This window comes from Thalassolituus sp., from assembly GCF_984348125.1.
The window spans coordinates 57,672-173,014 of the sequence record NZ_CFHJLR010000005.1; the positions used below are offsets into that span (position 1 = coordinate 57,672).

A 115,343-nucleotide genomic window follows, 5' to 3' on the forward strand; every position below is an offset into this window, starting at 1 on the left:
CGCCTGATAAATTGAGTGACACAGGTTGGTCACAAAGACGTTATTAAAGCTTTCACGTAATTGATGCAGCTTGTCCTGCTTCTCGACCAGAATATTATTCTTCAAACGGTTGTGAACACGTTCGACTTCGCGCTGAAGGTCACACACACCGGTAAAAAATTTCGCACCATGCTCATCACGATAATCCGGAGCGTAAACAATCGAATCGACGGTCTGGCAAGTCTGATTGTGTTCAGTGATGTTCCGCTCAATTTCATACGCAATGGAATTGAGCTCCTGAGAAACCGATTTTCGCAGGTTCTCAATTGCATCAACCGGGCTTTCTTCGGCCTCTTTATCCGCTTGTTCCAGGCGCTTCTCAAGATCAAAGTCAGGCCAGATACCCACGATAGAGCGCAGGGCATCTTCTTTAGCGTCAGCCGTGTCTGATGTCTGCTCCTGATGCTCACTCAGTGCCTTAACGGCTTTTTCAGCATCATTTAACTGTTGTTGCAAACGGCCAAGCTCACCATCCAGCTCTTTTATCTGTGCATCGAGGTCGTCCGCTTTTTCTTTAAGTGCGGTAAATTCGTGCTCAATATCACCGAAGCTGGAGACATCCACGCCTTTCAGTGAATTTTCAGCCTGCGTCATCGCATACTGAGTATCGAGCATCGATTGCATCTGGTCTGCGAAGGTAACGTGACGCAGAAGATTAACCGCATCAAGTAACTGCTGCGCCTGACGAAGCTGATAGTTTGCTTCGTTAGCAACGTCTTCGAGCATATTCACTTCGCTGCGCTTCGCCGCAAGTGCACGCTCGCGCGCTCCTAAACCGAAAACGAGATCCGCATCTTCAAGGTCACAGCGATAAATAGAATACGCACCCGAGCCCAGACCTTCTTTCGTCACACCACGACGTGTCATACGCAGCGCCTGAATATCGGCTACCTGCTCGACCGTGCCGTAACTGGCTTCAAGATAATAACGGGCAGTCGCGTGTTCAAAATCCATCAGGTGGATAATGGAATTCGCCGGAATTTTCATCCGTTCACTGTCTTTTTTCGCTTTCTCACCCTGAATAACACGAGCGCGGCTGCCACCCGGAATCTGACGAAGAATATGCGCAGCTTCGGCTTCAAACGCAGACTCAACAATAATACTGAAGCGCGCTCCACCGATATAACCTTCGACCGCACTCTGCCAGTCTGGGTCAGTGACCTCAACGTAGTCCGCCAGTACGCGCGGTTCTGCCTGCGGGCATTCACGCATAATCGCTTCGAGCGCCTGGCGCACATACCCTGGATACGTCGCCTGGCGTGCCTCAAGGCTGGAGATTTCATTCTGCTTCTGCACCATACGGTGCTTCGCTTGCTGAAGCTTCTGATCACGACGGTCCGCCACACGGGCAATCTGATCGCGCAGTGATACGCCGCTGCTTTCCAGTTCAGTATCGTGGAAGCGATCGCGCCAGCTGTTTACCAGTGACTGTTGGGTGCGGGCATCGTCGAGGTGAGCTTCCAGAGGTGAAAGATCGATCCAGTCTTTACCGAGGAGTTTACGGAAGTCGACGGCACCATTGTCTTTAATAGCCAGTACTTCGCGCGCTTGCTCCGCAATACGTTTACTACCCAGAGACGGAATTTCTGCAGCGACGTTAGTTTTCTGCAACGCCCCATATAAAAGCTCAGTAGCACGTAGCGATGCCTGCAACATCTGATCCTGCTCAAGCAACGGAATTGCCTGCTGTTGCAGCTTCGCTTTACCATCATTGATCGCCTGCTCTGCGGCATCTTTATCCTGCAGCGCGTCGATGCCCTGACGGCGGGCTTCCATACTGATTAATTGCTCGCGCACCTGCTTACGGCGATCCTGTGCAACGTCACGCTCTTTCTGAGTTTTATTCAGAGACTCACGAATCTGCTGCTGGATTTCTTTCGCGTTCAGGTAATTCTTCTGGTCGTTAAGATAACGACTGCGCGCTGCGGTGTATTCGAGAACGTTGTAGTCGATCCATTGATCAATATACCGCCCTGCACTGTCTCGCGTGCCACTCAGCATTTCGATGGACTCAGCGAGTTTATTCGCATCGGATTCCATCGCATAAATGGTCTTCATCAGATCCGAGACACTGCGAATTGCATCGCCCATGTCTTTGGCTTCGAGAATTTCATTCGCCACGAAACCATTTATACTTTTAACCGGCTTGTAGGCCATAAAGCGCGAGAAGGTACGCGCGGCATTCATTGCCTCGCGCTCCGGAACCGCATCGTTGCGGCCACGCAGAGCACCGTACAGTCGACGCAGATATTGTTTCTTGGTGTCGTACTTCTCTACGCTGTTCGGGTTGATCCTGCGCGCGAGATTTTTTGTCAGTTTCCCAAGTGGAATAACTTCCTGATGAGAGTCATCAAGGTCCAGCAGAAAGTCATTCTGAGTTAACTCTTCACCAGCCACGATAAAAAACTGAATATCATTCTGGCGCGCTACCGGTGCACCACCAGCACGATCCACCGTCGCACTGACACCAATAATCGCCGTGAAAGGTTCACCACTTTCGCCTTGGGTTGGATAAAAAACCGCACCGAGATAACCCACGGCGCCATTCGGGCGCGCATAACTGCCATCATCACAACCCAGCACGTAGGAAGCCAGTGTACGAACGTTTTTACCACGACCACGCTGTGTCGCTTCGTCCTGACCCGGATTGTAGTGAAACAGCGTATCGTGCGCTGCGGTCATGATGGTCTGAATAGCATCAGCAGCCGTCGTTTTACCAGAGCCGTTGCCACCCGATAGCAGATTAATCGGACCAAACTCAAATTCGGTCGCAGGGATATTGCCCCAGTTGATGTAAATAAACTTCTTCAGGAACATATCGTTTTATTCTCCGAACAGGCTGACGGGTTGCTTGGTTTCAGGTTCTGCCTGATCTTCTTTTTCTTCACTTTCTTCTGCGTCATCCGCCGAAGCACTTTTGGCATTTTCTGATGAGTTTTCTTCTTGATTCGGCTCATCAGTGCCAGCGCTGATATCTTCAGAAGTAACCGCTTCAGACTCAGCTTCCTGTTCAGATTCATCTTCTGCAATCGGCTCTTCAGACGCAGGCACGTCAGAACTAGACTCTTCGCCAACGTTGGCCTCTGCTTCAGCCCAGGCATCTTCACTCTGGCCGGCTTCAGAATTTAATTCGGAAGTCTCGTTATCGCCTTCGTCGTCTTCATCGGTCGCCATTAATTCAGTAAGCACTTCATCGCTGACGTAGCTCATGATCATTGGGCGAATACGCAACCAGATATCACCATCGTGGACGCTGTCTTCATTCTGCAGTTGAACAAGACGCATCTGACGCAACTTACGGAACAGCGCTTTCCGCTCAGTGACGTTTTCTGGCAGGCTGCGCTTCAGCAGGTTTTTCATGGCGATGGTCAGGCCTTCAAGTGACACCATGACACAGCCTTGCTCATCAACAGCCCCTTCGCGCAACGCTTTGTCGTACTGCGCGCGCAATACGAGAATCAAGGCGACTTCGCTCTGATTCAGGCGCTGGCGAAATGCTGGGTTGCCAACGTTCTGCTGATCTTCATCCATCCCCGGTACCTGCGCGCCGGGCGGGTACAAACGAATAAACTGAAAGCGCTTATCGTGCTGAATGCGGATACCCAGAACTGAAAGGTACTCGCCCACCAGTTCTTCGATACGGACAAACCGGTCGTACAGGGTTTGCTCGATCTGAGATTCATCACGGCAAATTACTCCGTAATCGAGCAAGCGTACCAGCAGCTCAGAATATTCTTTCTGGCTGAGGCCTTCTTTTTCCAGTTCGCGATCTATTTCATGCAACATAATCTGATTCTTTTCTCTGTACCCGCTCAGGACTGTTTCTGAACAAGTTCGAAGGTAAAGTGGTCTTTTTTGATGAAGTAACCATCGCTGTTTTCTTCACGCGGATTCTCATCATAATCAATATGGAATTCGAACTCTGACGAGAGTCCATCGGCTGCGCCCAAACCAATCGCATGTGCAACCGCCAGGAAGTCTTTCGCCGATTCAATCGGGATATCGCGTGTGGATATTTTTTTACCGCTACTGAGCTTGCTGCTCATAAAGTGCCGTAGTGCCTGTTGGTTCACTAGGAAGGCCTGATCCAATACCTGCTGCACATAGATCTCCCGACGGGCATCGACATCAAAGTCACCTTTGCCATCGTCCAGTGCCGCTTCGATCTTCTGACGGGTTCGTGAGGCGTGCATGCGAACAGAAGCAGGATCAACCAGGCGGAGCTGCGGTACTTCCATAAGCTCTCCAGCTCTCTCCAGAGCACTCGCCTGCTCTTCTTCAGTAAGCGATGAGAGGTGCTTGCATACCGCAAGAACGTCGTTGTGTTGTTGCGATGCCAGATAACTCATCTGACGAATGATAATGTCTGCCCGCTTAGTAAAGCTCTGCAGGGCACGACGTAATGCAGGCAGCATGATGTCGCTGGCATTCCGCATACGCAGTTCTATGCCATCGAGAATGGTCCAGAGTACCGAACTGCCCTCTTTCCCCAGTTCTGGTAATAACTCACGTAGGCGTTTCTCGGCGTTGGCTTTGAATTCGACGTCCTGTTTACGGATACGATCAATCAAACCCTGAATCTGGTCCCGGTGCTTCTCCACGTTGTCCGCTGACAAGCGCACAGAGAGATCTGGCTGGAAGCGGTTCTCCATGAAGTCGAAGAAGGCTTCACTGGCGCGCTCGATCAGCAACTGGTCTTCCATCTCACGAACAAGGTCGCGCTTGCGTTCCTCAAGCTCGCCAATCACATCGGTAAAGTCACTGATGATGCGCTCTGAGTACTCATAGGCGTCAAGCAGATCGTATATGTCGCCGCGTTCCTGAAAGGACTCAAGGGAGTTACGGGTATTCCGTGTATTACGATGACGGGTCCGTGCCATAGCCCGGCTTTCTTCGATAAAAGGCTCAGTGAACTGGCGCCCGAACCGGGTAAATCCGAAAGTGCTCTGTAAGCTGGCCTCATCGACCTGCTTCTCAAGCCAGCCGGATTCAATGAGTTGATTCAGTACCCAACCTGCCTGTTCACGGCTGGTACGGAAGCGGCTCTCGCTGGACTCATCCTCACTGTCGTATTCGTCAGCCAGAACCGGAGCCCGCACTAGAGCTTCCTGAAAGACTTCAATCACGGTGTCTCGTTGAATCGCCTGACCATAGTCAGCACTGCTAGAGCTGTAGAGCCTCTGATAGAGCTCTTTCAGACACTCCATGACCTGCGCTCGATACTTACCGGTTAACGGGCGGAAAAACTGGCTCCGTTCCTGCTCAAAAAACATACAATTTCTTATTATTCCAGCGCGATTAAAGAGGAGTAGATTACTTAAAGGATGAGGCGTTGGCCAGCCCGATGAGAGCCCTGTCACAATGTCTGCGCAACGCACTGCATTCTTCCGCATCGGAGGGTATAATGGCCCGAAATGCCAATCAGGATCTGGTCGCTTTGCGCAAAGGAATTTCTGTGCCTTCCATACTCTCTTTCATCGCGGCGCTTTGTCTGCTCATCACTGCTGCGCTTCCGGCCTTGGCCCTGCCCTCAGTGCAGGATCAATCGCCTCTAATTCTGGATGCTGGCTCGACTTACCTCGCAGGTAAGCATTGGCAGTATCTGAAAACGGATAAGCTGTCAGTAGATTCAGCCTCAGAACAACTCGCAACTTTGCACGAGCAGCAGCCATGGCAACGAAGCACTGATGAATACCCGAACCTCGGGGTTGGTGATGCTGGTTATTGGTTCGTAATGCAGGTGCAAACGAAAGATGATCGCGACTGGTTTCTTCGTAATAGATATTCGCTTCTGGATACCGTCGCTCTGTTTCAATGCCCAGAGGGCATACGCGATGCGAATCAATGCCATGTAGCCCGAGGGGGAGACAGGATCCCCTATACTGAGAGAGCCATAGATCATCCCAATCTGATTCTGCCACTGGACCTCACACCAGGTAACACATACGACCTCTACCTGTATGTCACCACAGAAGGGACCTATCAGCTACCTATGGAGTTCGTTGATCAAACGACTCTTAACACCCAACTCATCAATAATGGTGTATTCCGGGGGGCGTACTACGCGGTCATGCTGGCCATGGCGCTCTACAATCTCATTCTCTTTTTTGCAGTACGTGACCGGCTATACCTCTACTACACCGCATTCGTCAGTAGTTTTCTGTTCTTTCATATGAACTTTGAAGGCTCCGCCTTCGGCTATTTCTGGCCAGATAAGCCCGAACTGAATGCGTTTATGGTCCCTCTGTCGTTTGCTATCAGTCAATTTTTCTTCGCCCTCTTTCTGCCCCAACTGCTGATGCTAAAAAACTATTGCCCGAAAGCCGCCATGGTTTATCGGGTCTACGTCCCTGTGACACTTGGCTTCGCCATATTATCTATGGCAGCGCCATACCAGACTGCAGTTAGCATCCAGAATTACGTGAACTCCCTTCTTGCGATTTACACTCTCGTAGCCGGGATCCGTGCCTGGACGCAAGGCCACAAACCCGCCAAGTACTTCACCATCGCCTGGCTATCTTTCATGATGGGCGTAATCTCAGCAAATATGAGTACGCTTGGGGTGATTCCGGGTACCCCCCTGATTCTATACGGCTACCAGATTGGTTCGGTCTTTGACGTCATTCTGATCTCGCTTGCAATGGGGGCACGGATCAACATGTTGCGAGAGGCGCAACAGGAAGATCAGCGCCGCCTGAGCGATAGCCAGTCACAGGCTATACGCTACCTCAAGCAATACGAAGATCTATATCAGAACTCCATTTCAGCACGCTTTCAGCTTAACAGTCGCGGTGAGATTACCGACTGTAACCCGGCGTTCGCCTCTGCGCTCGGTTTTCCATCGGTGGGAGAAGTTGTCGAAGCTAAGCCGCATTTTGATCAGTTTGTTGAGTCTCCGCATGCTTCGATTGAGCTCTGGGAGGTACTTGATAGCGATACGAGGGTCACTGGGTACGAACTGATTCTGATGCCGCGGCGTGGCAAAGCCGTGAATGCAATTCTCACGATGCGCCAGGAGGTCTCGGATCAAGGGTATCAATGGGTTGGATCATTTCTGGATGTCACTGAAAAGTACGATCAGGAAGCGGCTCTACGCAAACTGGAAGACAACCGGAATCAGTCTTTACAACAGTTGGTGATGGGTGTTTCGCATGAAATGAATACGCCCCTGGGTAATATCCGGCTGGCGACCACACACATTAAGGGGCGGGTCGACGATAACGAGATTCTTGTCGATAGCGAACTGAAAACTGCGATCCATCAGGTGACGGACAACATCACCCGGCTTGCTGAGCTGAATCAGCTGATTCAGTCATCTATGGGCGCAAGTTCTTCACAATATGCCGATAGCATCTACCTACGGGCATGGCTGGGTGACTGGAAACAAAGAGCCCAACATCAATACCGCCATCTCTCACTGGAAGTTATCAGCTACCCTGACACCGCACTGTGGCGCGGATACACCAGTCTACTGGAACAGATTCTGAATCAGCTTACTGAGAATGCCGTCGTACACAACCCTGAGAAATATGAGCAGCAGGCACTCTATGTGCGAATCTCAGCCTCCGTTGACAACGGGGTGCTCGATATTGAATTTCAGGACAATGGCCGTGGCATAAGTACAGATCACCGCGAAAAGATATTTTTGCCGTTCTTCACAACACGTCGTTCAGAGGCGACTAAAAAAGGATTGGGGCTTTACGAGGTGCGGAACCTTGTGACCAACATTATGAAAGGCAGCATCGTAAGCCCTCCATCGTCACAGGGCTTCACTCTGAGTATACGCTTGCCAGAAGCAATCAAAGAAACAGAAAGCACAGCCGGTTCTGCCAGTAAAGTCAGTTGGTAATTGTTGGCCTCTAACCAGAATGGTGCAGCAACCAGAATGGCGCAGTAGCAAGAAAAGGTGCAATACCAGGAAGTGACCCCGGGCGCCGCATAACCGCAGCGCCCGGGCCGTTTTGTTACAGGCCGGCAGCTAGTTCACTGGCGAGACGGATAGCGCGCTTAGCGTCGAGCTCACCCGCGAATTCAGCGCCACCAACGAGGTGTGTACGGAAAGCGGTTTCTTCCTTGAGCGCTTCATAGATGCCGTTCACGGATACCTGACCAGCACACACAACGATGTGATCAACGTCTAACACACGAGGTTCGGACGTCTCTCCTTTCGTCACAGTAATATGCAGACCCTGATCATCGATTTTGTCGTAGCTGACGCCACCGACCATTTCGACATGCTTCATTTTCAGCACTGCACGGTGTACCCAGCCAGTTGTCTTGTTAAGCCCCTTACCGTGCGCGGACGTTTTGCGCTGCAGCAAGTAAAGCTTGCGAGGCGAAGGCTCCATATCCGAAGCAATCAGACCACCACGCTCTGTGTTTGTAATATCCACACCCCACTCTTTCATCCAGGCGTCTTTGTTCAACGTTGTGGATTCACCTTCATGCGCCAGGTATTCACCGACGTCAAAACCAATACCGCCTGCACCCATAATAGCAACCTTGCCACCCAGCTTCATTTCGTTGGCGAGCAGTTCCTGATAAGTCACGACCTTGGCGTGATCAATTCCAGGCATTTTAGGCACACGAGGTTCGACACCAGTCGCGACGATCACATCATCAAAACCAGCGGCTTTCAGTTCATCGGCTGAGGTCATGGTATTCAGCTTGAGGTCGATGCCTAAACGCTCAATCATGGTGTTGAAGTAGCGAATCGTCTCTTTGAATTCCTCTTTACCCGGAATGCGTGAGGCGTAATTGAACTGACCGCCAATTTCACCACGTCCTTCAAAGAGGGTGACCTTGTGACCACGCTCTGCTGCCACAGTCGCAGCAGCAAGGCCCGCTGGGCCTGCACCAACCACAGCCACCTTACGAGGAGCACTGGTTTTAACGTACTTCAGAGAGGTTTCATGACAAGCGCGAGGATTTACCAGGCAGCTTGCCCGCTTATTCTGAAAGGTGTGGTCAAGACACGCCTGGTTACAGGCGATGCAAGTATTGATCTCATCAACACGGTCTTCCTCTACTTTCTTCACCCAGAAAGCATCCGCCAGCAGTGGCCGTGCCATAGAAACCATGTCTGCCTTACCACTTGAGATCACCTCTTCCGCCGTGTCCGGCATATTGATCCGGTTTGACGCCACAACAGGAATGTTAACCTGCTCTTTTACTTTAGCCGTTGCATCGACAAACGCCGCGCGTGGTACCGACGTTACGATGGTAGGCACACGCGCTTCATGCCAGCCGATGCCTGTATTGATCAGTGTGACACCCTCAGCTTCGAGTGCTTTCGCCAGGGTAATTACCTCTTCCATAGTCGAAGCATCTTCCACCAGATCCAGCATCGAAAGACGGAACATGATAATGAAGTCCGGACCTACCGCTTTACGGACAGCACGAACCACTTCAAGCGGAAAGCGCATGCGGTTTTCATACGAGCCACCAAACTCATCGGTACGCTTATTGGTGCGCGCATTCAGCATCTGCGTGATGAAGTAACCTTCTGAGCCCATGATCTCAACGCCGTCATAGTTAGCTTTCTGAGCCAGCTTCGCCGCACGGGCGTAATGACCAATAGTCTTATAGACCTGTTTAGTCGTCAGCTCACGTGGTTTAAAAGGGGTAATCGGCGACTTAATCGCTGAAGGAGCAACGTTAAACGGGGTGTAACCGTAACGACCAGCATGCAGCAACTGAAGCAGGATCTTACTGCCATTCTCGTGCACCGCTGATGTCACCTTCTTATGAAACGGAACCTGCCAGCTGCTGAGCATTTTAGAACCGAAAGGCAAGAGATCACCCGAGCGGTTCGGCGAAAAGCCACCGGTAACCAACAGGCCCACCCCGCCGCGGGCACGCTCAGCGAAATATTCAGCCAGTTCACTGAAGTGCCAGGGGCGATCTTCAAGGCCGGTATGCATTGAGCCCATCATGACCCGATTTTTCAGAGTGGTGAATCCAAGATCAAGGGGTTCCAGAATATGCTGGTACTGGCTCATAGTCGTCTCTCATCTAAGTCAGCTCTGCGGCTGAGTTGTCATGGTTATAAGGCTCAGTGTAGCCAGTTCGCCATCATTTAAAATGATCAAAGATGACGATAAAGCTACCCTATAAAACACTTTTTAGCTACACATGAATAACTCTCATTTCTGGCCTTAATGAAGATACTGAACTAGTCTGAATCAGGCAGAATAAGTCTGGAGCACACCCATGTTCTTCTCTCGCAAACCTGTAAAACCCTCGGCAGAAGCATCGAATATCGCTGAAAAGCTCAGCGTGCTCGAATCTATTTACACAACTCAGGCTGTTGCTGAGTTCAGCCCAGAAGGCATGGTACTGTCAGCAAATACGCTCTATCACGACATGTTCGGCTGCGCCGACGGGTCACTGATGAACCGCCCTCACAAAGACCTGTGCCATAAAAAAGACGTCAATAGTCCCGAATACTCTTCCTTCTGGCAAAAGCTGGCGGCTGGCACTCTGGTTAACGGCCAGTTCCGTCGGAAGAAAGCCGATGGTAAAACCATCTGGCTGGATGCCACCTATGCGCCCATCCGGGACGCCGGAGGCGAGGTAATAAAAGTGGTGAAAATTGCTCACGACGTTACATCATTGATGGAGGAGAACAACCGCTTTACAGATGCATTTAAAGCGGTAGAGCGGTCAATGGCGGTCATTGAATTCAACTGCGATGGTGTTATTCAGCGAGCCAATGATAATTTTCTTGCCGCTACAGGCTATTCTGACAGTGAGATCGTCGGCAAACACCACAGAATATTTGTCCCCGAAGAAGACGCTTCCACCCCTGAATAGGAACAGTTCTGGAAGAATCTGGCGGAAGGGAAATTCTTCAGCGACCGCTTCCGCCGTGTGCGCAAAGATGGGACCGACCTCTGGCTCGAAGCATCCTACACCCCTCTTATCTCTTCCGAAGGTGATGTATATGGTGTCGTTAAATTCGCCACCGACATCACAGATAATGTTCAGAGGGCGCTGACAGAAAAAGAACGTGCAGCAAGTGCCTATCACATCACCACAGCCACTGAGCAATCCGCGTCGACTGGCACCGATATTATTCAGCAGGCATCCGATGAGATGACCAAGGTTTCAGCAGCGGTGTCGGAGGCTGCAAGTGTAATTTCTGAGCTGGGTGCTCAATCAGACATGATTACGTCTATCGTAAACACCATCCGGGGGATCGCCGACCAGACAAATCTACTGGCTTTGAACGCAGCCATTGAGGCGGCACGTGCCGGAGATCAGGGGCGCGGGTTCGCTGTTGTGGCTGATGAAGTCAGACAGCTCGCCGCCCGAACCAGCAGCTCAACCGAAGAGATTTCACAGATGATCAATAAAATGCAGTCCGGTACGTCTCTTGCGATACAGAGCATGGAGTCCTGTCAGCATCAGGCAGGAGAAGGGGTTGCTCTTGCGACCCGCGCTGGGGAGGTAATTCTCGAAATACGTCAGGGAGCACGTGAGGCTGTCAATGCGGTAAGCATTTTCAGTGACAGCCTGCACTGATCCGGAAAAGCCGGGCCTGAATCAATCGTCGCTGATCTGAATATCCGGTATCTTCTGATCAGTCTCTGACGTCGCCAGAGTCACGGCAAGGCGACGTGCCGCGTGGCGGTACATCATAGACACTTCGGAGCAATCATCCGCAGCAACCACGGGTAAGCCCGCATCGCTCTGCTTACGGATATAGGTCGACAGCGGTAAGGAACCCAGCACTTTAGTCTGGTAAGTTTCCGCCAGACGTTCTGCCCCGTCCTGCCCGAAGATATGTTCCGCATGGCCACACTGAGAACAGATATGCATACTCATGTTCTCAATCATACCCAGCACCGGAATATTCACTTTGTTGAACATCTCAACGCCTTTGCGCGCATCGGCCAGCGCAATATCCTGAGGTGTGGTCACGATAACCGCACCACTAATCGGAAACTTCTGGCTCAGGGTTAATTGAATGTCACCGGTGCCCGGTGGCATGTCGATCAGGAGATAATCAAGCTCGCCCCACTGAGTCTGCGTCAGGATCTGCATCAGAGCTCCCGACACCATAGGACCTCGCCACACCATCGGGGTGCTTTCGGTCACCAGATACGCCATCGACATAGATTTAATACCGTGTGCCTCAACAGGAACGAACCATTTATTATCAATGGTTTCCGGGCGAGTGCCCTCTTCAATGCCCAGCATAATGCCCTGGCTCGGCCCGTAAATATCGGCATCTAACAGGCCCACTTTGGCGCCATCTTTGGCAAGTGCCAATGCCAGATTCACACTGGTTGTCGACTTACCCACACCGCCTTTACCGGAGGCGATAGCAACAATATTCCTGACCCCGGCAATCGCTTCCAATGCCGACTGGCTCTTATGGTCTTCGACTTCCCAGGTAATATTAACGCGCGCGCTCTGACAGCCGTCGATATTCTCAAGAGATGTCTGAAGAACCTGAGCAATACCGCCTTTCAGGTACTCAGAGGGATAGTTCAGGTGGATGTCGACTTCAATTGCCGGACCGTCAATGCGAATATCGCGGACGCAGCCGGCAGAAATCAGATCAGTCTCAAGATAAGGATCGTGGTATCCGCTCAATGCGGCTTCAATCTGGGGTTGTGTTAATCCAGCCAACGGGTAGACCTCTGAAGGAAAACAAGATGGCCGGATTGTACGCCGCTAAAAACAATAAGTCAGGCGTGCTCTGGAATACGAGGTACTGCCTGCAGAAGGTGCTGAGTGTACTCATGCACCGGTGCAGTCATGACCTGACGGGTCTCTCCCTGTTCTACCAGCTGCCCATTGCGCATGACTGCAACACGGTGTGCCAGATGTGGAATAATCGACAGGTCATGGGTTATGAAGAGATACGATAACCCCATCTCTTCCTGCAGCTCCTGCAACAACTGCAAAACCTGGCCACGAATAGACACATCAAGCGCACTGGTCGGTTCATCACAGATAATTAATTCAGGCTCAACTGCTATTGCCCGGGCGATTGCAATCCTCTGCCGTTGCCCGCCAGAAAACTCGTGCGGATATCGGTTAAGGTGCCCGGCCTCAAGGCCAACACGCTCAAGAAGCTCTCGAATCCGGGTCTCCCGGGATTCATCAGTGCCACCGAGACCAAGGCTCAGCATTCCTTCTTCGATAATTTCTCTGACCGTCATACGCGGATTCATTGAAGAGAACGGATCCTGAAAAATCACCTGAATCCGCTTTCGATAAGAAGCGAACCTGCGTTGATTCAATTGACCGATCTCGTCACCGTCGAAGCGTATGGTGCCTCCAGCCGTATCTTCGAGACGTAGGATTGCCCGCCCGACCGTGCTTTTACCAGAGCCAGACTCCCCGACCAGAGCCAGTGTTTCACCCCGTCCGATAGTAAAGCTGACACCGTTGACGGCTTTCGTATATCCAACAACACGCTGAAGCACGCCGCGACGCTCAGGAAACCAGACTTTAACGTCCTGGACATCCAGCAATGGCGAGTGAGTTTCATATTCGAGATAGTCGTCAGGTTGCGGTAAGGCATGAATTAACTGACGGCTGTATTCATGGCTGGGGTTCACGAAAAACTGTGAGCGCTCAGCTTGTTCCAGAATTTTACCGTGACGCATTACCGCTATTCTGTCCGCCATTTCTGCAACGACGCCCATATCGTGAGTAATCAGCAGAACAGCGAGTTCGCGGCTACGGCGGAGTTCGTTGAGAAGTTCAAGAATCTGCTTCTGAATCGTCACATCCAGTGCTGTCGTTGGTTCATCCGCGATCAAGAGTTCCGGTTCACACGCTAATGCCATTGCAATCATCACGCGTTGTTTCTGCCCACCTGAAAGCTGATGCGGATACCAGTTAAGGCGCTCTTCGGGGTTCGGAATCCCGACTTCGTTCAGTAATTCGATAATGGCAGTATCCGGAGCATTGCCCCGGTGTAGAATCAGTACCTCACCGATCTGTTTACCTATGGTCTGTACTGGGTTGAGCGAGCTCTGTGGCTCCTGGAACACCATCGCAACCCTGCGTCCACGCACCGCGTTCATCTGAGTTTCGCTCAAAGCAAACAATGAATCAGTACCAAGCTGAACATCACCTCCCCTGATGCTCAAACCTTCACCGAGCAGACGCATGATAGCCAGGCTGGTGAGCGACTTTCCTGAACCACTTTCACCAACAAGAGCGAAAACTTCACCGGCATTGATTTCAAAACTGACGTCATCGACGAGACAACTGCCGCCCGCACCAATCACCAGATTATTTACCTGTAGTAATGGCTTCATTTGTTATCTCCACTACCGGACATGCGGGGGTCAAAGGCATCGCGAACACGATCGGAGAACAGGTTTGCTGCCAGCACCAGTACAAACATCAGGATAAAGGCGGCTATAACAGACCACCAGACAACCGGCTCCCGAGCCAGCTCAGCCCTGGCTTCATTGATCATATTGCCCCAGCTCTTCATCGAAGGATCAACACCCACGCCGATATAACTCAGAACCGCTTCAGCAAGCACGAAACCGCTGAAATCCAGTACCAGTGCAATCAGAATCAGGTGCGTCGTGTTGGGTAGGATATGACGCATAATTACGCGCCAGCGACTGACGCCAAAGGCGTGCGCGGCCTGTACATATTCCAGCTGGCTAAGTTTAAGTGTCTCTGCGCGCAGCAGCCGACACAAACCAGTCCAACTGGTCATACCGAGAATGAAACACAAAGCGACAAATTTAAAATCGGCACGGTCGCTCAAAAGTTTGAATTGCTCAGGGTGTGTTTCTATATAGACGTCGATCAGAAGCACAGAAGCAGCAATCAGAAGAATGCCCGGAATTGAGTTGAGCGTCGTGTAGATATACTGAACAACGTCATCGACCCAGCCCCGGAAATACCCTGCTGAAATCCCCAACAATACTGCCAGCGGCAAAGTAACCAGGGTTGCCAGCGTGCCAATCAGGACGCCAGTTCTGACAGCTTTCACCGCACCATAGAGAACGTCCTGACCTACCTTATCGGTACCGAGGACGTGGTAAAACTGACTCATATACAGAGCCCAGCTCGATACCACAACAATGGCAGAGAAAGTAAAATAAATCACCGGCCACGGAAGTCGCGAACCACGCTTTTTCATGAGGGAATGGTGCAGAAATATAAGGATCAACACTGGGACCAGTGTCCAGCCAATCACCGTCATACTTTTTACGACGATGTCAGCCCCATGCTGGGCATCATCGCCCAGGTGACTTCCTCCATGCTCAAGGCGTGGGTAGTCACGAGTAACACCGCCTTCCGGTAATTCCATGCTTTCTTTAGCGAAAGAGTGAATCGCAAATGGGGCGGAATATGTTTTTTCGTCTCGCCCCAACATAGGTGCCAGCGCAAGGTCCAGCAAACTCGTGACTTCAGGTGCATAGTGGACCTCGCCAGAATCTCCGGCCTGATCCAGTTTCTTCTGAAAATGAACCGAGTCCGTTAATGCAATCAGGACGTAAAACAGAATCACCAGAAATGACGCGGAACCGATACGTGATTCAAAGACCTGAGACCAGCGTTTACAGGCCAGAGGGTTGCGGACCACAGTAACGATAAAAGCGCACAGTGAAGCCACTAAAAGGAAAATTAAAATATCACTCCAGAGGAGGTGGAGGCGTACGTCAAATACTTCCATCAGGACAACCTCACCCGTGGATCAACCAGTGTGTACGAAATATCAGTCAGCAGAAGTCCGATGATGTAAAGAACAGAGCCAAGAAATACCATGCTGCGCACGATGGCAAAATCCTGAGCCTGGATCGCATCCAGGGTGTAACTGCCCAGCCCCGGAATGCCGAAGAAAGACTCCACCAGCAAGCTACCCATGAAAAGTGAAGGAATGACCACGACCACACTGGTCAGAATCGGGATCATACCGTTTGGCAGAATATGCCGGAAAAGCACAGTCAACTCGGCCACACCCTTAGCGCGCGCAGTACGCACATAATCTTTATTCGCCTCTTCCAGAAACAAAGTACGATACAGCCGCGTGCCACCGCCAATACCCGAAATCACACCGATAATCACGGGTAATAACAGAAAGCGCCAGGCATCTGCACCGCCGAGATAACCGGAAATAGGCACCAGACTCCACTCTTTAGCGAAGAAAAACTGACCCGCAATCACATAGAACACACCGGAGACAGACATCAGCCCAACGCAGAGGATCATGGCTGACGTGTCGAAGATGCTGGCCCGGAACATCACAACAAACAACGCAAATGCAATGTTGACGGAAATACCGATGATAAATGTTGGCAGAGCAACGGCGAGGCTTGGCCACATTCGTTGCTCAATATCCGCTGCGATATTTCGTCCGGCATCCGATTTACCGAAATCCAGAGCAAAGAGACTGAGGGACTTTTCGAAGAAGATGGTTTCAGTGAATGCCCCTGCTCCTTCTGCGTCGCCGTTAATCAGCAGAGGTTTGTCATAGCCGCGCTGCGCTTTCCACTCCTGCACAGCTTCTTCGGTGACATGCTTATCACCCAGCTGTACGCGCGCCATCTGCTCCGGTGTATTCACAACAAAAAACAGAGCAAAAGTAAGAAGATTTACACCGATAAGAATAGGAATGGCATAAATCAGTCGACGGATAATGTAGGCCAGCATTACTTATCTCCCCCTGCTGGACGAATACGATGATTCAGCCTGCGTCGATAGGCCAGATAACCTGGCAGTGCAGTGACTAGAATAATTATCACGACCATGAATAATGGCCATAAAACCGGGCTGTTCCACTCTGCCTGCATGCGGGCACGCTGTTCCGGATCAATACGCAGATACTTGAGGACAGACTTACTGATGCCATGGGGTTTGCTGTTATACACCCAGGCATTATTGAGTACGTAGCTGTGTGGATGAAACGACGAGGCCCAGGGCATTTCATGGTGCAGAATATCGATCATCTCGCGGATAATTTCCATACGCTCGGGGCTGTTTTCCATCAGTTTCATTTCTTCAAACAGCGCATTGTATCGGGCGTTATCGAAGTTGCTCGAGTTAACACCAGCACCTTGAGTAACGACCTGCCCGTTCGGGCCGTATAAGAGAAAGAGGAAATTCTCAGCATCAGGGTAGTCCGCTAGCCAGCCCCACTGGAACATCTGAGCATTACCCGCTTTCATTTTGTCCTTAAAGCGGTTGTAGTCAGTACCGCGGATATTGAGCTGAATTCCGATTTTCCTGAACTGCTTAATCAACCAGCTTTGAGCCGCGCTCCCGCCTGAGCCAACGGTGTCGAGATTCAGTACCAGAGGCTCCCCCGTTTCGGCATTGCGACCATCCGGGTACCCTGCTTTCGCCATCAGTTCACGGGCGACATCTGTATTTTTTCTGACGGCTGCGCCATCAATCCAGTCAAATACAGACTCGTTCATGCCCTCCTGTCCTTCCTGATATCCAAAAATACCGGGAGGAATCGGACTCATCGCCGTTTCTCCGCGTCCATTATAGAAAATGGATATGTACTCTTCCTGATCGTAAATAATCGCGATGGCCTGTCGCAAAAGACGCTTCTTCTCACGCTCTTCCGCCGTTCCTGTATCACCGATCACATCGTCGAGCATGTTAAAACCGAAATAATAGGTTCCCGGAGTGACCGCCACATCAAGGCTAATTCCGCGCTCGCGCATTTCATCCGACAGACCTATCCCCTCTGAGCCGACGCTGATCGCCTGATCAAAGCTGTCGCTGGCGATACCCGAGCGATCGTAATAGCCCTGCAGAAACTTACTCCATAGCGGGATCGACTCTTTTTCAAGGCGATACACCACTTTGTCGATGAATGGGATTTTCTGCCCTGCATCATCAAGTAACCCTGCGGTACGATCTGAAATCTCACCCTCTGCTGGGTAAAAATCATCACGATAATTCGGATTCTTTTCCAGAATGATGGCCTCATTCGGATCATTCTGAGTCATCATGTACGGGCCCGTACCGATCGGATACCAATCAAGCGTTATATTTTTATCGGCCATTCCCGGCATGCTGTAGAAGCGGTCTGCTTCGAACGGTATCGGTGCAAAGAAGTGGAACGCCAGCCAATAGCTGAATTGTGGGTACTTACCTTTGAGTCGTATCCGGAAGCGATAGCGGTCGATGACCTCAACCCCGCTGAAGTCGAGCGTACGGAGATCAAGCCACTCACCTTCCTGCTGCGCCTCACGTTCTGCCTTAGCAACTTCAGCAAATTCGTTCATGCCCAGTATGTACTCTGACATCAAGCCCCGAATCGGTGACAGCAAGGTCGGATCAGCCAGTCGTTTCAATTGGTAAGCGTAATCTTCAGCCACAAGCTCACGGGTACCGGTTTCGCTGAAATCATTCAAGGAGCTGTAGGGCTCCGCATCATCCAACGACTCAAACGCATAGACAGGTGCCCCTGAGGTATCCAGGGCAAGCGCTGGGTGTGGTTGATAATAGATGCCCGGCGTTAACTCGAAGAGATAATCACTGTAGGCAAGATCCGGTGAGTCTGAAGCCACTTCATTACCTTCAGCGTCGAGATAAACGATCTCTGGCATACTCAACAGCGTATTGGGCTCCAGCTCAAAAGGTCGTTTCAGATAGTGATACTGAAGTGGTGGATCATAAATCTGATCAATAAACCGACCTTCATCAGAACTGTAGGAGATCACAGGATCCAGATGCTTGGGTGGCCCGGAGAAATTCGAGTACAGGATGTTTTTTCCTGCTTCATCCTCCGGGTGTGGGTTGTTCCACGCGCCCTCACTGCAACCGCTGATGAGAAACGTAAACGCCACTGCCAATGCAGCGACGACGAGCGATCCCTGTGTATTCATTTATCTCCCGTACTGGTCGGATGCAGACCAGACTGCAAACTGAGCTTAACCGGTTCAATGATTTTTATCGTAATTCCATCGAGTCTGCCAGCTTTTAGCGATCAGGCAAACTCCTGTAACGACTCTCTGGTTGCTTTCCTGTTGCTTCCTGGTTGTTCACGGGCTTCCCGGCGTTACAGCTAAGAGTGGTAACAGGAACGCATCTTATTCCAAATAGCTATTACTACTAGTGACTTATGTTCTTGTACGACATAACGCTATTTTGGGATAATGCGCGCCCGAATTCTCCAGACCCCGCGGAAACACACACTTTCTATAGGGTTTTAACGATAGCAGAGGAAAGATGACAGAGTACCTCCTGATACTGGTCAGTACTATCCTGGTGAACAACTTCGTGCTTGTTCAGTTTCTGGGACTGTGCCCTTTTATGGGGGTTTCCAACAAACTGGAAACCGCCATTGGCATGGGCGCGGCCACCACCTTCGTACTGACACTCGCCTCCGTCTGTAGCTATCTGGTGTACAACTACCTTCTGGTACCGCTCGACCTGACATACCTGAAGACCATCAGCTTTATTATGGTTATCGCCGTGGTGGTTGGCTTTACAGAACTCGCCATCCGCAAAACCAGCCCGCTGCTCTATCGTGTTCTGGGTATTTTTCTTCCGCTCATTACGACCAACTGCGCGGTCCTGGGTGTTGCCCTGCTCAACATCAAGCGAGACAACACCTTCGTAGAATCCATCCTGTATGGCTTCGGTGCCGCCGTTGGGTTTTCACTGGTCATGGTTCTGTTCGCTGCCATGCGTGAACGCATTGCTGTTGCTGATGTGCCTGTCGCCTTTCAGGGCTCAGCCATCGCTATGATTACTGCGGGTCTTATGTCTCTGGCGTTTCTGGGCTTCACCGGCCTGGTCAGCATCTGAGGTATTGGCATGAGTACTATCATTATCGCTATTGTCGTTCTGGCCAGCCTCGCAGCACTCTTCGGCGCCCTGCTCGGCTTTGCTTCAGTCCGTTTCCGGGTTGAGGGAAACCCTGTCGTCGATCAGGTGAACGACCTGCTACCGCAGACTCAGTGCGGGCAATGTGGTTTCCCCGGCTGTAAACCCTACGCCGAGGCAATTGCAGATGGGGAAAAGATCAACAAATGCCCGCCTGGTGGTGAAAGCACGATTCAGGCACTGGCTGACTTACTGGGCGTAGAGCCTGAACCACTGGATGCCGAGCACGGCGCTGAAAAAGACGTTCCCATGGTCGCCTACATCCGCGAAGACGAATGTATTGGTTGTACTAAGTGCATTCAAGCATGTCCTGTCGATGCCATTCTGGGGGCGGCGAAGCAAATGCACACAGTTATCGTCGATGAATGCACAGGTTGCGACCTTTGCGTGGAGCCTTGCCCGGTGGATTGTATTGATATGGTGCCTCAGTCTACCGATACCAGCAGCTGGTACTGGCAAGCACCTACGACTGGAGTTGAGTTGATAGCGACGGATCGTCGTTCGCTGAAGACGGAGGCACACGCATGACCCACCTGATTCAACTCCATGAATTTGATGGCGGCATTCATCCCCCAGAAAACAAGCGGCAGTCGAATAGCCGACCAATCCGCAAAGCGAGTTTGCCGTCAGAGCTGGTTCTGCCACTGCATCAACACATAGGTGCACCTGCAAACCCGGTCGTTGCTGTGGGTGATACCGTTTTAAAAGGTCAGGTTATCGCCGAACCAGAGGGCTTTGTCTCGGCTCCTCTGCATGCACCAACGTCAGGAAAAATAAGCGCCATTGAAGCACGTCAGGTACCTCACGCTTCGGGTCTCAGCGAGACATGCATCGTGATTGAGCCCGACGGAGAAGACACCTGGGTCGAGCATCAGGGGTTATGTGACACTCTGGGACTTGATCACTGCGACGACATCCCGGTCGACAAGTTACTGGAACGCATTCGTGACTGCGGCATTGCGGGCATGGGCGGTGCGGGCTTCCCGACCGCCGTTAAACTGCATACTGGTAAGCACAAGATCGACACTCTGATTCTCAATGGTGCTGAGTGCGAACCCTATATCACCGCCGACGACATGCTGATGCGCGAACACGCCAGCGAAGTCATTCGCGGCGCCCAGATACTGCTACAGATACTCGGCGCAGAGCGCTGCCTTATTGGCGTTGAAGACAATAAGCCCGAAGCCATTGCAGCGCTTGACGATGCGCTCGTTCAGCACAATGAAGAACACCACATTGACGTTGTCACCATTCCGACGAAATATCCATCGGGTGGTGAAAAGCAGCTTATTCAGATTCTGACGGGCAAAGAGGTTCCTTCCGGTGGTATTCCTGCGAGCCTTGGTATCGTCTGCCAGAACGTTGGCACTGCGGCCGCCATTGCCGATGCCGTAGATTTCGGTCGGCCACTGATCAGCCGGATTACCACAGTCACCGGAGATGCGGTTCGGGATAAGGGCAACTGGGAAGTTCTTCTGGGTACGCCCGTCAGTCACCTGTTATCACTCAGCGGCTATCGTCCGGCAAAGCGTGAACGTGTTGTCATGGGCGGCCCGATGATGGGCTTTGCCCTCCCGACCACTGAGTTGCCAGTTGTGAAAACAACCAACTGCCTGCTTGCCCCAACAGAAAAAGAGTTACCGACTAACAACCCAGCGATGGCTTGTATCCGTTGCGGTTTGTGTGCCGATGCCTGCCCGGCAGACCTTCTGCCGCAGCAGCTTTACTGGTTCAGTAAAGCCCAGGAGTTTGATAAAGCAGAGCAGCACAACCTGTTTGACTGCATTGAATGTGGTGCATGCTCCTACGTCTGCCCGAGTGAAATCCCGTTGGTTCAGTACTACCGGTTCTCAAAAGGCGCTATCCGGGAAGAGCGTGCGGCTGCCGAAAAAGCCGAGCAGGCTCGCATCCGTTACGAAGCCCGGATTGAACGCCAGGAGCGGGAGAAAGCCGAAAAAGAAGCTAAGCGTAAGGCCCGCGCCGAAGCAGCTGCTAAAGCACAGTCGGTTAAGAAAGAAGCGCCTGCCGCTAAAGCTTCTCCTGTAGCGGAACCGGCAGCGAATGCGGACCTCGAGAAGCTCCAGAAGCAGTTAGCAGCCGCTCAGGCCGCCGTCGCGAAAACCAAAGAAAAGCTGGAAGCTGCACGGGAAGACCCGGAGAAAGCCGATAAGATACCGGCCTTTGAGTCTGCGCTTGCTAAGACCCAGGACAAGATCAAAACACTGGCAAAAGATATTGCAGCTGCGAAGAAAGCCGCTAAGTCAGCGCCAGCAGCTCCGGGGCCAGACAAGGGCGACCCGAATAGCCCCGAGCGCCTGCAGAAAAAGTGGGAAACCGCTGCAGCCCGACTGGAAACCGCGAGAAAACGCTTAGCAGATGCTGAAGCGGACGGCGCTGACACGGTAGACGCATTGCGTGCGGGCGTTGAAAAACAAGAGGCTCGCGTCGCAGAAGCAAAGGCGGCCTATGAGGCTTCTCTCAACAGTGATGCTTCAGCCAGCACGGGCGCTTCACTCGAAACTGCAGTGTCAAATAACGCTGGCACAGACAACACATCAGCTGAAATGGTCGCGGCAAAGCCGAACCCGGAACAACTCCAGAAGAAGCTACTCGCTCAGAAAGATCGTGTGGAGAAAGCGAAAGAGCGTCTCGAGATGGCACGTGCCGAGGGCCTGGATTCTGTTGAGGCTCTTGAGAAGGCGCTGAACAAACAGCTGGATAAACTGGCAGCCTTTGAAGCTCAGGCCAGTACCACAGGAGAAGTATAACCATGGCACTGCTGACGCTGTCCTCACCCCATACTCACGGGCCGAACCGCACCAGCCGAATCATGCTCACCGTGGCGCTGGCGACTCTGCCAGGCCTCGCGGTGATGACCTGGTTTTTCGGCTTTGGCACTCTGATCAACACAGTACTCGCGATCATCACGGCGTTGGCTTCTGAAGCGCTTGTACTCAAGCTACGCAAATATCCGGTGAGCTTTTTCCTCAAAGATAACACCGCATTGGTCACGGGTCTGTTACTGGGCCTGGCGTTACCTCCCCTCGCCCCCTGGTGGATCACTGTTTTAGCCACCTCGTTCGCCATCATTTTTGCTAAGCAGATTTACGGTGGTATGGGTAATAACCCATTTAACCCTGCGATGGTCGGTTACGCTCTCGTATTGATCTCTTTTCCGGTACAGATGACCACGAACTGGGTGACCTCTTTTCAGGTCAGCGGGTCAGATGTTGCCGGGTTCACTGACGCCTTGAGCATTATCTTTGCGGGCGCATCTTCAACTGCTGACGCATTCACAGGGGCTACGCCGCTTGATCAATACAAGCACCTGATCAGCAAAGAGACTTCTGACGAGCTGCTCCAGAGAAACACTTTTAATGGCTGGCTCAACGGTGGCTGGGAATGGGTTAATCTGGCCTTCCTCGCTGGCGGCCTGTTTCTTATGGCCCGACGCATCATTACCTGGCACATTCCGGTGTCCATGCTCGCCGCACTAGGCATCTGTTCACTGATTCTGGGCTGGGATGAAGATCTGTATACGCCGTTGTCACTGCATCTGCTCAGTGGTGCGACCATGCTGGGTGCATTCTTTATTGCCACGGACCCCGTTTCAGCGTCGACCACACCGACAGGTAAGCTTATCTACGGTGCCGGCATAGGTATTCTACTTTATGTCATCCGTACCTGGGGCGCATACCCGGATGCCGTAGCCTTTGCCGTACTGCTGATGAACTTCGCGGCTCCCTTCATTGATGCCTACACCCAGCCACGCAGTTATGGCCATAGCAAGCCTAAGCGTGGCCTCAAGCCGGGGGAGAAATCATGATTGAGTTGCTCTCAGCTATACGCAAAAACGCTGTTGGTCTCGCAATTTTCGCGGTTGTGACGGCCGGTGCGATCGCCCTCGCCCAGACACTGACAGCGGACCGTATCGCATACAATATCAAAGCGGCCGAAGCCCGCGCGCTGAATGAGATACTTCCGGCAAGCAGTTACGACAACGACCTGCTGAATGACACAATGAATGTGGATAAGCGCTTTAACCAACAGCTGTTGGGCCCTCTGCCAGACAGTGCCGTTATTTATCGCGCCCTCAATAACGGTGAAGTCAGCGCGGTGATTCTGCCTGCAGTTGCCCCAGACGGATACACGGCCGAAATAGATCTGATTGTCGGTGTTAAGTCCGACGGAACGCTTGCTGGAGTTCGTGTCGTCGCACACCGCGAAACTCCGGGGCTGGGTGATAAAGTTGAGATCCGGAAGTCTGACTGGATTACCAACTTCGAGGGTAAGTCACTCGCTCAGCCTGTGCCTGAACAGTGGGCAGTAAAGAAAGATGGAGGCGACTTTGATCAGTTCACTGGCGCAACCATCACACCGCGAGCGGTTGTTCGCGCTGTTAAACGCGCACTGAAATTTTTTGAGATGCACCGTGACGAGCTGCTCTACGGTAACGCACTTTCGGGAGAAAACAGCGATGGCAACTAAGTCACTCAAAGATATATCCCTCGACGGCCTGTGGAAGAATAATCCGGCACTGGTTCAGCTGCTAGGTTTATGCCCTCTTCTTGCCGTAACAGGCTCTGTTGTTAATGCTTTAGGGCTGGGGCTGGCAACCATGATGGTATTAGTCGGTTCTAACCTGTCCGTTTCTCTTATCCGAAACCACGTGTCTGACGCGGTTCGACTCCCTGCGTTCGTCATGATTATCGCCTCATTCGTCACCGTCGCTGAATTGACCATGCAGGCGTTCACCTACGAGCTCTATGAGGTACTGGGCATTTTTATTCCATTGATCGTGACTAACTGCGCGATCCTCGGGCGGGCTGACGCTTTTGCCTCTAAGAATCCGATACTGCCATCGGTGGTTGATGGTGTGATGATGGCTATTGGTTTTACGGTTGTTCTTGTACTGCTCGGCGCGCTGCGTGAAGTCCTGGGCCAGGGTCAGATTTTCGGCAATATGGAACTCTTATTCGGCCCGTCAGCCGCTGACTGGAAGATTGTTCTGGTTGAGAGTTATCCGGACTTTCTCTTTGCTATTCTGCCGCCGGGCGCATTTGTCGGCATGGGTCTGCTGATCGCCCTCAAGAACCTGATTGACGATCGCATTGATAAGGCGGCTGCCGCTAAAGCAGCGCCAGTCGAAGCGGGCTCAAAGCGTGTCCGTGTTACCGGGAAAATCAGCTGAGCGCACTGCTCAGCTGCGTCCTTTCGCGTGTTGTAACTCTGCCATTTGCGCTGAATTCACCTGCGCAAAGCCTGCATTAGCTCGGTTCTCTATTGCTTTGTCCGCGTATAGGGTGGCGGATGCTCCCAACATGCCAACGAAAAACAACTCCGCAAACACCTTGTGATTGCCGAAATTGTAATGCATCAGACGAATCGTGATCACACCCAGCGCCAGGGCAACAAGCCCCCCGAACATAAGCGACTGCAGCATCAGATTGGTATCGGGCAATTGCGCTCCGGTTTCAACCCATGCCAGTGTTCCTTTAGTCAGAAAACCGGTCGCCAACAGTAAAAAAGCCACTGCGGGTACGGCATAGCGATCCGGGCGCTGTTGACGCTCAGGACCTTCGAGTCGCTGGAGTATTTCAGCAAACTCAGCCATGGCTGGCAGAGCCACATCCGCAAAGGCATTCATCTCCGCTCTGTCCTGCGAATTATCATCGACCAGCGCCCAGAGCCGCCCGCGGCGACAAACCAGCTTGTTGACCTGCACTGTCTCCGGCGATCCAAGGTTAAACATTCTCAGGAGTTTATCGCTCAGGCCTGGCGCAGCGGCAAGAGCCTGTGAAGCAGTGAAGTCGTCAGACAAAATAAGAAGAGAGGCGTCAAAGGCGGGGTTACAGATTCGTTTATCACTGTCGACGCCGATGCGGGCGAGGAGCCGATCAAGCGCACCATGGCGGCGCATTACAAAGTCATAGCGTAGGGAGACCTCCATACCGACTTTAATCTGACGCCCTGTCTTTCCCTCGTGGGTCCGGTACTCGTACTTGATTCCTGCATACTCACCCGGCACGCCCTTCCATTCTGCCGTAAAACGGTGCATTAACATCGCTACTGCATAAAGTACAAGGCAAGCAAAGCCTATGGTTAGCCACATAATCAGAACCCTTCCGCTCAGTTTTTGTGAACTGCTCACATTTAACTCTAGTCCATCGCAATGGACTGTGGGTTAATTCACACAGACCCGGCCTGAAAAGCTACAGGGCATGCCGCAAAAACTACTTTCAGGTATACTCCGCCGCGTTTAGCCTCTCAGGCCCGTGTTTACCAGTATCAGGCGACCACTAAACCGGTTCCGCCGATCCCTCAGACCCAGTAGGTTTCTTTATGAGTCAGCCCAATACTTTCGTCATCTGTGCGATGTACAAGTTCGTGACACTTGATGATTACGAAGCAAAACGTGAGCCACTTCACGACGCTATGGTCGCTTTCGGCATCAAAGGAACCCTACTCCTCGCTAAAGAGGGCATTAACGGTACGGTTGCCGGTTCACGTGAAGGTATCGACCAATTGCTCCAATGGTTAGCTCAGGACGATCGCCTCGCAGACATCAGTTACAAAGAGTCCTATGAAAACGAAATGCCCTTCTATAGGACTAAAGTCAAACTTAAGAAAGAAATCGTGACCATGGGTGTAGAGGGCATCGACCCTCGCCATACTGTCGGCACCTACGTAAAGCCTGCGGACTGGAACGATTTAATCTCAGATCCCGCCGTTACCCTGATCGACACGCGAAATGACTACGAAATAGGTATTGGTACCTTCAAAGGGGCCGTCAATCCAGAGACAGAGACCTTCCGTGAGTTCCCACAATATGTGAAGGAGAAACTTAACCCTGAGCAGCACAAAAAAGTGGCGATGTTCTGTACCGGTGGTATCCGCTGTGAAAAATCCACCGCGTACCTCAAGGAGCAGGGTTTTGAAGAGGTCTATCACCTCGAAGGAGGCATTCTGAAATACCTCGAAGAAGTACCCGCTGAAGACAGCATGTGGGAAGGTGAGTGCTATGTCTTTGACAATCGTGTCAGTGTCGATCACCAGCTTAACAAAGGTCATTACGATCTGTGCCATGCGTGCCGACGCCCTATCACCGATGAAGACAAAGAACACGCCGACTATGAAGCCGGTGTCAGTTGCCATCACTGCATTAACGAATACACAGCGGAACAACAGGAACGCTTCCGCCAGCGTGAACAGCAGATGCAGCTTGCTCGCGAGCGAGGTCTTGATCACCTGGGCGCCGATCTGAACGACATCCGCGACCAGCGCCGAAAAGAAAAACTGGCTTACAAAGAAGCCCAGCGTAAGCGTTCAGGCAAAGACTGACTTCGCGCTTATTTGTCGCAGTAATTCTCGAAATTCCTCGATAAAACGGGCTGGGCTACCGTTGCATTATTTGGTAGCCCTATTCCTCACAGAGTTTTTACTTGTTAGTCCAGATGAGTAACTTGATAAATCTCGCCATGTCCCATGACCGGGAAGTTACTCGCCTCAATCCCCATTTCCTGCAACGCATCAACTAATCTTATTGGCGGCTCATCCATCTCTTCGTCCGTTAGAATAAAAGTCCCCCAGTGCATTCCTATGGCTTTTTCAGCCTTCAGGTCAATAAATGTCTGCACCGCCTCTTCCGGACTCATGTGCGCGTCTTTCATAAACCAGCGCGGGTCATAGGCTCCAATAGGAATCGTAGCCAGATCAATGCCCGGGTAATCTTCGCCGATTTTTCTGAAGTCATCGGAATACCCACTGTCTCCTGTGTGAAAAAAGCGAAAATCTTCCACATCGACCAGCCACCCAGCCCAGAGCGATTTATTTCTGTCAAAGAAGGTTCGTTGAGACCAATGTTTTACAGGAAGAGCTGTGAGTACCATGCCGTCATATTCATAGGACTCCCACCAATCAAGCTCTACCACCTGCTCAATACCGTAACCGGATAATTCCTCTTTCAATCCGAGGGGCACAAGAAATAAGGGCGGGTTATCTTCCTGACGCGAGTAGAGTTCAGTGAGAGACGCTTCATCCAGGTGATCGTAATGGTTATGAGAAATAACCACGGCATCAATGTAAGGGAGCTCTTTGATCGTCATCGGAGGCTCAACGATACGTTCAGGGCCTAAAAAACTAAGAGGTGATGCGCGCTTCGAGAAATGTGGATCAGTAAGAATATTTATACCTTTTACCTGCAACAGAAAAGCACTGTGCCCCAACCAGGTGATCTGAGTTATGGCTGGCTTCGCGATGACATCAGGGTCTGGCTGAATAACATCGAAGTGTTGAGGGGCCGGCTCCTTCCTGCTCCAACGCCAACGCAAAAGATCTTTGAAGGATTTACTGATTGCCTTGCCATCAGTATTCACAAAGGTGCCATCAGGCATATGATGCGCCGGGCGGTTCTCTGCAACATCGGCCGGTCCGTTATGCATAATCGCAGCACAACCAACGGCCACTGCGAGGCTGCCTACCAGTAACAGGGCTGACTTCAACGTAATTACTCTATTGTAGAATGAAGGCTCAGATTCTCTGAGTTCATCGATAATTTCAACACACCAGATAAAAATACATGTTCAGCTAACCTGCCTGATCTGAGGTTTGTAGGCACCAAACAGTATCTTAAGCATGCGTTTCTGTGCCCGCCGACCGCGGCGGGTCAGCCATGCACGCCCACCGGGCAGAAGTCGAAAAAACGTATGCGCGAGTGCGTTTAGCGGCGCAAAAAGAAACGGATACCAGGGCCAGCGACACGGAGGTAAACCCAATGTGCGCATGCCTTGAGATCCAACAAACAGCCTTAGGATACTGAGATGGACCTCTTTATCCCAGTGACTTCGTAGCCATTGCGCGTTTGGATAGTAACGCTCCAGAGGTTCATCCATCAGCGCCTGTGCGAGCTGCTTGGAGCCCTCATCTGCCTGAGCCTGACTCAGCAGGTTACGATATAAAGCAATGCGCCCCTCTTGCTCATTGTCGACCAGCAGAGATTCGTCCAGACCCATCAGCCAACCTATGTAGCGCCAAAGGTGCATAACGTCCGCACCCTCCTCCTTCGAAACAGGTACACCGAGCACACGCTGACCAAGAAGAAACATAACTGAGAACGCGAGGTAAGTGACCTGCATATCAAGTTGGTTTACTGGCAGCCCCAGATAATCATGATCCCAGTCCTTGCGTACCGAGAGTTGGCGCCGAACCATGGCATGTATCAGTCTGACACGCAGAGTCGTAACGAAGCCCTGACCACCGGGTAGGACAGAGCCCGGCTCAGTACAATCCATCCACCATTTCGTTGTTTCAGCCACTCTGCGCTGTGCTCCCTTTTCAAGTGCGCCGGTTTTCAACAGAGTCTGGTTAATCGCGCTGGCCTGATAGCCAGCCATCAGGCCGAAATCCCTGAGAATACGCATCCCCGTCTTACCTGACCTGGCGACGACATCGCAGCCCCTGTTCAACGAGGCTTCATCGAGCCATTCGGGCCTTTTAAGAGTGTGCCGCATAAATGCTTCTAACGGAGCAGGTAGCAAAGAGGTATCTTCACCATCCATATTCAGCGCTCTTTCTATCACTGACCACTGCCCTTCACTGGTTGCCAACCAGGCCGCCACATCGTCAGCTAATGGATCGCCGCACAAAAGCTGCTGCCCCAATTCCTGCCACTCGACGGAGTTCGGCTCGGCAGCTGCTTGATCTTTTATCGTCAACAAAATAGGAGATGCTATTTTTCTGGCTGTATGGATATGGATACCGTGGCGCTCTGGAGTATTCATAGACAGTTTCCCTGAAGTTTCACCAGATCTGGAATTTCCAACTGGTACTATTGCGTACCAACCTATCCATCAGCACTGGTACTGTCAAGTACCAGCCGCTATACTTGAGTGAAATTACGATAAGCGGTATGAAAAAAGCGAATGACTGCACCTGCCAGCGACCATAAAGACAGGCTCCTCTCCGCACTGGAAAATGCAATGGCGACGAAGCGCTATCGCGACGTCACCCTGGCTGATATCACCAGCAGTGCCAAAGTATCGCGACGCACCTTCTACGAGCACTTTACGAACAAAGACGAATGTCTGTTGGCGCTGGCTCGAACGACAAGCAAGCGCATTATGAACAGTATCATCAGCTCATACGACGCGGCTGATGACTGGCCACAAACTGTGACAAAAGTGACATCCGGGTATTTGCAGTTCATCGCCGAACACCCCACTCTTATGTACGCCTTATATGTGGAGGTGGCGGCTCTCGGCCAGAGTGGCCTGGAAGTACGACGAGAGATCAGTCAGACCTTTGCGGAGTTTCTCAGCAGTCAGACAAAGTTGAGGCGCTCGTCAGCGGAGCTGAATCACGCTTTATCGAGACAGGAAGCTCTGGCGCTGGTTGCAGGGATTAACGAGCTGATATTGCAAACCTTCATGACGGAAAAAACAAGCGACAGGGTGACAGAAATCACCCGGCTGAATAATGTTGCAAGCTCGCTGATCCTGAGAATTACCAGTCACTCCGGTGTGTGACAGACTGCCTCGATGTTATTGCCATCCGGGTCGATCACAAAGGCGCCGTAATAATGCTCATGGTATTGTGGGCGTAATCCCGGCTCTCCGTTGCATTCAGCTCCCTGATTCATCGCAGCAGAATAGAAGTCATCGACCCCAGAACGGTCTTTGGCAGAGAAAGCAACGTGTCGTGGTGTAAATGTCTCTTTCACTTCAATAACCCAGAACACCGGCTTTCCCTCAGGGCCGAAGGCACACATTCTCTGAGTCGGAAAATACTTGTTCCAGGTAGCAGTGAACTCCATCTGCAGTGAGTACCCTAAAGGCTCGAAGGCAGCCGCATAAAAATCTCTGGTTTTGAGAAAGTCACGTGCATATGTACTCAGGTGATCAATCACACTTACGTCCTCTGTATTGAATGGATCAGGTAGCTATCGAAATACCAGCTAATAGTCTGTTTTTCGGATAATCACAGACACTGCGTCTCGGGATCGACCTTACGCATCACCAGCAGTATCTGACCGACATGGATGCCGAATTTGGTCATGCGCGTTTCATTAACGACCACACCATCAGCGACATGAAACATCCAGTCGTCCATATTCAGATCAATCGTATCACCTGGCTCACCATAACGTAGAGTGTATGCCATGTGAATCGCGTTACCCGCCCACTCCATGGTGGTTGCCTCAGGAACATCCGAGGCTTTGGCACTGAGTACCTCTCGCCCACCTTCCCGCGCCGGCGTAAGGGTCCAGATCCGCGTTTCACGCTTGGCTTCTGCACCCGGTTCATCATAGAAGTAAAATACCTCATCCAATGTACCGACACCATTCTCATCCCAGCTGGCATCGATACGTGCGTTAAACGAACGTATTTCTGCACCACTGCGATCACGAACCACGCCATCGGCACAGATTTTCCCTTCAAAAAAGGTCTGAGGGATTAGTTTTGGTGAGCGCCCGGCCGCATGATCCACCTGAGTACTCGAGCACCCTGCAACAGTCACTACTGCCGCAATCCCCAGTACCCCGGATAGCACTCCTGAACGAGCCAGCTGACGAGACATACGCATATGGAACCCCAAAGTTATTCAATACTTATACAGAGTATCCTTTGACCAAGGAGTTCCTGCAAGTGTCACGTACCTGCCACGTTCATAATCCAACCGATAGCCAAAACCTGCGGCACCGTAACCAGAGGCAAAAACAGTGCAATCTTCCAGCTACGTGTCGTATCTTTCAACGCCATAATCTCTGTATAGTCTGTCGCTGCACCAGCCATCAGAAAGGTGAACGCGTTCCCAGGAGCCCCGGCTCGATTGAACAGGTCGGCAGCGATGGGGCTCGATCCCTCAGAGCAGACCTCAATGAGCGTTGTGGCCAGCAGGGTCAATAGCAGCCCAGACATACTTGCCCCAAACCACACACCAAAACTCTCGGGCGGTACAAAAGCTCGGATCAAGGCGACCAGTACAACGCCAAAAACCACCCATCTCAGCACCATTCTGGATTCCTTCAATCCGCCCCAGAACATCTGGAGCAAGGCCTTAGGACGCCAGTCGTGTTCCTTCCAGGATGCTTTCACAGACGGCCAGAACGCAATGTCGTCAAACTCCACAGTGTTAGGGTTTCCGGGCAGGACACCCCGGTCACACAAGCGATCAAAAATCCAACCGCTGATCCAGGCGATCACCAATGATGCAAGGATAAACAGTAACGTCCATTGCAGGCCGATCAAACCGACGAGAATAAGTGTCAGTGTCAGGGAATTCCATGGACTGGCGATAAGGAACGCCATCACCTGTCCGATACTCGCTCCACGCTCATACAGTTTCATCGCGACCATCAGGATGCCATGGTTGCACAAGTCAAGCAGCAGCCCGGCGAGCGTCGCCCGGAATATACCGCGCTTACTGCCTCCCCTGCCGAGTACCGACATGATCGCTTCACGCGGAATCCGCCCGAGAATGCCAACGAAGAACGCCGCTGACAGTATTCCCCACCACATGGCATTCACCATTTCATAGCTGGTATGGAACATAGTGCCCAGCCAATCAGGAAGCTGCTCGGTATGACCGACGACCAGAAAGCCCAGATAGCCCACCACCACCGCCGGTAAGCAGGTCCACATAATCCAGTCACGGCGTTGTTTGTCGGTGGGAGCACAACAGGAAGCATCACCACTGCTAGCAGTAGCCTCGGGGCCACAACAGCTACTGACAGGCTCTTTTGGCTTACCAGCGCAACAACCAGTACTTTCTGCCGCAGGCTTACTGGAAGTATCTGAGCACGTGTCTGCCGGAGATGACCCACCGCAGCAGCTTTTCTTATCGTCACTCATAGTGACCTCCTTCAATCAGATGGCAAATATGGTCGCCACAAGGGGAACAGTCCGGTAATTTCTTCCACTCTTCCACCGCAGACTCCATGCGCTTTACCAAAGCCTGCATATTAATCAGTTTTTCCTGAGCCTCTCTCAACCTGAGCTCAATCAATTCACGGGCATGAGGGCAAAGAGACTGCCCCTGGGTAGCATCCGAAAGCAGTTGCTGAATATCATCCAGCGTAAAACCAAGCTCCCGCGCTCTCAGAATGAACGACAGTCGCCTTACCTCTTCACTACCGAAACTATGATACCCGGAGACATCTTTCTCTGGGGTCAGCAGCCCTGCGCGAACATAATGACGAACGGTATTTACATTAATGGCAAATTTCTTCGCCAGCTCACTCGCTTTCATACAATGATTAACCTGCATTGCTTCGAACTGAGTGTACGATAAACCTTTGAGTAACTCTCAGGTCAAGCACTCAAAATATCTCTTAACTATCCAGCCTATGCTGCGCATTCTACATTTCTGAACTACCTTTGTTACAGCGGGTTTTTTATGAGTAGAACGGCTTGGAAACGACATACTCGCTGACACACATGACTGACTACCTCAATCTTCCGTCACTGGACTATCCCGATATGCGACTAACACTGTTTCTCGTATTACTGTTCTGCATGCCAACGCAGGCACTCACAGTCATTACGGGAAACTCGTTCGAACACTACAACCTCGAAGGAGGGCTGGAATACAGGTTGCAGGCATCTCCAGATCGTCCGCAAATGAATACCGACTGGGAAGTCGCCCGCGATACACTTACTTTCGGATTCAACCCAGATAACCTCTGGATCCGCTTTGCCGTGCGCAATACCTCATCCGAGACACAAAACCTGATTCTCGATTTCCCCTACCCTCTGCTCGATGAAGTGGATGTGTATATTAAAGATGAATCAGGCAATGAGACCCTTCATCAGTTGGGTGACACACGCCCTGCATGTGCTCAGAAGATACAGCATCCACATCTGCTTGCCGATTTCCGACTCCCTGCGATGAGTGAGCACCAGATAATTGTCCGTGTGAAAACCGAGGCGACTCTCAATGTACCGCTGACACTTTGGGCGCAAAGTGCGTTCGTATCATCTTCGGTCCGGACAACCGTATTCGACATGATGATGTACGGCATATTAGTGGGGATTGCCCTCTACCACCTGCTTCTGTTTGCCCAGCTCAGAGAACCCTCATATTTCTGGTATTCGGCCTTCCTTATTACTTTGGTCAGCATCTTCGCTTACTTTCAGGGCTACATAAACGCATACGCATTCGAAAGCCTCCGGCGACACAGTAACCACTTTCTGTCGTGGTCGTATGCACTCGTTGCGCTGTCCTGCATATTTTACATACAAAGGACACTCGACTTGCCTCGTAGCCGTCCAGGGTATTCTAAAGCCCTCAATGCGGTTGTTGCTTCCGGGGTCATACTGGCCATAGCCGCCATGTACATTCCCTACTCCTTGTCCATCAAGCTTCTTACCGGCTACGCCATTTTTGCTACCCTGGTCGTCATCAGTTCACAGGCTATAAGGGTCCTTGATCAGTACGAGCCCGCTTATTACGGCTTCAGCGCCAGTACATTTCTGTTAATAGGAATGGGCATCACAATATTAGAAAAAACAGGTCTGATTGTGTCGACACCCGTCACCCGCTCCGCAGGCGAAGTAGGCTTTACCATCATGGCCATTTTCTACGCACTATTACTTTCTCAACGTATGCGCTGGGAACAGTACAAGAGGCACAAGGCCGAGCTGGCCGTGCGCCTGAGCAATGCGGAGTTGCTGCAAACACAGCAAAAGCTGAATAAAAAACTGGATGTGTTAGTGCGCGAAAGAACAGTTGAGCTGGAGAAAACCAACGAACAACTGCATCAGGCGAGTATCACCGATCCGCTGACGGGCCTGTTTAACCGGCGCCACTTCGACCAGGAATTTCAGCGACTTCATCAGAACGCTACCTATGACGGATCTTCGTTAAGCCTGATATTGTTAGATATAGACCACTTCAAAGCCATTAACGATCACTACGGCCATCCCGCAGGTGACGCCTGCCTGATCGATATCGCTAACCGTATTCAGTCAGTTGCTAAAAATTTTGATGCAGTCTGTGCCCGATATGGCGGTGAAGAATTTATTATTCTGATGGCCGATGAAGATCTCTCCACCGCTAGCGCAGCAGCGCAGACTCTTCTGTCCCTGATAAGAGAAGTACCTGTCTCCGTCTCTGGTCACAGCATCAGAGTGACCGCGAGCATTGGAGTAATTGCACGCCAACCAGGCAGCTCGGACGAAACAGATACTCTGCTTAAGGCAGCCGATGAACTTCTGTATCAGGCCAAATCACAAGGAAGAGATCAGATCTGCAGCCCTGAATCGACCAACGTCCTGTTATGACTCACCGAAAGTAGAAATACCAAAAACCTCTTTACTGAAGTCCCAGAGGTCATCCGTAAGCTTTTCACTACGCGATGACCGGCTTCTGATACCTGGTTTTCTGCGACACCAATATCCACCGTTCCGGCTCTTTGAATCATCCGTCGCCAGAAATATCTGCGTGTCAGCACCCTTTCGTTCAGAAATAAGAAATGGGAAAAACAGCTTCACAAACAAATCAGGAAACTGCCTGTAAAACTCGGTTTTCACCCCACCTGGATGAAAAGAAAATACTTTTACATTACTGTCCTTCAAGTGCTTTTCAAGACCGTTAACGAACAGGATATTGGCTAGTTTAGAGCGTCCATACAGCAGGAATTGCTTAAACAGGAAGCGGTCGCCTCGCGGTGGACTCGTGATGGTCGCGTTAAAATCGAGAATATTACCAACCCAATGAGCGACAGAACTGGTTACTATCAAGCGGGGATCATCAGAACGCTTAAGCAGAGGCATTAACTTGTGAGTCAGCAGGAAATGCCCCATGTGCGTGGCCGCAAACATATATTCATGGCCCGCGTCATTCTTACGAATCGACGAGGTAAATAAGCCAGCGTTGAGTATCAAACGATCAACCTGATCAAAGCGGGAGGCAATCGTTTCTGCAAACTCAGCCACACTCGCATAGTCAGCCATGTCAACCTGGGCGAATTCGACGTCTGCGGAGGGATGTTTTTCCAATATTTCCCGCACCACTCTCTGGCCTTTTACTTCATCTCGCGCAGCAATCACTACCCGGTAGCCAAGACCTGCCAAAGTCTCAGAAGTGATCTTGCCAAGGCCAGCGCTGCCTCCGGTAATGAGTGCTGTTTTCATGGTTTCGTCATTATAAAGTGACAGAAATATCGGCAATCACAGCATTCGCTGTATCGCGTGCTTCCTCGATAGATTGGCTACGTGCCAGAGCAACACCTAATCGGCGTTTACCAGCAACCTCAGGCTTACCAAATAAACGTACCTGAGTATCTGGTCGGCTCAATGCCGCAGTCAGGTTACCAAACTGCATATTGGTCGATTCACCGGCCACCAGCAAAACTGAAGACGCTGAAGGCCCAGTCTGCACGATATTCGGAATCGGCAAACCAAGAATCGCTCTCGCATGCAGAGCGAACTCAGAGAGATCCTGAGAGATCAGAGTCACCAGCCCAGTATCGTGCGGACGAGGAGACACTTCACTGAAGATAACGTCGTCACCTTTCACAAACAGTTCGACACCAAACAGACCCCGACCACCGAGTTCTGACGTGACCTTTTCTGCAATCTGCTTTGCTTTGGCTAAAGCGGCATCCGTCATTGCCTGCGGCTGCCAGGACTCCTGATAATCGCCATCTTCCTGGCGATGCCCGATAGGGTCACAGAAGCTCGTAACGGTATTGCCAGCGCCATCATCATGTCGGATCGTCAACAGAGTGATTTCAAAATCGAAGTCGACAAAACCCTCAACGATGACTTTACCTTTACCAGCACGTCCACCTTCCTGAGCGTAATCCCAGGCGGCTTTAATCTGATCTTCTGATTTAACAAAACTCTGGCCTTTGCCTGAGGAGCTCATGATCGGCTTCACCAGACATGGCAGTCCGATGGACTTTACCGCAGCCTCGTACTCTTCTTCGGAAGCGGCGAACTGATACGAAGATGTTGGTACTTCTAAGGTTTCGGCCGCGAGCCGGCGAATACCTTCACGGTTCATGGTCAGCTGAGTCGCACGCGCAGTTGGAGCCACGTTAAATCCTTCTGACTCCAGTTCAGCCAGAGTTTCTGTCGCAATGGCTTCAATTTCAGGAACAATCAGAGCAGGCTTTTCACTCTCAATCACCTCACGAAGAGCCTTACCGTCGAGCATTGAAATAACATGGCTGCGATCAGCCACCTGCATAGCAGGCGCATTGGCGTAGCGGTCGACGGCAATGACCTCACAGCCGAGACGCTGCAGTTCAATTGCAACTTCTTTTCCCAGCTCTCCCGAGCCACAGAGAAGAACACGGGTTGCCATAGGTGAGAACGGAGTACCAATTGTGGTCATAATATCAATCCAAATCTGTTAAACGTGCATGGTACGTACTGCTTATTCGGCAGAGGCGTCCACACTAAAAAAATTCATTGCGGCGCGTTCCCGCTCGCCGACCAACTGCATCACCTCGCGACGCTGGTCGTTCGTCATGCTGCCCCAGTCTGTGATTTCCTGACCGGTGCGGTAGCAGCCCAGACAGACATTATTTTCATCGAGAGCACAGATACTGACACAAGGTGATCTGAGCGGCGCTTCGTTTGTGTCCGTCATAAATCAACTTCTTCCAGAGTATTCGTATAACGCTCAGCGTTCTGCACGTAGTGCGCGGCGCTGGCTTCTAATAATTTCTTCTGCATATCATTTAACTCTCGCTTAATGACCGCTGGAGACCCCACCACGAGAGAACCATCAGGAATATCCATACCCTCAGGAACCAGAGCATTCGCACCGATAATGCAGTGCTTACCGATACGTGCTTTGTTCAGAATCACTGCACCAATTCCAATCAGCGAATAATCACCAATATCACACCCGTGCAGCATGGCATTATGACCAACAGTCACCCCCTTCCCTAAGGTCAGAGGAATGCCTGAGTCTGTATGCAGAACTGCACCATCCTGAACATTTGACTGTGGCCCCACTGTAATAACGTCGTTGTCACCGCGCAGCACAGCGTTGAACCAGATGCTCGATTCTTCACACAGAACACAGCTGCCGATTACCGTTGCATTCCCGGCGACAAATACGCCTTCTTTCTTTTCTGGAGTTCGGTCATCGATTCGGTAAAACATAACGTACCTCTTGCTCTGACGAGTGATGAGCCTCGACAGGTAATTCAGATTTCCGGGGCCACAGGATCAGTACTTGAGACTGATATCAGCATCCCAGAAGTTATTCATAAATTCGGCAATCATCATGGCGGTTAACCCCCATATATGAAAGTCCTCGAAATCGTAGCTCGGTAAGCGAATAGCCCCGCGTTCGAAATAGCGACTGGGCGGCTGAGTGAACAACGACAGCGGCACCTCAAATACTGCATCCAACTCGTCAGGGCTGGCCACATGCTGAAGCCCAGGCGGAATAATCGCCAGAACCGGAGTCACCAGATACCCAAAACGACTGACCACCTGATCAAGCTCCCCGATGACGGTAACATCCGCGGGGTGCAGGGCCACCTCCTCATGCGCCTCGCGAAGTGCCGTGGCTACAATGCTGTCGTCCTCCGGGTCTCGTTTACCTCCAGGAAAGGCCACTTCCCCCTTGTGAGAAGACAGATGTGCGGCCCGGCGAGTGAGAAGAACATTTGGAGAAGGCTCATCGGTAAGAGCAAGCAAGACACCGGCCTCAGCAAGGTCAGGCTGAGGAATCTGTCTGGGGGTCAACTGTTGATGCTTCATCGACAACAGATCATGTAGGGGCATATTCGTCATATGGCCATTGTAAGCTCAGAGGTAATCCGTGGCTATCCGTGCGCCCTGTCAAAAAAATCGCAGTCACTGAATACTAAAAACACCAAACTGCATTAATTGTCGTATTTTGACCGATTTATAGATCATTTTATAATCAGAGCAATAAATTAAATAACCTAACCTACTAGAAAAACCGCAATCCACTTTCGCTGAACAAGCGGTTAACCCACTGATTTATAACAATTTTCCAAGTAACACAAAGTTACAGTAAAGATTTTTTTCAAGATAATCAGATAGTTAGACAGGTTAAACAATGACAGTGATGTATGTTTGACGCTTTCACCTTGGGGTAGACTAGTTTCCGAAATATGCAAATGCGCGACTTGCAGAATCTAGAAACAGATACGAGGTATTGAGCCGTGGACATGCCATCTTTTGACGAAATGGTTCGCTTAGCGAAGAACGATCCTGAAACACTGGAACGTATCCGCCTGAAACTGATTGAAGAAACCATCGCCGAAGCACCAGCAAATTGTCACCGCCGCTTACGTGGCCTGCAATTCCAGATTGACATGGAGCGCCGCCGAGCCAGCAACCCAATGAGTGCCTGCGTCAAAATCTCCAAAATGATGCACGACTCACTCTACACAATGCGCCAGACTCTGAACGCCGCTGTGGGTCAGACCACCGACGACGTTATTATGCCACTTGAAACACCGTTACAGGCGCAGGTGCTCGCCTTCCCTATGCAGGCTAATAGCTGATTGCATATACTGCCCTCAGTTCTACTGGGGGCCACCACCATGAAATACTGCAGCCATTGCCGCGCTGAAGTCACCTTTGACATTCCTGAGGGCGACAACCGTCACCGTCACATCTGCCATAGCTGCGACACCATTTTCTACGAAAACCCCAGAATCGTTGCCGGGACACTTCCGGTCTTTGACGGCCGGATATTGCTGTGTAAACGCGCGATTTCTCCGCGCAAAGGCTACTGGACACTCCCTGCCGGGTTTATGGAGAACGGTGAAAGTACCGAACAGGCGGCTCTAAGAGAAACCTGGGAAGAAGCGGAAGCCCGTCCTGTACTGGGTAACCTCTACAGCATGATTACCGTACCGCACATAAACCAGGTCCATATTTTCTTTCTCGCTGACATGCAGGTACCCGAACTTTCTGCCGGCCCTGAAAGTCTGGAGGTTGCGCTTTTCACGCCCGCTGAAATCCCATGGGATGAGATCGCCTTCCCGACGGTATCAGAAACACTGAAGCGCTTTATCGACGGCGCTACCGGGCCTCACGTGTTTGATATCCGCCCCGATCAGGCTTTACACGCAGGCAATGACTGACAATCAGATATCGGCGAGCTGCCACACGTCGTAGGCAGGCTCTTCGTACGGGTGCGCCAACTTCATTGCAGCGACCGCCGCTTTGATCAGATCGTCGGTACAGACCAGTTCTACGCGATATTCAACGACCTTTTCTATGTCACCAACTTTGCCGATATGAGGCTGTGCCCCTTCAAGAGGGCGGAACTGGCCCTCTCCTATGCTCTGAAAACAGCAATGCTCATAGTCACCGATCCGGCCGGCCCCAGAAGCAAATACGGCTTCTTTCACTGGCTCCAGATGGTCCTCTGGCACAAAAAATACGAATTTATACACGTTTGCCTCCAGTCAACGAGCTCGGTCAGGTGATGCGTTCCAACTCAATCAGATTGGCCATGGCCTGTTTACTCCCCCCGCCACAAATATCAGGGTCAGCTTTGAACTGATGACAGACATCCGGACGTGATGGATCGCCAAACAAGCGACAAAGGTTGTCCTCGTCGAGTTGAACACAGCGGACACCCGCAGGCTTACCCTCAGGCATTCCGGGAATCGAACTGGAAATCGACGGAGCAATGCAGCAGGCGCCGCAGCCAGGCTCACACTTCATATAACACGCTAAAACCGGTAGAGAATGTATCTGTTCGACGGAGCGAACAGAGTGTTAGCTTACCCGGCCTGACGCCAGCTTGGTAGCGCTTGCCAGCGACAGTTCACTGGGATAGCCTTGCGGGACTTAATCTGGAGCCCAAATCATGCGCTTGCTATTGCCGCTCATTGGTGTGTTCGCAACAATCTTCGCAACGGTCGATACTGTACATGCTGAGCCTACTAACTTCAGAGTCGGGGCTGGCCTCCTGAAGTACGACGTTCACCCGGCTCCTGACTACATGCCGGACTTCCGCCAGTCAGGCACTACGATCTTTGCCGAATTTCCACAGGACAACTATCACGGCTCCCGCTTCATTATTTACGCACTCGATGAGGGCGATACTTCACTTTGGGGCTATGAGACCCAGATGATGATAGGTTACGGCCTGGCCCAGCCTGGGTTCCGCATTCACACAGGGCCTGCATGGCATCGCGAAGTGATTGATGTGCGCCGTAATGGCGAGGCTGACCCACAGGTATTTAATGGTTGGGGATGGCAGCTTGGCACAGGTTACCAATACAAGGCCCTTACTCTTGAAATCGCGGCAACCTACCGCGACACCCGTGACTACCGCCAGGAAAATAAGGCAGCCACCGGAAACGACACACCGCCAGCCCCTATCCTTTCAAACCTTCTGATCAGCTATCGCTTCTGATCAGAACAGCTTGCCCGTAAGGAACCTCTATGACGAACCCTGTTGCTGTTAAGTACATGTCCAGAGCAGAAATAGAAAGCCTGATGTACACCACAACTGCCGAGTCAGGTAATCAGCAAGCGGAGCTCTTCGAAGCCCTGGTAAGACGTCTTCTCGAAATCATGGAGCAGGACGCACACCGTTGAGTGAGTCCTCTGCGACTAAACCCTCTGACTCTGTGCCCTCAGTCATTGCTCGGGGGCAAGGTTGGCTCGTACTGGATAAACCCGCAGGCCAAAGCTTTCACAGTGAAGATGGTGTGCCCGGATTCTTCGCCGCAGCCGAAGCCGCGCTTGGCCAGAAGCTCTGGCCAGTGCACCGGCTGGATAAAGTCACCTCTGGGTTGGTTCTGGTCGCCACGTCAGCAGAGAGCGCCGCTTTCCTGTCGCAGCAATTTGCTGAACGGGCAACTCGTAAGTACTACCTTGCCCTGTCGCGGCAGCGCCCAAAGAAGAAGCAGGGCATCATCAAAGGTGATATGGGTAAAGCCCGAAACGGCAGTTATCGCCTTCTACGCACCCTTGATAACCCCGCAATCACCCGGTTCTGGAGCAGGCTTGACACCTCTTTTGGGGAGCGCCTTTTTCTGCTGAAGCCTCATACCGGAAAAACTCACCAGCTGCGTGTTGCGATGAAAAGCCTCGGCGCCCCTATTTTCGGCGACACCCGATATGGTGGTGATGAAGCCGACCGGACCTATCTGCATGCCTGGGCTTTGGAGTTCAACGACGGCCAGGCACAGCAGCGCGTGTTTTCAAACCCGTCCGGCTTCCACTGGCCCGACGTCCCTGACGACTGGCACGACCCTTTTACTGATTTCTGAGGCCCCTCAACGACGAACCCCGTTCTGCTGAAAGTCATCTACTCTGTCTACTGTCCTGTATGGAGTGGACATGGAAGGGTATTGAATCATTCAGCACAGAAAAGTTGCGCAACACATGTTCTTTCATTAGCATATTACCAAGTAGTAATATTATGATCATTTCCGGCCCAGATTAGAAACCGCCAGAAGTGAATAAGCCGATGAGAACCAGAGAGGAACAATCATGAGTCTCCAGAAGTTTCTGAACAGCGCATTGCTTACCAGCGTTATCCTGATGCCTCTTCACTCGATGGCAGAGACACTCACCATCACAGAAACTATGCTGCCAGATACCTTCAACCTCGACGGCACTATCGAAGCAGTCAACTCAGGTACGATTTCAGCACAGACGAGTGGCAATATTCTCTCAATCAATGGCGATGTCGGTGACAGAGTAGAAAATGGCGAGATACTCATCCGTATCGATAACACCCAACAAAAGGCGGCGTTAGCTCAAGCAGAAGCAGCGCTCGCTCAAGCCCAGGCACTCAACGACGACGCCCAGACACTGCTGAAGCGCAATGCCCGACTGGTTAAACAAGGCACACTTTCTCAAGGTGAATACGACCGTTCGGAAGCACAGGCGAAAAGTTCAGCTGCCAACGTCGAAGCAGCTAAAGCAGCTCTGCGTCAGGCCCGCACACAGCTTTCTTATACCGAGGTCACAGCACCCTACGCCGGTATCATCATGGAACGATTCGTCGAAGTCGGAGAGTTTGTCAGCCCGGGAACACCCTTAATGAGTGGCTATGGCACTGGCGCAATGCGCGCCGTGACAGACGTTCCACAGCGTATCGCTGCAAAGTACTCAGATACCAGTCAGGTCAGTATTCAGGTAAAAGACACACACGCACCAGCAACTGACGTTACCCTCTACCCATTCGCAGACAGCAGCCGCCACAGTGTCCGTCTGCGCGCAACACTTGCGGAAGAAACGAGCCAGACGGTCGTTCCGGGCCAGTGGGTTAAAGTTCAGCTTCAGGTAGGCTCACGCCCTGCCATTCTCGTTCCCGAAGCTGCAATTCTGCGCCGTGGCGAAATGACCGCTGTCTTTGTAACAATGAACGAACGCTCTACTCTGAGACAAGTGCGCGTCGGTGCTCAAAGACAACTCCCGCAACAACTCCCTCAACAACGCCAGGGAGAAACCTGGTACGAAATTCTGGCGGGTCTGAATGCTGGCGAAACCATCAAGGCCAATGCGCTTGATGAACTGGGCGACAGAAGTGCCAACAGTAGCACCAGCACCGATGCTAAGCCTGATGTTAAGTAAGTGAGGGACACCATGACACAACCTCTGGGAATATCAGGAAAAACCGCGCGCGCGTTTCAGAACTCCGCGATTACTCCTCTCCTCGCCATCGTTGGTTTATTACTTGGCTTCTTCGCCATCCTGGTGACGCCGAAAGAAGAAGAACCACAGATCGACGTGACCTTTGCAAATGTGTTCATCGGATATCCGGGAGCCAGTGCACAGGATGTTGAGCAGTTGGTTTCGATCCCCGCTGAACAGGTCATGTCTGAAATAAAGGGAGTCGACGACATCTTTTCAATCAGTCAGCCAGGGCAAGCCATACTGACGGTCGCATTTGAAGTCGGAATTCCTCGCGAAGAAGCGATCCTGAATCTCTACAATCAGGTGCACAGCAACAAAGATTGGTTTCCACCCAACCTCGGCGTCATGGAGCCGGTCATTAAACCGATGGGCATTGATGATGTGCCCATCATGAGTATTACCCTGCGCGGCAAAGACGCTTCCGTCAGCGCTAACGAACTGACCGCCATTGCACATACACTCGAGACTGATCTGAAGCAGATACCTGGTACGCGGGATATCTACAGCATTGGAACTCACTCAGATGTTTTACTGGTAAAACTCGACCCTGCACGTATGAATGGTCACGGACTCGCGTTCAGCGATGTCCGGAATGCACTTCTGAGTGCGAATGTCGGAGGCTATCGTCAGTCACTCGTCCAGAATAACGAGGTTATTCAGATTCAGGCGGGAAATTTTCTCCGCGACCGTTCTGAAGTGGGCCAACTGATTGTCGGTCGCAGTCAAAGCGGGCTGGTATATCTGGCTGACGTTGCAGACATAACGCTGGCCAATGACACGCCAGAACAATACGTCAGCTACCGGGCCCTTGGTATGGAAAGCAGCCTGCCAGCCGTCACGCTTGCTATAGCCAAACAGCCGGGTACAAACGCAGTCGATATTACACAAGGCATTGAAGCGCGGCTGACTACACTGAAAAACCGCTTGCTTCCAAACACCGTCATTGCCGAGGTCACCCGTGACTACGGTATTACAGCGAAGGATAAGTCCGACAAGTTGATCGCAAAACTCCTGTTTGCGACTGCCGCTGTCGTTGTGCTGGTACTGGCGACCATGAGCTGGCGCGAAGCCATTATTGTTGGCGGCGCCATATTTATTACCCTCGCCATCACATTATTTGCAAGCTGGGTCTGGGGCTTCACCCTCAACCGTGTGTCCTTGTTCGCCCTTATTTTCTCCATTGGTATTCTTGTCGATGACGCCATCGTCGTCGTAGAAAATATTCACCGCCATATGCATAAAGGCGGCAAAAAACTTCTTGAAGTTATTCCTACCGCCGTCGAGGAAGTTGGCGGCCCTACGATTCTAGCTACGTTTACGGTAATTGCTGCACTGATGCCGATGGCATTTGTTTCTGGATTAATGGGCCCGTATATGAGTCCAATCCCGATTAACGCCTCGACTGGTATGCTTATTTCTCTGGTTGTGGCCTTTGTCGTCACACCATGGCTGTCATACAAGCTGCTTAAAAAAGTGTCAGAGAAACACGAGAACACACCCGCAACGCACGATGACGACGAAGCATCAGGAAAACTCTATGCCGTATTCAATAAGTCGATGCGCCCTTTTATTGAAAGCAAAGGGGCTGGAAAAAAACGCGGGTTACTGTTTGCCGCTATTACTCTTCTGATCATTATCGCAGTGTCATTGCCGGTATTTACCGCGGTAGTGATGAAAATGCTGCCCTTCGACAATAAATCCGAGTTTCAGATCGTCGTAGATATGCCTGAGGGCTCCCCCGTCGAGGAAACACTCGCTGTGCTGGAAGCCTTGTCTGAAGAACTCATGACAGTTCCTGAAATCCGTGACGTTCAGATGTACGCGGGGACAGCGGCGCCTATCAACTTTAACGGTCTGGTACGGCAATATTATCTGAGAGGGCTTCCTCATCAGGGAGATATTCAGGTCAACCTTGTCGATAAACATCAGCGAGATCGCCAGTCCCACGACATTGCCCTGTCAGTCCGCGCACCTCTGCAAGCCATTGGCGAGAAAATGAATGCCAATATAAAAGTCGTTGAGGTACCGCCAGGACCACCGGTCATGGCGCCCATTGTCGCTGAAATTTATGGCCCCGATTACGAACGCCAGATAGCAGCGGCAAAACAGCTGCGCGCAGTATTTGAAGCGACACCCGATATCGTTGATACCGACGATATGATTGAAGATGATCAGGCTAAATGGCTGATCCGTATCGACCGTCAACGCGCTGCCCATGTGGGCGTAGCGCAAGCAAGCATTGTGCAGGCAATCAATACCGCGCTGGGTGGTGAAGATGTCAGTTACCTTCATACAGGCCAGCAGAAGTATCCTCTGCCGATTCGTCTGGAGTTACCCGAAGGCGATAAAACCGGTCTGAATAATCTTCTGACCCTCAGAGTAAAAAGTGCAGACGGTCGCTATTTTGCGCTCGCGGACCTGGTGGCGATTGAAAAATCGACGGTCGAGAAAACCATTTACCGTAAGAACCTCAAGCCCGTAGTCTTCGTGACTGCAGATATGGCTGGCGAGCTCGATAGTCCTCTCTATGGCTTATTCTCAATTGCCATGGATATGCCAGAGCACAACCTGAACTGGAAGCAATGGTTTATTCAGCAACCGCCCATGGCCGATACGATCGAGATGAAGTGGGATGGCGAATGGCAGATAACCTATGAAACATTCCGGGATATGGGTATTGCCTACGGTATTGGCATGATCCTGATTTACCTGCTTGTGGTCGCGCAGTTCAGGTCGTATCTGGTACCGCTCATTATCATGGCGCCCATTCCATTAACGGTCATTGGTGTCATGCCCGGGCATGCCCTGTTTGGTGCCCAGTTCACTGCCACCTCAATGATCGGGATGATTGCGTTGGCCGGCATCATTGTGCGGAACTCTATTTTGCTGGTCGATTTTATTAACCAGAAAACAGGTGAAGGCATGCGATTCGAAGACGCCGTCGTGCACTCTGCGGCCGTGCGTTCGAAGCCCATTGCACTGACAGGTGTTGCGGCTATGATTGGCGCTTTCTTTATTCTTGATGACCCTATCTTCAACGGTCTCGCGATTTCGCTGATTTTTGGTATTCTGGTATCGACAGTTCTGACTCTGGTTGTGATTCCGCTGCTTTACTTCAGTGCCATGCGTGGAAAGCTCACCAGCCAGCCCAGCGATAACGGGTAAGCGTTACGCCGGGGGATAACAGGAAGCGAGTCCCAGTATTGCAAGAAAGAGCCAGCGTGAGACAAGAACCCCAGAAGATCTCAACATCCGGCAGACGCTCCATCGTCTGCCGGATGTTTCTGTATATCTGCCTGACGCTGACCCTCGTTGGCAGCATTGCCGGCACCCTGCTCTACAGCATTCAGTTTGAACGTGAGATTGAGCGTGAGCATCAGGAAATGATGCGCATCACTAACACCTTCAAACCCGCTATTGCCCACGCTCTCTGGCAGTACGACAAACAGCAGCTACGCCTGCTTGTAGCCGGTTTACAGGGAGACCCGGGTGTCTCTTATGTTCGCGCCGTCGACACAGAGAACTTCAGCGCCGAGGCCGGTACACGGCCATACCATTCGCACGTTACCCGCATCCCGATTTACTACGACGAACTGCTGGTCGGCGATCTCAGTGTTGCGTATTTCAATGGCAGCCCCTGGCTGAAAGCGCTAGAGAATGCCTCGCCCTATATCGGCAGTATTTTCCTCCTGCTGTTGGTACTCGCGGGCGCCCTGGTGCTCGTACTCCATCAGATTGTCACGCGGCGCATCACCAAGCTGGCACGGGCTGTAAACAGCCGGATTGAACACGGCATTCTGACGCCAGTCGATATCAGCCCAAGCCGTTCCATGGACGACGTCGATCAACTGATGGTGGCCTTTCGTGAACTCAACGAGCAGCTGATTAAGGAGCTTGAGCGCAACAAGCTGGCTCAACATCAGTTAAGTAAAGCGAACACCGAGCTTGAAGACAGGGTCGAGGAACGTACCGAGCACCTGTCAGAAACCATTGCACAGCTCAATCAGACCGTCGACGAACTGAACACCACTCAGTCCCAACTGATCGAAGCGGAAAAACAATCCGCGCTCGGCGGCATGATCGCTGGCATCGGTCACGAAATCGAAACGCCACTGGGCTTATGTCTGACGATGGAGTCGTGTCTTCGTAATGACGTACAGGCGGTCATCTCGGAGTATCCGGAACTGGCCAAAACGGAAGAATGGTCGCGGGTTTCTGAGAGTCTTGAACTGCTGAGAGAAAATCTGCGTCGCGCTACCAGCCTGATGAAGAGTTTTAAATCAGTGTCAGCGGGTCATATCAATGATGACAACGACTGGATTTATATTCACAAAACTATTTCTGATCTGCTGCGCAGCCTGTCGCCTATGTTGCGTAATCACCCGTACGAAATCCGGGTTAATTGCCCTGCGGATATCTGCATACAGGCATCCCCAACAGCGATCACTCAGATACTGACTAACCTCATCACAAACTCGCTGAAACATGGTTTTTCAGGTCGGGCTGAGGGCCTTGTTGTCATTACGATAAAAGAAGATTCAGACAACCTGATCATGGATTATCAGGACGACGGTATCGGCCTCAGCCGTGAAGCTGCGAAAAGAATATTTGAGCCAATGTTCACGACCTGCCGCAGCGACGGTGGTACTGGACTGGGTATGCATCTGGTTTACAACATCATTAAACAGCGTATGAAAGGCGATATCAGTATTGAGCCATCAGATACCGGTGTGCACTTCCGTATGGTCATGCCCATCAGTAAAGCCCAGCGACGCGATAAAGGCCGCCAGGCAATTTACTGATCACATACGCGATCAGGCTTTTACTGTCGCGTCCTGAGGCTCAATATCAGCGAACTCACTATCATCCGCCGAATCATTGCCTTCGACATCACTCAATCCCAGCTTATCCAGTATGTTGCTTAACATGATGTAGAGCGCCGGCAGAACCAGGAGACAGACGAAGGTCGTGAACAGAATGCCGAACCCGAGGGATACCGCCATGGGTGCAATAAACTGCGCCTGACGCGAAGTCTCGAACACCATAGGCGCAAGCCCACCAAAGGTCGTCAGAGTGGTGAGCAGAATCGGTCGGAAACGACGGATGCCCGCCGAAATAATCGCGTCATGCGCGCTCATTTTCTTGCCACGACGCTGCCGGTTAGCAAAATCGACCAATATCAGACTGTCGTTGACGACAACACCTGCCAGCGCAACGATCCCCATGATGCTCATCACGCTGAGGCCATAGCCCATCATCAGGTGCCCGTATAAGGCTCCTGCAGCACCGAAGGGAATCACCGCCATTACCAGCAAAGGCTGCGAGTAACTTCTGAACGGTATCGCCAGCAAGACATAAATCAGCAGCATCGAGAAAAAGCCGTAAAGCTTAAGTGACGACATACTTTCCTGAGTTTCGGCCTGACGCCCCTGGAAGCCGAAATCAACGCCGGGATAACGCGAACGCATGTCCGGAAAAATACTCTCCCGCAACAAACTCATCACCGCTGGCACCTGCTCTCTCGGCTCGACGTTCGCCGTTACGTTCACAATCTGGCGACCGTTGCGTCGTGATATGGATGACGGCGACACGCCCTTCTCAAGAATTGCGACTTCTGCCAGAGGTACGTAGCTGCCAGACGGCGTCAGAATACGTAAGCGCTCAATATCCGCGGCACGGCTACGCTCTTCTTCCGGTAAACGCACCAGAACCGTGACTTCGCTGTTACCGCGCTGCTGACGTAACGCACGTGAGCCGTATATCGCCGCACGAATCTGTGCCGCAACATCGTCGGCCTCAAGGCCAAGACTGCGCCCCTGATCCGTTAGCTCAACATCCCATTCAGGTTTACCGCTGTTAAACCCATTCGCAATGTCTTTGACCCCGGTAATACCCGCCAGAGCATTTGCAATATCTTCACTGGCTCGCTCCAGCACATCAGTATGGCTACCACGAAGCTCGACCGTCAGGCCCGCGCCCCCAGAAGGACCGCCGCCGCGCTCAGAGTCAAACGTCAGGCTACGAATACCCGCAATTTCACCGATTTCTTCACGCCATAAGTTCACCAGTTCTGCTGCAGGAATTGGTCGTGCATCCGAGTCAACCAGCTGCCCTTCGACCTCAACACTGGTGCCATTGACGTCGCCCTCGATACTTAACAAAAACTCGGTACCGTCAGCTTCGTATGGCGCAACAACGGTACGAAGATCCTGCTCCAGTTTTTTGCGCACGTCCGTCGCCTGTTGCAGAGGTGCATTTGAAGGCAGCTCAACCGTAGCAACAACAAACTCACCCTCAAGACGCGGGAACATGCTGAAGCCCATGCGGCCGCTAGCAGCCCATGCCATCGCAATCATCAGAAAGAAAAATGCAACAGCGAAAGTCAGGCCCGGCGCACGAACTGCACGGCGCAATATCGGCTGGTAAATTTCGTTGATAAAGTAACCCAGCTTGCTATCGACATTTCGTTGAATTTTCTCCAGAAAGTTCAGCGGCGCGTCTTTCGGTTTTCTCTTCAGATTTGCAAGGTGTGTAGGCAGAATAAACAGGGCTTCAATCCAAGAAATCAGGAAGCAGCTGATTACAACCACAGGGATCGCAAGGAACAGTTTTCCCATCATTCCCGGCAGCGCAAGAATCGGTAAAAATGCAGCGACGTTGGTCAGAATGGCGAATGCCAGAGGCACGGCGACTTCTCTCGCGCCTTGCACAGCGGCATCTGGAAATGCCATACCCTGCTGCATATGCTCAAAGATATTTTCACCGGCGATAATGGCGTCATCAACGACAATCCCGAGCGCAATAATAAAGGCGAACATCGAGATCATATTGATGGATACATCGGCCGCTGGAATTAACAGCAAGGCGCCTAAGAACGCCGTTGGGATACCCATCGTCACCCAGAAGGCGAGACGATATTCCAGAAACAGACTCAGCAATACAAGAACCAGCACCAGACCAATGGCGGCATTTTTCATTAAAAGGCCGACACGCTGGTTATACGTTTCACCATCATCATCCGTAACGATCAGTTCAACGCCCGGAGGAAGACGGGTTTTAATTTCGTCCATTTGCCGATACGCGGCTTCGGTAACGGTAAAAGGCGTCTGGTTTTCACTACGGTAAATATCCAGCCCGATGGAAGGATTGCCGTTATACGTCACTTCACGGTTTGTATCGCCAAAGCCATCAGAAATCGTAGCGATATCACCAAGCTGTAATAGCACACCAGAGTCATCACTGACCACAGGCAACTTACTGAATTCATCCGCCCAATAAATACGATTATCCAACGTCAGCAGAATATCGCCGCCACTGGTACGAACCGTACCGGCGCTCTGCTCGATGGCGTTGGCAGCAATAGTATTCGCCACCTGCTGAAGGGTCAGGCCATAAGATTCAAGTGTTGCCTGAGAGATCTCAACGTGCAGTTCTTCATCAGGCGTACCTTTAACTTCAACGTTGGTAATTTCTGGCGCCGCCAGTAAATCATTACGTATCTGCTCGGCCAGCTTCTTCAGTTCAAATTTACTCAGAGGGCCAAAGAGTTTGATGTCCATAACATCAATAGAATGGCCGGACAGACTGACCACAGGACGCTCGATACCCGCCGGGAAGCTACTGATATTACTGACTGCCTGCTGAATATCCTGATACGCTTTCTGACGGTCACCGCTATTCTCAATCTCCACAGAAACACGGGCAGAGCCCTGAGCAGCCGTCGACGTAATTTCTTTCAGACCATCGAGGCCCGTCAGTTCATTTTCAATCGGTAAGACAACGCCCTGCTCCATTTCTGAAGGCGTCGCGCCCGGATAAGCAACATTCACCGAAACATAATCAGCTTCAGTGCTCGGGATAAATTCCTTGCGAATTGCCAGCGACATAAGAATGCCGCCAATAATCAGAAATGCCATCAGCAGGTTAGGCGCAACACCGTGTCGCGCCATCCAGGAGACTGGTCCAGCCTTATTGATCATGGCTGATCTCCTGCGCTTTCGTCAGATTTCTGGTCTGGATTCAGGTCAGATCTCTGGCCTGAAACCCGCACAGGCATCCCCTCAACCGCGGCATCAACCTGGCTGGCAAGCAGTTGGTCTTCCGCCTCAAAACCTTCCGAGAACCAAACAAAGTCACGCCCGGAATAAAGAAGTTCAGGCTGTCGCTTGCGTAACTTCAGGTCATTAATTACCCAAACACTGCCGTCGTCATTAACGCGATCACGGCGCACCTGATAAGCATTGTCAAACTCCCGCCCCGCGAGCGTCAGAGTGACAAAATCATTCACCAGAACGATCGGGCCATACTCTGGGTCCAGAGGGCTCTTGAGAGATAGAATAACGCGCGCCTGACGGTCACCACTATCGACGCCTGGTAACACGTTCAGAATAGTAGCCGTGCGGGTTTTATTGCCCCAGGCGGAGTGCGATACGATCACTTCGTGATCCCGATCCAGAAGCGGTAAGAAAGATCGGGGGAATTTCGCCTCGACCCAGAACTCAGAAGTTGCAACGGCCGAAAATAGTTCACTACCTGCACTGGCATAGCTCCCCGGGCTGACCGCGCGGGAACTCAAGCGACCATCAAAAGGCATCCGGATTTCGGTACGTGCCAGATTAATTCTCGCCTGTTTTACAGCAGCTTCAGCACTGGCCATGTCGGCTTCAGCTACCTGAAGCTGAGGCTCGCGCAGAACAAGTGCACGGTCAGAGTTCGACAGCTCGGTGCCTGAAAGTGCGTACTCTTCCTGCGCCAGGCTGACTTGTCCTTCCTCAATCGCGAGCGCCGCTTTAGCCTGAGCCAATGTTGCCAGAGCCTGCTCAAGTGCTAATTCATAATCTCCCTTTTCAAGCTGCGCCAATAACGCGCCTTTCTCTAACAGCGCACCGGGCACCGCCTGAGCTGAGACCTGCTCCACTCTTCCGCTTACCTGAGCAACCAGAGTCACACTGTCGGACGCTGTTACCGCACCTCCAGTTTGCCACGACGCACGGGAAGCCACTTTCTCAAGCGGCTCTGCATCTACAAGCCGCGCTATTTTTTCCCGCTCTTTTTTACCCGGCTTGGGCGCCGTATCCTGAATGAGTTTCCACGCGCCAAAACTCGCAAGAATGATAAGAATACTGACACCGGCTAATGCCAGGTTTTTCTTACGATCGGTCATGCGTCGGTTTCTCCGAATCTACCGTGACTAACGGCTTTGTATAATTGAATTCTTGATTGGGTGAGGTTCCAGCGGGCGGTCAGTTGCTGGGATTCGAGGCTCAGGAGTTCTTGTTGAGCGTTGAGCAGATCGAGAAAATCAATCTGACCACGCGCGTAATAGTAATCCTGTAGTTCGAGAGTTTTTCGTGCCAGTTCAAGTTGATCCGTAAGGCTTTGTAGCGTCTTCAGGTAACGCTGCTCTTCTACCAACGCCTGCTGAACTTCCTGAGCGGCTTCAAGAACGGTCTGACTATAGTCTGCCAGAGCCTCCTGCTCTGCTGCTTTCTGGCGCTCGACTTCTGCTCGACGGCCTGCGCCATCAATGATCGGCAACACCAGAGAGCCAGCAAGGTTGGCTACCCAGTTATCAAACAGTTGACTGAAATCTGCATCACTGTCGCGATAACTAGCCGAAAGTGAAAAACGAGGATAACGGTTCGCGGCGGCAACCGCCACACCGGCACTGGCCGCCTGAAGCCTGGCGTACGCTTCCTGAACATCCGGGCGTGCTTTCAGGGCTTCCAGAGGAACGTTATTCAGTGCCATATCAGGCTGAGGAACTGGCGTCAGGTCAGACACCATATCAGCCGTTATAGGCGCCTGCCCACGACCCAGCCAGAGAGCAAGCTGTTGCAGATAGATATCACGCTGTGCTTCAGCTTCGATGATATCAACACTCAGTGACTCAACCAGCTGCTGTTGTTGCCAGACATCTGTCAGTGCTGCCTGCCCGCGACGCTTACGACCTTCGACTACCTTAAGCGCAGTTGCGAGACGTTGCTTCTGGTCTTCGAGAAGACGCAGCTTTCCGGCCTGAACACGCAACCCCAACCAATAGGTCGAGACTTCACCCGCTACTGTATTAGCCAACGTACGATACGCCGCTTCACTGGCATCGGCACTGAAGCGGGACTGAGCTGCTCCCGCACGAATGCCACCCCATAGGTCAATTTCATAACTGGCGGTTAAGCCGGCTGACCAGGTATCCGTGGTTGAGTCTTCACTGGTCCATTGCCGGCTTTTTCCAAGCTCTGCATTAACTTCCGGATAGTAATCACTGCGCGAGCCCCGTAACTGTGCCAGGCTCTGACGCAAACGCGCCTCTGCAGCCTGTAGGCTGTAATTGCCTTGCAGAGCATCATTGACGTACTCATTCAGTTCACTGTCGTTAAACGTCGTCCACCAATCGACCGCAGGTAAGACCTGTTGTTGATCAGTGAAGGTATCGGGAAGAACGATGGGGTCAGGTTCTGATACAGCAACGCTGCTGCACCCCTGCACTGCCATGACGGCAGAAGAAAGCAGAAGTAGCCGGGATGCCAGTCTTGTCGACCGGCCAGAGAGGTAGGAAGGGGGGCCGCTCACGGAAGAAGCTCCATAATAATCTGAGCCCAATGATAGAGCCTCAGCAGAGCGACTGATATTGCATTTTACCCTTCTTTACCGCCTCTGACGGCCCTCGACAGGCCGCCAGTGCAGAATGGCATCAGAAGAAAAAGTTTAGCGCCACTTCGAAGGTATCATCTCGGCGGAAAATGCTCGCAAGTGACTCCTCCTCTGCTGTTACCAAAGTAATAGTCGCATCAATCGTCATCGACGGATTTAACCGGGTATTGGCTTCCAGCAGAAATAAACGAGTGCCCGTATAATCGAGATCTTGTGTAATACCCGCAAGAATTTCACTCGACGCCATGTCATTGAAAACATAACGCGTGCCTAAGAACAGATCATTCTGGGCGTCAGAATACTCTGCACCACGGCTGTCGTACTGATACTCGGCAAGTAAGCCAAGATCAGCCGCATTTCCAAACGGGCCAACCAGAGTGTATTCAAAACCACCAACGGCTGCGGTCTGATCTTTGACCTCTATCCCACCCGGTAAGGCATCAAGCTGATAATCGCGATACAACAGTTCTGCCTTAAGCAACCAACCTTCAGGCGCAAACTGTATGGTAGAACCGATCTGATTCTGCATAGCGTAGTACGGCACCAGCTCAGTCAGCGTGAGCACACTGTTGACGACTTCCACCTGAGGAGCCAACAAAGGATCGCGCGATGTACCGCGGAATACAGACGCCGTCAGATCCAGTGGATACCCGTTCAGCTCAGAAACGTAAGACCAACGTGCCGCCAGATCAACATGCTGCTGCTCTTCGTCGGCCTGGTATTCAGCATCACCGCTGACCAGAAGCTCGGTGCGATAGCGCCCTGCTTCGCCCGGAAATGTACGTTCCCGGAAGCCGGGCAGTACGAAGGCCTCCCAGGTACCAACGTCAGACAACCAGATCCCCTGGATCATTGGCTGACCCAGTTTCTGATCGCCATCAATGGCTTCTACATAGTCTGTCTGGTTAATGACATCAACAAGATGCAGAGACTCAGTAACGCCCCAGAATACTTTACCTATACCAGCGCGCAGCTCCCATGGGCCATTCCACGTCATGAACATGGCTTCACGGATATCACCGTGCGTTCGCTCATCATCTGCAAAATCTTTGCGATAAAAAGGTACGAAAGTGAAACGACCGTTGCCAGATTCTGCATCCCAGACGACTTCAGGCTGCAACGTCAGTGACCATTGATCATCGACCTGCCCGCTGTAAGCACCGGACTCCAGGAAGCGACGTCCTTCAATACCCGCCTCAAGCGACAAGTCGAGCGCACTCACCAGAGGGGAAGCCCCCGCGCCTGCCAGCAACGCAGACACTGTCAGAAGTAGCTTTTTCATATTACTGCCTTATCGAGCACGCTTAAGCGATGCCTGACTGAAATCCGATTCGCTCAGCCCGGTATCAAACTCAATGCCGTGCGTGATGATGGTCGTGCTCTTGCCATTCTGGTGGTTTTGCATATCCAGCTTGTGCGCACGCCAGAACTTATCTTTGTAGAGTTTCCACTCAGACAGCTCAAGTGTTTTCAGCAATGTATTTTTACGATCGTAGTATTCCGTTTTTACCGCGCGCATGTGCTCGGTATCGATCCAGCTGATCTGGCGGGTATAGCCAGAAAATTTATCCACCGGATCACTTTCTACCACATGACACGTCATATCCTCAGCGCATGGCTCATCGCGCAGATAAGTAAATTCGTACTTTTCAGGCTCGAACGACCCCATATCTTCATAAGCAAATTCACTGCCCATAAAAGGGCCTGACTTGTTGCGGGAAGAAATACGCTTAACACGCTTCAGTGCGGGTAAATACAGCCACTGATCATCAGGTTTCGTATTGTGAGAAAAGCTCAGAAACGCCGTACCGCTGACATCTTTAGGCTCATCAAAAATCGTCAGGCCTTTATCACCGTCGTCCTGGATTTCAAAATTCTTCAGGCGCATTTTCCGTTCAGAGGTTTCCCCCTGTGAGTTACGCAGAATCATAGTCATCTCAGCCTGAGAATCGCCCCAGCCGGTGTCCCGCGCTTTACGCTCCTTAGCGATCTCGAGGCCTCGGCCACCGTCATCAGCGATAGCGAAAGGTGCAACCAATGCCAGTCCCGTCACGAGTGTAGTTATCAGTTTCATGCGTGTTCTCCTTTTAGGGATGTCTGCTCTTCAGCGTTTGCTTCAGGCTTATCTTTATCCAGCCACAACAGCATGGGTGGCAGGATGAGAAAATCAATAATGAGTGCGATCAGAATAATCAACGACGTTGCGATACCCATGTCTGAGTTCAGGCGGAATGCTGAGAACGCCAGCATAGAGAAGCCAAGGACCAGAACCAGAGTGGTGATCAGCAGAGCACGGCCAACGTTGATAAACGAATAACGCACTGCCGCTTCGGTCATCATTCCCTCCATACGTGCACGCTTATATTTACTCAGAAAGTGCACTGTATCATCGACAATAATGCCAAGAGTCATTGAGCTGACGATAGAAAGGCCCAGGTTTATTTCACCAGAAATAAAGGTCCAGAAACCGAAACCAACCAGTGCTGGAGTAATATTCGGGAACAGGCTGATCACACCCAGCCTGAGCGACCGTAAAGCAAAAATCAGGATGCCTGAGATAATCACCAGTGCCATCATCATGCTGAGAATCATGCTCTTCATATTCGTCTCACCAATGTGAGAGAACATCACTGAAGGGCTGGCAGCAGTCAGCCGGATACCGGGAGCATTTGCATCCATCCAGTCTTTGGCGCGGTTCTCAAGCGAGATAATCTCAACGCTTCCCAGATTTTTCAGAATCGACGTCATTCGTACTGCAGACTTATCCACGTTAACCTGGTTATTCAGATCAAGTCCGTACGGTAATGACATTTCGTAGAGCAACAGATACTGCGCTGCCAGCTCACGATCGTCTGGAATTCTGTACCAGTCAGGATCGTCCGCATGCATGTTTTTATTCAGGCGCTTAAAGGTATCCGACAGGCCACTGACGTGATCAATCTCCGGTTGCTGTTCAAGCCACTCGGTAAAATCGCGCATCACTGCAATAAACTCAGGATTACTGATACCGCCGGCCTCATCAGTGTACATGGCCCAATCGATAGACTGTGAACCTGAGAGCGTATCGGCCTGCTTTTCAACCGACTGACGGTACGCCGTCGATTCAGCAAAGTATTCTGTTGCGACATCGTTAATTTCATTACGCATCGCCAGTGCACTTAATACAGCAACTACAGCGACACCGCCCCACAACAAAGGCGTCTGGTGACGAATCACGAAATCACCAAAGTGAGCCATCGCAGGCGCTTTATCGTCGACGCGGCCACCCGCTCCGACCGGCAGCACCGACAACAAAGCAGGGAACAGAGTGACAGACATCACGTACGCTAACATCACACCCATAGCGCAAAGAAATCCGAAGTCAGCGAATACAGGAGACTCCGACATCATGAGTGTCAGGAAGCCAACCGCGGTCGTCGCACTGGTAATAAAAATTGGCATCCAGTTCAACTCGAGGCTGTAGCGCACGGCTTCTTTTCTGCTCTTACCTTGCTTCATGCCATATTGCATGGTCGCTACCACATGAACGCAATCCGCCACCGCAATAGTCAGAACCACAATCGGTACGTTAATGGTCCCCGTCGACAGGAAAAAACCCATCCATCCAGCCAGCCCCATGGTGGCCATAATGGTCAGTACCAGAACAACGACAGTGGCGAGCATCGCCAGCACGCTGCGCAGCAGCACCGCCAGAAGGACGATGATCAACAGCAGCATCGCTGGAACCAGAGTCGACATGTCTTTCTGGCCTTCCGTCGCGAAGCTGTAATTCATCGGAATAATTCCGGTGTGATAGAAAGCAATATCCGGGTAGCGCTCGGCAAATTGCGCACTCAGATCGCGTACAAAATCCATCACACTGGCGACGTTCGCAGTGTTGTCAGTTACGTCCGGCAATTGCAGCGTAATATTGATCAGGCTGACCTCTGTATCAGGCGAGATAATCCGACCATTCAGAGATGGCTCCGCCAGCGCGGTTTCACGAATTCGGTTGAGGTCGTCTTCCGTTAGCTCTTCAGGATAGAGCACCATGTCTTCGACGATCATATCGTCGTACTCGGCCCATGTATTCTGGTAGTTGGTCAGAGAATCTACACGGCTGGAAAACGGTGTCTGCCAGGCTTCCTCTGTGTATTCCTGTATCAGGGTCAGAATAGTCTCGTCGATCACTTCGCCCGATTCAGGCACCACTAATACCGCGATACCGTCGCTTTTATTGAAGATTTTCTGCATCTCTTCAAAATCATTCAGCGGGCCATACCCTTCTTCGAAGAAGACTTTGTAATCTCCACGAAAATAAAGATTGCCACCACCTGCTGCTGCGGCCAGAGCCGCAATAATCAGCGCGGCAATCACCAGCCATGCACGTTCCGTTGCCAGTTTTTCTACCCATTGACGCATAGTGCGCTCTCCTGAATTAAAGCGAAGCTCTCTGACTTTCCTCCGGGAACACCTCTTCAGCAATGCGCTGCCAGGTCGCCCGATAGTCCCAATCCTTCGACAAAGGCTTCATGCCTATGCCATCCATCAGCACATTCGCTCCGATTAAAGCGATGTTCTTTTCTTCAAGCAGATCACTGATCGTGTGCTCGAATCCTGTGTCCTCCAACATGTTGATTCCATAGGAGGTCGACCATGTCAGAAAGGTAATTACGGTGGCATCCAGATCCTCGGTGATCTCAAGATCACCCGCCCGAACGGCGGCGTCGATCACTTCAAAGGCGATTGCAAAGAGGGTTTCATCGTTGTGGCGGACTTTCGCAGCACGCTGCGGTGAGGTTTTCTCGACGAAGGCCGCCGTGCGGGCGGTCACCAGAGCGGTCGACATCACCGGATGCAACTTCATATGCAGGCGGTAGGCGTAGTGAATCGCCAGGGCTTTTTCCCGAGGCTTGCCATCAAATGCCTGCGCCCGTAAGAACATATCTTTGAGCTCTTCCATCCCACGGCAACAGAGTGCAGCGAGGCAATCCTCTTTGCTGGTAAAGTGGTTGTAGACGGTGCCCTTGGATACATCACTGGCGCGGACCAGACGGTCCATATTGAAATGCGCATAACCTACGTCATCGATGATGAACTGTACGTGATCAAGTAGAGTGCTTTCGCGCTTCTGCCACTTTTCCTCCTGACGCGGTGTGCGCTCAGGCTTTACCGGCTCAGGTGCCCTAGAGGAGCTCTTGGGCGACATGTCTTCCATCAACATGACCGCGGAATTCGGGCAAGCCGCCAGCCGCCGCTGCTGAAATGGGCAGTGCGGTTGTAAGTTGAAAAGCAGACTTTTCAAAGTCTGTAACGCTGTGTGCAATGTAATCATTTTTGACGATCCGTCATTTTTGACGAATCGTCATATTACACGTCCAGAAGAGGGAATCAAATGGTCAGAGAGGTGCCGTTGTCAGCACTCGCGCAACAGTCTGTTGCGGTTAAGCGCCTGCGACTTCCGCTCGTTTAAGTCGGCTGCCGATCACAACCTCAATGTAGAACTCACCGGCTTTTGTATCGAACGGAATAACGACCACAGGCCCTTCAACGTGGTGCACGATCGGCGCGTCGCCCGTTAACATCTTGGGCGTAGCCATCTCAAAGCTGTACCCGCCCTCCCAGAGTAGTTTACGAGCGCCACCAGATAGCATATTCGTAAGTTCACCGGTCAGGTCTTTGCAGGTATCGTCAAATTCCGCGACTTCCTCGCCCAGCATGCTGCTGCTTATCTTGATGATAGTGTCTTCATTAAAGCTGATGGCGAGAGAACCATTAACCGCATCGCCTTCCATAGGGATCAGCCCTGTCACGATTCCCAGGGGATTCCCGTCTTCTTTCAGATATGGCTTGCCATGCTCACACGTCATTGATGCCATGGTTGCGAGAATGTTGCTAATCGTCTCGATGAAGGGATTGATGAACTGAACATTCATATAATCGGCCACCTCCGCAATCTCAGTGTAGTCGAGTTGCCTGGCCTGCTGGAAAGATTTACCTACTACAGAGATGCCAGTACGCAAGGTACTGGCTCCCTCAGGCGTCGGGTCTGGTAAGCATTGGAGAAACGCTGATCAGAGGCCTTTTACAGCGTATATACCGGGTGCATTGCGCCAGTAACCGCGGTAGTCCATACCGAAGCCGAAAACATAGCGATCTTCGACTTCCAGGCCAATGAAATCGACCTTCATACCAGGCGCTTTGCGATCATGTTGCTTATCCACCAGCACCGCCGTGAGAACTTCCGCCGCGCCCTGTGCTTTACAGGCCTCAACGACTGCCTCCAGGGTGTAACCCTCATCAAAGATATCATCAACAATCAGCACAGTACGGCCATCCATAGGCACCGATGGTGGCGCCTGCCACTGCAGGTCTGCCTGAGCTGTGGTTTCTCCCCGGTAACGGGTCGCGTGCATGTAGCCCTGTTCCAGAGGAAACCTAAGCCGGGTCAGCAGTTGCCCTGCAACCACCAGTCCACCATTCATGATGCTGTAAACCACAGGCATCTTATCTGCCAGCCGCGCTGTGATGTCAGCCGCCAGAGAATCAAGGGCAGCTTCGACTTCTTCTTTGCTTTTCAGAAGATCAGCTTCATCCATCACAGTATTAAGTTGCTCGCGCGAAAGGCTCTCGGTCATAAGTTCTAAGTCCACATGCATTTGTAAAGAGACTGTTATGGTATGGGCCAGATCTACTTGCGGCAAGCGAACAAACGCCTCATATACCCCCTGTGTGATATGATTCACGCCTCGGAATCACAATAACTAACATCAAAAACGCAGGAACCACCATGACACCGACGCTGCAACTTGCCGTTGATCTGATCGCCCGTCCATCCGTGACACCTGAAGATGAAGGATGCCAGGCATTGATGATGGAGCGCCTTGCCGCTCTCGGATTCAACAACGAGCCATTACGCTTCGGTGATACAGATAACTTCTGGTCGCGAAAAGGTAACAGTCAGCCTGTCGTCTGCTTCGCCGGACACACAGACGTAGTGCCTACCGGGCCGGAAGCCAACTGGGACAACCCGCCGTTTGAGCCGAAAATCATCGACGGTATGTTGCATGGCCGTGGTGCTGCCGACATGAAAGGTTCACTGGCTGCATTTCTGGTCGCCACCGAACGCTTTGTTGAAAAATATCCTGACCACAAAGGTTCAATCGCCTATCTGATTACCTCCGATGAAGAAGGCCCTGCCCACAACGGCACGGTTAAGGTGATTGAAACACTGGAAGCCCGTAACGAAAAAATCGACATGTGTGTGGTTGGCGAACCGTCGTCGACCACGCTCGTCGGCGACGTTATCAAAAATGGCCGTCGTGGTTCACTGGGCTGTGTACTCACAGTAAAAGGCAAGCAAGGCCATGTCGCCTACCCGCACCTGGCGAAGAACCCGGTACATATTGCTGCGCCTGCGTTGGCGGAGCTGGCGTCAGAAGAGTGGGATAAGGGTAATGATTTCTTCCCAGCCACTAGTTTCCAGATTTCCAACATTAATGCGGGTACCGGTGCCACTAACGTGATCCCAGGTACGTGCGAAGTCGTATTTAACTTCCGCTACTCGACTGAACTGACCGCAGAGATTCTGAAAGAACGTACCGAAGCGATTCTGAACAAGCATGGCCTTGAGTACGACATCGACTGGAAACTGAGCGGCCAGCCGTTCCTGACTGACAAAGGCGCTTTAGTCGAAGCTGCCGTTAAAGCGATTAAAGACGTCACCGGCCGCGAGACGGAACTCTCAACATCAGGCGGCACTTCCGACGGGCGCTTTATTGCTCCGACAGGTGCTCAGGTAGTCGAGCTTGGCCCGATCAATGCGACCATCCACCAGGTAAATGAACACGTCAGTGCTGATGACCTGAATACACTGACCGACATCTACGAAGCCATGCTGGTTGAATTACTTGCCTGATGAAAGACTCTGCCTCCGGGCTTATCTGCCCGAAATGCGAACAGCCACTGGCCGCCAATGGTAAACAGTGGCAATGCCCTGACCGCCACAGTTATGACACGGCTAAACAGGGCTACATCAACCTGCTGCTGGTCAACCAGAAGAAGTCGAAGAATCCGGGAGATGACGCAGATATGGTCCGGGCGCGTACAGCCTTTCTGGATTCGGGTATCTATGAACCGATATCAGACGCTCTGAATGCGCTGGTGAAGACAGGCCCCGTGCTTGATATAGGCTGCGGTGAGGGTTACTACACTCATCGCCTCCAGCAGCAATCCGGGTGTGAAATCATCGGTCTGGATATCTCCCGCGAAGCCATCAAAGGCGCCTGCCGACGTACAAAAGATATCCGCTGGCTGGTCGCCAGTGGCGCTCGGCCTCCGGTTTCCGCCCGCAGTATAAAGACCATCATCAGCTTGTTTACCCCACTCATGCCTCAGGGCCTGGATCATGCCCTCGCGGATGACGGTGAAATCATTACCGTGAACACCGGGCCGCAGCATTTGATGCAACTGCGGGAAGTCATCTACGATGAGGTTAAGGCTGAGAGTTTTTCGCCGGTTGCAAAGATGGCAGATGCCAGGTTCATCGCCGTCGATGAGCAAAAGCTGACCTACGAAGTAACGGTGCCCGGTGGTGATCCTCTGGTCGCATTGTTCAATATGACACCGCATCGCTGGAAGGTCAGTCCGGAACGCGCAGAAAAACTCCAGACAATTGATTCACTGACACTCGAAATCGACGTAGTATTACACCGGTTTCGCAGGCAGAAAGATTCGTAATGACCCGAGCAGACTTCTACATACTAGGTGGCCAGGCAGACCATGATCAGTGGTTCTTCGCTTGTCGGCTGGTAGAACAGATTCAGCAGAAGGGTCATAAAATCCTGCTTCAGGTGGACAATGAGCAGAAAGCCAGAGAACTCGATGATATGCTCTGGCAATTCCGTGCAGACGCCTTTGTACCGCACGCGCTGCTGACAGCCAAAGACGCACCTGTAGACTGCCCGGTAAGCATTGGTTGGGCTCAGGAACCCGGACATCACCACGATGTCATTATTAACCTGAGCGCTGAATTACCGGCTTTTTTCAGCCGTTTTGAAAGACTGGTAGAAATTGTCGTTCAGAAAGACGATATTCTGGCCTACACGCGCCAACACTTCCGGTTTCTGAAAGATCGGGGATATCCGGTGACGCACAACGATATGAGAATGAGCTGATGAAAAACAAGGAAGAGCCTAAAGACCTTCTGGCCGAACTCGAGATGTTGCAACGGGTGCTTGATAACCCGACTTCATCTGGCTCCTCTGCGGATGACATTCCGGTTCTGGATGACCTCTTTGACGGCAACATCCCGACTGTGAGCGAACCCCCGAGCCTCGATCTCAGCAACATCCCAACGGTAACAGATATCCCAACGGTGAATGACGTTGCCTCTCAGCCTTCCTCTCTGCGTGCCGTGCCAAAGCCCCAAACGCCCGCACCCCAAGCACCCAAGGTAGAGCAATCAGCACCGAGACAAACTCCTCCCAGCGGCCTGAGCCCGCTGAACCAGATTCTCGAGAAGATAAATCGCGGCCAGGAAACCGAGTCACCCGCAATGGCACCACTTCCGGGCGCCAGCGAAACAGCCTTGTCCTCAAAACGCGCTGAACTCGATGCTAATATGGCCGAGACTACGGCATCGCTAACCTCCCTGCTTCAACGTGAGCGCATGGTTGATGAACTCGTTGAAGAGCTGATACCCATGGTTAAAAGCCGCCTTCGTGCCCGCGTGCGCGACATGCTCAACGGCAAAGAAGACACCTGAATCGCCCCTTCATCGTCTGAAGAAGACTGAGTAAATCAGTCTTCTTTCCTCCCTGCCCACCGGTGCACTAATCCGGTATACTGCGGCCCATTTTTCTAATATCCAAAATGAGTAGCAGCGAGTAATGGATAAGACATACCAACCCAGCGCAATCGAACAAACCTGGTACAAAGAGTGGGAAGAGAAAGGCTACTTCAAGCCTTATCAGGACGGACTGACCGGCGAAGGTTACTCCATCATGATCCCACCACCGAACGTCACCGGTTCCCTGCACATGGGTCATGCCTTCCAGCACACCATCCAGGACGCCCTCACCCGCTACAAGCGTATGCAGGGTCAGAAAGCACTGTGGCAGGTCGGTACCGACCACGCCGGTATCGCGACCCAGATGGTCGTTGAGCGCAAACTCGCCGCTGAAAACCAGCCAGACCGTCACGAACTTGGCCGTGAAAAATTCCTCGAAAAAGTCTGGGAATGGAAAGAACACTCCGGTGGCACCATCACCCAACAGATGCGTCGCCTCGGTAACTCCGTTGACTGGGACACCGAACGCTTCACCATGGACGATGGCTTCTATGAAGCCGTTCAGGAAGTGTTTATCCGTCTGTACAAAGACGGCCTGATTTACCGCGGCAAGCGCCTGGTTAACTGGGACCCGAAACTGCACACCGCTATTTCTGACCTCGAAGTCGAAAACAAAGACAAGAAAGGTCACATGTGGCACCTGCGCTACCCGCTGGCCGATGGTCTGAAAACCTCTGAAGGCAAAGACTACATCGTGGTTGCGACGACCCGTCCGGAAACCATGCTGGGCGATACCGGTGTGGCGGTTAACCCGGAAGATCCGCGCTACAAAGATCTGATCGGTAAAGACATCGTGCTGCCGTTAGTCGACCGTCGTATTCCGATTGTGGGCGACGAACACGCCGACATGGACAAAGGCACCGGTGCCGTTAAGGTGACCCCAGCGCACGACTTCAATGACTATGAAGTCGGCAAGCGCTGCAGCCTGCCAATGATCAACATCTTCACCTTCAACGCCGACGTGCGTGACGTGCCACAGGTGTTCAACACCGACGGCAGTGTGAACGAAGACGTAAAAGCCAGCATTCCAGAAAAATACCGTGGCATGGAGCGCTTCGCGGCGCGTAAAGCCATCGTCGCTGACTTTGAAGCGGCTGGCCTGCTTGATGAAATCAAAGACCACGATCTCACTGTCCCTTATGGCGACCGTGGCGGCGTAGTGATCGAGCCAATGCTCACCGACCAATGGTACGTTGACGCCAAAACCCTGGCGAAGCCTGCGATTGAAGCGGTTGAGAACGGCGACATTCAATTCGTACCTAAGAACTACGAAAACATGTACTTCAGCTGGATGCGCGACATTCAGGACTGGTGTATCTCGCGTCAGCTGTGGTGGGGTCACCGTATCCCGGCCTGGTACGACGAAGAAGGTAACGTCTACGTTGGTCACGACGAAGCCGAAGTACGCGCTGCCAACAAGCTCGCTGACGACGTAGAACTGGTTCAGGACGAAGACGTCCTGGATACCTGGTTCTCCTCCGCTCTGTGGACCTTCGGTACACTCGGCTGGCCAAACCTGGACGACCCGGAAGTTGCCAAGCGTATGCTCGACTTCCACCCGACCGACGTTCTGGTGACTGGTTTCGACATTATCTTCTTCTGGGTTGCTCGCATGATCATGATGACCATGCACTTCTGCAAAGACGACGATGGGAAGCCGCAGGTACCGTTTAAAACCGTGTACGTGACTGGTCTGATCCGTGACGAAGTCGGCCAGAAAATGTCCAAATCGAAAGGTAACGTCCTCGATCCGCTGGATATGATCGACGGTATCTCACTGGACGACCTGCTCGAGAAGCGCACCGGCAACATGATGCAGCCACAACTGGCTGAGAAAATCGGCAAGCGCACTCAGAAAGAATTCCCGGAAGGTATCGCGCCACACGGCACCGACGCCCTGCGCTTCACCCTCGCTGCCATGGCCTCCACCGGCCGTGACATCAACTGGGACATGAAGCGCCTCGAAGGCTACCGTAACTTCTGCAACAAGCTGTGGAACGCCTCACGCTATGTGATGCTGTCTGTAGCGGGCGAAGAAGCGGTTGATAATGCAGATGGCGGCCTGATCGAAATTACCGACGCCATGAAAGCCGCGTGCGGCGTGAACGGCGAAGACGCCGCCCTGTCACTGGCAGACCGCTGGATCATCTCCCGCCTGCAGCGCGCCGAAAGCGAAGTACGCCGCCACATGGATCAGTACCGCTTCGACATGGCTGCACAGACTCTGTACGAATTCATCTGGAACGAATACTGCGACTGGTACCTCGAGCTGTCTAAGCCAGTTCTGTGGGATGAGAACGCGACTGAAGAAGAGAAGCGTGGCACTCGCGGTACGCTGGTACGCGTACTTGAAGCCATTCTGCGACTGGCACACCCGATCATCCCGTTCATCACCGAGTCTATCTGGCATCAGGTGAAAGACCTGGCGGGTAAATCAGGCGACACCATCATGCTGGCGGCCTACCCAGAGCCACAGGACGCCCTGATCGACGAAGGTGCAGAAGCCGACATCGAATGGCTGCAGAACGTGATTACCGCTGTGCGTAACGTCCGCGCCGAGAAGAACATCGCCCCAGGCTTCGAACTGGAACTGCTGTTCAAAAACGGCGGCGACGACGACTTCCGCCGTGCCGAAGAAAACCAGGCCTTCCTGATGAAACTCGCCAAGCTCAACAAACTGACCTGGCTGAACGAAGGCGACGAAGAACCGATGTCTGTCACCCAACTGGTTGGCGACATGGAGGTACTCGTACCTATGGCTGGCTTCATCGACAAAGACGCAGAAGTAGCGCGCCTGAGCAAATCAATCGAAAAACTCGGCAAAGAACTGGAGCGCGTACAGAACAAACTGGGTAACCCAGGGTTCGTCGACAAAGCACCAGAAGCCGTGATCGAAAAAGAGAAAGAAAAAGCTGCAGGCTTCGAGCGTGACATCGCCAAACTCAACGACCAGATCGAAAAGATCAAAGCGTTGTAATCAGCGAAACTGCTCGTAAAACAAAAACGCCAGCTCTGCAAAGACCTGGCGTTTTTTATACCTCGCTTATTTCAGGCTACTGCCATCCCTTGTAGGAGCCAAACGCGAAGCTTTGGCGAACCGGGTTGGAACAACCCGCCTACGGCCTACCCTATCTAAAGCCCTATTTTGCGAACACCGCCCTGTCGGTTAAACTGATCAAAACACGTACATCGGCTAAGTATATGAACCGCGAACAGGCACTCGACATATTGTCCCGCTGCAAACCCGTCCTTCAGGAACGGTACAGCCTGACTACGCTCGCGCTTTTTGGCTCAACGGCACGTAACGATGCCCGCGAGGATAGCGATATCGACATCCTCGTCGGTTTCGATGGCAAAGCCACGTCCAAACAATTCTTCGGTGTACAGTTCTACCTCGAAGAAGCCCTGGGTAGCCCTGTAGACCTGGTCACAGAGAAAGCAGTCCGCGAAGAGCTGAAGCCATACATCACAGAGGACCGTGTTGATGTGCTCTCATCAGCAAGGGTGTGAACATGGGTAAGTTTGATCAGCTTCTGCCAGACATAATTAAACTTGCCAATGCAACAGACGAGGTAGATACGCTCTATTTATACGGATCTCACGCCAAAGGATCTGCACAGGAAAACAGCGACATTGATCTGGCAGTGATATTCAAAAATACCGATACTGACGTCGTAGCCCGACGTCTGAGACCTGAGATATTGGCTATCGACTGGGCTAATAAACTGGAGTTACCAGAAGGCAGCCTTTCCTTATTAGACCTGGAAAATGGGCCCGTACCACTTGCCATGTCAGTTTTGAAAACCGGGAAACTGCTCGTAAATAAAAACCCTGCTCATGAATTTGAAGTCAGTGGAAAAATAATGTCGAAGTGGGAGATCGATCACCTTCACCATTATCAACAGTTTGGTTAAACCGGGAATTAGCAATGGAAAATACCTACCTGCTTTCAATGAAAGCGCACATTGCGGAAATTGAAGCTGACCTCAAAGGTCTTACAACAATTCTCAACGAACGCCCAATGAGCCGATACGAAGCAAAAGCCAGCGAACGCTTAATCCAAACTTTGGTTGAGGCCTGCATCGGCATCGCCAAGCACCGATGCAAACAACTCGGCTATCCTGCTCCTGACAACGCGTATGTAGCTTTCGAGCGGCTTTCTGAGCATGACGTAGCTTCTATGAAAAGCATCAACTGGAAGCGAATCATCGGTATGCGAAACGCTCTCGTCCACGACTACCTCAACATCAACCCAGAGATAATCGAGCAATTGATTCGCGAGAACGAATACAGCTCGCTCGTTGCCTTCGCGCAAGAAGAATTAGTTGCACTAGGTAGCTAGAAGTCTGTCACTCCCGCGAAGGCGGGAGCCCAGCGCCGTGTTCACCTCCGCAAAGTGGGCACTGTCCACCTCGGGCCTCATCATCTAAAGCCCTATTTTGCAAACACCGCTCTCTCGGTTAAACTGTTCAAAATATAAACACCACGTCAGAGATGCGTGAACCATGAACAGAACTCTCGAAGACATCATCAAAAACGAAAAGCCAGAAGTCGTTGCCGAAGCCAAGTGGTTAGCAGACGACATGCTCAAAAAGATTCACGATATTGATGGCGATTCTGCAAAAAACGCTTCAGACCAGCAGAGCTAATCCTGTAGGAGCTAAACGCGAAGCTTTGGCGATACGGGTTGGAACAACCCGCCTACGGGTTCCCGGGCGTAATGCTCTATATTGCTGACACCGGTAATCCGACCTATAAAACCAAAGAAACCGCCAACAGGCGGTTTCTTTATTACCATTCTCTAGAGGGGAGAAGCCTTCTGTCATTTCTACGAAGGTGGAAATTCAACGCATTGAACGGTCATTCCCAGGAAGGCAGAAATCCAGCGTAGTAGCCTGTCATTCCCGCGAAGGCGGGAACCCAGCGCTATGCTCAGAGGCTTACTTATAGAAAGCCTCAACCTCGCCCTTCAGCTTGATCAGCAACGGACGACCAAAGCGATCTTTCGTGGTCGGAGACGAAATCTTCACCCAACCTTCGCTGATGTTGTATTCCTCAATGTCCGTACGCTCTTTGCCCTTGAAGCGGATGCCTATGTCATGCTCAAAGCACTCTTCAACGAAGTGCGGGCTGCGCGGGTTGATGGACAAGTGGTTTGGGAGTTCAGGTTTGTTGTCGGACATGGCTAACACCTAGCGATTGAGAGCGTAAATTATATTAGAAGAGTACTTCCCACTCAAAATATTAAGATATGAGCATTCAACATCTATGAAATGACTAAGCGCAAAAAATAAAATGGCCCAGCGATACTTCAACTGGACCATGCCACTCTGCTCGTGTGTAGCCAAAGGCTCCATTGCTAACGATATCACTAGGTCAACGAGTGCCCTCGCAAAGACTAGCAAATTCGTACCCCATTCCACCACTTACTCTTCTGCAGGGACACCATTCAAAAAGTGAGGCTTGTAGGGTGCAAGCTAATGTATAGAATATCGGTGGCGGTAACAGCCTATCAATAAGGGAAAGTAAATGCACGTTTCTTGAGTATCTTTCTAAAAAAATCCTCATCTCGCCAAGGCGCTATAAAGTCAGTGGTCAATATTTTTCTATTTCCACGAGGCAGTAAATTCCAGTCAGACTCCGCTTCTAGCCGCTCCGCCAGCGCCACTCTCGTATTTTTTTCAACAAAATCACACGCTAAGTAATCGAGTAGAAACAAGATATACTCCGTATTATAAAAATTAGGAGTAGTTTCAGAAAAATAGCGCTCAGCTTTTTCCTTTAATATGCAATAAATATTTTCATAACTTACATCTTTCTTAACGTACATCATAAAGGAAACCCAAACCATATAATCCATCCCATTATGATCGGAGACGGTATTATAATAATTTATAAGGAACTTTTCTTTCAATTTATACTTCTCTGGGAGTAGACTATGAACAAACAACAGATTAGTGGCCTCAACACCGGTAGAAAACCCATCAATTTCCAGCACAACGCTTTCCAAAGCATGACGATTACAATCAAAAATTTTTTTATATACGACCAATGACTCTCTTTCAGAAAATTTAGCAATATAATCAATAATTCGAACACATATTTTTGCAAGTTTATCAGTTGTAACTACTCGTACATCCATAGAATAAAAGAAATATACCAACTCAACATCAACGAGCAGCCAATCGAAATAATCCACAGAATCAGATTCTGGAAATCTAGCAATAAAATCATTAACTTTTCGCAACATCAAACCAAGCAAGAAGCCAGAAATAGATTTATACTCAACATTATAATCAGAACAAACTCTTTTAATCTTACTTATGTAACTATTAGCAAGACGATCAGGCCTTCCAGTCTGGCTAACTTCGCCTTCAGAAGTATACCTAGCCTTATATATGTCACCTAACAATTCGCGCAAAGCTGCCTTGCACCGAGAAATGTTAGTTGAAAACGGTCGCTTCTGCTCAATAGTTTTAGCTTCATTTAAATGAAGCTTGTATTCTTCCAGACACTCGTCGAGTAATTTTATCAACTTTTTGTCCAAATCGTTCCGAGCATATAAAAAGTAATCATCGACGTAACGCCGGAAGTCAAAATCAACCCCGACAATCAACCTCTCTTTCTTTTTTGCGTTTAAAATAAAGTCCAGATCAATTCGTTGAAAAATAATTTCCGCAGCAAGCCTACTAAACTCAGGACCGACTAATATTCCATTAGTTTCCTGATGATTCATTCGCATCAAAATACTGTCAAGATTGCTATCAAAGCCACCTTTTTTATTTTTGTTTAATTTAGAAAATTCTTTCCCCTTCATAGCCCAGGAAAGAGAGTGTGAATATATACTTGAAAAACACTTAGAAACATCCAAGCTAATCAAATATGGAAACTTCTTTTCCAGTCTATGATATTCATAAGAATCGTAAAAAGAATACAAGAAAGCATATTTATTATATTTAAAATATGAACTAGGAAATATACTTTCAGTGCCGTCAACCTCCACACCTTCACTAGCAGAACCTAAAGAATCCCATTTACCATAAAACTTAGAAGATTTTTTTACCGGCGCCCTTAAACTTTTATCAGAAATGGAACAATAATATAAAAAAAGTGAGCCACTTTCATTATAAAAGTCACAAACCACTATCTGAGAAACCGGATGCATCACTGAAATTTTTCTATATTTAAGGTCACCGCGAGATATCTTAAAACTTAATGGAATAAAATCCTTCTTTTTTTTATTATTATAATCGAATATTTTTAAGTAAAAACCTTCATCGTCCCGCATTTTTTCGTATAGAGCGGTCGAAGAAAACCAAAGTGGAAGCTCATATGGTAGAACATCAGAAACAAGAGGAAGATATTTATCCCAAGAATCTACCGTGTGAACTTTATACATGAGACCAAACCTCAGTAATCAATGCAGACTTTGAGCGAGTAAACGTACCGCTTGCTCTACTTTTAAATCTTTGCCAAAAAGAAACTTTTCTTAAAGCTTCACTATGAGCAACTCCTAGTAAATGCGAATATTCCATAATGACAGAAACATAGAATCTATCAATTTCTTTCAAATCATTAAGATCATCTATTATCTTATACTGCTCAACCAAGCCACCTAAAACATTTCCTGTTTTTGAATGCCGAACGACTTTTAGTGTAGACAAATAATTAATCCTTTGAGACAAAAGGCTAAAATTATGATCTCGGCTATACGCTTTGAACGCTAAGTATATCCTAGTTTTTATCTTCCTCATCTTTTTATCGGATATCCCCACTTTTACCTTCCTTGATATTTTCTCGAATCTATATCCGAGAAATTCAAAACTACCAGAATCGAATAACCTAGAAGTATTTTTATCTCCAGACTCATTCAAACTCAAACCTAACAGTGCAAGCGACGTTGACACTTCGCGCTCTATATCAACTGACATTCTTGGGTCGCAAAATATTACAACGTCATCAACATACCTTGCATAAAATATAACACCTTCCAGACTCCTTATCGCACTATCCAGCGCTTCCAAATACAATTCACACAACGTACTACTAACTGAAAAGCCGCGAGGAATACCTGTGAGGCCAACGTTGACACAGTGATCATGCAAGGAACGTAAAGTCTCATGGAAATCAGGATCTAGGATACAGTCTTCGTCGATTCTATTTAGTATTGCTGCAAAACTTATACTTTCAAAACAGCTTTTTATATCAAACCTATAAAGATGAAATATGGATTCATCCTGTAACATTCTTTTTATTTGTTGAGATATTATAGTTCTATCAGACTGTTTAACAGAGTATATTCTCCGCAAAAATCTATCAACAACATCTATAGATATACGGTCTACTGCGTCAGATGGGATATACAGCTGCCGCTGCTTTACACTTATAGAGTTGATGCCATTCAATCTACCGTTTCTGTTCTTGATTTCTTGCTTTATCCAATCGAAGACTTCGGTTTGTGTTGGCAAACCTATCTCTGCAATACGCCTATGGTTTAGAACCTTTGATATTGCTCTTTCACTAAACTCCTGCTTTAGCACACGTTAGTCCTTTGTGTTATTTATAATCATTCCACGCCAAGCAATCATAATGTAGCAACAGTCTATTTACTAACCAATATGGATATATTACACGTGAGAGTCATTTACTACGATACTCCTTCCCGTAGGCTACCATGCAACTCGAACAGCCGCCCAACGGCGGCTGTTTCAGTCTCTCTGGCAGTCCCTGCCCCCTACTAAATCACCCCGCTTTACTCACTCCTCCACCCGATCAAAGTAAAACCGCGCCGTAAAGTCGATATCGTTGTAGGTGCCGTTGTTATGTGAGCAGGTCGCGGTGTAATGCGCGCCTTCGACTTTGCCGTAATCCAGCGGAATGTCCAGGTAGCAGTAGTTGTTATTACCGCCGTTGGTCTGGATATAAGCTTCCAGTGCTGGGAAGCCTAACCCCGGCTGCAGTACGTTGTTGGTATCGACGATGTATTCGCCGTAGTAACACGGGATCGGTGTGCCTGCTGGCAGTGTCGCATCGTATGAGAACGTACCTACCGAAATTCGGAAGTCACATTCGCTCAGGCTACGCCCCGCGTTTACATCAAGCCAGGTTGCGGCATTAACGCGCAGGTCTAAACCATCTAGCCAAATCTTATATTTGATATCGCCCTGGCGTGGATTCGTGCCTGAGGTGTATTTCTCGAAGAAATCGGAATTCCCGTCACCGTCGGAGTCACCCGCGTTCGGGTTGGTGTAGTCGAGGTATTCGGTCTGGTCGCTCAGGCCGTCGTTATCGGTGTCGCTGATGCGCGGGTTCGATACAAAGATACCAATATCGCTGCCGTTGATGGTGATCCGGCGCGGCGGTGTCGCGCCCTGATACAGGCCGAGTTCTTCTCTGTCGTAGAGGGTGTCGGTGTCACTGTCGAGCGCGCTTGGGTTGGTGCCGTACTGGCTTTCGGCGGCGAGCGTCGCTTCAATCTGGGCAACGCTGCATACCGGTGCCAGGTTGCAGGCGCGCACGAAGGCGGCGTAGTCGTTGTTCTGTACCTGATTAAAGGTAATGCATGGGTTGCCCCGTGCGACACACACGTCGCCGCCGTTGCGGTATTCATCGTTGTCGTTGATGCCGTCACCGTCGGTGTCGGTGCTGCGTGGGTCGGTTTTGAGGTAAAACTCAAGCAGGTCTGGGAGGCCGTCTTCGTCGGTGTCGGTTTTGGTTGGGTCTGACGTGACTGTTCGCGTGCTGCCCCAGGTCGCTTCGGTCACGACCCAGCCGTTGGTTTCGGCGGAGTTCACCAGGCCGTCGCCGTCGTCATCGAGGAAGTCTGCACCGTCGACCCGGTCGTTCGGGTGCAGGCCCAGTGACAGTTCGGCCAAATCGTTAACGAAGTCGCCGTCGGTATCCGGGTTCAGTGGGTCGGTCGCGTAACCGCCGGTGAGTTTGTCTTCGAGCATCTGCTGGCATTCTGTGCTGACGCTGTGCTCTGCCCAGATAGCGCCGGTCGCGCGCTCTGTCGGAATCGGATCAGGCTCGGTGCCGAGATATGGGGTAATCGTCATGGACGGTACGCTGGCGTCATCAACGTCGATACTGACCATTGGCGTGATGATGTTGCCGTCAACGCGTTGGCCAGTGATTTCTTCGTAGTCGGTCAGGCCATCGAGGTCGGTGTCGCGCTGGCGTGGGTCGAGGCCACAGGCGCGTTCGAGGTCATCGGTGAGGCCATCGCGGTCGGAATCTGCCTGACCCGGATTGGAGAATACGCGGTAGCTCTGGTTTGAGCCTCTGAGCTGTACCATCCAGCCTTCTTTGATTTCGGTGTAGTCGGTGAGTGTGTCGCACACTTCTGTCGTGTTGCCCTGATCACAGCCATCGGTGTTGATGCTTTCGTCGGAGCTGCCGTGCAGGAATTCTTCACGCGCCCAGACGCGGTCCAGGTCTTTGTCCTGCACATAGGTGAAGTTGTATTGCTGGCCCGAGCGCAGGCGCAGGTTATCGAAGTCGACGTTTTCGATGTTCTGATTGTTAGTGAACAGCACCCAGAAGCGAGCTTCACCGGCAATGGCTTCGACATCACGGAAGCGTGTCAGTACGTAGTGCTCCTGCCCCTCTTCTACCAGGATATCGTCGCCGGTAGGGATGGAATCAATCACGCCGTCGTCGCCGGCGCGTATGACCACCTGGCCGGGCTCGATGTCTGCGTTCAGGCTACTGACCAGCTCGTCATCACCGGAAATATCGGTTTCGGCGATGCCATTGCCGCCGTCAATAATCACGGCGGAGGTCGCAAACAGCTCCGTGGCGTAATCGGGTTCTACAAGGATATCGTCACCGCCGGGCACGGTAGCAATGCTGCCATCGTCGCCCGCGCTGATAATCACGCTGCGCGGTTCAACGCTGTTGCCCGCGGTTTCGAGTTGTTCGTCATCTGAGGTTGGCGAAGCGACCGTTTCTACTACGCCGTTGCCGCCGTCGCGAATAATCTGGGTGCCACGGATACCGGCGATTTCTAACGCACGTTTCATGCTGATGCCGTTAGGCACACCCGTGGATGGGTGATGATCGCTGGCGGTGGCGATGCGATAACTTTCGACCACGCCATTACCGAGGTCAAAAATAAGCTCGGCGGTGCGGTCCTGAATCTGCTGCGAGGTAAAGGCGTAGTTGTTGCCGTTTTCGTCGCTGATGTCGTAGTTCGCAAGCTGCACGACTAAGCCGCGCGGGTTTTTCATCAGGTCTTCGATTTCTTGCGGGAAGACATTTTCGGTACGGAAAATAAACGGCCCGCGAGCGGTGTCGCCAATGGCACCTATGTTCACAGAGTCGAGGTTGTCGTTCTCAGGCACAAGCGAGCCGATAGGAATAATCCGGCGGCGATTGTTCGGGTCTTGTGCTTGTGCGGTCAGTTCAAGATTGCTGATCGAGAATGGAATATTGCCGGCGTTTGCCACCGTTACGTCGACACGCATGGAGGCACCCAGCACTTCGCGGGTAATGCTCTCGCGGGTGTCGCGGGCGTTTTCGGTGGTCAGTGAGTCGTGGTAGGCCTCCTCGGCGCTTTGGTTACTCTCTTCACCAAAGGAGACGGTGCTGCCCCATTCGTTACTGTTGGACGACGCCGTCGTGCGGCTGGCGCTGTATTTAACGCTGCCACTGCCGCCGCCGTCGGTGACGCCGTACTTAATTTCTTTTTCGGCGCTCAGTGTCAGTGACACCGAATTCTCGACCGTTCTCTTGGTGGAGTTTTCGTTCGCCGAGGAGTACGTCTGGTTATTGCCCTGCGTCAGCGTGGCTTCGCTGGTGTTGGATTCGGTAACGACTTCGCCGCTCTCATCGGTGTAGGTTAAGCGGGTGTCCAGTTGCAGATTCACCAGGCCTACGTCGATGTCTGGGATCGGCATATCGGCAATTAACGGATTACGATTGCCCGAGGCTACTTCGCTGGGGTCGTCCATCTGGTCGCCGTCGGTATCGGCCAGAATCGGCGAGGTTTGGAAGAAGACATATTCAAAGCCATCCTGAATGCCGTCGCCGTCGGTGTCTTGCTTGGTGCCGTCTGAATAGATGCGGTTCCATTCGGCGTCGTCATCGAGGGTATCGCCGTCGGTATCAATGCTTAATGGGTTCAGGCCGCCGTGGCGTTCGTCGCTGTCTGGCACGCCGTCATTGTCGGTGTCCGGGTCGAGCGGATCAGAGCTGACGTGAAAGGTTTCTGTGCTGCCGTCGGTGCGGGTCACAATCACCGGCCAGCCTTCGAGTTCGATGTAATCGGCGAGGCCATCTTCATCGCTGTCGACCAGGTCATCACCACCCGGGCGTGTGCCAACAAAAGTGGCGCTATTGGGGTTAACTTCAACTTCTCCAGCCGGTGGGGCAATGGCATTGCCAGCGACGTCGTAGGCGTTAACAACGATGAGTCTATATTCGGTATTAATTTGAGCGCCGGTTTCTAACAGCACGGCTTGCTGGCGATCATCGACAAAGCTTGCAGCCAGTACCGGGAGAATCTGTTGGGTGTCGGTGCGGGTAATGTTGAAGTTGACGACCGAGTCGACCAGGTCAGCAGACATCGGCTCGCTGAACTGCACGGTCACAAGACCATTACCGGCAGAGACGGCACCCGAAACACGCGGAGCTTCTTCATCAGGCTCTTCCTGCGCTGCAGGGGCTTGCTGCACCTCAGTAAACAGAACATTCACGGTGCAGTCCTGAGTCACACTGCTGATGTAATACAGATTGCTCTGCATCGAGCCGTTACAGCCGCTGGCGGTGGCTACCGTATAGCCCTCTTCTGGCTGCAGAATCATCTGCGCGCTGCTGCCGTCTGAAATGTCGGCCGATTCAGGGGAGACGGTGCCTTGTCCGGTTACGGAGGTACTGATGCGGTGGCTTTCAGGGCCTTGAATACTGCTGCCGTCCTCGCCTCCACATGACATTAACGCAAGTGTCGATGCCGATAAGATAAATCGCTTAAATGCCATGATAATCAGTTCCCGTCTGGCGTTCCTATTGCCTATCACGTCGGTGGGTGTCGCGATATGCCTATTTGTTAGGTGGACAATGGTAACCAAATCAGAACAATATTTGTACAAACCAGCCATGGACTAGTTCGTAACTTTCAGGCTCTTTACGACATTGCTGGACAAACAGCCTGTTTAAGGCTGGTTGCTCCTCTACTTCATAGGAAGATAGTTGGAGACGCTATCAGGTAATGGCTTCAGCAGCGAAGTTCGAGCTCTGTCCCAATAGGCGGTAAGCAGGACCATACTGCAGCCTACAATCAACCCTGTCAGGCCGAGTTGCTGCCCCAATGTTCCAAAACTATCGAACAGAGCATTCATTGCATAAAGAACATAGGCAAGAGAGGAGACCATAAGAGCTCGGCGATCAATCAGCAGAGAGATCAGTGTAATTACCCCGAATACACCGAGAATTACTCCTGCAACCGAGGCACTAACATCCCCGTCCATGACCCCAATGATCTTGAACAAAGGATGCATTAGTAATGGAGCAGCCAGAAGGTGCAGCCAGAACGCCACATCCGAACGACGCGTTACCCGGCGAGTATCGGAAATATCCCATCCCATGGCGAAGATAAATACCACACCACCAGCCACCATCATCATCGGGTACAGGAAGGTACTAAGTTGTGGGAACGACGTAAACAGTATGGCGAGTACCGTAGCAGCCACGGCAGCAGTAATGAGTGCAATGGTAACCGGAACCCGAAAACGTAACCAATGTGCAAGCGCAGCAATAAGAGAAAACAGCGGAATTACAAATCCACTTTCCTTAACAAGGTCATTTATCGGCAACTCTCTGATGTCTGCCGCGCTTAAATATAGGAACGCCATGACTGCCGTCGCGCTGGGAATAAAAGCAAATAGCAATACGATGGAAGGCAACGCCATTCGGCGAATACGAATGTAATATTCAGCAAGCCCCCAAGCAACACAGGCCGTGACAGCGAAACCAATCACATCGCCAAACATGGAACTGAAAAAAGCAAACGATGAAAGTAGTACTACCACAGAGATAACAACGACGAAGATATCGTTGAAGCCACTGACTAAGCGGAAGTTCTCCTCGTCAACAATGGGGCTGGCGTGCTGCTGTTCGTAGTCCTGGCGAAAACGCTCTACGGAATCACGCGTGAATATGCCTTTGGTTACGGCACTTTCCAGATCTGAATCGGTGTACATCTGTTGTCCTCTTGTTCAATCCATGTTTGTTCAATCCATCGTCGCTACAAACCCTACCAGTCGGGATCCTATTCAGGCGAGCGCTGTTTGATACCTGATTGTCGCTGCGACTCCGAGAGCGATACCTTACAACATTATTGCCCCCGCTTCCTTCAACCAAAACACATCAGCGGTCAGGTATCTGCACATACGCAATCCGACGTATTGCCCGCCTCCAATATCTACGCTTTACTGGTTCTTATCGTTAACACGACATACAGAGATGACTCGATGCACAAGAAGATCGTTGGCGGTGGCTTTAAGAAAGTCCTCTACACCCTGAATACCGTGCGTCGTATCGGCGTGAAAGACGCTGCAAAAGCGTTGGCAGCGCACAATGCCTGTAAAGCCTGCGGTCTGGGTATGGGCGGCCAGCGAGGCGGTATGATCAATGAGTTGGATGAGTTTCCGTCGGTGTGTAACAAGAGCGTGCAGGCGCAGTCGACCGACATTCAGGGGCCCATCCCTCTGCCTGTATTCGATCACACGATTGCAGACTTTAAAGAGCTGTCATCCCACGAAATTGAGCACCTGGGCCGTTTAGGCACGCCGCTCCATAAAGCAGCCGGTTCGGATAAGTTCGAGCCTATAGGCTGGGACGACGCCATTGCCCGCACCGTAGAGCGATTTTCTACCTCGGCGCCGGAGCGCAGCTTCTTTTATGCGTCTGGTCGTTCATCTAATGAGGCGGCCTTTGTACTGCAACTGATGGCGCGCCTGTATGGCAGTACTAACATCAACAACTGCTCTTACTATTGTCATCAGGCCTCCGGCGACGGGCTGGCGACAACGATAGGTACGGGCACCTCAACCGTAGAGCTCGCCGACCTGGGTAAGTCTGACCTGATTTTTGTACTGGGCGCGAACCCTTCTTCAAATCACCCTCGCTTTATTCACCAACTGAAAAACTGCCGCGAGCGCGGCGGCCATGTAGTAGTGATTAACCCTGCAAAAGAACCCGGGCTGGTAAAATTTGCCGTGCCAAAAAGCCCGAAATCTCTGTTGATGGGCGGCAATGACATTGCCTCTGAGTATCTTCAACCAAAAATCGCAACCGACGTCGCGGTATTTAAAGGCATTGCGAAAAGTATTATCGAAAACCAACAGCACAATGTTGAGTTTATCGCGCAGTACACCCGAAATTTTGATGCCTATCTGGCCGATATCGAAGGGACGTCATGGAGCGAAATCGAGTCGATTACCGGACTTTCACGCGACGACATTCACGCCGTTGCCGAGGTATACGCACAATCTGAAAATACCGTATTCGCCTGGGGCATGGGCATGACGCACCACCTGCACGGCGTCGATAACGTCGAGGCCATCGCCAATCTCGCGATGTTGCGCGGCATGCTAGGTAAACCGGGTGCTGGACTGCTGCCACTTCGAGGGCATTCGAATATTCAGGGTGTGGGGACTGTTGGCGTGAAACCCGTACTCGCTGAAGACGTCTTCAGTGCTATTGAAAATGAACTCAAAATTACCCTGCCCCGCAATAAAGGCATGGATACTATGGCGTGTCTTCAAGCCGCCGAGCGCGGTGATATCGACAATGCCCTGATGCTGGGCGGCAACCTGTATGCAGCCTCACCTGACAGCCAGTGGGCAGAAAAATCGCTGGATAATATTCCGTTTAAAGTCTTTTTAACCACCACTCTAAATCAGGGTCATGTGCATGGTTGCGACAACAGCGAGAGCATAATCTTCCCGGTACTGGCACGCGATGAAGAGCATGACCCTACCAGTCAGGAATCCATGTTTAACTATGTGCGCTTGAGTGACGGCGGGATTGATCGTCTCGATAACCTGCGCTCAGAAGTCGATATCCTCTCAGATATTGGCATGGGCGTTGTCGATAAAAGCAGTTTCGACTTCTCGACCTTTAAACAGCACACCACGATTCGTCATGCCATTGCGAAGTCAATTCCCGGCATGCAGGATCTCGCTGGTATTGATGTCGCGAAAAAAGAGTTCTTTATCCGCAATCGTATTAAACACACGCCTGAATTTAATATGCCGGATAACCGCGCGGTATTTATCGTCAACCCGCACGATCATCCAGAAGAACGAAAAGCACAACATGCGTTTACCCTGATGAGTATCCGCAGCGAGGGCCAGTTCAACAGCATCATTTATGAAGAGAGTGACAGCTACCGCGATACGAAGCACCGACATTCAGTTCTGATGAATGAAGATGACATTGCCGCACTCGGTTTAAAAGAGAAGGATAAAGTCACTCTACGCTCAGATACTGGCGAGATGCGCAATCTCGATGTCGTCGCGTTTGACCTTCCGCGAGGCAATATCGCGGCTTACTATCCTGAAGCGAATGTACTTGTCGGCCAGACCGTTGATCAGCGCAGTCGGACACCGGCGTTTAAGTCAGTACCCGTGTCGGTGGAAGCTCAGGTGGTGATTGGTACCGCGGGTTAACAGCTCAAGTTTCGCCTCGCCTGAAGCTCAAATCTGAGTTTCAGGTCGGGTGTCTGATAAATCGGATTTCGCTTAAGAAACGACTGCAGTATCTGCTTACGCTTTCTTCTATAGAGAAAGCCCGGAACATAGCTGTACTCCGCCCTTACCTGCCTGTCGTACTCAGCGAATCTTTTTGGAGAACTGCCCAGAATCGCCAGATCAATATCAACGAGTAATCGCTTATCTGGCGTATCAAGAGTATCCATCGCACTGTGTTCAGTCGCCATTATAAGTTCATAAACCCGCTGGCTCTTTTCTTTGCTGACACCTGCTCCTTCTAGTGCAGCTCGTGCCCACTCTGCGCTTTTCAACTCATTGTCTTTGGCTTTAACGTCGTACACAGCATCATGAAACCAGATTGCCAGTTCAACTTCGTGTGGGTTGGCAGCCAGATGCTGAAACTCTTCAAACAATGCCAGGCATTCGCACAGGTGTTGTTCGGTGTGGTATTTGCGCTGAGGTTCATTCCAGGCCGTTATTAAGTCGTGTCTTAACACTTCCCCATCCCCAGCAGCTCCAATACCTGACCAGCAACGATTCCAGGAAAGATGTAATTCTTCTCTAGCGAATACTGATTGTTTCATTATTCTACCTATTCGACAGTGACAGCATCATATTTAAGAATCATCGGCCAGGTGACCTCTAAGGAAACTATTACTATGATCTACGCCCTCTACAGGGTCGGCTAGTGCTCTGAACGATTGAGGGTCGGCCTCTTCGACCATGTCATAGAAATACCAAACCGTATTTTTATCTTTGGCATAGTAACTATCGCTAAAAATCTCAAACGTCTGGAGATCAGCACGAGGTTCACTTTTTCCCAGTATGTATACTGAATTCTTATCTTTGGCGTAAACCCGGGATAGTACCTGAAAACTGTCCAGATCAACGGAGTCGACTACTTTTCCGTTGAAGTAAAGATGTTGGAGATCCCGAGCATATTCTTTAGTAAGAACCTGGAAGGAGGATATGTCAGCCCCTTCGATTTTCTTAGCCCCCAACGAGAAGAAGTTACCCATAGAGGCAAAGTACAGCTGATTTTCTTTCGTATAGTACTGATCACTTACCGCCTTATCGACTGCGGTGTAACCATCACCATTCCATGCTTTGAAAAATGTAAAAGCAAACCAAGCAAAGACGATAAGACCAACGGCAAGAAAAAGAGAAGATAGAATTAACAATGATTTCAGCACGACAATATGTCCCTATATTACTCACACAATCGGTTTACATCATACCCTCATTCTCGTCTTTTATCGTTAACTTCATGACCAATCTGACAGCCAGCTGAAACCAATAGCCAATCTATGGTACCTTCCCGCTTTTGAAGAGAGTTGCTCCATGATCTGCGGTTTCGACTACGGCACTTCTAATTGCGCTATCGGCGTGCAACAGGATGGCGAGATACGTTTATTGCCGGTCGATGGCGAGCGTACTTTTATGCCGTCTGCGCTATATGCGATGGCCCGTGAGCTCATACCTGAGCAGGTAAGTCATGGACTGACGTCTGATCGTGAAGCTTTTATCGCATCACGCAAACCCCAGTTGCAGATGGCCCTCAGAGCTCGTAATGAACTCGACCTTCACGCGGATGATGATGTAATGTTCGTCGGTCATGCGGCTTTCAAAGAGTATTTCGCCGATCCGGAAGAAGGCTACTTCGTTAAATCCCCAAAATCCTTTCTTGGTGCCAGCGGGCTTCGCCCTGAGTTTGTAGGCTTCTTCGAAGATATCGTCACGGCCATGATGCAAACGATCAAACAACGCGCAGAACTCGCTGCTGGCGATACTCTGACTCAAACCGTTATTGGTCGCCCGGTGAATTTTCAGGGCCTGAATTCAGAGCAAAGTAACCGACAAGCATTATCTATTCTCGAAACTGCAGCCAGACGCAGCGGTTTTAAAGACATCGAATTTCAATACGAGCCGATTGCAGCAGGCTTAAGTTTTGAACGCCAGCTCAGTGAGAATAAAACCGTTCTGGTTGTTGATATTGGCGGCGGTACCAGTGACTGTGCAATGGTACGCATGGGGCCGGATCATATTCAGAAAGCAGATCGTGTAGCGGATTTTCTTGCACATACGGGCGAGCGGATCGGCGGAAACGATCTCGACATCCGCCTGGCAACGGAATCTCTGATGCCACTATTCGGCATGAATGCCGCGCTCAAAAGTGGCAAGCCAATGCCGACAAAAACCTTTATTGATGCGGTGTCGACTAACGATGTTTCCGCTCTGACTCGCTTCAGTAGTCTTGAAACAGGGCTGTATCTGGAGCAATTGCAACGCGATTGTGCTGAACCCGAGCTGATCGGTCGCTTACTGCGACTGCGTAAAAACAAGCAGAATCAGCAATTGGTTCGCCATGCGGAAGAGGCAAAGATTTCCTTGTCCAATGCTGAAATGACATCAGTGAATCTCGAGTTCGTCGAAAAATCGCTCAGCACGGATATCAACCGAACCGAACTTGCCGAGGCAATCGAGCGTCCACTTGAAAAAATTATTGCGCTAATGAAAGAGGCTAAAGACCAGGCTGGAGTCTCACCTGATCTTATTTTCGTCACCGGCGGAAGTGCAAAGTCTCCCGTGATCACAAATGCGGTCAAAAACGTCTTTGGTGAAGTACCACTATTGGATGGTGATCACTTTGGCAGTGTAGTGTCGGGCCTGACAGAGTGGGCACAGCGTATTTACCGCTAACTCGCGAGAGTAGTCACCGATAACGGCATCCATTTTATGGCTTTGCTAATCACCAACCTTATATGCAGAATAAGGATTACCCTGAACCCCAACTCTCGTTAAGGAAGAAGCATGAGCGACGATAAAAAAGTGGAAACTAATAACGAACGCGTTGTTGATATTATTGCCGACAAACTAGTTGTTGATCACAGCGAAGTCATTGAGACAGCGTCCATTCCCCCTGAAGAAGCCCTTGGAAATAACGCAAGCACAAATCAAAGCACCGACGTCAATGCCGAAACGCAGGAGAAAGCAGACACGGTTGGCCGTGGTACACGCAAAGCCACTAACGGCGTTTCCGTTCGCACTGAACTGCTTTAAGCTGTTCGACTTCCTCTTCGAGAGCCAGGCTTTGACTGGCTCGCTTTACCGCAAGCTCCGCGTAGTGTGCCATGACGTCACTGTAAGCTTCGGGAGCCATATCAGCGAGAGCCGCCATGGATTTCTGAACGCGTATCTGAATTTCAATTAACCCTGCACCGTCACGGGCCACTGGCATAAATAAATCTTCAATCAGGTCAGACGTTTTCAATGCCGGAACACGTACAGATGGGAAGCAGATAGATTCATCATCATCGTCCAGTACGCGATGATCTCTCCAGATACAGAACAATCTCACTGCCCTGCCCAGCACGTCGATTGCTGTACCGGGATCATTGACTGCCGGCGACAGTGCTCTGCTCGCGATCTCTGAAAGTACAATTAAACCAAACCGAGGGTCTTGCTCGAACGACCGGGTTTTCCCAGTGGTATAGGCTGACGTGACACGATTGATCAGCTGCGCTTCCTGCTCATTGTTGAGATCTTCTTTCTCTTTAAACTCGACACAGGCAAGAGGTTTACCGGGGAATACAAAGCTTCCAGGGGCCGCTAGCACGTTGATATTCAACTTCAGCTCATCAGCAGTTTCCTGGAGGCTGGCAATATCAATGTGGCAGATAAAGCCTGTAGATTCTGACTTAATGTCGAAGCTATCAGTCGGGCGCTTCCAGTCTTCGGGTAAGCACCGCGCTCCCAAGTGCGGATGCTCTACTCGTGCGCGCAACGCATTGGTGGCTGCGACTTCGACCTGATCGGTGGTCTCAGTGACTCGCCCTAATACGGAAAGATGTTCGATCCAATGCAGGATGGCGATCAATATGATGCCAATCACCAGTAGCGTTGCGACAAACAGAACGAGGCGGCCGCCCTCGCCATAGACACCAGTATTAAGCGCAATAATGCCCACAAGGCTGAAAAGAAATGCACCCAGAAACGTAGCAAGAACATTCTGCGTGATCGGATCTTCGCGGACGAGCTGAGTTGCTCTGGGTGTCGTTCCGGTACTCGCCGCAGTAAAAGCAGACACCATCACCCCTAGCGAGAAGGTCGTTACTGTCAGCATACTCGTCGCCAGGATGTCGAGTATCTGATCAATCGTAGCAACGGATATGTGGAACGAAATTGCGTCCGGCAGCAACCGCTCTACTGGGGCAGCGATCAATGCAGTGATTATCGCCATGACCGCAAACAGCGCCGCTCTCACCCATAATTTATGAGTGAACCTTATTAATAACCACTGCCATTTACTGAACATGATGTTTCCGTTGTCGCCTGCACTTGGATATAAAACTACCCGTGTTTTTAACTATGACACCAACTATCCGTATAAGTATCACAACTCATCAATACATTTATCCCAGTACGGCTCTTTGCCGAGGCGCTCGATAACATAGTCGATCAAAGCACGCACCCGGCGCGATAAATGCCGGGCGCGGGGATACACAGCGTAGAGGTTCATCCCAAACCATTTATAGTCGGTCAGTACCGGAATTAACCGCCCGCTTGAGAAGGCTTCCTGCAAAGTGAATGTTGGCTGACAACCCGCTCCCAGTCCTCGTTCAGCGGCAGCAATTAATGCTTCGCCATTATTCGATAACGTACCCGGTGAAAGACGAATCTCCCCTGTTTTTCCTTCTGGTGATGTGTATGGCCAGCGTCCGGGATACCGCAGGTTGCTGTATCCAAAAACCGGTACGCCGTGAAGATCATCCGGGGTATTAAACGGCCCGTACTTTTCCACGAAATCCGGTGAGCAGTACACCATATGCCTTACCCGTGTAACCTTGCGGGCGATCAGGGTCGAATCTTCAAGGTGGCCAATGCGAAAGACAAGATCAAAGCCATCTTCAATAACGTCAACCCGACGGTCAGAAAGATCGAAATTAACAGTCACCCCGGGATGTTCACTCATGAAGTCAGCGATGATCGGTGAGAGTTGGGAAATGCCAAGACTGAGAGGCATGGATACCGTGATATTGCCGCTCAGTAACGTGGCCGATTGCATCACCTCCTGCTCTGCATCATTCCAGTCATCAAGTAGCTTACGGCAGCGGTCATAATAAAGCTGACCGTCATCGGTCAAATGCATAGTCCGGGTAGTTCGTTGCAGTAGCTGTACTCCCAGCCTTTCTTCAAGGGCCTTCATACGTCGACTGATCGCCGAGTTAGCAACACCAAGGCGCTCCGCCGCTTTTGATGCGCTGTGGCACTCTACCAGTGTGACGAAGACACGTACTTCTTCCAGTTCACTCATCTGTCGCTCTCTTCTCTGACAAGCCCCTACGACTAATTTTTCTATTTTTCAGAATAATATTTTCAATAATAGAGTATTTTTCCATAGTTAAGAAATGTTTATCGTAACTACCATTGAATAGTTAAAAGCATCCTCACAAAACACAGGAGATCGGTATGACACATATTCTTCGGGTAGACAGCAGTATGAGAACGGAAGGTTCAGTTAGCCGTACCCTCGCGGATAAACTGATTGAACGCTTGTCGGACAGCAACACCCAGATTACCGAGCGTGATCTGGCAAACGGCATTGAACTGATCAATGAACACTGGATTGGTTCGAACTTTACAGATCCATCTGACCGCAGCGATGAGCAGAAGACATCTCTGGCAACCTCCGACCAGTTAGTGAATGAACTGCGTGCAGCTGACACGGTGGTAATTACAGCACCTGTTTATAACTTCCACGTCCCCGCTGCTCTGAAAGCCTGGATCGATATGGTTGCACGCGCCCGTGAAACTTTCCGCTACACCGAAGAAGGCCCGGTTGGCCTGTTAACAGGCAAGAAGGTCTACGTCGTAATGACCTCGGGTGGCACTGTTCTGGGCGCCGAAAATGATTTCGTCAGTGGCTGGCTGAAGTACATTCTGGCATTTATGGGAATGACCGATGTGACTTTCATCGACAGCAGCGGTTTGATGCTGGATGAAACAAAAGCCGAAAAAGCCGAAGCTGAAATAGCAGACGTTGCTTAATAAGTGACCGACATAAAAAAGCCCCGACAGGCGGGGCTTCGTTTATTAATTAGATACGTTCATTAAATTAAATAATCACTCTTGATCACGCTCTTTTGAGCAGGCGAACCAGAAAGATCAATATCACAGCACCGACTGTGGCGGTAATAACCGATCCGATGAAACCACCTGCGGCAACACCGGCGACTGAAAATACATAGCCACCAACAACAGCACCGAGTACGCCAATAACAATGTCGCCCAGCAGGCCGTAGCCACCGCCTTTAGTGATAACGCCACCAAGCCAGCCTGCAAGCGCGCCGATTAAAAGAAAAACAAGTAGTGCTGAAATATCCATTGTTGCCACCTCATAACATTCATTCGTGTTTTAGCCCTGACCTGAAAAATACTGCGCTTCTCTGATTCAGTACTGAGTTTTCAAGTACTCAGTTCCGCGCCTGTATTTCTCAATTTTTCCGGCTCTCTTATATTACGAACGGAAAAGCTGCTAAGAGTTCCGGCCTGTTTGAAATGGCCTTTCAGGCAAACATGAGAATCTTGTCTATACTTAATGATGAACCACGCAAGCAGGACTATGGAGTCCCGCTAACACGGAGGTAGTTTTAGATGGGCGAACAGGCGCTTAACACAGACAATGTCGACAAGATTCGGGAAGAAGTGTCGAGGCTCGAAGAAGAGATTCACAAGATCAGTAATAAGCTTCAGAACGATGGTTTCTTATCCCGTGTACCCGCCGCCATGATCGAAAAAGAGCAACACAAACTCGAAAGATTCCAGCAGGCCTGCTCCGAGCTGAAGGCCAGACTGAAACAAGCCGGTTGATGCAAGCCCGTCCAGATTGACAGGCTGAATTCCAGCTAAACTGGCTCCCCTACATGCGCCCATGGGAATACATGCTGGCGCAAATGGCGTACACTTCGCGCTCAGGATTTTTATGAGTACGGAACGTGCGGTACGTTATTCTCTTTATTACTTCCCTGGCCGCCATGATGGTCAGAGCCGATGCCAATTCATCAGCTGCAACTGAAGCAGACAATTGTCCGGCAGACATCAGCTTCAGTGACATCTACCGCAACCCGGATGATCTGGCGCTCAATTATTGTTATCTCCAACAGAAAATCGATGAAGGCGACATCAAGTCTGCGATTCCGGTCGTAGAGCGTATCCTTCTGCTCGAACCCCATCAGAACCGTGCGAGAATTATCTACGCCAGCCTGCTCTATCACTCAGATATGATGGTTGAAGCTCGTCAGGAGTTTGAAGAAGTACGCTCCCGACCACTGCCGCAAAGCGACGAATGGTTGGTTCTGGACTATCTTCGCAGAATCGATGAGATGGATCAGCGCGCGACCCAAACCCTCTCGTTATCTATCACAGGGCATCACGACGACAACATCAATAATGCCCCCGACGACGATACCATTCTGTTTTATGGCTATGAGTTCGAATTCCCACAGAAGAAAGTTGAGGAATACGGTACCGAGTTCAATATCAGTTATGACCTTGATTATGCCTGGGGTGAATATCGTCAGCATGCTGCCATTGCTTCGTTGCAATACACCCGGGATAACTATGCCACCCAGGACACGCTCGATTTCTCGAGCTGGTATGGCACCCTCGGAAATCGTTTCGATTTTGATGGAATAAAGCTGACCCTCGCTGGTAATGCCCAACACCAGTCTTTGCATGGAGAAGGCTTACTGAGAAGCCACGGAGGAAGCCTCAGTTCTTCGTACGCCTGGGACCTGAAAAGCCTCAACCTCTACGTCAATACGCGCCTGAGCACAGGCGTCTCGACAGACAACTACATCGCTCCGGGCAGCAATACCAGTTCAGGCAAGCGTTACTATTCAAAAGTATCTGGCTCACTGACCTTCGATAAGGTACACAATCTCTATCTGGCATTGGGGTACAGTACAAAAGAAGCCCGCTCTGAGGCTGCCAGTTACACCAATTGGTCCACCAGCATGAGTTACCGCTGGACAGCCACCGCCGGCCAATCAATTGCAGCTTATGTCAGCCAGAGTCGGACCCGTTACTCTGGCTCTTCGGAATTCGTCACGGGTGACCCTTCTTTGGTGCGACGCAGCAAACCACTGTTCGCATCTCTGGCACTGACATTGCCGGTAAATCTGGTTGAAAACATGGACCTGACGATCAGTGGCGAACGCCAGCTGAATCGCGCAGATATTTCTAATTATGAGTACCGTAATACCCGCTGGTCGGCCTCGGTCACAAAACTCTTCAGTCTGTGAGGGCCTCTGAAATGACGACGGATATCGCAATGACCCGACATTTCCCATCAGGCAAGCGCCTTAAAACCACCCTTCTGACACTCAGCGCGCTGGCTGTAGCAGTCCATGCTCATGCACAGGAAGCGGGTGTACTGGCTGGGCTGAAAGGATCGGTGACTGTTTATCGTGATGACCAGCTTCTGACTGCGCACAGCGGTGATGATATTTTCTCTGGTGACCGGATTGAGTCCGACGGCGGACAGCTGTTTCAGCTGCTACTGCGGGACGAAAGTACTTTCACTTTCGGCGAAGGTTCTGTGATCACTCTGGATCACTACGAATTTGACGATGACCTCAAGACCGGACAATTGCAGATCACTCAGGAAGCGGGGCAACTTAAATTCGCCACCGGACGCATTGCTGATGGTAGCCTGAATGCTTTCAGAATCCGGCAACCCGCCACCGAAGTCGCTGTGCTGGGCACTATGGGGGTGACCGCGATACTCTCACCTGAGCAGGTATCAATGCATTTTCCTGATATCAACTTGCCGCCAGAGACTGGCCCTGTGAGTTATTCGTCGCTGATGGGCCCCGGCCCTTACTCTTCCATTCCAACAGGTACCTTTATGGTGACTGCGGGAAGTCAGAGAATCACGGTTGATCAGCCTGAAGGAAGTGTTATTGCTGGCGACGGGCTGGCACCCGTTTTCTTTTTTGCGCCACCACTTACTTTTGAACAGCCTCAGGCTAGTAATGAAAGTGACACGGAGCAAAATAACAGCACTCTCAGCAATATTAACGGCGTTAATGCTGATGACCCCGCCGATGCACGAGCACAAAAGAATGCCAACCGACGGTCCTCTGACGAGAGCCGCCAGCAAAGCCGCCGGGAGTCACAACAGTACATCAACGACTTTCAGGTCCAACGCATTATCGAGCGTATGGAAACGAGGTTTGGCCTGCCGGACGAATTTGACCCAGCCTTCACGCCGGAACAACCGGCTGAGTCGCCTTCTCAGCCCGGGCCGCCCTTCCCTCAAGAACCAGAGCCCCAGGAACCAGAACCTCAGGAACCTGAACCGCAAGAGCCTGTTACTGAGCCTGAGCCGCCTGTAACAGAACCACAGGAACCAGGCACTGGCTCCGGGTTGCCAACCAATCCGGGCGGAGATCCACTCGACCCGATAGGCCCCGGAACGGGCCTTGATCCACTTGACCCCGGACCAGGTATGATATGCCCCGGCGATCCTGAGTGCCCTTAACTCTGCAGATATCCCCAATAATAAAAAGGCCACGCATTGCGTGGCCTTTTTATTGTCATTGCTTTTATTTTCATTTTTAGAGCTGGATTAACCAGCGCCGGTTAAGGCGCTGTTTCTTCAGCCGGTGGAACCAGAACCTGCAGGAACTCCAGGAAGCTATTCAACTGCCCCGACAGATTCGGGTTAGCGTTGGTATAGCGACGCTGGCTGCCATCGACAAAGCTCAGCAACATGCCATCCTGACTGTTACCCAGGTGAGCAGTCGCCACCAGCGTTTCGTCAGCATAGATGTAGCCAGTCGCACCGGACAGGTAGAGCTGCATAGCATTCGCTGTGCTGTTCTCCTGACTGATGAACACATTGCCTTCTGGCGTCAGTGTTGCGATGTAGGTGCGGTCGCCAACCGATGGGTCCTGAATCGTCGTGTTAATCGTGCCGTTATAGGCCAGATTCGCCTCAACCTCAGCGATGATCGCATCCCACTCTTCTGGCGTCAGCTCAGGTGCAGCGACCGTCGTATCGATCATGCTGAGAGCGTACTCTTTAGCAATATCGACCACAGGGCCCAAGCCTTCAACAATCGCATTGGTCACTGACAGCGTTGGTGGAACACCGACGTTATCTTTGACGTTACGGCCAGTCAGAATAGTTGTGTCATCCACCTGCAATTTGAACATCGGATAGCCTGAAACAGAGTTCAGTGTCTCACCCCAAGGGTTTGTACGGCTGAACGAGGCCACCTCGAAGTCAAACACCGGAGTTCCCTTGTTCACCTTCACCAGACTCTCACGGTCAAACACGAACGACATATCAATATTGCTCATGCTGTACGTGCCGATATTGCTATCGGTACTGGCCAGGCTAAGGCCGCCACTAGCACCAATTTCCAGGACAATCTCATCAAGAAGGTTTTCCATCGCGTTGTACGCATCTGAACCCTCATCGCCGATTTCAGTGTAGGCAACAGCAGTCAAGTCCTCGAAAGGTGCAAGTAAATCGCTACGGCTATCAGAGACATTGAGAATCAAGCAGAAGTTATTCAGGTTCATCGTCGCAATGGAGTTGCTGATGGTACCGGTGAAGCACATCGGTAAAGGACCGGCTGTAAAGTCGTAGTTAGTCTGGAACAAACCAATGCGACGTTTCCCACCTAGCATTTCACGTATATCCTCAATTCGAGAAGACACATTGAAAGATTGACCATTCGCAGAGCCAGTGACCCGCAGATCACATGAGTCATCTCCGCTATAGCCCTCGCAGTTACTCAGAGAGACATTCAAGGATTCGAACCCAGCACTCTTTTCCATAGTGCAAGTATACGGAAAGTTATTCTTCTGAGGCACACACAGGGCCGTCTTCAATCCATAGCCAAGAACTTCTGTGAGTCCTCCCAGCATCTCTGCCGTCTCGTTCTGCGCAGCCTCATCAACATACAACCAGCCCAGGTCACGATTCACTGTCGAACCATTCGCCAGCTCTGCTGCCTGCGCATCGTCCAGATACCCGCCAGCTACATCGATTGGTGCTAGTGCACGTGCGAAGTTCGCTGCATCGTAGCCAGTAGCCTCACCAATAGTAGTGACGTTACGACACTCTGTACGATCCTGTTCCGGATTGTCAGTAACCAGACAGATCGATGGGTCCGCCAGCTCTGGCGACCAATCGGTCACCAGGCTTCCGAAGCCTGCAATCATACTGTCGAGGCTACCGTCATTGATGAACTGCCCTACGGTTTCAGCACTGGCAACGAAGGTATCGAAGCCTGTATAGCTGATGGTAGTGATCGGCTCTTCAGTATCAGGATCGGTCAGACCCAGCGTACTTACATCCAGCTCGCCAGATTTAAGCGGCATCTGACCGCCCAAAAGTCCGAAGATGAGACCAATGTTCTCCGTCAGGCTATCAATCGGCAGACTGGCAACGATGGCCGTCTCCTGCAGGCTGGCAGAGAAGATTGCGTGGCGCAGAGCCTGTTCATCGATGCTGAGTGCAAAGTTACGCTCGAAGGCATCCGTCAGGTCTGGCACACGCTGGCTGACATAGGAGTCATCAGTGAAGCCAAACAGGACGGCAAGACGCTTGTGAGCCAGCAGAACATTGTTGTCATCCAGAGCCTGCGGGAAGGCTTGCAGCCAGGTCGCAGCCATGTGTGTCATCGGAGTAACCGCTACTGGGCCACCAAAATCAGCACCCGACACAATGGTATCCAGAATCATACCCGCAGCCGGTGTACCGCTTTCACCAAAGTTGGCAGGCGGTGATACCAGACAGCCACTCGGCGTATCACACACCATGGTGGTCTCTGCATCGGTTGTGACACGTACACGTACCGGCGCGGACTGGGTACCCAGGTTAAATCCGAAGTAACCATTAGCGTCCGTCGTGGTGGTGCCAATCACATTCCAGCTGTGCTCGCCTTCGGCATCCAGACCTGCGTACACGGCAGCTTCCACTGGCGCATTCGCCAGCACACCTTTCACTGCGCGGCCAGCAACAGCAGGCTCGGCATTGACGGTGATATCAAAGCTTTGTGTCCCAGTATCAGAGCCGTCAGTCGCATTCACAACCACGCTGTAAGTACCTGCGGATTCCGGAATCCAGCGGATTTCACCTGCGCTAGTTATCACCATGCCAGCCGGAGGGTTTGTCAGCGAGTAGCTTACCGCATCGCCCTCAGCGTCAGAGGCCGCTACATCGTAGGCATAGACCTGATACTCATTAGCCGTAGTCACAGGCGAAGAGGTGACAACCGGCGCATCATTCACTGCGATCACTGTCACATTGACTGTGCTGATGCCCGTTGCCGTACCGTCACTGACCTGCACTACGAAGCTGTCACTGCCGTTGAAGTCTGCTGCAGGCGCATAGCTGAATTCAGAACCGGTCTGAGTCACGATGCCTTCTACCGCTCCGGAAGAGATAGACCAGGTAAGAGGGTCGCCATCCGCATCCGATGCTGTAAAGGTCACAGAATCAGAGCTGTCTTCATTCACTTCAAGCGTCACTGATGCACCTTCGGCAATGACCGGTGCGTCATTGACTGAATTCACAGTCACACTGACGGTAATGCTGTCAGTCAGTTCGCTGTCAGAGACCTGAACCGTGAAGGTGTCATTGCCGTAGAAGTCAGCAACAGGGACATAGGTCACCAGACCGTTAGTATCGACATTCACACCACCATCACTGGCAGAAGAAGTGACGCTCCAGATCAGTGCATCACCGTCACTGTCAGTTGCACTCAGAGACAGAGTCTGACTACCGTCTTCATCCAGTGTCATGGTGGTGGTATCACCCTGATCAATCACAGGTGCGGCGTTCACTGCCTGTACAGTGACGTTCACCACAATACTGTCCGTCAGTTCACCATCAGTGACCTGAATAGTGAAGCTGTCAGCTCCTGAGAAACCAGTACCCGGAGCGTAGTTCACCGTCTTACTCAGACCAGTGCCCGACACAGTCGCTGTGCCGTTGGTTGCAGCCGAGCTTACTGACCAGCTCAGTTCAGAGCCAGCGTGGTCGCTGTCGGTCGCATTCAGCACCAGAGTGAACGGCGTTGGTGCACCGTCTTCTGACATGGTCACGCTGGTGCTTTCACCCTGAGTGATCACTGGTGCGTTATTCACTGCCGTCACAGTAATAGTGAAGGCCTGAGTCACGTTAGCTCCACCATCGTTGACCAGCAGAGTCACATCCGCAGAAGTTACACCTTCAGCCGGCGTCCAGTTCAGTTCACCGGTCGCAGGGTTCACTGTCATAGACGCAGGCGCGGTACCTACGTTCCATGTCAGAGCGTCACCTTCAACATCGGTCGCTGATGGCAGATACGTGTAGAGCTCGCCTTCCGTTGCTACCACTGGTGCGACAGACGTGATCTCTGGCAGGTCATTAACTGCATTCACCGTCACTGTCACTGCGATCGTGCTGTTCAGTGAACCGTCCGATACCTGCACAACAAAGCTGTCAGTACCATTGAAGTTCTGATTCGGCACATAGTTCACAGATTGAGTCGTACCCGTACCTGAAACCGTCGCAGAACCATTGCTGGCTACACTACTGATGCTCCAGTTGATCGTCGCGCTATCGACGTCGCTGGCGTTCAACGCAAAGGTCAGTGGCTGATCTTCGTTGGTGGTTCGTGCAGCACTCTCGCCTTCAGCAATCACTGGCGCATCGGCAACCGGAGTCACAGTTACGTTAACGACGATGGTATCTGTCAGCTCGCTATCACTGACCTCGACTTCGAAGCTGTCGCTGCCGTTAAAGTCAGCGGCGGGTTCGTAGCTGACGACGCCCGAAGCATCAACGCTCGCGCTGCCATTTTCAGACGCATTACTGATACGCCAGGTCAGGCTTTCGCTGTCGACATCGGTCGCCGTCAGGTTGAGTGTTGCAGAAGTGTCTTCATCCGTTGTCAGCGCAGTAACGGCACCCTGATCAATTTCAGGCGCATCGTTGGTTGCTCCAACCGTAATGGTGAAGCTCTGGCTATCGCTCAGACTGCCGTCAGAAACTTCAACAGTCACATTCGCCGACTCAACACCATTGGCAGGCGTCCAGCTGATCGTCGCGCCAGAGATGGTCATACCTTCCGGAGCAGAAGCCAGACTGTACGCCAGTTCAGTACTGTCCACGTCTTCGGCCACAACGGTATAGCTGTAGGCCTCACCTTCAGTGGCGGTAGTTACCGCGGCTGACGTGATAGAAGGCGCATCATTCACAGCGGTCACTGTGATGGTGAAGCTCTGTGTCGCCTCTGCTGTAGCGTCAGCCACAGTCACGGTCACGTTCGCTGTCTCAACACCGTTTTCTGGCGTCCAGCTGATGGTGCTACCAGAAATGGTCATGCCTTCCGGTGCTTCAGTCAGGCTGTAACTGAGCGCATCGCCATCAACGTCGTTCGCGGCCACGGTGTACAGGTACGCTTCGCCTTCGGTCGCTGTCGTTACTTCGGTTGACGTGATGACTGGCGCGTCGTTGGCGGCCGCTACCGTTACATTGACGATGATGCTATCGGTATCTGTGCCATCGTCGATCGCAACAACAAAGCTATCGGTGCCATTGAAGTCCGCTGCTGGTGTGTAATTCACGGTCTGGCTGGTACCAGTACCTGATACAACCGCAGTCCCATCGCTGGCCTGAGACTGGATACTCCAGTTGATGGTGTCACCCTCAACATCAGTAGCATTCAGAGTAACACTGCCCATGTTGTCTTCGTCAGTGCTCAGAGAAGCCGTCTCACCTTCGGTGATTTCAGGCGCGTCGTTGACTGCTGATACGACAACGTTAACAACACGGGTGTCGTTCAGATCGCCATCAGACACCATAACGGTGAAGCTGTCAGAGCCGTTGAAGTTCAATGCAGGATCATAAGTCACCACACCGCTGGCGCTCACATTGGCAACGCCATTAGCCGCCGCTGAGCTGATGGTCCAGTTCAAAGACGTACCTTCTGGGTCGGATGCACTAAGAGTCACACTGCCTTGAGTGTCTTCGGACGTGGAAATCGACGCAGAAGCCTGATCGATCACAGGCGCGTCGTTTTCTGCAGTCACCGTGACATTCACCTGAACAGTCACAGTATCGGTGCCATCGGTCACGGCCACGGTAAAGCTGTCAGAACCGTTGTATCCGGCAGCTGGCGTGTAACTGACAACACCCGCAGATACAGCCGCTGAACCACTTGCAGCAGGCGCAGCTATCGACCAGCTCAGGCTATCACCATCAACATCAGTCGCGTTCAGCGTCAGGCTCTTCTGGGTATCTTCAGCCGTTGTGATTGAGACTGCATCACCTTCAGCAACGACAGGCGCATCATTCACCGGACTTACCGATACGTTGATCAGAATAGAATCGGTCAGCTCGCTGTCGCTTACCTGCACAGTGAAAGTATCTGACCCGTTGAAATCGGCCGCTGGTACATAAGTTACCAGGCCAGCGCTATCGACTGACGCTTCGCCATTAGCTGCACCAGAAGTAACGCTCCAGCTCAGGCTGTCGCCGTCAATGTCTGTGGCCGTCAGTGCCAGTGTCTGGCTCGCGTCTTCATCTGTTGTCAGCGCCGTGGAATCACCCTGATCTATCGCAGGTGCGTCGTTGACGGCAGATACAGAGACAGTAAATGTCTGACTATCGCTCAGCTCACCATCAGAGACTTCAACAGTCACTGACGCAGACTCCACACCGTTCGCAGGCGTCCAGCTGATCGCTCCTGTTTCATCATCAATGCTCATGCCTTCTGGCGCAGAAGTCAGGCTGAAAGTCAGCACTTCGCTGTCCATATCGTCTGCCATTACCAGATAGCTGTAGGCCTGACCTTCTGTCGCAGTCGTCACTGGTGATGAAGTAACCACCGGTGCGTTATTCACCGGAGTTACCACGATGCTGAAGCTCTGGTTCGTATCTGTAGTACCGTCGTTAACACGCACGGTCACGTTCGCAGATTCAACACCGTTGGCTGGCGTCCAGGTCATTTCACCCGTTGTACTGTTGATCGACATACCCACCGGTTTCACGGGCAGACTGAAGTTCAGGGTATCGCCTTCGACATCACTTGCCGTCGCGAAGTAAACGTACGCTTCACCTTCGGTCGCAGTTGTTACAGGCGTTGACGTAAATACCGCAGCGTCATTTACAGCCGCCACCGTCACATTCACTGTGATGGTGTCGGTCAGGTCGCCGTCGGTCAGCTGAACAACCAGAGTGTCACTACCATTGAAGTCAGCGTTGCCGGTGTAGGTCAGGCTCTGGCTGTTGCCAGTACCAGACATCGCAGCAACACCGTTCACTGGCGCGCTCTGTACTGACCATGTCAGTTCAGCGCCGCTGTTATCGATGTCGGTTGCGTTCAGTGTCAGAGTTGCCTGCACGTCTTCGGTTGCTGGCAACGCAACGCTCGCGCCTTCAGTAATTTCAGGTGCATCGTTCACCGGAGATACGGTGATGGTCCAGCTCTGGCTGTCTGGAAGCGCACCACTTTCACCGCCGTCGCGTACCTGCACTTCGACATTCGCAGATTCAACACCGTTTGCTGGCGTCCAGGTCACCAGGCCCATGTTCGATACCGACATACCTTCAGGAACCAATACAGGGGTAAAGATCAGATCGGTGCCGTTATTGGCGTCGTCCGGATCATTCACCTGAATCGAGTACTGGTATTCCACCCCTTCAGTCGCTGTCGTTGGCGCTTCGGAGGTAATCACAGGGGCGTCGTTCACGCTGTCGACGGTGATGGTCCAGTTCTGAACCGCCGCAGACGCTCCGTCTTCACCACCATCCGCTACGCTCAGTGACACCGAGGTTGAGGTCACGCCGTTATCTGGCGTCCAGGTCACCAGACCGGTGCCAGACACAGTCAGGCCCGCATCAATCGACGCCTGATCCAGAGTGAAGGTCAGATCGGTACCGTTGTTGACATCATCCGGGTCAGTGATAACGGCCTGGTAGCTGTATTCACTGCCTTCCACCGCCGACGTAGAGGCGGCATTAGCAAAGACCGGCGCGTCATTCACCGCAGTGACAGTCACGCTGACCTCAATGCTGTCGCTCAACTCACCATCAGACACCTGAACGGTGAAGCTGTCGCTGCCATTAAAGTTTTCATTCGGGGTGTAGGTGACGTTGCCATCGGACACAGCCGCCGAACCATGGCTGGCGGCAACTGAAACGGTCCAGCTCAGGCTGGCGCTATCAATATCGGTAGCCGTCAGAGCAGTCGTGCCCTGAGTGTCTTCAGACGTCGAAACTGATGCCGTTTCCTGATCAATCACAGGCGCATCGTTCACCGCAGTCACTTCGACATTAACAACGAAGCTGACTGGTGCCGTGCCATCAAAGACCTGAACCGTGAAGCTGTCATTGCCATTGAAACCGGCATTCGGGGTGTAGCTGACATTGCCAGCCGTTACACTTGCCGAGCCATCAGAAGCAGCAGTACTGATCGACCAGCTCAGGCTATCGCCATCGACATCAGACGCGCTCAGAGTCACGCCCGTTGCGGTATTTTCTGAGGTGGTCAGCGCCGTTCCCGTACCTTGTGCGATAACTGGCAGATCATTCACCGCGCTCACAGTCACGTTTACCAAAATGGTATCGGTCAGAGAACCGTCAGACACCTGAACGGTAAAGCTGTCGTTGCCATTGAAGTTTGCGTTTGGCGTATAAGTGACATTGCCACCCACGACCGCAGCACTGCCGTTACTCGCCGGGCTGGATACTGACCAGCTCAGGCTGTCACCGTTAGCGTCGGTGGCGGTAAGAGTAGTACTGCCCTGAGTATCTTCATCGGTGGTCAGCGTGTCTGTTTCGCCCTGACCGATGACCGGCGCTTCGTTGTCTGGCTCAGACACAGTAATCACGAAGGTCTGGGCCACAGAATCACTGCTGCCATCGTTGGCGACCAGACGCACAGTGCCGCTGCTGCCTGCTTCGGCTGGTGTCCAGCTGATCGCACCGGTTGTTGCATTGATCGTCATGCCGGCTGGCTTCTGAGTCAGACTCCAGGTCAGGGGGTCGTTTTCGGCATCGGTGGCGCTTGGCGTATAGGTGTATTCCTCACCCAAAACGACAGACGTTGGAGCCACCGAGGTAATCACTGGGGCATCGTTTACATCGGTCACTGCAATCGTGAACGACTGAGTGACACTGCCACTGCCACTGCCACTGCCATCAGACACAGCCACAATCACGTTGGCGGTGCTGATGCCGTCTGCTGGCGTCCAGGTGATCAAGCCAGACTCGGAAATCTGCATACCCGCAGGTGCAGTCGCGAGGCTGTAAGCCAGCGTCGGACCATCGACATCATCGGCGTCAACCGCGTAGCGATACTCAACACCCTCCGTAGCTGAAGTCGGTGCTGTACTGAGGATAACCGGAGCATCATTGACTGCGGCAACGGTCACACTGACCGCCATAGTGACGTTTTCGCCACCATCGTTAACAGCAACAACAAAAGAATCCGAACCAAAGAAATCACCCGCTGGCTGGTAGGTCACGTTGCCATCTGCAACTGCAGCAACACCGTTACCCGCCTGCTCGGTCACACTCCAGACCAGAACATCGTTTTCAACATCCGATGCACTCAGGTTGACTGCACCCTGCACATCTTCATCTGTGCTGATTTGAGCATTCATCTGATCAAACACAGGCAAGTCGTTCACTGAGTTCACAGTGACATCGACTACGACGGTATCCGTCAACCCACCATCAGATACTTCGACGGTGAAAGAATCACTGCCGTTGAAATTCGCAGCCGGCGTATAGGTAATATTGCCATCAAATGCTACCGCGGTACCGTTCGTCGCCTGAGCACTCACGCTCCAGGAAAGAGGATCACCGTCTGAATCTGTTGCTGTCAGCAGAGTCGAGCCATCGGTATCTTCGTCGGTGGTGATAGAAGCGGTTTCCTGATCAATGACAGGTGCATCCGCAACATCGGCAACGGTTACCGTTACAGTAATGGTATCGCTGTCAGTGCCATCAGACACTTCTACGACAAAAGAATCAGTGCCGCTGAAGTCAGCATCCGGGGTGTAGGTAACTTCGCCATTTACAACGGCAGCGTTGCCGTTTTCGGCGCCTGTCGAAACGGTCCAGCTCAGGCTATCGCCTTCAACGTCGCTGGCAGTCAGCGTTGCAGAGCCTGCAACATCTTCAGAGGTTTCAATAACAGCCACACTTTGATCAATGACCGGAGCATCGTTCACAGACGCAACTACAACATCGACAACAACAGAGTCAGAGAGGCTTCCATCAGACACAACGACGGTGAACGAGTCGGTGCCATTGAAGTTCGGAAGTGGTGTGTAGGTCACGGCACCATTGATAACGATCGCAGCACCGTTTGATGGCTGCTCCGAAATGCTCCAGGCAAGAGCATCACCTTCTGCATCTGCAGCAGTCAAAGTTGCAAAACCCTCAGCATCTTCGGTGGTCGAGATCGCGGGTTCAGACTGATTGATTACCGGCGCAGTGTTGTTATCGCGCACTTCAACCATCCATGAAACAGTATCTTCGGCCGGGCCGTCTTCCTGTCCATCCACAACGGTAACAGTGACAGAGAAGGTACCTTCGACGCCAGGAGTCCACTCGATAAAGCCTGTCGGCGAAATGGTCATGCCTTCAGGGCCTTCGAGACTGAAGGTTAAGCCAGAGCCGTCGTTGTTATCATCCGGGTCGGTCACACTGACCTGATATTCATAAGTACCACCCAACGCTGCAACAGCGGCAGGCGTACCGTTAATAACCGGGGCATCGTTCACAGGAGTAACAGTGATTGAGTACGACTGCTGTACGGGTTCAGCATCGTTCTCTCCACCATCTTCAACCTGAACAACAACACTCACATCGTAAGGTGATGAACCATTTTCAGTCGGAGTCCACTGGACAAAACCTGTCGAAGAAACGGTCATGTCGTCCGGACCGTCGATCAGCGTGTATTCGAGATCATCAGGAATCTCGTTACCCTGCGTATCCAGACCAGCAACGTCTTCCGCAACGATCTGATATTCGTAGGCAAGGTCTTCAGTCGCTGAAAGCACAGGCGAAGACACAATCTCAGGAGGCGTATTTGCATCGACAACTTTCAGATACCAGCTCTGACGAGGCGGTATAGCAAGGAGCACATCTCCCCAGTCTTCCTCGCCATCTGTCACGGTTACCCGAATATTCAGACCGACGGTACGAAGCGCATAAGAGGCATCCACTGGGACGGTCCAGGTCAGAAGGCCAGTCGATGAAATCGAAATTCCATACTCTTCTGGAGTCTGACTAGAGATGAAAGGCAGATCGACCGAATAACTGAGGTTCTCTCCATCATTCGCATCATCCGGGTCGTTAACCACCAGCTGATACTGAAATTGAGACCCTGCGACAGCCGTTGCGGGAGCTACTGAAGTAATTTCAGGCTTATCGTTAACGGGCGTAACGCTGAGCTCAAACGTCTGCTGAGCATCGGCCGTATTCGTGCCATCGTTGTATACAACTCGCACAGTCACCTGAACCTCGGTGCCGTCCTCATCATCAGGCGTCCACTGCACCAGACCATCTTCTGAGATGGTCATGGAATCAGGGCCACTGACAAGGCTGTAGGTCAGGAAGTCGCTGTCAGCCAGACTGGTTTCAATCTGGTATTCCCAGCGCTCGTCTTCTACCGGGTTACCTTCTGGCGTTGACGAGAAATCAAGCGACACAGGTGCCTGATCTCCCCCATTCACTGGATCGGGAACACGTGGATCATCGCCATCTGAACCACCTGATGAGCAAGCGGTAAGACCTGCAATCAGTGAGACGAGTAGTGCTGTGCGGAAGTTAATCAAAGTAACACTCCTAAGGAGTCCATGCGCGAGCATTGACGTGCGAGAACAAGTGACTGGAGCTGATCGGGGTATGGAGTACGAGCCCGGCAAACAAAAGCCACTGTTTTTCTTATTATTTTCTTACTTGTCCGTGGTAACCAAAACGGCCACACGGAGTAAGACCCGTATTAGGTAGATGGTATTAGATCGTCTTTCCAATAACCATCTGACAAATGTATCAATACATGCCACCCACTCCTTTTGTGACGAGCGCACGTCAGTAGATATTCCCTAACTGCTTGATTCATCAACTTTTCTTTAGCATTACTTTATGGAGTAAAGTGTAAGTAAGGATAATCGCAATGGCGGGCGATGTAGCATAACTGACAACACTCTCATCAGGCCAAGACTGATCAACTTGTCATCTTTTCGGCCACAGGTTAATTCAACTTCCTCCCACTGCAGCGTATCATCCCCACAAACTATCAGGATTCATTAAGATTCATGCCTCAACTGACCACCTCCGAAGACTTTCTGCTCGCCGCCAAACACGCTGAAATTGCAGCGCTTCAACAACTGCAGGTGAATTGCCGCCTGGTGGGTCGGGTAACGGAACTCATTCACGAACTTCAGCGTGAACGTGGTCTGTCCAACATTTATCTTGTGTCCGACGGACAGCGCTACGCGCAGCAGCGAGCCGATGAACTCGAAGTCACCGGCATTGCCCAGAAGCAGTTCCGGCAGACGCTTACGGAACTCAGTGAAAGCGACTCTCTCTCCCACTCAACCCGACTATTGAGTAGTCTGGCGTTTGTTATTCAATGCCTTGAAGGAATAGACGCACTGCGAGCACAGGTAACCGCGCGCAAAGTGTCGGCCACTGAGAACACCGCACTTTACAGCCGCTTGATTACTGGGCTGCTGACGGTGATATTTGAAGCGGCTGATATCGCTGATGACCCGGAGATCACCCGTGCACTGGTTGCGCTCTTTAACTTTGTTCAAGGTAAAGAATATGCGGGCCAGGAACGTGCGATGGGATTGATCGGCTTCACCAGCGGGAGCTTCAGCAATACCCTCCAGGATAAAGTGCACGAGCTACTCGATGCGCAGGAACGCTGCTTCGGTATTTTCACCGAATTCTCTGCCAGTGTTCCTAAAGCGCGCTGGCATCAACTTGAGAGCTGTGAGGCAACGGCTGAGCTGGAACGTCTGCGTAAGATGATTGAGCGCTATCGTACTGAGGATGCTTTGCCGACCTCCATCAGTGAAGTATGGTATGAGGTAGCGACACGCCGAATCGATGAAATGCAGAGCATCGAACTCGATATGACCGGCGACCTGATGAAACTCTGTGAAACCAAAATTAATTCTGCCGAAGAAGACCTGAGGCTCCACCGAGAACACCTGAAGGATCTGGCAGAAGTCAGTGAGCCACCCGAGTCTCCATTAGGCCTGCTGCCTGAGTCGACGTTAAATTCGGATAGCAACCTGACACCCGGTGTTAACGTGAAACTGGCGCGTTCTATATCCGACCTTGTTCAGGGACAGGCGGAGCGCTTACAACGCATCAGCAGCGAACTTGCTGAAGCTCGCCAGGCACTCGATGAACGCAAGCTGATTGATAAGGCGAAAGGGTTGCTGATCCAGTCGAAAGGGATCACGGAAGAGGAAGCCTATCGCCACCTTCGTCAGGCAGCGATGGACAGCAATAAGCGTATCGTTGAAGTGGCCATGAACGTGATCAGTGTCGCGGGCATGTTAACGTCGAAATAGATTCACACTATAGCAACCAGCTCCCTTTTCCGGACCGATAAATCAGAGCCGTCTATCAGTGAAAATAACGCACGCATACGAGATACCCGCAATTAAAGGCCTAGCTCACGCGGCCTGAAAGGAAAGATCTACTCGCTATCGTTCGCAGCAAAACCCAGGCCATTGCGCCCCAGCGGCACCTCCATCCGGTTGCTTCCCTGTCGCGTGGGCTGATTCACCATCTCGTCGTAGGCGCTTTCATGCCGCAACACCATATCCTTGACGTTGTAGCCTTCGAATAGAGCTTCAATTTCGAGGGTATTTCGGGCGCGCAATGGTTTTCCTTTCTTGTCAGAGACCAGCAGTTCTTGTCCATCAACCAGGACATTCACCTGATAAAGAGCAAGATCAAGCGACACAATAATGACCTTTTCTATGGGATCTCGTTTATTCAGTTTCTGGAATTGAATCATAGTCTCACCCTAGCCTTTGTATAACTTAAGTATAAGTTATCAGTAACCCCAGCGAATGAGAAGCTGCTCGTAGATGAGGAAGCGCGTTAGTCACCTTGTCGGGTGCGTTTGATGAATCTGGCGTAGCAGTCTGTGTCTACCAAAGTGAAAATGCTGTAGCGCTTTTCGCCAAACTTCACATAGCTCGCAACTTCTTTATGGCGACTCGTGTTGTGTTTCTTGAGAACACGGGCGGGATGGAAGATTTCGCCTTGCTTACGAAAGTAGCTGAGGGCTTTTTCGTCTGACGCGGCCTTTGCGTCACGGTCTGAGCACACGGGCAGAGCCAAGACCGCGGCGCTGTATACGGAAGCCAAGACTAAAAACAGGAGTATCTTCATACATTCAGCTTAGCCCAGAAACAAAAAAGCCGCAGACCTCAGGCCTGCGGCACACCCTCATGAGCACAGAGAGTCAGAGTGTTATCAATCGTCTGAGCCGAATACGCCCAACAGAACAAGGAGGTTCGCAAACAGGTTGTAGATCGCGACATACAGACTGACTGTCGCAAGAACGTAGTTAGTCTGGCCACCACGCACGATGCTGTTTGTTTCATAGCTGATCAGTGCAGCACTCAGCGGAATGACAATCGCAGAGATAGCCAGCGAGAGAGCCGGGATGTTAAACAAGTATCCGACCACGCCACCAATGATGGCTACGATAAAGCCTGCAAACAGAGTCTTGCCCCAACCAGACAGGTCTCGCTTAGTAGACATACCAAATGCGGACATCAGCAGGAAGGTTACGCCCGTGCCGCCCAACGCAAGGCCAATGGTCGCGCCACCGCTTTGCATGCCAGCAACCATGTTCAACATTGGCCCAAGGGTAAAGCCCATGAAGCCAGTAAAAACGAAGGTCAGCGCAATACCAGCAACGCTGTTAGCTGTTTTATGAATAGCAAACATAAGACCGATAGCTACAACCAGAGTCAGCAAACCCAAAGAAGGCGCGTTCACTGCCATAGAGACACCCGCCATAGCGGCACTGAATACCAGCGTCATGGCCAGAAGCGCGTAGGTGTTACGCAGTACTTTTTGTGCATCAGGTGCAAAGGTGTTGCCACCGGTACCAGCCTGATACTGATCAACCGGTATGCTACGTGCAACCGGCTCGTTGTTTTCTGAATTCAGATAATCGGGACGTTTCATAGTCTCACTCCTTTTTTGATTTACGTATTGTATGACGCGTTTTACAACAATAATATTCGTATTAACTATATATGATACATCGGTTTTTACGAAGTATGCACAGACTCAACTATAAGCACCTGCACTATTTTTTCGCGGTCGCAGAAAGCGGTAGCATTCAGGCGGCTGCAGACCGCCTTGCTATCACACCGCAAACCATAAGTGGGCAGCTCAAATTACTCGAAGACGATCTGGGCGAAGCGTTACTGCGCCGCAATGGTCGTAACGTCGAACTGACCGACGCGGGCCACCTGGCATACGAATACTGCAAAGACATATTCCGCTTAGGCGAAGAGATGCAGGAAGTCATGCAGCAGGGGTTGACTACACGCCCCGAAGAGCTCAGGGTGGGCATCGTAGACGCCCTGCCCAAGTCAATTACTCACCAGCTGCTTGCCCCTATCATCGCCAAGAATCCACAGATGAAGCTGATATGCCGAGAAGAGCAGATGATCACCTTACTAGGCGAACTGGCGGTGCACAGACTTGATGTCGTGCTGGCCGATAGCCCCGTGCCACCGGGCATGAACATACGCTGCTTCAGCCATGAGCTTGGTGCCAGCCGGCTTGCGTGCTTTGCTAATGGTCGCTTGCTGGAGGGCAAGTCATTTCCGGAGTGTCTCGTGGATGCACCGCTTCTGATACCGACCGGCTCTTCATCGACGATGCGAACAAACCTGTTGAGCTGGCTCAAACGCCAGGGAATTTCGATGCGAATTGCCGGAGAATTCGATGACTCGGCACTGCTTAAAGCGTTTGGCAGTGAAGGACATGGGTTCTTTTTTGCGCCGGAAGTCATCACAGAAGAGATCTGTCGTCGCTACGACGTCAACGTTGCAGGTACTGTCCCAGAACTACAGCAAGCCTTCTACGCCATCGTTGCTGAACGGCGTCACAGTCACTCTGCCGTGCTTGAATTAACAGAGCACAGTCGAGAACATTTTTGCTCTGAGAACGGTTAATTATTAAAAAAGGCAGCCTGAGCTGCCTTTTGTTCGCTTGTACACACAACATCAGGATTACTCCTTCGAATTACTGCACTCGCTACGGGAAGGGTCAAACTTACAACGAATCTTGCGTTGCAGCCTGAGCATTGCCGGATCGTAATACCCTTCCTCACGGAGTTTGAGACGAACATCCAGAGAATGCTTTTCCAGTGCAGCGATATCCTGAGCACTGTCTTTTGCCCAGAAAGACTCTGGAACAAGCGCCATTTCGTTATCAACGCGACGTGCATAGTTATCGAACTTGAAGAGGAAGTCTTCACGCAGAATCTGAGCAAGCCCCGGAGGAAACTTTTCCGTACGGCCAATTAACTGAATAGTCGATTGAGCCACAGGAGTATCAATAATTGCCACATCACCCGAGATCTGCCCACTACCCATAACAAGGTAGGCGACAATGGGTGACATCATGCCCGCAACTTCATTGTCGGCGTATTTCTGAACGTTGCTCATCATATCGCCGACCACAGCATCAGCACCGAAGGCTTCGGTCAGCCGAGCCATCCCGGGGTCAAACGACTCGGTTGCTATCTTTTTGCCTTTAAAACTGGCGAGTGAACGGTTACTACGATCGGCACTGTAACGGAAAGAGGAACCCAGAGTAGCCAGGCCGAGTACAACGTAATTATCATCGCCGAGGCGCTGTGCCATGCGCGGATTCGCAATCACCTGCATCAGCAGTTGAACCTGCTGGCGACTCTGCAAACCACCAACCGACTCAATGGTGCCAGCAAAACGGTTGAATTCCATTGCAGCAACACCACGAATCAGGGCGGCATCACATTCTTCGCCGCTGCGAAGCGCCTCGACAAGCTCAGATTCATCCTGATAAGTTATAACAGTGAGGTCCATTCCATAATGAAGAGAACGCAACTTCTGATCTTCAACAGTCGAGGAAATCGGACCAGTTTTACCCAGCGGGTCCCAGACACAGAACGTCCTCAGGATACGGCCGTTAACCATTTCATCCTTCTGCAATTTCTTGAGCGCACGTATGCGCTTCTCAAGCGGCAGATTGGGGTTCATTACTGTTGCTTCGAGCTTTGCGTTTCGTCGGGATTCGAGATCGTCAGCCGCATAAGTGAGTGTTGCGGACGACAGAAACAAAAGACCAAACAGAGTGGCAAACAAGGTTCTGACGTTCATTCTGCTTCCTTCATTATTCTTCTGATAGCTGATTATGATGGCTCACTGGCTTTTGCCCCCAAAAGGTCAGTAGAGAATCAGCAATGCGGCAGCATACCGCTTTCATTATTGTTATAAAGACAAATCCGGCTAACTGTCCCTTAATGACACAAGTTTTGCCGCAAACGTCCTGTTTTGCTCCATCCCGAAGCTTATGTTCCGACCCTACCCGGGACACCCCCATGCCATCCCGTTACATATTGATACCATTCAAATGGCGTAAAATGCAACGCGCCAGTCATGAATGGCGTACGCCGTTACAACAGTACGTCTAAAACAGACGTATGAGTATCTGACCGATAGAACAACAAGAGCGGCTGGGCCGCTCTTATTCATTCCGAAGATAGTAAACCGAAACTAAGGAGCCTCGTCACCCTCTTCTTCTAGCTCTGGCGGTAGCAGGTCTTCGCGACTGACATTGAATGCCAGCAGAAGGTTCGCTGCGATATAGATGGATGAGTAGGTACCTACGCCAACACCGATCGTGAGCGCTAATGCAAAGTTATGGATGATATCCCCACCCAGGAACAAGAGCGCAAGCAGCACAAGAATGGTCGTCAAGGAGGTCATCAATGTCCGCCCCAGTGTCTGGGTCAGTGATTCATTGATGATCTCAGCCGGAGACCCGATACGCATCATACGGAAGTTCTCACGTATCCGGTCAGAGACAACAATGGTGTCGTTCAGCGAGTAACCGATAACGGCGAGCAAGGCTGCCAGTACATTAAGATCAAACTCCCACTGGAAGAGCGCAAACATACCAACAATGATAAGAACATCATGGAACAAGGCCATGACCGCACCGAGTGAAAACTTCCACTGAAAGCGGAATGCGACGTAGGCCATTACGACGAAAAGCGCCACCAGCATGGCGATACCGCCCTGATCACGCAACTCCTCACCAACACTTGCGCCGACAAATTCGCTACGCAGCAATGTCAGTGAATTATCTTCGACATTCGTCTGCAACAACCCGAGAACTTCGTTACCCAGGTCATCACGGAAGGACTCAGACATACGAACCAGAACATCGGTCTCAGAACCGAAGTTCTGCACGACAACATCACGGTAGCCTGCGGTATCAAGGACCGATTTCACCTCAGAGAGAGGAACTGGGGTTTCGTATTCCACTTCAAGCAGCGTACCGCCAGTGAAATCGAGACCGAAGTTCAGACCGCGCATACCAATAGCAACGACCGAAATCAGTAGCAACGTTAGTGAAATCGCCGTCGAAATATGACGGAAACGCATAAAGTTCACAGTATTCATGCCTTACCTCCAATCGACAGGCGCTCTACACGGCGACCACCGTACAGCAGGTTAGTCATTGCACGGGTCACCATGACCGCAGTGAACATAGACGTCAGGATTCCGAAAGACAGTGTGACGGCGAACCCTTTAACCGGACCAGTCCCCACTGCAAACAGAATCACAGCAACAATCAGCGTGGTCAGGTTGGCGTCGAAAATGGTCAGGAAGGCACGGTCATAACCTTCATGAATTGCCTGCTGAGGCGACCGGCCATTTTTCAGCTCTTCCCGTATTCGCGAGAAGATAAGCACGTTCGCATCCACCGCCATACCCACAGTCAGAACGATACCGGCAATACCCGGCAAGGTGAGGGTCGCACCGATAATCGACATCAGGGCAACCAGCAGAACAAGGTTCACCGCAAGAGCAATATTCGCGATAAAACCAAACGCGCGGTAGAACACGAGCATGGCAATCAGAACCAGAGCAAGGCCTGCCATCACAGAGCGTGCGCCCATTTCGATGTTTTCAGCACCCAGGCTTGGACCTACCGTCCGCTCTTCAACAAAATCCATCGGTGCAGCAAGCGCACCGGAACGAAGCAGCAATGCCAACTCATTCGCTTCAGCGGACTGCAGCCCGGTGATACGGAAGCTACTGCCCAGGACGCTTTGAATCGTGGCAAGAGAGATGATCGATTTCTCGACAACCTGAATCGTCTTAGGCTGCTCTACGCCATCGACCATCTCGTAGGTTGTCTTCGGTTTACGCTCGACAAACAGCACAGCCATACGACGCTGAACCGCTTTCTTGGTCACCTGCGTCATACGCGCAGCGCCTTTGCTGTCGAGACTGATATTTACCTGAGGGAAGCTGTTCTCATCAAAGCCAGAGCTGGCATTGGTGACGCTGTCACCTGTTGTAATGACTTTTTTCTCAAGACGCGCAGTGCGGTTCTGGTTGTCACGGAAACTATATTCTTCCGTCGCAAAGCGGCTGGCACCCGGTTCTGCTTCAAGGCGGAATTCAAGATTCGCAGCCTTACCCAGAATTTTCTTGGCCTCAGCTGTGTCCTGCACGCCCGGCAGCTCAACCACAATTCGGTTGCGGCCCTGACGCTGAACCAGTGGCTCAGCAACACCAAGTTCGTTAACACGGTTGCGCAGCGTCATCAGGTTTTGCTTCAGGGCATAATCTTCGAAATCACGGACTTTCTGCTCAGTGAGCATCAGGATCAGGTCGAAGTTGCCATCGACCTCTTCTTCCTGAGGAAGGAATTCACCAGGGTAATTGCGATTAATAAAAGTTCGGGCCTCGCTGCGCAAAGCTTCCTGGCGGAAGCTCAGTCGAACCTTAGTGCCTTCAACAACAACCCGACGATATTTAATATCTTCCTGACGCAGGCTGGTTCTCAGGTCTTCACGGTAGTTCGTGATACGCCCGGAGACATACTCATCCATATCGACTTCCATCAGGAAGTGAACACCGCCACTCAGGTCAAGGCCCAGCGTCATAGGGCCAGCACCAAGATTGACCAGCCAGTCCGGCGTTGTCGGTGCGAGGTTCAGAGCAACTACAAACTCATCCCCCAGCTTACGCTGGATGGCTGATTTTGCAGGGAGCTGTGCGTCAGAGGATTCGAGTCTCAGCAGCGCGGTGCTGCCATTTACTTCTTCGCCAAAATAACTGATCCCCGCGTCATCCAATGCTTCGCGAACGTTATTCAGGGTGGCAGACGACATTTCAGCACCAGCGCGCGCTGGCGTTACCTGAATTGCTGCGTCAGGTGGGTAGAGATTAGGGGCGGCGTAGATGAACGCCAGTGCAACCACCACAAGAATGAGGAGGTTTTTCCACAGTGGATATTTATTGAGCATACAACTGCCCTATTCCTTCAGCATAAAAAACGGCCTCTGAAGAGGCCGTTACAGGGATTGGTCAGGCTTTTACTTCTTTGATAGTGCCTTTAGGAAGTACTGCAGTGACAGCAACTTTCTGGACAGGGAACTGGACACCGTCAGCCACTTCAATGACAGCGAACTCTTCAGTCACTTTGGTCACTTTACCGAGCATGCCGCCGGCGGTAACGACTTCGTCGTTTTTCGCCAGACCTTCGATCAGGTTTTTGTGTTCTTTCTGACGTTTTGCCTGTGGACGCCACAGCATAAAGTAGAAGATCGCTGCAAAGCCGAGCAGGAATACCCAGGAAAAGGCATCGCCCATTGCAGGCTGAGGTGCGGCCTCAGCAAAAGCAGTTGCAGGAACAACAGCAAACAGCGCCATTAAAGCTTTCATTCAAATTTACTCCCAATGTTCAGGCATCGCCTGTAATTAAAATCGTTGTGGTCTCAGCCTTCCGGTGTATCCAGCGGCGGCACTTCCCGGCCGCGGCGAGCGTAGAAGTCTGAAACGAATGCGGCAAATGTACCCTCTTCAAGAGCACTGCGCAAACCGGCCATCAGAGTCTGATAGTAATGCAGGTTATGTATGGTATTGAGCGTTGCACCAAGAATTTCACCGCACTTGTCGAGGTGATGCAGGTATGCACGGCTGTAGTTCTTACAGGTGTAGCAATCGCATTCAGCATCGATAGGACCAGTATCAGTCTTATTGGCGGCATTCCTGAGTTTTACAACCCCATTGTGTGTAAAAAGGTGCCCGTTGCGCGCATTCCTGGTTGGCATAACGCAGTCGAACATATCAACGCCCCTGCGCACACCTTCCACGAGATCTTCCGGTTTGCCAACGCCCATCAGGTAGCGTGGTTTGTCTTCTGGCATCTGAGGTGCGGTATGGCGCAGGATACGCATCATGTCGTCTTTAGGTTCACCGACGCTAAGGCCACCGATCGCATAGCCATCGAAGCCGATATCCATCAGCCCCTGCAAAGATTCGTCCCGCAGGTCCTCATACATACCGCCCTGAATAATGCCGAACAACGCGGATGGGTTATCGCCATGCGCGTCTTTTGAGCGCTGAGCCCAACGCAGAGACATACGCATGGAGTCTGCGGCCTCCTGAGTCGTTGCCGGGTAAGGCGTACACTCATCAAAAATCATGACGACATCTGAACCGAGGTCGCGTTGAACTTCCATTGAGCTTTCCGGCGTCATCAGAACCTTGTCACCGTTTACCGGCGAAGCAAAGGTAACGCCCTCTTCTGTGATTTTACGCATATCGCCAAGGCTGAACACCTGAAAACCGCCGGAGTCAGTGAGAATAGGCTTATCCCAGCCGATGAAATCATGCAGATCGCCATGCGCCTTAATTATCTCGGTGCCGGGACGTAACATCAGGTGAAAGGTGTTACCCAGAATAATGTGAGCACCCAGCGCCTCGACCTGCTCAGGGTTCAGGCCTTTGACTGAACCATAGGTTCCAACAGGCATGAAAGCAGGCGTCTCTACCTTTCCTCGGGGAAACGTGATGGTGCCGCGACGCGCAAAGCTGCCACCCTCGTCTTTCGGCGTATCCGTGCCATGCAGTTCAAACTGCATAAAGCATTCACGAGTCATAATCAGCTCCCGCTTGATTGGTGCAGGCGACACGGCATAAACATAGCGTCACCATAACTGTAAAAACGATATTCATTGGCTACCGCATGGTCATAGGCAGCAAGCGTTCCTTCACGACCGGCAAACGCAGACACCAACATAATCAGAGTCGATTCAGGCAAATGGAAATTCGTGATCATGGCATCAACACTGCGGAATTCGTATCCGGGGTAGATAAAAATATCCGAGTCTCCCTGAAACGTTTCGATTGCCCCGCTGCGACTGGCCGACTCAAGACTTCGCACCGAGGTCGTACCGACTGCAATAACACGCTTACCCGCCGCCCTTGTCGCCCTGACAGCCTCGACAACATCTTCAGGAACTTCAATGTACTCTGAATGCATATGATGCTCGTGAATGTTATCGACTTTCACGGGCTGAAAGGTACCGGCACCGACGTGCAGGGTCACAAACGCAAAGTTCACTCCCTTCGCTGTCAGGCGCTCAAGCAGGCCGTCATCAAAGTGCAGACCCGCAGTCGGCGCTGCTACGGCACCCGGCTTCTCTGCATATACGGTCTGATAACGCTCGCGATCCTCTTCTGCGTCTTCCCGCTCCATATATGGAGGCAAAGGCATGTGCCCGACGTCTTCAAGGATATCTAATACAGGGCGCTCAGAGGTAAAGCGCAGATGAAACAAGGCTCCCTCGCGGCCTACCACCTCTGCGTCTTCCCCGCCAAGAGAAATCAACTGTCCCGGCTTCGGTGAGCGCGAACTACGAAGATGCGCCAGAACGTCATGTTCAGAAACAACGCGTTCAATCAGAGCTTCCAGCTTACCGCCCGACGCCTTTTCACCAAACAAACGCGCTGGAATCACCCGGGTGTTATTGAACACCAGCAGATCACCTGGCTCGATCAGGGACTCGATATCGCGAAAGATGCGATCGTCTATCTGTTGTTGCTGCGGATCAAATACCAGCAACCGCGAAGCACTGCGTTCAGCAGCAGGATGTCGGGCAATCAGGTGATCAGGAAGCTCGAAGCTGAAGTCACTCGTTTTCATTCATTTGGCCTGAGGATAGCGGGCGGAGTATGCGCGTAAAACCGGACGCAAGGTTACCCGAGATAATTTCCTAAGTTAAGGAAATACTTAGAAAAAATTGTTGACGTTCAGAAAATACTGAGTAATATACGCGGCCACTGACCGATACTGATTTGCCAGAGTGGCGAAATTGGTAGACGCAGGGGATTCAAAATCCCCCGCCTTCGGGTGTGCCGGTTCGAGTCCGGCCTCTGGTACCAATATTTCAGTACCAACGGATCTTTCGGTCAGTGAAGAATCTTCGCAAGAAGAATCTTGTTTTGCCCAGGTGGTGGAATTGGTAGACACGCTGTGTTCAGGTCGCAGTGAGCTTACGCTCGTGGGAGTTCGAGTCTCCCCCTGGGCACCATCAACAACCTACCGTGTTGGTGGTGCTGTAGGCGACATTGTCGTCACACCCTTTTGCCGAAGTGGTGGAATTGGTAGACACGCTGTGTTCAGGTCGCAGTGGGCTTACGCCCGTGGGAGTTCGAGTCTCCCCTTCGGCACCATTCGGTGGTACTTCCCTATCTCCTCTTAGCAAGCAATCCGTTTTTAGCACGCTGACAATCTGTCCCGCCACGCGCGCAGGTGCATGACTTTCTATGCCGTCTGACACATACAAATATCCTTTCAGGCCATATGAACTATTCTCCAAAGAGGACAAAGCGGAGAGTTCTCTATGGTTTCTAGTTCACGTTTGATCGCTGGGTCGGTGCTGGTCGGCAGCTTAGCCGGAATCGTCATGGGTTTTGCAAATCTTGAAACAGGCGCAGAGCCAATACTGGCTTTAATACTGAGTGCAGTTGTCGCGACCTGTACGACTGCTCTTCTACAACACAGGCTGATACTGAGACCAACGACCGATCTTATCTGCAACCTGACCGCTTCGATAAAAAGCGACAGACACGATATCAAGCCATCCGCGGACTGGCTTACAGATGCCACCCAAGACATCAACAACTACCTGACTTCAGCAAGAAGAATCCAACAGAACCTTGCAGAAAACGGTGGCCATATCGCCATCTCTACGGCCGAAATGTCATACGCCGCAAACAAGCTGCAACAACGCATTCACGAGGAAGCAAAAGACAGTGAACAGATAGTGCACAGCACTGGGCGTATCTCCAACACAATGGAAGATATGCTGGAGCAGACACGAGAAGCCGCACGCGCCACTAATGAAGCCATGGAGATAAACCGAGCTGGCAGCGAGGCCATTAACCGCACGATTCCGAAAATGGAAGAAACCCGCGACCAGGTGCAAAGTAATGCAGAGCTTATTTCCAATCTCGAGGCCAAATCTGAAAACATCAGCAAGGTAACCAGCATCATTAATGACATTGCAGAACAAACCAACCTGCTGGCATTAAATGCTGCCATTGAAGCTGCGCGGGCTGGCGAACAGGGGCGCGGATTTGCAGTGGTCGCTGACGAAGTGCGCGCTCTGGCTGGGAAAACATCAGATGCGACTGAACAGATTGGCACCACCATCGCCCAAATCAATCAGGAAGTGAAACTTGCAGCAGGCAACAGCAGTAACCTGATCAAGGTAATTGATGAAGGGGTCAGCATGACGCGTGAGCTGAATGATCATCTCATTGAAATCAACAAACGCGCCGACAACATACAACATGCCGTCAATGCGCTGGTCGAAAACATGAACGATAATACCGGGCATATTCAGCATATTTCCGGAATCATCGGACAAACTTCAGCCCACTATCAGGAAACTGAGAACGAAGTTGCTTCCATTGCTGATAAGTCATCCGGTCTATCAGAATCCGCAGAGAGCATTTTCGAATCTTTCGGTAGTGGTAATTTAGGTGAACCGCACGACACGGTTAAAGCTGAAGCGTTCAGTGCCGCTGAGGCGATTGGTCAACTATTTGAACAAGCAATTGCCAGCGGAAAAATCTCACACGACGCCCTCTTCAGCCGCGAATATCGTGATATTCCCGGGACAAATCCCAAGAAATTTTCCACAGATTTCGATGCCTTTACTGATGAGCTATTACCTGACATCCAAGAGCCGATATTACAGCGTAACGCCTTCATCGCATATGCTGGTGCTGTCGATGATAATGGCTACTTCCCGACTCATAACAAAAAATTCGCTCAGCCTCTGAGTGGTGACTACCACAAAGACCTGGTGAACAATCGTACCAAGCGTATCTTCGACGATCGCACAGGGTCACGCTGTGGCAGTAACCAAAAACTATTTTTGCTTCAGACTTATAAGCGTGACACTGGCGAAGTAATGCATGACCTTTCAGTGCCGATCTGGGTTAATGGCAAGCATTGGGGAGGCTTCAGAGTGGGATATGCCAGCCAGACTTCTATCCAGTAAACTAAAT

At 51.4% G+C, this 115,343-nt stretch carries 89 protein-coding genes, 3 tRNA genes and 2 pseudogenes (1 of these 94 only partly in view); 42 read left to right on the top strand and 52 right to left on the bottom strand.

The features are described from left to right. The 3 genes in view from AC5E51_RS05160 to AC5E51_RS05170 are tightly spaced (at most 26 nt apart) and all read right to left on the bottom strand, a layout consistent with a single transcriptional unit that may run on beyond the window. Window positions 1-2,856, bottom strand: the 5' portion of a protein-coding gene (locus AC5E51_RS05160; protein WP_068437650.1) for an ATP-binding protein. 786 nt of this gene lie to the left of the window's left edge; the window shows 2,856 of its 3,642 coding nt (coding positions 1-2,856); it begins with the start codon at window positions 2,854-2,856; its stop codon lies off the left edge, out of view. A 6-nt stretch (window positions 2,857-2,862) separates the two neighbouring features. Then, window positions 2,863-3,825, bottom strand: a complete 963-nt coding sequence (locus AC5E51_RS05165; RefSeq protein WP_301378474.1) for a DUF4194 domain-containing protein — start codon at window positions 3,823-3,825, stop codon at window positions 2,863-2,865. A gap of 26 nt (window positions 3,826-3,851) precedes the next feature. Next, on the bottom strand, window positions 3,852-5,312 hold the full coding sequence (locus AC5E51_RS05170; RefSeq protein ID WP_491778215.1) for a Wadjet anti-phage system protein JetA family protein: 1,461 nt from the start codon (window positions 5,310-5,312) through the stop codon (window positions 3,852-3,854). A gap of 131 nt (window positions 5,313-5,443) precedes the next feature. Between AC5E51_RS05170 and AC5E51_RS05175 the strand changes: the two genes are divergently transcribed. Next, complete coding sequence (locus AC5E51_RS05175) at window positions 5,444-7,888, top strand: 7TM diverse intracellular signaling domain-containing protein (RefSeq protein ID WP_068437640.1); 2,445 nt, start codon at window positions 5,444-5,446, stop codon at window positions 7,886-7,888. Window positions 7,889-8,003: 115 nt separating this feature from the next. On the opposite strand, the gene AC5E51_RS05180 is transcribed toward AC5E51_RS05175, so the two are convergent. Continuing rightward, complete coding sequence (locus AC5E51_RS05180; RefSeq protein ID WP_301378468.1) at window positions 8,004-10,040, bottom strand: NADPH-dependent 2,4-dienoyl-CoA reductase; 2,037 nt, start codon at window positions 10,038-10,040, stop codon at window positions 8,004-8,006. 211 nt (window positions 10,041-10,251) lie between these two features. Here AC5E51_RS05180 and AC5E51_RS05185 point away from each other — a divergent pair. Both AC5E51_RS05185 and AC5E51_RS05190 read left to right on the top strand, forming a co-directional pair. Continuing rightward, window positions 10,252-11,016 (top strand): annotated as a pseudogene (locus AC5E51_RS05185) (PAS domain-containing protein); the annotation flags it as partial. Window positions 11,017-11,229: 213 nt separating this feature from the next. Next, a pseudogene (locus AC5E51_RS05190) lies at window positions 11,230-11,565 on the top strand (methyl-accepting chemotaxis protein); the annotation flags it as partial. A 21-nt stretch (window positions 11,566-11,586) separates the two neighbouring features. Here the strand turns inward: AC5E51_RS05190 and apbC are convergent. Genes apbC through AC5E51_RS05215 form a run of 5 tightly spaced genes read right to left on the bottom strand, consistent with a single transcriptional unit; the run spans window position 11,587 to window position 18,875 of the window. Continuing rightward, window positions 11,587-12,678, bottom strand: coding sequence for an iron-sulfur cluster carrier protein ApbC (apbC, locus tag AC5E51_RS05195; RefSeq protein ID WP_491778216.1), 1,092 nt, complete (start codon window positions 12,676-12,678; stop codon window positions 11,587-11,589). A 59-nt stretch (window positions 12,679-12,737) separates the two neighbouring features. Further along, the gene (locus tag AC5E51_RS05200; RefSeq protein WP_491778217.1) at window positions 12,738-14,324 is read right to left on the bottom strand and encodes an ABC transporter ATP-binding protein; all 1,587 of its coding nucleotides are present in this window, start codon (window positions 14,322-14,324) and stop codon (window positions 12,738-12,740) included. After that, window positions 14,321-15,706, bottom strand: coding sequence for an ABC transporter permease (locus AC5E51_RS05205; protein ID WP_068439834.1), 1,386 nt, complete (start codon window positions 15,704-15,706; stop codon window positions 14,321-14,323). The genes AC5E51_RS05200 and AC5E51_RS05205 overlap by 4 nt, the downstream gene beginning before the upstream one ends. Next, window positions 15,706-16,683 carry an ABC transporter permease gene (locus AC5E51_RS05210; protein WP_076514650.1) on the bottom strand — a complete coding sequence of 326 codons (978 nt, stop codon included), beginning with the start codon at window positions 16,681-16,683 and terminating at the stop codon, window positions 15,706-15,708. Before AC5E51_RS05210 ends, AC5E51_RS05205 begins: the two co-directional genes overlap by 1 nt. Continuing rightward, window positions 16,683-18,875, bottom strand: a complete 2,193-nt coding sequence (locus AC5E51_RS05215) for an ABC transporter substrate-binding protein (RefSeq protein ID WP_301388945.1) — start codon at window positions 18,873-18,875, stop codon at window positions 16,683-16,685. Before AC5E51_RS05215 ends, AC5E51_RS05210 begins: the two co-directional genes overlap by 1 nt. Window positions 18,876-19,218: 343 nt before the next feature. Here AC5E51_RS05215 and rsxA point away from each other — a divergent pair, with 343 nt between their 5' ends. Genes rsxA through AC5E51_RS05245 form a run of 6 tightly spaced genes read left to right on the top strand, consistent with a single transcriptional unit; the run spans window position 19,219 to window position 25,069 of the window. Continuing rightward, window positions 19,219-19,800, top strand: coding sequence for an electron transport complex subunit RsxA (gene rsxA / locus AC5E51_RS05220; RefSeq protein ID WP_068439840.1), 582 nt, complete (start codon window positions 19,219-19,221; stop codon window positions 19,798-19,800). A 9-nt stretch (window positions 19,801-19,809) separates the two neighbouring features. Next, entirely contained in the window at window positions 19,810-20,406 is a 597-nt protein-coding gene (rsxB, locus tag AC5E51_RS05225; protein ID WP_068439842.1) for an electron transport complex subunit RsxB, read from the top strand. After that, window positions 20,403-22,646, top strand: a complete 2,244-nt coding sequence (rsxC, locus tag AC5E51_RS05230) for an electron transport complex subunit RsxC (RefSeq protein WP_068439844.1) — start codon at window positions 20,403-20,405, stop codon at window positions 22,644-22,646. Before rsxB ends, rsxC begins: the two co-directional genes overlap by 4 nt. 2 nt (window positions 22,647-22,648) lie before the next feature. Continuing rightward, complete coding sequence (rsxD, locus tag AC5E51_RS05235; protein ID WP_068439846.1) at window positions 22,649-23,704, top strand: electron transport complex subunit RsxD; 1,056 nt, start codon at window positions 22,649-22,651, stop codon at window positions 23,702-23,704. Next, entirely contained in the window at window positions 23,701-24,366 is a 666-nt protein-coding gene (gene rsxG, locus AC5E51_RS05240) for an electron transport complex subunit RsxG (protein WP_491778218.1), read from the top strand. Before rsxD ends, rsxG begins: the two co-directional genes overlap by 4 nt. Next, the gene (locus AC5E51_RS05245; protein ID WP_068439850.1) at window positions 24,356-25,069 is read left to right on the top strand and encodes an electron transport complex subunit E; all 714 of its coding nucleotides are present in this window, start codon (window positions 24,356-24,358) and stop codon (window positions 25,067-25,069) included. Before rsxG ends, AC5E51_RS05245 begins: the two co-directional genes overlap by 11 nt. Window positions 25,070-25,078: 9 nt before the next feature. Here AC5E51_RS05245 and AC5E51_RS05250 read toward each other — a convergent pair whose 3' ends face one another. Next, a complete protein-coding gene (locus AC5E51_RS05250; RefSeq protein WP_491778219.1) occupies window positions 25,079-25,936 on the bottom strand; it encodes a hypothetical protein in 858 nt (285 codons plus the stop codon). 284 nt (window positions 25,937-26,220) lie between these two features. Here AC5E51_RS05250 and trhO point away from each other — a divergent pair, with 284 nt between their 5' ends. Further along, on the top strand, window positions 26,221-27,219 hold the full coding sequence (gene trhO / locus AC5E51_RS05255) for an oxygen-dependent tRNA uridine(34) hydroxylase TrhO (protein ID WP_068439854.1): 999 nt from the start codon (window positions 26,221-26,223) through the stop codon (window positions 27,217-27,219). A 104-nt stretch (window positions 27,220-27,323) separates the two neighbouring features. Here trhO and AC5E51_RS05260 read toward each other — a convergent pair whose 3' ends face one another. Continuing rightward, window positions 27,324-28,379 carry an MBL fold metallo-hydrolase gene (locus AC5E51_RS05260; RefSeq protein ID WP_491778220.1) on the bottom strand — a complete coding sequence of 352 codons (1,056 nt, stop codon included), beginning with the start codon at window positions 28,377-28,379 and terminating at the stop codon, window positions 27,324-27,326. A gap of 81 nt (window positions 28,380-28,460) precedes the next feature. Beyond that, window positions 28,461-29,657, bottom strand: coding sequence for an oxygenase MpaB family protein (locus AC5E51_RS05265; protein ID WP_491778221.1), 1,197 nt, complete (start codon window positions 29,655-29,657; stop codon window positions 28,461-28,463). A 141-nt stretch (window positions 29,658-29,798) separates the two neighbouring features. On the opposite strand from AC5E51_RS05265, the gene AC5E51_RS05270 reads away from it, so the two are divergent. After that, the gene (locus AC5E51_RS05270; protein WP_068439860.1) at window positions 29,799-30,401 is read left to right on the top strand and encodes a TetR/AcrR family transcriptional regulator; all 603 of its coding nucleotides are present in this window, start codon (window positions 29,799-29,801) and stop codon (window positions 30,399-30,401) included. On the opposite strand, the gene AC5E51_RS05275 is transcribed toward AC5E51_RS05270, so the two are convergent. The 4 genes from AC5E51_RS05275 to AC5E51_RS05290 form a co-directional block, all read right to left on the bottom strand. Beyond that, window positions 30,386-30,781, bottom strand: coding sequence for a VOC family protein (locus AC5E51_RS05275; protein WP_297532961.1), 396 nt, complete (start codon window positions 30,779-30,781; stop codon window positions 30,386-30,388). The two genes, AC5E51_RS05270 and AC5E51_RS05275, sit on opposite strands and share 16 nt — an antisense overlap. Window positions 30,782-30,852: 71 nt before the next feature. After that, entirely contained in the window at window positions 30,853-31,458 is a 606-nt protein-coding gene (locus tag AC5E51_RS05280; RefSeq protein ID WP_068437081.1) for a DUF3833 family protein, read from the bottom strand. A 65-nt stretch (window positions 31,459-31,523) separates the two neighbouring features. After that, window positions 31,524-32,726 (bottom strand): permease, encoded by a 1,203-nt coding sequence (locus tag AC5E51_RS05285; protein ID WP_491778222.1) that lies wholly within the window; start codon window positions 32,724-32,726, stop codon window positions 31,524-31,526. Next, entirely contained in the window at window positions 32,719-33,123 is a 405-nt protein-coding gene (locus AC5E51_RS05290) for a MerR family transcriptional regulator (protein WP_491778223.1), read from the bottom strand. The genes AC5E51_RS05285 and AC5E51_RS05290 overlap by 8 nt, the downstream gene beginning before the upstream one ends. A 188-nt stretch (window positions 33,124-33,311) precedes the next feature. On the opposite strand from AC5E51_RS05290, the gene AC5E51_RS05295 reads away from it, so the two are divergent. Beyond that, complete coding sequence (locus tag AC5E51_RS05295) at window positions 33,312-35,156, top strand: sensor domain-containing diguanylate cyclase (RefSeq protein WP_491778224.1); 1,845 nt, start codon at window positions 33,312-33,314, stop codon at window positions 35,154-35,156. Here the strand turns inward: AC5E51_RS05295 and AC5E51_RS05300 are convergent. The 5 genes from AC5E51_RS05300 to AC5E51_RS05320 form a co-directional block, all read right to left on the bottom strand. Next, window positions 35,151-36,008, bottom strand: coding sequence for an SDR family NAD(P)-dependent oxidoreductase (locus AC5E51_RS05300; RefSeq protein ID WP_068439876.1), 858 nt, complete (start codon window positions 36,006-36,008; stop codon window positions 35,151-35,153). The genes AC5E51_RS05295 and AC5E51_RS05300 overlap by 6 nt on opposite strands. A 10-nt stretch (window positions 36,009-36,018) precedes the next feature. After that, a complete protein-coding gene (purT, locus tag AC5E51_RS05305) occupies window positions 36,019-37,215 on the bottom strand; it encodes a formate-dependent phosphoribosylglycinamide formyltransferase (RefSeq protein WP_491222148.1) in 1,197 nt (398 codons plus the stop codon). A gap of 42 nt (window positions 37,216-37,257) precedes the next feature. Continuing rightward, window positions 37,258-37,473 (bottom strand): DUF1289 domain-containing protein, encoded by a 216-nt coding sequence (locus AC5E51_RS05310; protein WP_068438746.1) that lies wholly within the window; start codon window positions 37,471-37,473, stop codon window positions 37,258-37,260. Further along, complete coding sequence (locus AC5E51_RS05315) at window positions 37,470-37,994, bottom strand: gamma carbonic anhydrase family protein (protein ID WP_068438745.1); 525 nt, start codon at window positions 37,992-37,994, stop codon at window positions 37,470-37,472. The genes AC5E51_RS05310 and AC5E51_RS05315 overlap by 4 nt, the downstream gene beginning before the upstream one ends. Window positions 37,995-38,060: 66 nt before the next feature. Beyond that, entirely contained in the window at window positions 38,061-38,624 is a 564-nt protein-coding gene (locus tag AC5E51_RS05320; protein WP_068439923.1) for a CoA pyrophosphatase, read from the bottom strand. 413 nt (window positions 38,625-39,037) lie between these two features. On the opposite strand from AC5E51_RS05320, the gene AC5E51_RS05325 reads away from it, so the two are divergent. After that, window positions 39,038-39,376, top strand: coding sequence for a DUF3135 domain-containing protein (locus tag AC5E51_RS05325; protein ID WP_297532952.1), 339 nt, complete (start codon window positions 39,038-39,040; stop codon window positions 39,374-39,376). Between the two features lie 39 nt (window positions 39,377-39,415). Then, window positions 39,416-39,961 carry an NUDIX hydrolase gene (locus tag AC5E51_RS05330; protein WP_301378434.1) on the top strand — a complete coding sequence of 182 codons (546 nt, stop codon included), beginning with the start codon at window positions 39,416-39,418 and terminating at the stop codon, window positions 39,959-39,961. A gap of 3 nt (window positions 39,962-39,964) precedes the next feature. Here AC5E51_RS05330 and AC5E51_RS05335 read toward each other — a convergent pair whose 3' ends face one another. Together AC5E51_RS05335 and AC5E51_RS05340 are read right to left on the bottom strand one after the other, a co-directional pair. Further along, window positions 39,965-40,276, bottom strand: a complete 312-nt coding sequence (locus AC5E51_RS05335; protein ID WP_301378432.1) for a YqfO family protein — start codon at window positions 40,274-40,276, stop codon at window positions 39,965-39,967. Window positions 40,277-40,301: 25 nt separating this feature from the next. Then, window positions 40,302-40,550, bottom strand: a complete 249-nt coding sequence (locus tag AC5E51_RS05340; protein WP_301378430.1) for a YkgJ family cysteine cluster protein — start codon at window positions 40,548-40,550, stop codon at window positions 40,302-40,304. Window positions 40,551-40,695: 145 nt separating this feature from the next. Here AC5E51_RS05340 and AC5E51_RS05345 point away from each other — a divergent pair, with 145 nt between their 5' ends. The 6 genes from AC5E51_RS05345 (at window position 40,696) to AC5E51_RS05370 (ending at window position 48,286) form a co-directional block, all read left to right on the top strand. Continuing rightward, entirely contained in the window at window positions 40,696-41,247 is a 552-nt protein-coding gene (locus tag AC5E51_RS05345) for a hypothetical protein (protein WP_297532948.1), read from the top strand. Window positions 41,248-41,276: 29 nt separating this feature from the next. Then, window positions 41,277-41,432, top strand: coding sequence for a cell developmental protein SirA (locus AC5E51_RS05350; RefSeq protein ID WP_068439891.1), 156 nt, complete (start codon window positions 41,277-41,279; stop codon window positions 41,430-41,432). After that, complete coding sequence (locus tag AC5E51_RS05355; protein ID WP_491778225.1) at window positions 41,429-42,109, top strand: TIGR01621 family pseudouridine synthase; 681 nt, start codon at window positions 41,429-41,431, stop codon at window positions 42,107-42,109. Before AC5E51_RS05350 ends, AC5E51_RS05355 begins: the two co-directional genes overlap by 4 nt. Before the next feature lie 223 nt (window positions 42,110-42,332). Continuing rightward, window positions 42,333-43,421, top strand: a complete 1,089-nt coding sequence (locus tag AC5E51_RS05360) for an efflux RND transporter periplasmic adaptor subunit (RefSeq protein ID WP_491778226.1) — start codon at window positions 42,333-42,335, stop codon at window positions 43,419-43,421. Window positions 43,422-43,433: 12 nt separating this feature from the next. After that, window positions 43,434-46,649 (top strand): efflux RND transporter permease subunit, encoded by a 3,216-nt coding sequence (locus tag AC5E51_RS05365; protein WP_491778227.1) that lies wholly within the window; start codon window positions 43,434-43,436, stop codon window positions 46,647-46,649. 56 nt (window positions 46,650-46,705) lie between these two features. Next, on the top strand, window positions 46,706-48,286 hold the full coding sequence (locus AC5E51_RS05370; protein ID WP_491778228.1) for a sensor histidine kinase: 1,581 nt from the start codon (window positions 46,706-46,708) through the stop codon (window positions 48,284-48,286). 12 nt (window positions 48,287-48,298) lie between these two features. Here AC5E51_RS05370 and AC5E51_RS05375 read toward each other — a convergent pair whose 3' ends face one another. The 9 genes from AC5E51_RS05375 to AC5E51_RS05415 form a co-directional block, all read right to left on the bottom strand. Beyond that, window positions 48,299-51,463: an efflux RND transporter permease subunit gene (locus AC5E51_RS05375; RefSeq protein WP_491778229.1), complete on the bottom strand. Its 3,165-nt coding sequence runs from the start codon at window positions 51,461-51,463 to the stop codon at window positions 48,299-48,301. Continuing rightward, window positions 51,460-52,647 (bottom strand): efflux RND transporter periplasmic adaptor subunit, encoded by a 1,188-nt coding sequence (locus AC5E51_RS05380; RefSeq protein ID WP_491778230.1) that lies wholly within the window; start codon window positions 52,645-52,647, stop codon window positions 51,460-51,462. The genes AC5E51_RS05375 and AC5E51_RS05380 overlap by 4 nt, the downstream gene beginning before the upstream one ends. Beyond that, window positions 52,644-54,053: a TolC family protein gene (locus AC5E51_RS05385; RefSeq protein WP_491778231.1), complete on the bottom strand. Its 1,410-nt coding sequence runs from the start codon at window positions 54,051-54,053 to the stop codon at window positions 52,644-52,646. The genes AC5E51_RS05380 and AC5E51_RS05385 overlap by 4 nt, the downstream gene beginning before the upstream one ends. 121 nt (window positions 54,054-54,174) lie before the next feature. Continuing rightward, window positions 54,175-55,416, bottom strand: a complete 1,242-nt coding sequence (locus tag AC5E51_RS05390; protein ID WP_068439908.1) for a hypothetical protein — start codon at window positions 55,414-55,416, stop codon at window positions 54,175-54,177. A 9-nt stretch (window positions 55,417-55,425) separates the two neighbouring features. Beyond that, complete coding sequence (locus AC5E51_RS05395; RefSeq protein WP_068439910.1) at window positions 55,426-56,208, bottom strand: outer membrane lipoprotein-sorting protein; 783 nt, start codon at window positions 56,206-56,208, stop codon at window positions 55,426-55,428. After that, the gene (locus AC5E51_RS05400; RefSeq protein WP_068439912.1) at window positions 56,205-58,535 is read right to left on the bottom strand and encodes an efflux RND transporter permease subunit; all 2,331 of its coding nucleotides are present in this window, start codon (window positions 58,533-58,535) and stop codon (window positions 56,205-56,207) included. Before AC5E51_RS05400 ends, AC5E51_RS05395 begins: the two co-directional genes overlap by 4 nt. Before the next feature lie 16 nt (window positions 58,536-58,551). Beyond that, window positions 58,552-59,322, bottom strand: coding sequence for a TetR/AcrR family transcriptional regulator (locus tag AC5E51_RS05405; protein WP_491222931.1), 771 nt, complete (start codon window positions 59,320-59,322; stop codon window positions 58,552-58,554). A gap of 235 nt (window positions 59,323-59,557) precedes the next feature. After that, window positions 59,558-60,136 (bottom strand): chemotaxis protein CheX, encoded by a 579-nt coding sequence (locus tag AC5E51_RS05410; RefSeq protein WP_488072537.1) that lies wholly within the window; start codon window positions 60,134-60,136, stop codon window positions 59,558-59,560. A 51-nt stretch (window positions 60,137-60,187) separates the two neighbouring features. Continuing rightward, a complete protein-coding gene (locus AC5E51_RS05415; protein WP_488072536.1) occupies window positions 60,188-60,751 on the bottom strand; it encodes a hypoxanthine-guanine phosphoribosyltransferase in 564 nt (187 codons plus the stop codon). A gap of 152 nt (window positions 60,752-60,903) precedes the next feature. Between AC5E51_RS05415 and dapE the strand changes: the two genes are divergently transcribed. The 9 genes from dapE to AC5E51_RS05460 all read left to right on the top strand — a co-directional run bounded on the left by dapE (window position 60,904) and on the right by AC5E51_RS05460 (window position 68,612). Then, window positions 60,904-62,031 carry a succinyl-diaminopimelate desuccinylase gene (gene dapE / locus AC5E51_RS05420; protein WP_488072535.1) on the top strand — a complete coding sequence of 376 codons (1,128 nt, stop codon included), beginning with the start codon at window positions 60,904-60,906 and terminating at the stop codon, window positions 62,029-62,031. Further along, on the top strand, window positions 62,031-62,852 hold the full coding sequence (locus tag AC5E51_RS05425; RefSeq protein ID WP_491778232.1) for a putative RNA methyltransferase: 822 nt from the start codon (window positions 62,031-62,033) through the stop codon (window positions 62,850-62,852). The genes dapE and AC5E51_RS05425 overlap by 1 nt, the downstream gene beginning before the upstream one ends. Then, the gene (locus AC5E51_RS05430) at window positions 62,852-63,289 is read left to right on the top strand and encodes a DNA polymerase III subunit chi (protein WP_068439921.1); all 438 of its coding nucleotides are present in this window, start codon (window positions 62,852-62,854) and stop codon (window positions 63,287-63,289) included. The genes AC5E51_RS05425 and AC5E51_RS05430 overlap by 1 nt, the downstream gene beginning before the upstream one ends. Further along, window positions 63,289-63,879 carry a hypothetical protein gene (locus AC5E51_RS05435; protein ID WP_488045681.1) on the top strand — a complete coding sequence of 197 codons (591 nt, stop codon included), beginning with the start codon at window positions 63,289-63,291 and terminating at the stop codon, window positions 63,877-63,879. The genes AC5E51_RS05430 and AC5E51_RS05435 overlap by 1 nt, the downstream gene beginning before the upstream one ends. A gap of 124 nt (window positions 63,880-64,003) precedes the next feature. Beyond that, the gene (locus tag AC5E51_RS05440; RefSeq protein ID WP_491778233.1) at window positions 64,004-66,940 is read left to right on the top strand and encodes a valine--tRNA ligase; all 2,937 of its coding nucleotides are present in this window, start codon (window positions 64,004-64,006) and stop codon (window positions 66,938-66,940) included. A 224-nt stretch (window positions 66,941-67,164) separates the two neighbouring features. Then, window positions 67,165-67,473 carry a nucleotidyltransferase family protein gene (locus AC5E51_RS05445; RefSeq protein WP_491778234.1) on the top strand — a complete coding sequence of 103 codons (309 nt, stop codon included), beginning with the start codon at window positions 67,165-67,167 and terminating at the stop codon, window positions 67,471-67,473. 2 nt (window positions 67,474-67,475) lie between these two features. Then, window positions 67,476-67,877: a type VII toxin-antitoxin system MntA family adenylyltransferase antitoxin gene (mntA, locus tag AC5E51_RS05450; protein ID WP_297532934.1), complete on the top strand. Its 402-nt coding sequence runs from the start codon at window positions 67,476-67,478 to the stop codon at window positions 67,875-67,877. A gap of 14 nt (window positions 67,878-67,891) precedes the next feature. Beyond that, window positions 67,892-68,305 carry a type VII toxin-antitoxin system HepT family RNase toxin gene (gene hepT / locus AC5E51_RS05455; protein WP_297532933.1) on the top strand — a complete coding sequence of 138 codons (414 nt, stop codon included), beginning with the start codon at window positions 67,892-67,894 and terminating at the stop codon, window positions 68,303-68,305. Window positions 68,306-68,468: 163 nt separating this feature from the next. Continuing rightward, a complete protein-coding gene (locus tag AC5E51_RS05460) occupies window positions 68,469-68,612 on the top strand; it encodes a hypothetical protein (RefSeq protein WP_297532932.1) in 144 nt (47 codons plus the stop codon). Between the two features lie 291 nt (window positions 68,613-68,903). On the opposite strand, the gene AC5E51_RS05465 is transcribed toward AC5E51_RS05460, so the two are convergent. From AC5E51_RS05465 to AC5E51_RS05485, 5 genes are all read right to left on the bottom strand, one after another. Beyond that, the gene (locus AC5E51_RS05465; RefSeq protein ID WP_301179652.1) at window positions 68,904-69,146 is read right to left on the bottom strand and encodes a DUF3297 family protein; all 243 of its coding nucleotides are present in this window, start codon (window positions 69,144-69,146) and stop codon (window positions 68,904-68,906) included. 329 nt (window positions 69,147-69,475) lie between these two features. Then, window positions 69,476-71,362, bottom strand: a complete 1,887-nt coding sequence (drt3b, locus tag AC5E51_RS05470; RefSeq protein WP_491778235.1) for an antiviral reverse transcriptase Drt3b — start codon at window positions 71,360-71,362, stop codon at window positions 69,476-69,478. After that, complete coding sequence (gene drt3a, locus AC5E51_RS05475; RefSeq protein WP_491778236.1) at window positions 71,355-72,503, bottom strand: antiviral reverse transcriptase Drt3a; 1,149 nt, start codon at window positions 72,501-72,503, stop codon at window positions 71,355-71,357. Before drt3a ends, drt3b begins: the two co-directional genes overlap by 8 nt. A 216-nt stretch (window positions 72,504-72,719) precedes the next feature. After that, entirely contained in the window at window positions 72,720-76,943 is a 4,224-nt protein-coding gene (locus AC5E51_RS05480; RefSeq protein ID WP_491778237.1) for a hypothetical protein, read from the bottom strand. A gap of 192 nt (window positions 76,944-77,135) precedes the next feature. Continuing rightward, window positions 77,136-78,164 (bottom strand): hypothetical protein, encoded by a 1,029-nt coding sequence (locus AC5E51_RS05485; protein ID WP_491778238.1) that lies wholly within the window; start codon window positions 78,162-78,164, stop codon window positions 77,136-77,138. Between the two features lie 270 nt (window positions 78,165-78,434). Between AC5E51_RS05485 and AC5E51_RS05490 the strand changes: the two genes are divergently transcribed. Then, entirely contained in the window at window positions 78,435-80,636 is a 2,202-nt protein-coding gene (locus AC5E51_RS05490; protein ID WP_491778239.1) for an FdhF/YdeP family oxidoreductase, read from the top strand. Here AC5E51_RS05490 and AC5E51_RS05495 read toward each other — a convergent pair. After that, window positions 80,633-81,262 carry an HD domain-containing protein gene (locus tag AC5E51_RS05495; RefSeq protein WP_297533293.1) on the bottom strand — a complete coding sequence of 210 codons (630 nt, stop codon included), beginning with the start codon at window positions 81,260-81,262 and terminating at the stop codon, window positions 80,633-80,635. The two genes, AC5E51_RS05490 and AC5E51_RS05495, sit on opposite strands and share 4 nt — an antisense overlap. A gap of 33 nt (window positions 81,263-81,295) precedes the next feature. Next, window positions 81,296-81,871: a DKNYY domain-containing protein gene (locus tag AC5E51_RS05500; protein WP_297533292.1), complete on the bottom strand. Its 576-nt coding sequence runs from the start codon at window positions 81,869-81,871 to the stop codon at window positions 81,296-81,298. A 148-nt stretch (window positions 81,872-82,019) separates the two neighbouring features. On the opposite strand from AC5E51_RS05500, the gene yegD reads away from it, so the two are divergent. Beyond that, entirely contained in the window at window positions 82,020-83,378 is a 1,359-nt protein-coding gene (yegD, locus tag AC5E51_RS05505) for a molecular chaperone (protein ID WP_297533291.1), read from the top strand. 111 nt (window positions 83,379-83,489) lie between these two features. Beyond that, window positions 83,490-83,738 (top strand): hypothetical protein, encoded by a 249-nt coding sequence (locus AC5E51_RS05510; protein ID WP_068438244.1) that lies wholly within the window; start codon window positions 83,490-83,492, stop codon window positions 83,736-83,738. Here AC5E51_RS05510 and AC5E51_RS05515 read toward each other — a convergent pair. Both AC5E51_RS05515 and AC5E51_RS05520 read right to left on the bottom strand, forming a co-directional pair. Further along, complete coding sequence (locus tag AC5E51_RS05515; protein WP_491778240.1) at window positions 83,704-84,993, bottom strand: DUF2254 domain-containing protein; 1,290 nt, start codon at window positions 84,991-84,993, stop codon at window positions 83,704-83,706. The two genes, AC5E51_RS05510 and AC5E51_RS05515, sit on opposite strands and share 35 nt — an antisense overlap. Window positions 84,994-85,071: 78 nt before the next feature. Continuing rightward, window positions 85,072-85,992, bottom strand: coding sequence for a LysR family transcriptional regulator (locus AC5E51_RS05520; RefSeq protein ID WP_491778241.1), 921 nt, complete (start codon window positions 85,990-85,992; stop codon window positions 85,072-85,074). Between the two features lie 155 nt (window positions 85,993-86,147). On the opposite strand from AC5E51_RS05520, the gene AC5E51_RS05525 reads away from it, so the two are divergent. Then, the gene (locus AC5E51_RS05525; RefSeq protein ID WP_491778242.1) at window positions 86,148-86,726 is read left to right on the top strand and encodes an FMN-dependent NADH-azoreductase; all 579 of its coding nucleotides are present in this window, start codon (window positions 86,148-86,150) and stop codon (window positions 86,724-86,726) included. Window positions 86,727-86,811: 85 nt separating this feature from the next. Here AC5E51_RS05525 and AC5E51_RS05530 read toward each other — a convergent pair whose 3' ends face one another. Next, window positions 86,812-87,063 (bottom strand): GlsB/YeaQ/YmgE family stress response membrane protein, encoded by a 252-nt coding sequence (locus AC5E51_RS05530; protein ID WP_076514580.1) that lies wholly within the window; start codon window positions 87,061-87,063, stop codon window positions 86,812-86,814. A gap of 269 nt (window positions 87,064-87,332) precedes the next feature. On the opposite strand from AC5E51_RS05530, the gene AC5E51_RS05535 reads away from it, so the two are divergent. The 3 genes from AC5E51_RS05535 to AC5E51_RS05545 all read left to right on the top strand — a co-directional run bounded on the left by AC5E51_RS05535 (window position 87,333) and on the right by AC5E51_RS05545 (window position 90,222). After that, window positions 87,333-87,548, top strand: a complete 216-nt coding sequence (locus AC5E51_RS05535; protein WP_297530842.1) for a hypothetical protein — start codon at window positions 87,333-87,335, stop codon at window positions 87,546-87,548. Between the two features lie 125 nt (window positions 87,549-87,673). Then, window positions 87,674-88,981: a surface lipoprotein assembly modifier gene (locus AC5E51_RS05540; protein ID WP_297530844.1), complete on the top strand. Its 1,308-nt coding sequence runs from the start codon at window positions 87,674-87,676 to the stop codon at window positions 88,979-88,981. A gap of 29 nt (window positions 88,982-89,010) precedes the next feature. After that, window positions 89,011-90,222, top strand: a complete 1,212-nt coding sequence (locus AC5E51_RS05545) for a FecR domain-containing protein (RefSeq protein ID WP_491778243.1) — start codon at window positions 89,011-89,013, stop codon at window positions 90,220-90,222. 101 nt (window positions 90,223-90,323) lie between these two features. Here the strand turns inward: AC5E51_RS05545 and AC5E51_RS05550 are convergent, their stop codons facing one another. After that, entirely contained in the window at window positions 90,324-101,534 is an 11,211-nt protein-coding gene (locus AC5E51_RS05550; RefSeq protein WP_491778244.1) for a tandem-95 repeat protein, read from the bottom strand. A 483-nt stretch (window positions 101,535-102,017) separates the two neighbouring features. Between AC5E51_RS05550 and AC5E51_RS05555 the strand changes: the two genes are divergently transcribed. Further along, complete coding sequence (locus AC5E51_RS05555) at window positions 102,018-103,289, top strand: nitrate- and nitrite sensing domain-containing protein (protein ID WP_491778245.1); 1,272 nt, start codon at window positions 102,018-102,020, stop codon at window positions 103,287-103,289. 128 nt (window positions 103,290-103,417) lie between these two features. Here the strand turns inward: AC5E51_RS05555 and AC5E51_RS05560 are convergent, their stop codons facing one another. From AC5E51_RS05560 to AC5E51_RS05570, 3 genes are all read right to left on the bottom strand, one after another. After that, entirely contained in the window at window positions 103,418-103,741 is a 324-nt protein-coding gene (locus AC5E51_RS05560; RefSeq protein ID WP_068435937.1) for a DUF6482 family protein, read from the bottom strand. Between the two features lie 86 nt (window positions 103,742-103,827). Then, complete coding sequence (locus AC5E51_RS05565) at window positions 103,828-104,121, bottom strand: hypothetical protein (RefSeq protein WP_297531797.1); 294 nt, start codon at window positions 104,119-104,121, stop codon at window positions 103,828-103,830. Window positions 104,122-104,205: 84 nt separating this feature from the next. Then, a complete protein-coding gene (locus tag AC5E51_RS05570) occupies window positions 104,206-104,928 on the bottom strand; it encodes a Bax inhibitor-1/YccA family protein (protein ID WP_297531799.1) in 723 nt (240 codons plus the stop codon). Window positions 104,929-105,023: 95 nt separating this feature from the next. Here AC5E51_RS05570 and nhaR point away from each other — a divergent pair, with 95 nt between their 5' ends. Continuing rightward, entirely contained in the window at window positions 105,024-105,929 is a 906-nt protein-coding gene (gene nhaR, locus AC5E51_RS05575; protein WP_068435934.1) for a transcriptional activator NhaR, read from the top strand. Between the two features lie 57 nt (window positions 105,930-105,986). On the opposite strand, the gene AC5E51_RS05580 is transcribed toward nhaR, so the two are convergent. From AC5E51_RS05580 to queA, 6 genes are all read right to left on the bottom strand, one after another. Continuing rightward, window positions 105,987-107,117, bottom strand: a complete 1,131-nt coding sequence (locus AC5E51_RS05580) for a putative solute-binding protein (RefSeq protein ID WP_491222642.1) — start codon at window positions 107,115-107,117, stop codon at window positions 105,987-105,989. 396 nt (window positions 107,118-107,513) lie between these two features. Next, window positions 107,514-108,425, bottom strand: coding sequence for a protein translocase subunit SecF (gene secF / locus AC5E51_RS05585; RefSeq protein ID WP_297531804.1), 912 nt, complete (start codon window positions 108,423-108,425; stop codon window positions 107,514-107,516). Next, window positions 108,422-110,284, bottom strand: a complete 1,863-nt coding sequence (gene secD / locus AC5E51_RS05590) for a protein translocase subunit SecD (RefSeq protein WP_297531806.1) — start codon at window positions 110,282-110,284, stop codon at window positions 108,422-108,424. Before secD ends, secF begins: the two co-directional genes overlap by 4 nt. Before the next feature lie 61 nt (window positions 110,285-110,345). Next, complete coding sequence (yajC, locus tag AC5E51_RS05595; RefSeq protein ID WP_139325749.1) at window positions 110,346-110,702, bottom strand: preprotein translocase subunit YajC; 357 nt, start codon at window positions 110,700-110,702, stop codon at window positions 110,346-110,348. A gap of 53 nt (window positions 110,703-110,755) precedes the next feature. Further along, window positions 110,756-111,904, bottom strand: coding sequence for a tRNA guanosine(34) transglycosylase Tgt (tgt, locus tag AC5E51_RS05600; protein WP_439849039.1), 1,149 nt, complete (start codon window positions 111,902-111,904; stop codon window positions 110,756-110,758). A gap of 20 nt (window positions 111,905-111,924) precedes the next feature. Then, window positions 111,925-112,968 (bottom strand): tRNA preQ1(34) S-adenosylmethionine ribosyltransferase-isomerase QueA, encoded by a 1,044-nt coding sequence (gene queA / locus AC5E51_RS05605; protein WP_297531812.1) that lies wholly within the window; start codon window positions 112,966-112,968, stop codon window positions 111,925-111,927. A 154-nt stretch (window positions 112,969-113,122) separates the two neighbouring features. Here queA and AC5E51_RS05610 point away from each other — a divergent pair. The 4 genes from AC5E51_RS05610 (at window position 113,123) to AC5E51_RS05625 (ending at window position 115,336) form a co-directional block, all read left to right on the top strand. Next, window positions 113,123-113,207: transfer RNA gene (locus tag AC5E51_RS05610), tRNA-Leu, on the top strand. A 62-nt stretch (window positions 113,208-113,269) separates the two neighbouring features. Beyond that, a tRNA-Leu gene (locus tag AC5E51_RS05615) sits at window positions 113,270-113,356 on the top strand. 55 nt (window positions 113,357-113,411) lie between these two features. Further along, window positions 113,412-113,498 (top strand) — tRNA-Leu (locus AC5E51_RS05620). 170 nt (window positions 113,499-113,668) lie between these two features. Continuing rightward, the gene (locus tag AC5E51_RS05625) at window positions 113,669-115,336 is read left to right on the top strand and encodes a methyl-accepting chemotaxis protein (protein ID WP_491778246.1); all 1,668 of its coding nucleotides are present in this window, start codon (window positions 113,669-113,671) and stop codon (window positions 115,334-115,336) included. Window positions 115,337-115,343 lie beyond the last annotated feature (7 nt).

Bases quoted from the DNA above. Each gene is read 5' to 3' on its own strand.
- AC5E51_RS05530 (WP_076514580.1), bottom strand. From the start codon at position 87,063: ATGGATATTTCAGCACTACTTGTTTTTCTTTTAATCGGCGCGCTTGCA.
- AC5E51_RS05180 (WP_301378468.1), bottom strand. From the start codon at position 10,040: ATGAGCCAGTACCAGCATATTCTGGAACCCCTTGATCTTGGATTCACC.
- yajC (WP_139325749.1), bottom strand. From the start codon at position 110,702: ATGAAAGCTTTAATGGCGCTGTTTGCTGTTGTTCCTGCAACTGCTTTT.
- AC5E51_RS05495 (WP_297533293.1), bottom strand. From the start codon at position 81,262: ATGAAACAATCAGTATTCGCTAGAGAAGAATTACATCTTTCCTGGAAT.
- AC5E51_RS05480 (WP_491778237.1), bottom strand. From the start codon at position 76,943: ATGGCATTTAAGCGATTTATCTTATCGGCATCGACACTTGCGTTAATG.
- AC5E51_RS05200 (WP_491778217.1), bottom strand. From the start codon at position 14,324: ATGAAGCCATTACTACAGGTAAATAATCTGGTGATTGGTGCGGGCGGC.
- AC5E51_RS05270 (WP_068439860.1), top strand. From the start codon at position 29,799: ATGACTGCACCTGCCAGCGACCATAAAGACAGGCTCCTCTCCGCACTG.
- AC5E51_RS05430 (WP_068439921.1), top strand. From the start codon at position 62,852: ATGACCCGAGCAGACTTCTACATACTAGGTGGCCAGGCAGACCATGAT.
- yegD (WP_297533291.1), top strand. From the start codon at position 82,020: ATGATCTGCGGTTTCGACTACGGCACTTCTAATTGCGCTATCGGCGTG.
- AC5E51_RS05340 (WP_301378430.1), bottom strand. From the start codon at position 40,550: ATGAAGTGTGAGCCTGGCTGCGGCGCCTGCTGCATTGCTCCGTCGATT.
- secD (WP_297531806.1), bottom strand. From the start codon at position 110,284: ATGCTCAATAAATATCCACTGTGGAAAAACCTCCTCATTCTTGTGGTG.
- AC5E51_RS05440 (WP_491778233.1), top strand. From the start codon at position 64,004: ATGGATAAGACATACCAACCCAGCGCAATCGAACAAACCTGGTACAAA.
- AC5E51_RS05215 (WP_301388945.1), bottom strand. From the start codon at position 18,875: ATGAATACACAGGGATCGCTCGTCGTCGCTGCATTGGCAGTGGCGTTT.
- AC5E51_RS05300 (WP_068439876.1), bottom strand. From the start codon at position 36,008: ATGAAAACAGCACTCATTACCGGAGGCAGCGCTGGCCTTGGCAAGATC.
- AC5E51_RS05210 (WP_076514650.1), bottom strand. From the start codon at position 16,683: ATGCTGGCCTACATTATCCGTCGACTGATTTATGCCATTCCTATTCTT.
- rsxA (WP_068439840.1), top strand. From the start codon at position 19,219: ATGACAGAGTACCTCCTGATACTGGTCAGTACTATCCTGGTGAACAAC.
- AC5E51_RS05250 (WP_491778219.1), bottom strand. From the start codon at position 25,936: ATGCACCGTTTTACGGCAGAATGGAAGGGCGTGCCGGGTGAGTATGCA.
- AC5E51_RS05400 (WP_068439912.1), bottom strand. From the start codon at position 58,535: ATGCGTCAATGGGTAGAAAAACTGGCAACGGAACGTGCATGGCTGGTG.
- AC5E51_RS05580 (WP_491222642.1), bottom strand. From the start codon at position 107,117: ATGAACGTCAGAACCTTGTTTGCCACTCTGTTTGGTCTTTTGTTTCTG.
- AC5E51_RS05345 (WP_297532948.1), top strand. From the start codon at position 40,696: ATGCGCTTGCTATTGCCGCTCATTGGTGTGTTCGCAACAATCTTCGCA.
- AC5E51_RS05265 (WP_491778221.1), bottom strand. From the start codon at position 29,657: ATGAATACTCCAGAGCGCCACGGTATCCATATCCATACAGCCAGAAAA.
- AC5E51_RS05520 (WP_491778241.1), bottom strand. From the start codon at position 85,992: ATGAGTGAACTGGAAGAAGTACGTGTCTTCGTCACACTGGTAGAGTGC.
- AC5E51_RS05565 (WP_297531797.1), bottom strand. From the start codon at position 104,121: ATGAAGATACTCCTGTTTTTAGTCTTGGCTTCCGTATACAGCGCCGCG.
- AC5E51_RS05435 (WP_488045681.1), top strand. From the start codon at position 63,289: ATGAAAAACAAGGAAGAGCCTAAAGACCTTCTGGCCGAACTCGAGATG.
- AC5E51_RS05510 (WP_068438244.1), top strand. From the start codon at position 83,490: ATGAGCGACGATAAAAAAGTGGAAACTAATAACGAACGCGTTGTTGAT.
- AC5E51_RS05315 (WP_068438745.1), bottom strand. From the start codon at position 37,994: ATGTTTTACCGAATCGATGACCGAACTCCAGAAAAGAAAGAAGGCGTA.
- AC5E51_RS05350 (WP_068439891.1), top strand. From the start codon at position 41,277: ATGACGAACCCTGTTGCTGTTAAGTACATGTCCAGAGCAGAAATAGAA.
- AC5E51_RS05245 (WP_068439850.1), top strand. From the start codon at position 24,356: ATGGCAACTAAGTCACTCAAAGATATATCCCTCGACGGCCTGTGGAAG.
- AC5E51_RS05460 (WP_297532932.1), top strand. From the start codon at position 68,469: ATGAACAGAACTCTCGAAGACATCATCAAAAACGAAAAGCCAGAAGTC.
- AC5E51_RS05415 (WP_488072536.1), bottom strand. From the start codon at position 60,751: ATGACCGAGAGCCTTTCGCGCGAGCAACTTAATACTGTGATGGATGAA.
- trhO (WP_068439854.1), top strand. From the start codon at position 26,221: ATGAGTCAGCCCAATACTTTCGTCATCTGTGCGATGTACAAGTTCGTG.
- AC5E51_RS05205 (WP_068439834.1), bottom strand. From the start codon at position 15,706: ATGGAAGTATTTGACGTACGCCTCCACCTCCTCTGGAGTGATATTTTA.
- purT (WP_491222148.1), bottom strand. From the start codon at position 37,215: ATGACCACAATTGGTACTCCGTTCTCACCTATGGCAACCCGTGTTCTT.
- AC5E51_RS05465 (WP_301179652.1), bottom strand. From the start codon at position 69,146: ATGTCCGACAACAAACCTGAACTCCCAAACCACTTGTCCATCAACCCG.
- AC5E51_RS05375 (WP_491778229.1), bottom strand. From the start codon at position 51,463: ATGATCAATAAGGCTGGACCAGTCTCCTGGATGGCGCGACACGGTGTT.
- AC5E51_RS05310 (WP_068438746.1), bottom strand. From the start codon at position 37,473: ATGACGGACACAAACGAAGCGCCGCTCAGATCACCTTGTGTCAGTATC.
- rsxB (WP_068439842.1), top strand. From the start codon at position 19,810: ATGAGTACTATCATTATCGCTATTGTCGTTCTGGCCAGCCTCGCAGCA.
- AC5E51_RS05330 (WP_301378434.1), top strand. From the start codon at position 39,416: ATGAAATACTGCAGCCATTGCCGCGCTGAAGTCACCTTTGACATTCCT.
- AC5E51_RS05560 (WP_068435937.1), bottom strand. From the start codon at position 103,741: ATGATTCAATTCCAGAAACTGAATAAACGAGATCCCATAGAAAAGGTC.
- AC5E51_RS05290 (WP_491778223.1), bottom strand. From the start codon at position 33,123: ATGAAAGCGAGTGAGCTGGCGAAGAAATTTGCCATTAATGTAAATACC.
- AC5E51_RS05380 (WP_491778230.1), bottom strand. From the start codon at position 52,647: ATGACCGATCGTAAGAAAAACCTGGCATTAGCCGGTGTCAGTATTCTT.
- mntA (WP_297532934.1), top strand. From the start codon at position 67,476: ATGGGTAAGTTTGATCAGCTTCTGCCAGACATAATTAAACTTGCCAAT.
- nhaR (WP_068435934.1), top strand. From the start codon at position 105,024: ATGCACAGACTCAACTATAAGCACCTGCACTATTTTTTCGCGGTCGCA.
- AC5E51_RS05535 (WP_297530842.1), top strand. From the start codon at position 87,333: ATGGGCGAACAGGCGCTTAACACAGACAATGTCGACAAGATTCGGGAA.
- AC5E51_RS05445 (WP_491778234.1), top strand. From the start codon at position 67,165: ATGAACCGCGAACAGGCACTCGACATATTGTCCCGCTGCAAACCCGTC.
- secF (WP_297531804.1), bottom strand. From the start codon at position 108,425: ATGAATACTGTGAACTTTATGCGTTTCCGTCATATTTCGACGGCGATT.
- AC5E51_RS05405 (WP_491222931.1), bottom strand. From the start codon at position 59,322: ATGTCGCCCAAGAGCTCCTCTAGGGCACCTGAGCCGGTAAAGCCTGAG.
- queA (WP_297531812.1), bottom strand. From the start codon at position 112,968: ATGAAAACGAGTGACTTCAGCTTCGAGCTTCCTGATCACCTGATTGCC.
- tgt (WP_439849039.1), bottom strand. From the start codon at position 111,904: ATGCAGTTTGAACTGCATGGCACGGATACGCCGAAAGACGAGGGTGGC.
- AC5E51_RS05280 (WP_068437081.1), bottom strand. From the start codon at position 31,458: ATGCGTATGTCTCGTCAGCTGGCTCGTTCAGGAGTGCTATCCGGGGTA.
- AC5E51_RS05175 (WP_068437640.1), top strand. From the start codon at position 5,444: ATGGCCCGAAATGCCAATCAGGATCTGGTCGCTTTGCGCAAAGGAATT.
- hepT (WP_297532933.1), top strand. From the start codon at position 67,892: ATGGAAAATACCTACCTGCTTTCAATGAAAGCGCACATTGCGGAAATT.
- rsxG (WP_491778218.1), top strand. From the start codon at position 23,701: ATGATTGAGTTGCTCTCAGCTATACGCAAAAACGCTGTTGGTCTCGCA.
- rsxD (WP_068439846.1), top strand. From the start codon at position 22,649: ATGGCACTGCTGACGCTGTCCTCACCCCATACTCACGGGCCGAACCGC.
- AC5E51_RS05295 (WP_491778224.1), top strand. From the start codon at position 33,312: ATGACTGACTACCTCAATCTTCCGTCACTGGACTATCCCGATATGCGA.
- AC5E51_RS05285 (WP_491778222.1), bottom strand. From the start codon at position 32,726: ATGAGTGACGATAAGAAAAGCTGCTGCGGTGGGTCATCTCCGGCAGAC.
- AC5E51_RS05485 (WP_491778238.1), bottom strand. From the start codon at position 78,164: ATGTACACCGATTCAGATCTGGAAAGTGCCGTAACCAAAGGCATATTC.
- AC5E51_RS05390 (WP_068439908.1), bottom strand. From the start codon at position 55,416: ATGAAAAAGCTACTTCTGACAGTGTCTGCGTTGCTGGCAGGCGCGGGG.
- AC5E51_RS05555 (WP_491778245.1), top strand. From the start codon at position 102,018: ATGCCTCAACTGACCACCTCCGAAGACTTTCTGCTCGCCGCCAAACAC.
- rsxC (WP_068439844.1), top strand. From the start codon at position 20,403: ATGACCCACCTGATTCAACTCCATGAATTTGATGGCGGCATTCATCCC.
- AC5E51_RS05395 (WP_068439910.1), bottom strand. From the start codon at position 56,208: ATGAAACTGATAACTACACTCGTGACGGGACTGGCATTGGTTGCACCT.
- AC5E51_RS05320 (WP_068439923.1), bottom strand. From the start codon at position 38,624: ATGCCCCTACATGATCTGTTGTCGATGAAGCATCAACAGTTGACCCCC.
- AC5E51_RS05525 (WP_491778242.1), top strand. From the start codon at position 86,148: ATGACACATATTCTTCGGGTAGACAGCAGTATGAGAACGGAAGGTTCA.
- AC5E51_RS05515 (WP_491778240.1), bottom strand. From the start codon at position 84,993: ATGTTCAGTAAATGGCAGTGGTTATTAATAAGGTTCACTCATAAATTA.
- AC5E51_RS05360 (WP_491778226.1), top strand. From the start codon at position 42,333: ATGAGTCTCCAGAAGTTTCTGAACAGCGCATTGCTTACCAGCGTTATC.
- AC5E51_RS05570 (WP_297531799.1), bottom strand. From the start codon at position 104,928: ATGAAACGTCCCGATTATCTGAATTCAGAAAACAACGAGCCGGTTGCA.
- AC5E51_RS05625 (WP_491778246.1), top strand. From the start codon at position 113,669: ATGGTTTCTAGTTCACGTTTGATCGCTGGGTCGGTGCTGGTCGGCAGC.
- AC5E51_RS05365 (WP_491778227.1), top strand. From the start codon at position 43,434: ATGACACAACCTCTGGGAATATCAGGAAAAACCGCGCGCGCGTTTCAG.
- AC5E51_RS05490 (WP_491778239.1), top strand. From the start codon at position 78,435: ATGCACAAGAAGATCGTTGGCGGTGGCTTTAAGAAAGTCCTCTACACC.
- dapE (WP_488072535.1), top strand. From the start codon at position 60,904: ATGACACCGACGCTGCAACTTGCCGTTGATCTGATCGCCCGTCCATCC.
- AC5E51_RS05545 (WP_491778243.1), top strand. From the start codon at position 89,011: ATGACCCGACATTTCCCATCAGGCAAGCGCCTTAAAACCACCCTTCTG.
- AC5E51_RS05165 (WP_301378474.1), bottom strand. From the start codon at position 3,825: ATGTTGCATGAAATAGATCGCGAACTGGAAAAAGAAGGCCTCAGCCAG.
- AC5E51_RS05325 (WP_297532952.1), top strand. From the start codon at position 39,038: ATGCCATCTTTTGACGAAATGGTTCGCTTAGCGAAGAACGATCCTGAA.
- AC5E51_RS05170 (WP_491778215.1), bottom strand. From the start codon at position 5,312: ATGTTTTTTGAGCAGGAACGGAGCCAGTTTTTCCGCCCGTTAACCGGT.
- drt3b (WP_491778235.1), bottom strand. From the start codon at position 71,362: ATGTATAAAGTTCACACGGTAGATTCTTGGGATAAATATCTTCCTCTT.
- AC5E51_RS05425 (WP_491778232.1), top strand. From the start codon at position 62,031: ATGAAAGACTCTGCCTCCGGGCTTATCTGCCCGAAATGCGAACAGCCA.